The 83276-nt window shown below is 70.1% G+C and carries 80 protein-coding genes and 1 tRNA gene; 58 read left to right on the top strand and 23 right to left on the bottom strand.

All coding sequences use genetic code 11. From position 1 onward, the window contains the following. From ACFVJX_RS23350 to ACFVJX_RS23400, 11 genes are all read left to right on the top strand, one after another. Window positions 1-433: acetyl-CoA carboxylase biotin carboxyl carrier protein (locus ACFVJX_RS23350; protein WP_385745586.1), on the top strand; the 433-nt coding region annotated here is incomplete at its 5' end. 46 nt (window positions 434-479) lie between these two features. Continuing rightward, window positions 480-1844, top strand: a complete 1365-nt coding sequence (gene accC / locus ACFVJX_RS23355; RefSeq protein ID WP_384129546.1) for an acetyl-CoA carboxylase biotin carboxylase subunit — start codon at window positions 480-482, stop codon at window positions 1842-1844. Window positions 1845-1870: 26 nt separating this feature from the next. After that, entirely contained in the window at window positions 1871-2860 is a 990-nt protein-coding gene (locus ACFVJX_RS23360) for a hypothetical protein (RefSeq protein WP_384129544.1), read from the top strand. Between the two features lie 111 nt (window positions 2861-2971). Then, window positions 2972-3445 carry a hypothetical protein gene (locus ACFVJX_RS23365; RefSeq protein WP_384129541.1) on the top strand — a complete coding sequence of 158 codons (474 nt, stop codon included), beginning with the start codon at window positions 2972-2974 and terminating at the stop codon, window positions 3443-3445. Then, window positions 3442-3747, top strand: coding sequence for a hypothetical protein (locus tag ACFVJX_RS23370; RefSeq protein WP_384129538.1), 306 nt, complete (start codon window positions 3442-3444; stop codon window positions 3745-3747). Before ACFVJX_RS23365 ends, ACFVJX_RS23370 begins: the two co-directional genes overlap by 4 nt. Then, the gene (locus ACFVJX_RS23375; RefSeq protein WP_384129535.1) at window positions 3744-4676 is read left to right on the top strand and encodes a transporter substrate-binding domain-containing protein; all 933 of its coding nucleotides are present in this window, start codon (window positions 3744-3746) and stop codon (window positions 4674-4676) included. Before ACFVJX_RS23370 ends, ACFVJX_RS23375 begins: the two co-directional genes overlap by 4 nt. Window positions 4677-4903: 227 nt before the next feature. After that, on the top strand, window positions 4904-5962 hold the full coding sequence (locus tag ACFVJX_RS23380) for an aspartate-semialdehyde dehydrogenase (protein WP_384129532.1): 1059 nt from the start codon (window positions 4904-4906) through the stop codon (window positions 5960-5962). Next, the gene (locus ACFVJX_RS23385; RefSeq protein WP_384129529.1) at window positions 5959-7083 is read left to right on the top strand and encodes an aspartate kinase; all 1125 of its coding nucleotides are present in this window, start codon (window positions 5959-5961) and stop codon (window positions 7081-7083) included. The genes ACFVJX_RS23380 and ACFVJX_RS23385 overlap by 4 nt, the downstream gene beginning before the upstream one ends. A gap of 4 nt (window positions 7084-7087) precedes the next feature. Then, complete coding sequence (locus ACFVJX_RS23390) at window positions 7088-8119, top strand: TauD/TfdA family dioxygenase (RefSeq protein WP_384129526.1); 1032 nt, start codon at window positions 7088-7090, stop codon at window positions 8117-8119. A 486-nt stretch (window positions 8120-8605) separates the two neighbouring features. After that, window positions 8606-9652, top strand: a complete 1047-nt coding sequence (locus tag ACFVJX_RS23395; RefSeq protein WP_384129524.1) for a LuxR C-terminal-related transcriptional regulator — start codon at window positions 8606-8608, stop codon at window positions 9650-9652. Between the two features lie 109 nt (window positions 9653-9761). Next, window positions 9762-10667, top strand: coding sequence for a LysR family transcriptional regulator (locus ACFVJX_RS23400; protein ID WP_384129521.1), 906 nt, complete (start codon window positions 9762-9764; stop codon window positions 10665-10667). An 881-nt stretch (window positions 10668-11548) separates the two neighbouring features. Here ACFVJX_RS23400 and ACFVJX_RS23405 read toward each other — a convergent pair. Together ACFVJX_RS23405 and ACFVJX_RS23410 are read right to left on the bottom strand one after the other, a co-directional pair. Next, window positions 11549-12040 carry a hypothetical protein gene (locus ACFVJX_RS23405; RefSeq protein ID WP_384129518.1) on the bottom strand — a complete coding sequence of 164 codons (492 nt, stop codon included), beginning with the start codon at window positions 12038-12040 and terminating at the stop codon, window positions 11549-11551. A gap of 376 nt (window positions 12041-12416) precedes the next feature. Further along, window positions 12417-12488 (bottom strand) — tRNA-Arg (locus tag ACFVJX_RS23410). 228 nt (window positions 12489-12716) lie between these two features. Here ACFVJX_RS23410 and ACFVJX_RS23415 point away from each other — a divergent pair. From ACFVJX_RS23415 to ACFVJX_RS23535, 25 genes are all read left to right on the top strand, one after another. Further along, window positions 12717-13130 (top strand): response regulator, encoded by a 414-nt coding sequence (locus ACFVJX_RS23415; RefSeq protein ID WP_384129515.1) that lies wholly within the window; start codon window positions 12717-12719, stop codon window positions 13128-13130. Between the two features lie 55 nt (window positions 13131-13185). Continuing rightward, complete coding sequence (nrtL, locus tag ACFVJX_RS23420) at window positions 13186-14259, top strand: ArgS-related anticodon-binding protein NrtL (protein WP_384129512.1); 1074 nt, start codon at window positions 13186-13188, stop codon at window positions 14257-14259. 26 nt (window positions 14260-14285) lie between these two features. Next, the gene (gene lysA / locus ACFVJX_RS23425; RefSeq protein ID WP_384129510.1) at window positions 14286-15677 is read left to right on the top strand and encodes a diaminopimelate decarboxylase; all 1392 of its coding nucleotides are present in this window, start codon (window positions 14286-14288) and stop codon (window positions 15675-15677) included. Window positions 15678-15802: 125 nt separating this feature from the next. Beyond that, window positions 15803-17104, top strand: coding sequence for a homoserine dehydrogenase (locus tag ACFVJX_RS23430; RefSeq protein ID WP_384129507.1), 1302 nt, complete (start codon window positions 15803-15805; stop codon window positions 17102-17104). Between the two features lie 6 nt (window positions 17105-17110). Continuing rightward, window positions 17111-18181, top strand: coding sequence for a threonine synthase (gene thrC / locus ACFVJX_RS23435; RefSeq protein ID WP_384129504.1), 1071 nt, complete (start codon window positions 17111-17113; stop codon window positions 18179-18181). Window positions 18182-18542: 361 nt separating this feature from the next. Further along, window positions 18543-19460: a homoserine kinase gene (thrB, locus tag ACFVJX_RS23440; RefSeq protein WP_384129501.1), complete on the top strand. Its 918-nt coding sequence runs from the start codon at window positions 18543-18545 to the stop codon at window positions 19458-19460. A gap of 390 nt (window positions 19461-19850) precedes the next feature. Further along, window positions 19851-21926: a transcription termination factor Rho gene (rho, locus tag ACFVJX_RS23445; protein ID WP_384129498.1), complete on the top strand. Its 2076-nt coding sequence runs from the start codon at window positions 19851-19853 to the stop codon at window positions 21924-21926. A 367-nt stretch (window positions 21927-22293) separates the two neighbouring features. Beyond that, complete coding sequence (locus tag ACFVJX_RS23450) at window positions 22294-23394, top strand: LCP family protein (RefSeq protein ID WP_384129495.1); 1101 nt, start codon at window positions 22294-22296, stop codon at window positions 23392-23394. A 143-nt stretch (window positions 23395-23537) separates the two neighbouring features. Beyond that, window positions 23538-23762, top strand: coding sequence for a 50S ribosomal protein L31 (gene rpmE / locus ACFVJX_RS23455; protein ID WP_123461667.1), 225 nt, complete (start codon window positions 23538-23540; stop codon window positions 23760-23762). Between the two features lie 151 nt (window positions 23763-23913). After that, window positions 23914-24990, top strand: coding sequence for a peptide chain release factor 1 (gene prfA / locus ACFVJX_RS23460; protein ID WP_384129491.1), 1077 nt, complete (start codon window positions 23914-23916; stop codon window positions 24988-24990). 59 nt (window positions 24991-25049) lie between these two features. After that, a complete protein-coding gene (prmC, locus tag ACFVJX_RS23465) occupies window positions 25050-25895 on the top strand; it encodes a peptide chain release factor N(5)-glutamine methyltransferase (protein ID WP_384129488.1) in 846 nt (281 codons plus the stop codon). Between the two features lie 55 nt (window positions 25896-25950). After that, on the top strand, window positions 25951-26598 hold the full coding sequence (locus ACFVJX_RS23470) for an L-threonylcarbamoyladenylate synthase (RefSeq protein ID WP_384129485.1): 648 nt from the start codon (window positions 25951-25953) through the stop codon (window positions 26596-26598). Beyond that, complete coding sequence (locus tag ACFVJX_RS23475) at window positions 26595-27236, top strand: protein-tyrosine-phosphatase (protein WP_384129482.1); 642 nt, start codon at window positions 26595-26597, stop codon at window positions 27234-27236. The genes ACFVJX_RS23470 and ACFVJX_RS23475 overlap by 4 nt, the downstream gene beginning before the upstream one ends. Before the next feature lie 123 nt (window positions 27237-27359). Next, complete coding sequence (gene glyA, locus ACFVJX_RS23480; RefSeq protein WP_384129480.1) at window positions 27360-28613, top strand: serine hydroxymethyltransferase; 1254 nt, start codon at window positions 27360-27362, stop codon at window positions 28611-28613. A gap of 115 nt (window positions 28614-28728) precedes the next feature. Continuing rightward, window positions 28729-30108 (top strand): MraY family glycosyltransferase, encoded by a 1380-nt coding sequence (locus ACFVJX_RS23485; protein ID WP_384129477.1) that lies wholly within the window; start codon window positions 28729-28731, stop codon window positions 30106-30108. 261 nt (window positions 30109-30369) lie between these two features. Continuing rightward, window positions 30370-30807, top strand: a complete 438-nt coding sequence (locus ACFVJX_RS23490) for a hypothetical protein (RefSeq protein WP_384129473.1) — start codon at window positions 30370-30372, stop codon at window positions 30805-30807. A gap of 210 nt (window positions 30808-31017) precedes the next feature. Beyond that, window positions 31018-31854: a F0F1 ATP synthase subunit A gene (atpB, locus tag ACFVJX_RS23495; protein ID WP_384129558.1), complete on the top strand. Its 837-nt coding sequence runs from the start codon at window positions 31018-31020 to the stop codon at window positions 31852-31854. A 73-nt stretch (window positions 31855-31927) separates the two neighbouring features. After that, window positions 31928-32167: an ATP synthase subunit C gene (locus ACFVJX_RS23500; RefSeq protein ID WP_055538220.1), complete on the top strand. Its 240-nt coding sequence runs from the start codon at window positions 31928-31930 to the stop codon at window positions 32165-32167. Window positions 32168-32217: 50 nt separating this feature from the next. Next, window positions 32218-32751: a F0F1 ATP synthase subunit B gene (locus ACFVJX_RS23505; protein ID WP_384129555.1), complete on the top strand. Its 534-nt coding sequence runs from the start codon at window positions 32218-32220 to the stop codon at window positions 32749-32751. After that, the gene (locus ACFVJX_RS23510; RefSeq protein ID WP_384129470.1) at window positions 32748-33563 is read left to right on the top strand and encodes a F0F1 ATP synthase subunit delta; all 816 of its coding nucleotides are present in this window, start codon (window positions 32748-32750) and stop codon (window positions 33561-33563) included. The genes ACFVJX_RS23505 and ACFVJX_RS23510 overlap by 4 nt, the downstream gene beginning before the upstream one ends. Before the next feature lie 140 nt (window positions 33564-33703). After that, window positions 33704-35275: a F0F1 ATP synthase subunit alpha gene (gene atpA, locus ACFVJX_RS23515; RefSeq protein ID WP_384129467.1), complete on the top strand. Its 1572-nt coding sequence runs from the start codon at window positions 33704-33706 to the stop codon at window positions 35273-35275. A 3-nt stretch (window positions 35276-35278) separates the two neighbouring features. After that, window positions 35279-36193: a F0F1 ATP synthase subunit gamma gene (locus ACFVJX_RS23520; RefSeq protein ID WP_384129464.1), complete on the top strand. Its 915-nt coding sequence runs from the start codon at window positions 35279-35281 to the stop codon at window positions 36191-36193. After that, window positions 36193-37635 carry a F0F1 ATP synthase subunit beta gene (gene atpD / locus ACFVJX_RS23525; protein ID WP_384129461.1) on the top strand — a complete coding sequence of 481 codons (1443 nt, stop codon included), beginning with the start codon at window positions 36193-36195 and terminating at the stop codon, window positions 37633-37635. Before ACFVJX_RS23520 ends, atpD begins: the two co-directional genes overlap by 1 nt. Window positions 37636-37744: 109 nt before the next feature. After that, window positions 37745-38119 carry a F0F1 ATP synthase subunit epsilon gene (locus tag ACFVJX_RS23530; protein ID WP_384129458.1) on the top strand — a complete coding sequence of 125 codons (375 nt, stop codon included), beginning with the start codon at window positions 37745-37747 and terminating at the stop codon, window positions 38117-38119. Window positions 38120-38259: 140 nt separating this feature from the next. Beyond that, a complete protein-coding gene (locus tag ACFVJX_RS23535) occupies window positions 38260-38706 on the top strand; it encodes a DUF2550 domain-containing protein (RefSeq protein WP_384129455.1) in 447 nt (148 codons plus the stop codon). Between the two features lie 93 nt (window positions 38707-38799). Here the strand turns inward: ACFVJX_RS23535 and ACFVJX_RS23540 are convergent, their stop codons facing one another. From ACFVJX_RS23540 to ACFVJX_RS23550, 3 genes are all read right to left on the bottom strand, one after another. Next, a complete protein-coding gene (locus ACFVJX_RS23540; RefSeq protein WP_384129453.1) occupies window positions 38800-40680 on the bottom strand; it encodes a glycosyl hydrolase family 18 protein in 1881 nt (626 codons plus the stop codon). A 179-nt stretch (window positions 40681-40859) separates the two neighbouring features. Further along, window positions 40860-41501 (bottom strand): response regulator, encoded by a 642-nt coding sequence (locus ACFVJX_RS23545; protein ID WP_384129450.1) that lies wholly within the window; start codon window positions 41499-41501, stop codon window positions 40860-40862. Further along, window positions 41498-42694 (bottom strand): sensor histidine kinase, encoded by a 1197-nt coding sequence (locus ACFVJX_RS23550; protein WP_384129447.1) that lies wholly within the window; start codon window positions 42692-42694, stop codon window positions 41498-41500. The genes ACFVJX_RS23545 and ACFVJX_RS23550 overlap by 4 nt, the downstream gene beginning before the upstream one ends. Before the next feature lie 151 nt (window positions 42695-42845). Here ACFVJX_RS23550 and ACFVJX_RS23555 point away from each other — a divergent pair, with 151 nt between their 5' ends. Then, complete coding sequence (locus tag ACFVJX_RS23555) at window positions 42846-43427, top strand: hypothetical protein (RefSeq protein ID WP_384129445.1); 582 nt, start codon at window positions 42846-42848, stop codon at window positions 43425-43427. 64 nt (window positions 43428-43491) lie between these two features. Here ACFVJX_RS23555 and ACFVJX_RS23560 read toward each other — a convergent pair whose 3' ends face one another. The 3 genes from ACFVJX_RS23560 to ACFVJX_RS23570 are packed head-to-tail and all read right to left on the bottom strand — an operon-like array spanning window position 43492 to window position 45653. After that, window positions 43492-44064, bottom strand: a complete 573-nt coding sequence (locus ACFVJX_RS23560; protein ID WP_384129442.1) for a cob(I)yrinic acid a,c-diamide adenosyltransferase — start codon at window positions 44062-44064, stop codon at window positions 43492-43494. A gap of 48 nt (window positions 44065-44112) precedes the next feature. After that, window positions 44113-44862: an ABC transporter permease gene (locus tag ACFVJX_RS23565; protein ID WP_384129439.1), complete on the bottom strand. Its 750-nt coding sequence runs from the start codon at window positions 44860-44862 to the stop codon at window positions 44113-44115. A gap of 11 nt (window positions 44863-44873) precedes the next feature. Continuing rightward, window positions 44874-45653 (bottom strand): ABC transporter ATP-binding protein, encoded by a 780-nt coding sequence (locus ACFVJX_RS23570; RefSeq protein ID WP_384129436.1) that lies wholly within the window; start codon window positions 45651-45653, stop codon window positions 44874-44876. Window positions 45654-45735: 82 nt separating this feature from the next. Between ACFVJX_RS23570 and ACFVJX_RS23575 the strand changes: the two genes are divergently transcribed. The 4 genes from ACFVJX_RS23575 to ACFVJX_RS23590 all read left to right on the top strand — a co-directional run bounded on the left by ACFVJX_RS23575 (window position 45736) and on the right by ACFVJX_RS23590 (window position 50671). Further along, window positions 45736-46377, top strand: coding sequence for a TetR/AcrR family transcriptional regulator (locus tag ACFVJX_RS23575; protein ID WP_384129433.1), 642 nt, complete (start codon window positions 45736-45738; stop codon window positions 46375-46377). Window positions 46378-46508: 131 nt separating this feature from the next. Next, window positions 46509-47357, top strand: coding sequence for a 3-hydroxyacyl-CoA dehydrogenase family protein (locus ACFVJX_RS23580; protein WP_384129430.1), 849 nt, complete (start codon window positions 46509-46511; stop codon window positions 47355-47357). A gap of 239 nt (window positions 47358-47596) precedes the next feature. After that, on the top strand, window positions 47597-47920 hold the full coding sequence (locus tag ACFVJX_RS23585) for an STAS domain-containing protein (protein WP_250967584.1): 324 nt from the start codon (window positions 47597-47599) through the stop codon (window positions 47918-47920). 240 nt (window positions 47921-48160) lie between these two features. After that, complete coding sequence (locus ACFVJX_RS23590) at window positions 48161-50671, top strand: ATP-binding protein (protein ID WP_384129427.1); 2511 nt, start codon at window positions 48161-48163, stop codon at window positions 50669-50671. A 322-nt stretch (window positions 50672-50993) separates the two neighbouring features. On the opposite strand, the gene nucS is transcribed toward ACFVJX_RS23590, so the two are convergent. Continuing rightward, a complete protein-coding gene (nucS, locus tag ACFVJX_RS23595; protein ID WP_384129424.1) occupies window positions 50994-51665 on the bottom strand; it encodes an endonuclease NucS in 672 nt (223 codons plus the stop codon). 263 nt (window positions 51666-51928) lie between these two features. On the opposite strand from nucS, the gene ACFVJX_RS23600 reads away from it, so the two are divergent. Next, window positions 51929-52321, top strand: coding sequence for an SCO5389 family protein (locus tag ACFVJX_RS23600; RefSeq protein ID WP_018550059.1), 393 nt, complete (start codon window positions 51929-51931; stop codon window positions 52319-52321). A 90-nt stretch (window positions 52322-52411) separates the two neighbouring features. Here the strand turns inward: ACFVJX_RS23600 and ACFVJX_RS23605 are convergent, their stop codons facing one another. Next, window positions 52412-53455, bottom strand: coding sequence for an LLM class flavin-dependent oxidoreductase (locus ACFVJX_RS23605; RefSeq protein WP_384129421.1), 1044 nt, complete (start codon window positions 53453-53455; stop codon window positions 52412-52414). Window positions 53456-53666: 211 nt separating this feature from the next. Between ACFVJX_RS23605 and ACFVJX_RS23610 the strand changes: the two genes are divergently transcribed. Further along, entirely contained in the window at window positions 53667-53996 is a 330-nt protein-coding gene (locus ACFVJX_RS23610; RefSeq protein ID WP_384129418.1) for an ATP/GTP-binding protein, read from the top strand. A gap of 38 nt (window positions 53997-54034) precedes the next feature. Here ACFVJX_RS23610 and ACFVJX_RS23615 read toward each other — a convergent pair whose 3' ends face one another. From ACFVJX_RS23615 to mce, 7 genes are all read right to left on the bottom strand, one after another. Next, window positions 54035-54919: an ABC transporter permease gene (locus ACFVJX_RS23615; protein ID WP_384129415.1), complete on the bottom strand. Its 885-nt coding sequence runs from the start codon at window positions 54917-54919 to the stop codon at window positions 54035-54037. After that, window positions 54916-56103, bottom strand: a complete 1188-nt coding sequence (locus ACFVJX_RS23620; RefSeq protein ID WP_384129412.1) for an ATP-binding cassette domain-containing protein — start codon at window positions 56101-56103, stop codon at window positions 54916-54918. Before ACFVJX_RS23620 ends, ACFVJX_RS23615 begins: the two co-directional genes overlap by 4 nt. Window positions 56104-56262: 159 nt before the next feature. Further along, window positions 56263-57042 carry an ABC transporter permease subunit gene (locus tag ACFVJX_RS23625; protein WP_384129408.1) on the bottom strand — a complete coding sequence of 260 codons (780 nt, stop codon included), beginning with the start codon at window positions 57040-57042 and terminating at the stop codon, window positions 56263-56265. A gap of 4 nt (window positions 57043-57046) precedes the next feature. Then, entirely contained in the window at window positions 57047-58060 is a 1014-nt protein-coding gene (locus ACFVJX_RS23630; protein WP_384129405.1) for an ATP-binding cassette domain-containing protein, read from the bottom strand. 121 nt (window positions 58061-58181) lie between these two features. Continuing rightward, the gene (locus ACFVJX_RS23635; protein WP_384129403.1) at window positions 58182-59120 is read right to left on the bottom strand and encodes a cellulose-binding protein; all 939 of its coding nucleotides are present in this window, start codon (window positions 59118-59120) and stop codon (window positions 58182-58184) included. Window positions 59121-59308: 188 nt separating this feature from the next. Next, the gene (gene scy / locus ACFVJX_RS23640; RefSeq protein ID WP_384129401.1) at window positions 59309-63091 is read right to left on the bottom strand and encodes a polarized growth protein Scy; all 3783 of its coding nucleotides are present in this window, start codon (window positions 63089-63091) and stop codon (window positions 59309-59311) included. A gap of 411 nt (window positions 63092-63502) precedes the next feature. Next, window positions 63503-63931, bottom strand: a complete 429-nt coding sequence (gene mce / locus ACFVJX_RS23645) for a methylmalonyl-CoA epimerase (RefSeq protein WP_384129398.1) — start codon at window positions 63929-63931, stop codon at window positions 63503-63505. 293 nt (window positions 63932-64224) lie between these two features. On the opposite strand from mce, the gene ACFVJX_RS23650 reads away from it, so the two are divergent. Both ACFVJX_RS23650 and meaB read left to right on the top strand, forming a co-directional pair. Continuing rightward, a complete protein-coding gene (locus tag ACFVJX_RS23650) occupies window positions 64225-65427 on the top strand; it encodes an acetyl-CoA C-acetyltransferase (RefSeq protein ID WP_384129396.1) in 1203 nt (400 codons plus the stop codon). A gap of 49 nt (window positions 65428-65476) precedes the next feature. Continuing rightward, a complete protein-coding gene (meaB, locus tag ACFVJX_RS23655; RefSeq protein ID WP_384129393.1) occupies window positions 65477-66436 on the top strand; it encodes a methylmalonyl Co-A mutase-associated GTPase MeaB in 960 nt (319 codons plus the stop codon). A 101-nt stretch (window positions 66437-66537) separates the two neighbouring features. Here the strand turns inward: meaB and ACFVJX_RS23660 are convergent, their stop codons facing one another. Further along, the gene (locus ACFVJX_RS23660; protein WP_384129390.1) at window positions 66538-67152 is read right to left on the bottom strand and encodes a PepSY domain-containing protein; all 615 of its coding nucleotides are present in this window, start codon (window positions 67150-67152) and stop codon (window positions 66538-66540) included. A gap of 116 nt (window positions 67153-67268) precedes the next feature. Between ACFVJX_RS23660 and ACFVJX_RS23665 the strand changes: the two genes are divergently transcribed. Both ACFVJX_RS23665 and ACFVJX_RS23670 read left to right on the top strand, forming a co-directional pair. Beyond that, window positions 67269-67928 carry a response regulator transcription factor gene (locus ACFVJX_RS23665; protein ID WP_384129388.1) on the top strand — a complete coding sequence of 220 codons (660 nt, stop codon included), beginning with the start codon at window positions 67269-67271 and terminating at the stop codon, window positions 67926-67928. After that, window positions 67925-69373, top strand: coding sequence for a sensor histidine kinase (locus tag ACFVJX_RS23670; RefSeq protein ID WP_384129385.1), 1449 nt, complete (start codon window positions 67925-67927; stop codon window positions 69371-69373). Before ACFVJX_RS23665 ends, ACFVJX_RS23670 begins: the two co-directional genes overlap by 4 nt. Before the next feature lie 28 nt (window positions 69374-69401). Here the strand turns inward: ACFVJX_RS23670 and ACFVJX_RS23675 are convergent, their stop codons facing one another. The 4 genes from ACFVJX_RS23675 to ACFVJX_RS23690 all read right to left on the bottom strand — a co-directional run bounded on the left by ACFVJX_RS23675 (window position 69402) and on the right by ACFVJX_RS23690 (window position 72028). Continuing rightward, window positions 69402-69872, bottom strand: coding sequence for a MarR family winged helix-turn-helix transcriptional regulator (locus ACFVJX_RS23675; protein ID WP_384129382.1), 471 nt, complete (start codon window positions 69870-69872; stop codon window positions 69402-69404). Window positions 69873-69984: 112 nt separating this feature from the next. Then, window positions 69985-70749, bottom strand: a complete 765-nt coding sequence (locus ACFVJX_RS23680; protein WP_384129379.1) for an AIM24 family protein — start codon at window positions 70747-70749, stop codon at window positions 69985-69987. Beyond that, window positions 70746-71396, bottom strand: coding sequence for an AIM24 family protein (locus ACFVJX_RS23685; protein WP_384129376.1), 651 nt, complete (start codon window positions 71394-71396; stop codon window positions 70746-70748). Before ACFVJX_RS23685 ends, ACFVJX_RS23680 begins: the two co-directional genes overlap by 4 nt. Next, window positions 71396-72028, bottom strand: coding sequence for an AIM24 family protein (locus ACFVJX_RS23690; protein ID WP_384129552.1), 633 nt, complete (start codon window positions 72026-72028; stop codon window positions 71396-71398). Before ACFVJX_RS23690 ends, ACFVJX_RS23685 begins: the two co-directional genes overlap by 1 nt. Window positions 72029-72217: 189 nt before the next feature. Between ACFVJX_RS23690 and ACFVJX_RS23695 the strand changes: the two genes are divergently transcribed. The 7 genes from ACFVJX_RS23695 to ACFVJX_RS23725 all read left to right on the top strand — a co-directional run bounded on the left by ACFVJX_RS23695 (window position 72218) and on the right by ACFVJX_RS23725 (window position 77922). Then, window positions 72218-72568, top strand: coding sequence for a DUF3817 domain-containing protein (locus ACFVJX_RS23695; RefSeq protein WP_384129374.1), 351 nt, complete (start codon window positions 72218-72220; stop codon window positions 72566-72568). Continuing rightward, a complete protein-coding gene (locus tag ACFVJX_RS23700) occupies window positions 72565-72858 on the top strand; it encodes an MTH1187 family thiamine-binding protein (RefSeq protein ID WP_384129372.1) in 294 nt (97 codons plus the stop codon). Before ACFVJX_RS23695 ends, ACFVJX_RS23700 begins: the two co-directional genes overlap by 4 nt. Before the next feature lie 223 nt (window positions 72859-73081). Continuing rightward, a complete protein-coding gene (locus ACFVJX_RS23705) occupies window positions 73082-73975 on the top strand; it encodes a siderophore-interacting protein (RefSeq protein ID WP_384129368.1) in 894 nt (297 codons plus the stop codon). Window positions 73976-74068: 93 nt separating this feature from the next. Next, window positions 74069-74578, top strand: coding sequence for a MarR family winged helix-turn-helix transcriptional regulator (locus ACFVJX_RS23710; protein ID WP_384129365.1), 510 nt, complete (start codon window positions 74069-74071; stop codon window positions 74576-74578). 65 nt (window positions 74579-74643) lie between these two features. Further along, window positions 74644-74976 (top strand): DUF3817 domain-containing protein, encoded by a 333-nt coding sequence (locus tag ACFVJX_RS23715; protein ID WP_384129362.1) that lies wholly within the window; start codon window positions 74644-74646, stop codon window positions 74974-74976. A gap of 86 nt (window positions 74977-75062) precedes the next feature. Next, window positions 75063-76763, top strand: a complete 1701-nt coding sequence (locus ACFVJX_RS23720) for a methylmalonyl-CoA mutase (RefSeq protein WP_384129359.1) — start codon at window positions 75063-75065, stop codon at window positions 76761-76763. 100 nt (window positions 76764-76863) lie between these two features. Continuing rightward, window positions 76864-77922 (top strand): alpha/beta fold hydrolase, encoded by a 1059-nt coding sequence (locus tag ACFVJX_RS23725; protein ID WP_384129356.1) that lies wholly within the window; start codon window positions 76864-76866, stop codon window positions 77920-77922. A gap of 12 nt (window positions 77923-77934) precedes the next feature. Here the strand turns inward: ACFVJX_RS23725 and ACFVJX_RS23730 are convergent, their stop codons facing one another. After that, window positions 77935-78564 carry a TetR/AcrR family transcriptional regulator gene (locus tag ACFVJX_RS23730; protein ID WP_384129353.1) on the bottom strand — a complete coding sequence of 210 codons (630 nt, stop codon included), beginning with the start codon at window positions 78562-78564 and terminating at the stop codon, window positions 77935-77937. A gap of 317 nt (window positions 78565-78881) precedes the next feature. On the opposite strand from ACFVJX_RS23730, the gene ACFVJX_RS23735 reads away from it, so the two are divergent. The 4 genes from ACFVJX_RS23735 (at window position 78882) to ACFVJX_RS23750 (ending at window position 83081) form a co-directional block, all read left to right on the top strand. Then, entirely contained in the window at window positions 78882-79862 is a 981-nt protein-coding gene (locus ACFVJX_RS23735) for a tetratricopeptide repeat protein (protein WP_384129351.1), read from the top strand. 600 nt (window positions 79863-80462) lie between these two features. After that, window positions 80463-81095: a DUF6230 family protein gene (locus tag ACFVJX_RS23740; protein ID WP_384129348.1), complete on the top strand. Its 633-nt coding sequence runs from the start codon at window positions 80463-80465 to the stop codon at window positions 81093-81095. Between the two features lie 95 nt (window positions 81096-81190). Beyond that, window positions 81191-81781: a DUF6114 domain-containing protein gene (locus tag ACFVJX_RS23745; protein WP_384129345.1), complete on the top strand. Its 591-nt coding sequence runs from the start codon at window positions 81191-81193 to the stop codon at window positions 81779-81781. Continuing rightward, complete coding sequence (locus ACFVJX_RS23750) at window positions 81771-83081, top strand: hypothetical protein (protein WP_384129342.1); 1311 nt, start codon at window positions 81771-81773, stop codon at window positions 83079-83081. Before ACFVJX_RS23745 ends, ACFVJX_RS23750 begins: the two co-directional genes overlap by 11 nt. The last annotated feature ends 195 nt before the right edge of the window (window positions 83082-83276 follow it).

Below are 83276 nucleotides of genomic sequence, written 5' to 3' on the forward strand. Positions count from 1 at the left end.
ACCGCCCCGCCCCCTGCGGCGCAGCCCCCGGCGGGCCGGCGGGAACATTGTGTACCTCGTGCGTGAGCCGTCCACTCCCGCCGCGCCTGCGGCCCCGCTCGCCCCCGCCGCCCCGCTCGCCCCCGCCGCCCCGGCCGCGCCCGCCGCCGCAGCGCCCGAGGCCCCCGCCGAGGACGCGCCGCCGGCCGGTCTGGTGAAGGTCACCGCGCCCCTGGTCGGCACGTACTACCAGGCGTCCTCGCCCGGCTCCGAGGCGTTCGTGAAGGTCGGCGACATCGTCGAACCCGGCCACCAGCTGGCCATCATCGAAGCGATGAAGCTGCTCAACTCCATCACCGCCGAGGTCAAGGGCCGGGTCCACGCGATCCACGCCCAGGACGGCGAGGTCGTCGAGTACGCCCAGCCGCTCTTCGACCTCGTCCCCGTCGACTGAGAGCGTCCGCACGCTCCGAGAACCCGGCCCACAGGAGGACCGAGACGTGTTCGACAAGGTACTCATCGCCAATCGCGGCGAGATCGCGCTGCGGATCATCCGTACCTGCCGCGACCTGGGGGTGCGCACAGTGGCCGTGTACTCCACCCCCGACGCGGACGCCCAGTTCGTCAGGGCCGCCGACGAGGCCGTGCACATCGGCCCCGGCGCGCCCGCCCGGAGCTATCTGCACATCCCCAACATCATCGGCGCCGCCGTCAGGACCGGCGCCCAGGCCATCCACCCCGGCTACGGATTCCTCTCCGAGGACCCGTACTTCGCCGAGATATGCGCCGACGACGGCATCACGTTCATCGGCCCGCCGCCGGACGTCATGGAGAACGTCGGCGACAAGGCCACCGCCCGCCGGCTGATGACGGAGGCCGGACTTCCGCTGCTGCCCGGCACCGTCGAACCCGTCGACTCCGTCGAGGCCGCGGAGGCCGTCGCGAACGAGATCGGCTACCCGGTGATCATCAAGGCCGCGGCGGGCGGGGGAGGCCGCGGCATCACCGTCGTACGCCGTCCGCAGGACCTGCGCGACGCCTATGTCGCCACCCGGGCCAGCGCCCAGGCCGTCTTCCGTAACAGCGCCGTCTACATGGAGCGCTATCTGGAGAAGACCCGGCACATCGAGATCCAGGTCGTCTGCGACGACTTCGACGGCGCCGTCCACCTCGGCGAGCGCGACTGCTCGGTGCAGCGCCGCCACCAGAAGCTCATCGAGGAGTCGCCCTCCGCCGCCGTCCCGCCCGAACTGCGCGCCCGGCTCGGCGAAGCGGCGCTGGCCGGAGCGCGTGCGGTCGGCTACCGGGGGGCGGGAACGGTGGAGTTCCTCCTGGAGACCGGCCCGGACGCGGCCGAGGACGCGTTCTGGTTCATGGAGATGAACGCCCGCATCCAGGTGGAGCACCCGGTCACCGAACTCGTCACAGGCGTCGACCTGGTGAGCGAGCAGCTGCGGGTCGCCTCCGGCAGCCCGCTCTCCGTCAAGCAGGAGGACATCGAGATCCGCGGGCACGCCATCGAGTGCCGCATCAACGCGGAGGACCCGGCCCGCTCCTTCGCCCCCACCCCCGGAACGCTGGAGACCTACCGCGTCCCCGGCGGCCCCTGGGTCCGCGTCGACACGGACTACGTCCCCGGCGCCAGGGTCAGCCCGTACTACGACTCGATGATCGGCAAGCTCATCGTCTGGGGGCCGGACCGCGCGGCCTGCATCGAGCGCACCCAGCGGGCCCTGTCCGAGTTCGAGGTCTCCGGGCCGGGCATGCACACCACGATTCCCATGCACCAGGAGATCCTCGGCCACCCCGAATTCATCCGGGGCGACGTGTCGACCGACTTCCTGGAGCGCTGCTTCGCACTGTGAGCCCGCGCGAACCCGAGGAAGCCGACGTGCCGGAAGACGAACTCAGACCCCAGGACATCGACGTGTACCGCCGGCTGCTGGAGGCGCCGTCCCGCGCCGACGCGGCCGCCGGCGAACCCGGCCCGGGAACCGAGCAGTTCGACGAGTCCGTCGGACGGCTGCTGGCGCACCGGCTCCTCCAGGAGGACGGCCCCCACCGGTACGAGGCGATCTCGCCGAGCCTGGCCGCGGCCGAGCTGACCGCGTCACTCCAAGTGCAGGTGCACAGGCTGATGCGGCGGATCGACACGACCCGTCGCGACCTGCGCCCGCTAGGCCCCCTGTACGAGGCGCACCAGCGGCAGCGGTCGGCCGCCACCTGCACGGAGCTGCTCGTCGACGGCGAAGCCGTCCGGGAGCGGCTCACCGACCTCTCGCTGCGCGTCCAGCACAGTGTGCTCACCGCCCACCCGACCCTGGGCAACGCGCAGACCCTGCGCGCCGCGATCGACCTCGACCGCGACCTGCTCGACCGCGGGGTCCTCTACCGGACCGTCCTGCCGCACACCGCGCGCCGCCAGCGGGAGGCACTGGCCCACGTGCGGCACCTGAGCGATCTGGGGGCCCAGGTCCGCACCGCCGCGGTCATTCCCGGGCGGATGATTCTGCTCGACAGCACCTACGCGCTCGTTCCCACCGGAAAGGGAGGTGGCGGCGCGCTGTTCCGGGACCCGGCAGTGGTGGGCTTCCTGGAATTGATATTCGACCACATCTGGGACCATGCGAAGCCGGTCGACGGGGCGGGCTACGGCGCCGATGTGTTCGAGGACATCGAACTGGCCATCCTGCGCCATCTGGAGCGCGGCCGCTCCGACGAATTCATGTCCCGTCGCCTGGGCATCTCCACCCGCACCCTGCGCCGCTACCTCGCCGGGATGTGCGACAAGCTCGACGTCGAGACCCGTTTCCAGCTGGGCATGGCGGCCGCCCGGCTGGACCTCTTCGGGGACGGCGACGAACCGAACGGAACGGGATAGACATTCCCGATTGCCGCGTTCGGATATGTCCGACCCCCGCCCCTGGACCACTCGGTGACGCGCCACGGATGATTTCAAGTGCCACCCACCACGTCGCTACCGAGGAAATCCATGAATGGAATCGCCGCCGTCACCGGGAAACGCGTCCTCGTCTCGGGCGTATCCTCCGACGCGCACACATGGAACCTCCTCTTCCTCCAGCTGCTCCTCGAAGGGCAGGGGCACGCCGTGCGGAACCTGGGAAACCTGGTGCCCGACGCGGTGATCATCGATTCCTGCCGGGCCGAGCGGCCCGGCCTCCTGGTGGTCAGCAGCGTCAACGGCCACGGACAGCTGGACGGCCTGCGGCTGATCAGGCGGCTGCGCGCCACCCCCGGACTCGGGAGCCTGCCGGCGGTGATCGGCGGCAAACTCGGCGTCCACGGCCGGGACGACACCCGCTTCGCCGGCCGTCTCCTCGCCGCGGGCTACGACGCCGTCTTCGACGACGGCGAAGCCGGCGCGCTCGACCGCTTCGAGGCCTTCGTGCACGGTCTCGACGCGCGACCGGACGCGCTCCACGCCGTGGGGGAGGAGGCCGCATGACCACGGACCCGCGGACCGACCGCTTCTCCGCCCTCGTCGCCGCTTCCGCGCGGGGCCGCCTCGACGTTCCGTACTGCCCGCACCCGGACAACGCCAACCGCTCGCGCGCCACCATCGACCGGCACGCCATGCTGAGCCGGAGCCGGGCCGGCTCCATGCCCGTGAGTACGGCGGACATCGGCGATCCCGCGGCGGCCGCCGCCGAGGTCGACGCCAGGTCGCCGGCCAGGACGCTGTCCCACAACGAGCGGCGCTTCGACCGCGAGGAGCGGACGGGCTCCCTGCCGGCCGGTGCCTCATGACGGCCCCGTACCGCGACACCCTTGAAGCCGTACGGTCCCGGGGGGCCGTACGCGTCGCTGTCTCCCAGGGCATCCGGGGGCTCTCCCTGCGGACCGGGGACGGCCGCTGGACCGGACTGGACGCCGACATCGCGCGCGCGGTCGCCGCCGCGGTGCTCCACGACTCCGAGGCCATCGACTGGCTCCCGATGCCCGCCACCGACCGGCTCGCCGTACTGGCCGACGGCGAGGCCGACCTGACGGTGTGCAACCTGACCTGGACGATGGGCCGGGAGGCCGCCCACCCCGTGCTCTTCGCCGGAATCACCTGCTACGACGGCGAGGGCTTCCTCGTCCGCACCGCTGACGGCTCGGCGGATCCGGCGGACCTGGCGGGGCGCCGCCTGGCCGTCCACACCGGCTGCACCACCCCGGTCAACCTGGAGTCCTGGTACGGCGCCCGCGGATTGAGCGTCGAACCCGTCGGCTTCGCCGCCCCCGCCGATGCACTGGCCGCCTACGCCGGCGGTGACTGCGCCGCGTACGTGCTGGACCGCACCGCGCTCGCCGGGATCCGGGCCGGTCTGCCGGATCCGGGGGCGCACCGCATCCTGCCCGTCTCGATCTCCCGCGAGCCCATGGCGGCCGCCGTCCGGGACGACGATCCGCGCTGGTTCCGGCTGGTGCGCTGGGTGCTCCAGCTGCTGCTGTGCGCCGAGCACACGGAGGCGTCGGGTGACGGCCGGGAAGCCGCCGCGGAACTGGCCGGCCCGCACGGCCCGGCGGCCGGGCTCGACGACGGCTGGGCCGCCAGGGTGCTGGCCGCCGTCGGAACGTACGCGGACGTCTACGAACGCAATCTGGGTTCCGCGTCCGGGCTCGACGTGCCACGCGGCCCCAACGAACTCTGGACACGAGGCGGACTCCACTACGCCATCCCGCTGAACTGACCCGCCACCCGAACCGCCGCGCCCGAAACACCGTCCACACAGGAAGGAGCCGCGAGGCACATGACCACGCCGATGATCCCCGGCCCCGCACGGCTCCCGCCCGTCCGCCGGTGGAGACCGCCCCGCGAACCCGACGACGGACACCCCCGTCCCGTCCCGCCGACGCACCACCCCGCGGGACCGGCTCACGCGCCCGCAACCGTGCCCCTCCGGATCGGAGAACCCTGATGACGCTCGTCACCGACCCCACCGCCCCACGCATCGCCGTCGTCGGTGCGACAGGTGCCGTGGGCAGCACCCTCATCGAACTGATCGAGGAACGGGCGCTGGCCTACCGCGAGATCCACCTCGTCGCCTCGACGCGAAGCGCGGGCCGGCGGCTCGCGGTCGACGGCCTCTCCTACCCGGTCCAGGCACTTGAGGAGTTCGACTTCGGCCGTGCCGACATCGCCTTCTTCTCGGCCGGGACCTCGGTCAGCCGGGAGTGGGCGGGAACGGCGGCCGCGCAGGGCGCCCTGGTGATCGACAACACCAACGCCTTCCGGATGGACCCCAAGACACCGCTCGTCGTGCCCCAGGTCAACGGTCACGTACTGGAGACCCGTCCGGTCAGCGGGATGATCGCCAACCCCAACTGCTCGACCATTCCGCTGGTGCGGCTCCTCCAGTCGGTCGAGCGGCGCTGGGGGGTCCGGCAGGTGGTGACGAGCACCTACCAGGCCGCCTCCGGCCAGGGCCACCAGGGCATCGAGGAACTGCTCGAGGGCAGCGAGGTCGCGCTGCGCGACCCGGACGCCGAGCTCCCGGCGGACTCCTTCACCCCGGCCCTCGCCTTCAACGTCGTCCCCTTCATCGACGAGCTCCTGGACAGCGGATTCACCATGGAGGAGCAGAAGATGCTCCAGGAGTCCCGCAAGATCCTCGGCATCCCGCACCTGGACCTCACCGCCACCTGTGTGCGCGTCCCCGTCGTCAACTGCCACTCCGAGTCGGTCTGGGTCGAGGCGGGTTCGCCGGTGGACCGCGACGAACTGGTCACGCTGCTGAGCGCCCTGCCCGAGGTCACCGTGCACGACGCCGAGGACCGGTCGGCCTTCCCGACCCCGCTCACCGCGGGGAACCCCGACCACGTGCACGTCGGCCGGATCCGGGTGGCCCCGCACAACCCACGCGGCTTCTGGCTGTGGGTGGTGTCGGACAACCTCAGGGTGGGCGCCGCCCTGAACGCGATGCAGATCGCCGAGTACGTGCTGCGCAGCGGCTTCATGGCAGGAGGCACCCGATGAACCTGCTGACGAGGACGAACGCCCCCGTCGCCGTACTGAAGTTCGGCGGCTCCACCTTCCGTTCGCACGCCGCGTACGGCGATCTGGCGGCCGGTCTCGACGCCCGGATCCGCGCGGAGGGCCGCCCGATGGTGGTCGTGGTCAGCGCGATGCAGGGGGAGACGGAGGCCCTGCGCGAGCGCCTGCACGAGGTCAACCCGCACCCCGAGGACGCCACCGCGGCCGGCCTGCTCACCACCGGTGATCTGCTCAGCGCCCATCTGCTGGCCACCGCGCTGCACCGGGCGGGCCGCAGCGCGACGGTGCTGGCGGGCCACCAGACCGGACTGACCACCAACTCCTCCTTCCTCTGGGCGAGGGTCACCGGTACGGACCCCGCCCCGCTGCGCAGGGCGCTGGAACGGTACGAGGTCGTCGTCGTCCCCGGCGGCCAGGCGGCGGACCCCCAGGGGCGGCCGACCTGGCTGGGCAAGAACAGTTCGGACCTGTCCGCGCTCGCGCTCGCCGCCGCGGTCCGCAGCGACACCTGCGAGATCCACTCGGACGTCGACGGCATCTACACCTGCGACCCGCACCTGGTCACCGGCGCCCGGCTGCTGCCGCACGTCTCGTACAACATGGCGGCCCTGATGTCCCTGCACGGGGCGAAGGTGCTGCACCGCAGGGCCGTACAGCTCGCCCTGCGCCACCGCATCGAGATCGTGCTGCGCTACAACAGGGCGCCGTACACCGTGGGCACCAGGATCGGCACCGGTGGCGACCAGATGTCCGCGGTCGTCTTCAACCAGCGTTCCAGCGTGCTGGGTTACGGCGACGACGCCCTGGCCGACGCCGCGCACAACGCCTTCCACCTGGCGGGGATCGACACGGTCCGCCAGACGGGCGGACCACGGGTCGCGGTGGTCGGCGGCTATGTCGACCTGGAGGCCGTACAACTCGCGCACGGCGTCGAGCCGGGACGGTACCTGGGTGTGCCGGTCGCCGAGGTACGGGGCAGCAAGGTCACCGCGCACCTCGCGGAGAGCGGCGAGGACGCCCTGCACCTCGCGCAACGACTCCATGACCGGATGGACTTCCCGTTCGCCGGCCACGGACCCCAGTCCCGTCTCGTAGGAGTGTGACCGAGTGACGACCGAGATCCTCCGGGCAGCGGACCGGGACACGGCCCCGACGTACGCCGAACTGGTGCTGCCCGACGCGGTGCGCGACGCGATCGGCGCCGGACTGGCCGGGCTGCCGGACCCGGTGGCGGACATCGACCGGGCCATGACCCGGTACCACCGGATCTTCGCCGGGCTGCCCCTCGAACCGCTCCAGCGGCTACTGGACTTCGGCCGGCACATCGACACCCCGGGCGTCACCCTCGTACGCAATCTCCCGGTCGAGGAGACCCTGCCCGCCACCCCTGTGGACGGCGGGCCCGCCCGTGACAAGAGGGGATTCGTCGCCGAGGGCGTCCTGCTGGGACTGGCCGGGCTGTTGGGCGAGCCCATGGGCGTCCTCACGGAGAAGGACGGCCGGCTCGTCCACGACGTCGTCCCGGTGCCGGGCGGCGAGCGGACCCAGACCAACCAGGGATCCGCGGTCTTCCTCAACTTCCACAGCGACATCACCTATGACGCCACCGGGCGATACGACATCGCCAACCCGGACTTCCTGGTCCTCAACTGCCTGCGTGGCGACCCCTCGGGGGCGGCCGCCACGCACTACGCGGACGCCCGCGACATCTGCGGGCAGCTGAACGACGGCGCGCTGGAGACGCTGCGCAGCCCGCTGTTCCGGCTGAACGCGCCGGGCAGCTATACCCGTAGTGCCGCGGGCGGAGGACAGGTGCTGTCCGATCCCGTGCCGGTCATCAGTGGTGCGGCGGACTTTCCCGAGATCGCGATTTCGGCCAATGGTGTGCACCCGCTCACCCGCGGGGCCGAGACGGCCTTCGAGCAACTACAGGACGCGTGCCGGGCGACGGCACACACCGTGTGCCTCGAACCCGGTCAGGCTCTCCTGGTGAACAACCGCAAGGGGGTGCATGCCCGCTCGGAGTTCGTGGCCCAGCACGACGGCCGGGACCGGTGGCTGCAACGCGCTTACGTGCGGCGGAGCCTGTGGAACATACGCTACCGGGTGACCTCCGCCGACCGCCGTGTCCACTACTGACGCGGAGAGCGGAGAGAATGATTCCGTTCTTTTCACGGCCAGTGGAGAGTGTCGAAACCCGCTTCCGGGCCACCGCTCAGGACCGTGGGGCGCTGTGATGTCATGATGTGCCCTTCTGGGGTGTACGTGAATGAGATCAAGAGATTTCTCTGTTGAAAGACGAAGCAGGGTGCGCCGGCACGGTGTCCCATTTGTCATCGGCGACCGTGTTTATGTGTGCGGTTTCGTGGCTTGAACCGACCGGTGTCGAGGCCATGGCGGAGCCGAGAACTCCGAAGGCCAGCGCGGTTGCCGAGATGCTCCGGACAAGTGAATGACGGATGTTCATCATTGCGTATCCCCCTGCGCTGGTTGACTGATGTATTTTCTGGCCGCAAGAGAACCGTGCCATTTACGGAGCTCCACTTCGAGTGGCATGAACTGTCCTAGGATGGACCGGCAGCAAGTGGACAGGCAGAAGGGGCCGTATGCGGCGGGGGAGGGGCAGTGGGGGAGCGGGTACTGCTGGACAGCGTTGCTGTGGACGCCTACGCGTGGGCGTTGCGCGCGGGGGTCTTCGACGAGAAGGAGATCGCGGTCGGCCTGGGGGTCGATGCGGAAATGGTCGTGCAAGCCCGTGAAACCCTGTATGAGCTGCGGCTTCTCGGGCCGACCGGTTCCGGGGAAACCATGGTTCCGCTCAACCCCGACGTGGCCGAGGCCGAACTGATCACGCCGCTCGAGGTGTCGATCGCGCAGCGCCGACAGCAAATCGCCGGGATCCACCGGCAGTTGAGGGTCCTGGCCGAGGTCTACCGCTCGCAGGAACAGGCGGCGACCGACGATCTGCCGCCCATCCGGGTGCTGGACGACTTCGAGGAGGTGCGCCGCGAGATCGACCTGGCGCGCCGCCGCTGCACCGAGGAGCGGATCAGCCTGCAGCCCGGCGGCGGCCGCAGCGCCGAGATGCTGGAACTGGACCTGATGCAGACGCTGGAGATGCGGCGGCGCGGAATCCGCATCCGCACGCTCTACCAGCACACGGCCCGCTCCAGCCTCGCCACGCGCACCTACGTGCGGCAGATCTGCGAGGAGGGCGCGGAGGTCCGTACCGCCGAGGAACTCGCCGAACGACTCATCATCTACGACCGCAAACTGGCGTTCATACCCAAGGAGCGGACGGGAAAAGAACCTCCGGGGGCGGCCATTGTCTCCGACCCCACGCTCGTCGCGTACCTGTGCCGCTCATTTGAGTCCGTATGGCAGGGGAGCCAGCCGTTCGACGTGGGGCGGACCATTGAATACCAACAGGTCGCCGAGGATCTCCGGATGTCAATTCTGCGTCTGATGGCCATGGGCGTGAAGGACGAAGTGATCGCCCGCCGACTGGGTATGGCCACACGGACCTGCCGCCGTCATATTTCCGCAATCATGGAAGAAATTGGCGCGACGAGTCGCTTCCAGGCCGGTCTCCTGATTGGCCGTCAGGGACTGATCCCGGACGATCAGGCGGAACACCCCGCATTCGCCGGCATCGATGTGTCCGAATCATGACGACGCTTGTCCTTGATCAGACACCCCCATGTTCTGGTCTCTCCCTGCCCGGCTTGATTTCCTGGGAAAGCAGTATTGAGTACGGCGTCAGCCGAACCCAGGAGGGGCTATGGACATCCGACAGTTGGTCACGTTCCACAAGGTGGCGGCGCTGCTCAGCTTCACTCGGGCCGCATCCGAATTGAAGTACGCGCAATCCAGTGTCACGGCGCAGATCAAGGCGCTGGAGCTGTCGCTCGGAGTGGATCTGTTCGACCGCCTCGGAGGCCGTATACAACTCACCGAGGCCGGCCAGCGGCTCCTCCCGTACGCCGAACAGATGGTCACCCTCGCGGGGGAGGCACGCGGTGCGACGAGGGCGTCGGAGGAACCCTCCGGCGTCCTCACGATCGGCTCCATGGAGAGCATCACCTCCTACCGCATGCCCCCGCTGCTGGAGTTCTTCCACCACCGCTACCCGTCCCTGCAGATCGTGCTCCGCCCCAGCCTCTGCGCCGAGACCTGCCACGCGCTGCGCCAGGGCATGTTCGACATGGGCTTCCTGATGGAGGCCGAGACCCAGCACCCCGGCGTCCAGACCGAGGTGCTCGGCTCCGAACCGCTCACGGTGGTGGCCGCCCCGGACCACCCCCTGACACGGGCCGAGAAGATCACCACCGACGAACTGCGCAGGACCCAGGTCATCTCCGCCGAGGCGGGCTGCGCCTACCGCGAACTGTTCGAGGCCGAACTGAACGACGGCACGGGGGAGCCGCTGCCCTTCCTGGAATTCGGCACGATCGAGTCCATCAAGCGAGGCGTCGCCGCCGGCCTGGGCATCAGCCTGCTCCCGACGGCCACGGTGGCGGACGCCCTGGAGGCCGGGACACTGGTCAGCCTCCCCTGGAGCATCCCGTTCGAGGTGCACACCCAGATCGCCTGGCGGCGGGGCAAGAACCTGTCACGCGAGATGCGGGTCTTCGTCGACCAGACCATCCGCTTCCTCGCGGAGGAGTACGCGGGGGCGGCGGCCTGAGGGGGCCCGGCCGCCCGGGGTGACGGGAGTGCCGCGCTGAACTCCAGGCCATGGAGAGCGCGAAGGCCGACCGACGGGGAGGCGCATCCGCTCTGCTGCGGATCGGCGGCCGGACCGAGTGAGGGAGACTCCTCCTCGATGGCCCGGGCGACCATGTCCAGCTTCTTCCGTACTGGTCGAGCCGCAGAGTTCTCGGGTCGTAGCCGCAGACCATCGCGGCGCCGGAGCGTCTCGCCTTCGACTGCCTGATCGATCTCGGTAACGACCTCGACCTGTCCTCAGCTTCCGGCGGCATTTGGGCCGAGTGGATCGTGAGATGCGGCGCTTCAGCGATGCACTGGACGGACCCGACCTCATGGCTGTCGACTTCTTGGACCTGCCCGGAATTCGCTGTGAAGGTGAAGTTCGACCGGGCGTGCCATGGATCGTTGTCCGCCGGCTCCGTGCGGATGGCTTTCTGGACACACTTGACGCGGTGTGGAATCACGCGAGGGCGTAAATAGGGACCGGTCGGCCGTCGTATTGCATCGCGCCGAGCGTGAAATCCGTGATCAGTTCCCGGCTACGGGACAGCCCTTGGGTCGTACCTCTGGACACCGCACTTGCACGCCGGGGTCTGAAGTCGCGTGGGTGGGGCGTCCGCCGAATTCCGCACCATTCGCCTTGGGGATCTGCTGGTGGTCACCTGGCCGCATTCGACCACGGAGGTTGACCGGTGCCTGGTGAGCAACCCGTCTGCCGGCCCGTCGCAGCGCGTGAATCAGTCGAGCTCGACGGTGAGCGTGCGACAGGTGCCGAACTGCACCATCGCGCCCTCACCTCTCGCCGCACTCCGCCGAAGAGGGCCCGCTCCTGCCCGGGGTACGAGCTTCCGGTGCAGGTCAGGGCTGGTCACGGTCGCGTCGGACGAGTGAGTCGTACACTCCAAATTCCGGGATTTCCTCCCAGTTGAGAGAGACGTCGATTTCCCGACTCTCGCCGGAGGATTCATCTCCGGACTCAACAGTTCGATGCGCGACGCCATCGGGGGTGAAAGCATACGATTCCATATGGGTGGCGTCTGCATGCCCTCCACGTACGTCTGAATCTCCGTACTCGTACCGCCTCGCTCCGTCGAGGAAGAGCGCACCATTGACGATGGAGAATGTGTAGCGCAACTCGTCGCGACCGTACTCGTCCATGAAGACGACACCGGCGTATTCGGTCTCCCAGCGGATCTCGACACGCAACTCCGGGGAGCGCTGCCCATCGGAGACGGGGATGGCGGTATACAGCTGCCCGTTCGAGTGCCGGGCTCTGGCCTTCTTGTCGGTCAATGGGGCGACGGGGCGCTCGAGTAGCTTGTTCCAACGTTCGCAGTAGGTCCATTTCATGGTCATGGATCCTGCCCTTTCGGAATACTGATGCTTTCCTGGCGTTTGCTTCTCGGCTCACTCGAGACAGACCTAATTGGCAGGGTAGCGGGGCCGATGGTCCTCGTTGCATGCCTGTCGATGGGCGGTCGGCCGCTGAAGGCCCGCTGCCGCGACGCGTTCGTGCGATCCGAGGCGGTGATGGCGATGGGGGGCCAGGCCGCCGCCACCGCCTCCCCGAGCCGGCCGACCTGGGCGGGATGGGAAGCGGGACCGAGTCACCGCCCGTGGTCGCTGCAGGCAACGACAAAGGGTCGGACCCAGTGGTACTGGGTCCGACCCTTTGTACTCGGCACTCCATCCGGCCAGCTGCTTGATCACGCTGTCCGGACTGAAGTGCCCCCGGCAGGATTCGAACCTGCGCACCCGGCTCCGGAGGCCGATGCTCTATCCCCTGAGCTACGGGGGCGTATCGCTGTGGTGCTCTGCGACGGGTGAAACACTACCAGCTTCGACGGGGTGGCTGTGAACAGGTATTTCCGTGCCGCCGCCGTGCCGCCGCATGCGCTGCCGGGGCGGTCGCACACACATCCGGCCAACCTGTGCCGCCATCCGTCCGGGGACGGAAGTGGGCAAAACCCGGACGCAGCCACTCCGCCCCGCCTACTCTCGAAGGGTGTCAGGGGCGTGCGGCCGCGTGCTTGTTGTCGACGACAACAAGGTCATCCGGCAGTTGATCAGGGTCAATCTCGAGCTTGAGGGCTTCGAGGTCGTGACCGCGGCCGATGGTGTCGAGTGTCTGGATCTGGTGCATCGGGTCAGTCCCGATGTGATCACGCTCGATGTCGTGATGCCCCGGCTGGACGGTCTGCAGACGGCCACCAGACTGCGCTCCGATCCGCGGACCCGGCACCTTCCCGTGGCGATCATCAGCGCCTGCACGCCGTACGAGGTGGACAACGGTGTCGCGGCAGGGGTCGACGCGTTCCTCGCCAAGCCCTTCGAGCCGAGCGAGCTGGTGCGGGTGGTGCGCCAGTTGATGGAGCGCGGCCGGGCGTCGGTCCTCGACGGCAGGCAGGGGGCCGGGCGGGCGGAGAGTGCCGCCGGCTGACCGGATGGCGAAACCGGTTCGCGAAACGCCCCCCTCCCTCCCATACGCTTGTCCCGTGACCCCCGCCGATCTCTCCACGACCGTGCTGCACGCCGTGCGCCGCGCGGTGGACGAGGACGCCTTGCGTGCGCCCGTGCCCGCGCGCGTGCGAGTGGAGAGGACACGGCCCGGCGGGTGCGGCGACTACGCCAGCGCCGTCGCACTCCAGCTGGCCGGAGCCGCCGCACTGCCCGCGCGGGAGGTGGCCGAGATCCTCCGGGAGCGGATGGCCGGGGTGCCCGGGATCGGACGGGTCGAGATCACCGGGCCCGGCTTCCTGAACTTCACGCTCGACGCCCCGGCCGACGCCGCCGCGCACCGCGCGCTCCTGGACCGGGTACGGGAGCAGGGGCTGCGGTACGGGCACGGTGACGCACTCGCCGGGGCGCCGCTGCAATTCAGCCATGCCCGTGAGGTCCGGGCCGCGGTCACCGCCCACGCCGTGCGCCGGCTGGTGCGCGCGCAGGGCGCCCCCGTCCGCATCAGCTGCGACGAGGAGCCCGACCCGGACTGGGCACGGCTGGGCGTCACCGTCGACGCCCACGGGCGGCCCCCCACGCCCCTCACGGAGATACGTCCGGTCCCGGCAGGTGCCACCGCGGGCGAGCTGCTCGACCGGCTCGGGCCCGACGCCACCCGCTGGGGGCTGCTCCGGCCGGCCGGCCACGACCGGGCCCGGCTCGGCGACGAGCTCCTCGTCCAGGGGGAGATCAATCCGCTGTTCCTCGTCCGCTACGCGTACTCCCGCACCCGCGCCCTCAGCCGCGGCGCCCAGCTCCTCGGCCTCACCGGCACCCGGGAAGGCGAAGTGGAAGGGGTGGAGGCACCCGCCCTGCTCGCCGTCCTCGCCGACCACCCCACCGTGCTCGCCGCCGCCGCCCGGCACCGTGCCCCCGACCGGCTCGCCCGCCACCTCGAAGCGGTCGCGCAGGCGTTCTTCGACTTCCACGACACCGCGTCCCCGCTCCCCGTCGGGGACGAGAAACCCTCGGCCGCCCACCGCACCCGGCTCGCCATCGCCGAAGCCGCCGGGACGGTGCTGGCAGGCGGCCTGTCCCTGCTCGGCATCAGCGCGCCCCCGTACCTCTGAGAGACCCGAGAGAGCAGAGCAACACGATGAGCCGATCCGCACACCCCGCCGGTCCCCGTCACGCCGACGTCATGACCGAGGGCCACTACTCCGCCCCGGCCGAGGACCTCAACGTCCTCGACGAGAAGGTCTGGTCCCGCACCGTCACCCGTGACGAGCACGGCGCGCTGACCGTCGGCGGTATCGAAGTCGCCCGGCTGGCCGAGGAGTTCGGTACTCCCGCCTACTTCCTGGACGAAGCCGACTTCCGGGCCCGCTGCCGTGCCTGGTCCGACGCCTTCGGCCCCGGCGCCGACGTCTTCTACGCCGGCAAGGCCTTCCTCTCCCGCGCGGTCGTGCGCTGGCTCCAGGAGGAGGGACTCAACCTCGACGTCTGCTCCGGCGGTGAGCTGACCACCGCGCTGGACGCCGGGATGCCCGCCGAGCGCATCGCCTTCCACGGCAACAACAAGACGGTCGACGAGATCGAGCGGGCCGTCACGGCGGGCGTCGGCCGGATCGTGCTCGACTCCTTCCAGGAGATCGTCCGCGTCTCGCACATCGCACAGCGTCTCGGCCGGCGCCAGCCCGTGCAGATCCGGGTGACCGTCGGCGTCGAGGCACACACCCACGAGTTCATCGCCACCGCGCACGAGGACCAGAAGTTCGGCATCGCGCTGGCCGACGGACAGGCCGCCGAGGCGGTCCGGCGGGCGCTCACCCTCGACGGTCTCGAGCTCATCGGCATCCACTCGCACATCGGCTCGCAGATCTTCGACATGGCCGGCTTCGAGGTCTCCGCCCGGCGCGTGGTGCAACTCCTCGCCGAGGTGCGCGACGAGCACGGCGTCGAACTGCCCGAGATCGACCTCGGCGGCGGCCTCGGCATCGCGTACACCTCCGACGACGACCCGCGCGAACCGCACGAGATCGCCAAGTCGCTGGGCGACATCGTGACCCGCGAGTGCGAGTCCGCCGGTCTCGACACCCCCCGGATCTCCGTCGAGCCCGGCCGCGCCATCGTCGGACCGACCGCCTTCACGCTGTACGAGGTCGGCACGATCAAGCCGCTGGAGGGGCTGCGCACCTACGTCAGTGTCGACGGCGGGATGTCGGACAACATCCGTACCGCGCTGTACGACGCCGAGTACAGCGTGGCGCTCGTCTCGCGCACATCGGAGGCCGAGCCGATGCTCGTCCGGGTCGTCGGCAAGCACTGCGAGAGCGGCGACATCGTCGTCAAGGACGCCTTCCTGCCCTCGGACCTGGCCCCCGGCGACCTCATCGCCGTGCCCGCCACCGGCGCGTACTGCCGTTCCATGGCGAGTAACTACAACCACGCCCTGCGCCCGCCCGTCGTCGCCGTGCGCGACGGAGAGGCGCGGGTCATCGTCCGGCGCGAGACGGAGGAAGATCTCCTGCGTCTCGATGTCGGCTGATGCCGTATTTCCCGGGACGCACCCCAGGTCCCCCGTAAACATCTCAGGATCCGGACGGGTGGCAGGAACGCCCGTCCGGTGAGTGAGACTGGTCCATACATCAGATGTAAAGGAAACGAGGTCGGATGATGCGTACGCGTCCGCTGAAGGTGGCGCTGCTGGGCTGTGGAGTGGTCGGCTCAGAGGTGGCGCGCATCATGACGACGCACGCCGACGACCTCGCCGCGCGCATCGGCGCGCCGGTGGAGCTCGCCGGTGTCGCCGTGCGCCGGCCCTCCAAGGTGCGCGAGGGCATCGACCCCGCACTGATCACCACCGACGCGACGGCCCTGGTCAAACGGGGCGACATCGACGTCGTCATCGAGGTCATCGGTGGCATCGAGCCCGCCCGCACGCTCATCCGCTCCGCCTTCGAGCACGGCGCCAGCGTCGTCTCCGCCAACAAGGCCCTGCTCGCCGAGGACGGCGCGGCCCTGCACGCCGACGCCGAACAGCACGGCCGGGACCTCTACTACGAGGCCGCCGTCGCCGGTGCCATCCCGCTCGTCCGGCCGCTGCGCGAGTCCCTCGCGGGGGACAAGGTCAACCGGGTCCTCGGCATCGTCAACGGCACCACGAACTTCATCCTCGACAGGATGGACACCAGCGGCGCCGGGTACTCCGAGGCGCTCGACGAGGCCACCGCGCTCGGCTACGCCGAGGCCGACCCCACCGCCGACGTCGAGGGCTTCGACGCCGCCGCCAAGGCCGCGATCCTCGCCGGGATCGCCTTCCACACCCGGGTGAAGATCGGTGACGTGCACCGCGAGGGCATCACCGAGGTCACCGCCGCCGACATCGCGTCCGCCCGCCGCATGGGCTGCACAGTCAAGCTCCTCGCCATCTGCGAGCGCGCCGCCGACGGGCGGTCGGTCACGGCCCGCGTGCACCCCGCGATGATTCCGCTCAGCCACCCGCTGGCCTCCGTCCGCGAGGCGTACAACGCGGTGTTCGTCGAGGCCGAGGCCGCCGGGCAGCTGATGTTCTACGGTCCAGGCGCGGGCGGCGCTCCGACCGCCTCCGCGGTCCTCGGTGACCTCGTCGCGGTCTGCCGCAACAAACTCAACGAGGCCCCCGGCCCCGGTGAGTCCGCGTACACGCGTCTGCCGGTCAGCCCCATGGGTGATGTCGTCACGCGGTACCACATCAGTCTCGACGTGGCCGACAAGCCTGGCGTACTCGCCCAGGTAGCGACGGTCTTCGCCGAACAGGGCGTATCCATCGATACGGTCCGCCAGAAAGGCCGACAGGACAAGAGCGGCGAGGCTTCGCTCGTCGTCGTCACCCACCGCGCGCCCGACGCCGCCCTCTCCGGGACCGTCGAGGCGCTGCGCAAGCTCGACACCGTACGCGGTGTCGCCAGCATCATGCGTGTTGAAGGGGAGTAAGGACCCATGACCACCAAGGGCACCCACCAGTGGCGCGGCATCATCGAGGAGTACCGGGACCGTCTCCCGGTCACGAGCACGACGCCGGTCGTCACGCTCCGTGAGGGCGGCACGCCGCTCGTACCCGCTCAGGTCCTCTCCGAGCGCACGGGCTGCGAGGTGCACCTCAAGGTCGAGGGCGCCAACCCCACCGGGTCCTTCAAGGACCGCGGAATGACCATGGCGATCACCCGGGCCAAGGAGGAGGGTGCGCAGGCCGTCATCTGCGCCTCCACCGGCAACACCTCCGCCTCCGCCGCCGCGTACGCGGTCCGCGCGGGCATGGTCTGCGCCGTCCTCGTGCCGCAGGGCAAGATCGCGCTCGGCAAGATGGGGCAGGCGCTCGTGCACGGCGCCAAGATCCTCCAGGTCGACGGAAACTTCGACGACTGCCTGACGCTGGCCCGCTCGCTCTCGGACAACTACCCGGTGGCGCTGGTCAATTCGGTCAACCCGGTCCGCATCGAGGGCCAGAAGACCGCGGCCTTCGAGATCGTCGACGCACTCGGCGACGCCCCGGACATCCACGTGCTGCCGGTGGGCAACGCGGGCAACATCACCGCGTACTGGAAGGGCTACACCGAGTACGCCGGGGACGCCCTGTCCACGCACAAGCCGCGGATGTGGGGCTTCCAGGCCTCCGGCTCGGCGCCCATCGTGCGCGGCGAGGTCGTCAAGGACCCGTCGACCATCGCCACCGCCATCCGGATCGGCAACCCGGCCTCGTGGCAGTACGCGCTCGCCGCACGGGACGAGTCGGGTGGATTCATCGACGAGGTGACGGACCGGCAGATCCTGGCCGCGTACCGGCTGTTGGCTTCGCAGGAGGGCGTCTTCGTGGAGCCCGCGTCGGCCGCGTCGGTCGCCGGTCTGCTCAAGGCGGCCGAGGAGGGCAAGGTCGACCGGGGCCAGCGGATCGTCTGCACGGTCACCGGCAACGGACTGAAGGACCCGGACTGGGCCGTCGCCGGTGCGCCGCAGCCGGTCACCGTCCCGGTGGACGCGGTCGCCGCCGCCGAGAAGCTCGGCCTCGCGTAGTACGCACCGCACGGCTTGCCACGCCGCTGCCCCGGACCCCGGCGCCTTTCGGGTCCGGGGCGGCGGCACGGCCGCGAATTCGTCAGGAAGGCGGCCCAACCGCCTTTTTCGGGACGGAGAGCGCACCGGCGGTGTGCGACACGCATCGTGCGCCTCCTGTGCGCCCTATGTCGCCACAGAACCTTCCTTCGATAAGCTGTACCCAACCCACCCCGCCGCATATGCCCGGGGTGCGCAGGCCGTAGCGGCCGTCGGTCCATTCCCGGACTCGTGCAATACCCCGAAGAGCCGCAGAAGAGACCCCGAATATCTCGCGGCCCCTCGAATTCCCCGCCGCCTCACAAGGAGAGTCGTCAGAGCGATGGCCGGTCCCGCCTTCCGAGCCGCCGCCGTACGGGTGCGCGTACCGGCAACCAGCGCCAATCTGGGCCCGGGCTTCGACGCCCTCGGCCTCTCGCTGGGCCTGTACGACGACGTCGTCGTCCGCGTCGCCGACGCCGGGCTGCACATCGACATCGCGGGCGAGGGCGCGGACACGCTGCCCCGCGACGAGAACCACCTGCTCGTACGGTCCCTGCGCACCGCCTTCGACCTGCTCGGCGGACAGCCCCGCGGCCTGGAGATCGTCTGCGCCAACCGCATCCCGCACGGACGCGGCCTCGGCTCGTCCTCCGCCGCCATCTGCGCGGGCATCGTCGCCGCCCGCGCCGTGACGACCGGCGGCGACGCCCGACTGGACGACACGGCGCTGCTGGAGCTCGCCACCGAGATCGAGGGCCACCCGGACAACGTCGCGGCCTGTCTGCTCGGCGGGTTCACGCTCGCCTGGATGGACGGCGGGTCGGCCCGCGCGATCAGGATGGACCCTGCGGATTCCATCGTTCCGGTGGTTTTCGTCCCCGGCAACCCGGTGCTCACCGAGACCGCCCGCGGACTGCTGCCGCGGACCGTCCCGCACGTCGACGCCGCCTTCAACGCGGGCCGTGCCGCCCTCCTCGTCGAGGCCATGACCAGGCGCCCCGAGCTGCTGCTCACGGCCACCGAGGACCGGCTGCACCAGGAATACCGCTCACCGGCGATGCCGCAGAGCGTGGAACTCGTGAACCGGCTGCGCGCGGACGGCGTCCCCGCAGTCATCTCCGGTGCCGGCCCCACCGTGCTGGCACTGGCCGAGGACGGTGCGGCCGACAAGGTCGCACGGCTGGCGGGCGAGGGATGGGCGGCCAATCGGCTGTCTCTCGACGCCCCGGGTGCGAGCGTGCTGCCGCTCGCCCCGTAGCCGAGAAGTGATTGCCGGGGCGTGAGAGGGGGAATGTTTGTTGGAGCCGGTAGTGTTAACCTCAAGTCTGCAATCGACGTCTATGTGGCGCGTTGCTTCGTGTCCCTTTCCGGGACCACCATTTCTTCCGGGAGCCTCCCCAACTGCCTGAGCAGCCTGCCTGAGCAGTTTCGAGCACGCTCCGGAACCGGCACGACACCCCTCGCTCGTCCAGGAGTGGGCCGAGCAGGGGGATGCTCGCGCCGGGCCCATGCACACGTTCACCTCTCCGCCGTACCTACCCGGCGGACCACCGCCCCGGCACGGTCCGCACAACCAAAGACCGCAGTCGGACAGCACAACCGGTCGCCGAGCCAGAAGGCCGACGTCCGCTCCAGGGAAGGACCCTTCGTGAGCGACACCACCGATCTGATGGGCGTGACTGCCGACAAGAGCGTCGACAGTGCCGCGCCCGCCGAAGGTGCTGCCACTGGCACCACCGCACGGCGCCGCCGCTCCGGCACCGGCCTTGACGGCATGGTCCTGGCCGAGCTGCAGCAGGTCGCGTCCGGCCTCGGTATCAAGGGCACTGCGCGGATGCGCAAGAGCCAGCTGATCGAGGTCATCAAGGAGGCCCAGGCCGGCTCCTCCGCCCCCAAGGCCAAGGCCGCCCCCGCGGCCTCCGCCGACGAGGCCGAGACCAAGCCGAAGCGCCGGGCCACCTCCAAGGCGCGCACCGGCGCCGGGGACGAGACGCCGGCCGCCGCTCCCGCGGACAAGTCTGCCGCCCAGCAGCAGATCGACATCCCCGGTCAGCCGGCCAACGACGAGCAGCCCGCGGGCGAGCGCCGTCGCCGTCGTGCGACCGCTCAGGCGGGCAGCCCGGAGACCAAGACCGACTCCAAGGGCGACACCAAGGCGCAGTCCAAGGACCGGACGCAGGACGAGCCGAAGCGTGAGACGCCCGCCGAGGACCGTTCCGAGTCCAAGGCCGAGACCGCCGCGGACAACGCCGAGGGCCGTCGTGGCGACCGGCAGGACCGTGGGCAGCGTGGCGACCGCGGTGACCGCGGCGACCGCCGTGAGCGCCAGCGCGACCGCCGCGGCAAGGGCGGCGACGAGCAGGGCGGCGGCCAGGGCGGCCAGCGCCAGCAGCGCCAGGGTCAGGGACAGGGCCAGAACCAGGGTCAGAACCAGGGCCAGGGCCAGCAGGGCGGCGGCGGACCGCAGGACGACGGCTTCGACGACGAGGGCGGCCGTCGTGGCCGCCGTGGCCGTTACCGCGACCGCCGTGGCCGTCGTGGCCGCGACGACTTCGCGAGTGACGCACCGCCGGTCACCGACGACGACGTCCTGATCCCCGTCGCGGGCATCCTGGACATCCTCGACAACTACGCGTTCATCCGGACCTCCGGCTACCTGCCGGGCCCGAACGACGTGTACGTCTCGCTGGCGCAGGTCCGCAAGAACGGACTGCGCAAGGGCGACCACGTCACCGGCGCGGTGCGCCAGCCCAAGGACGGCGAGCGCCGCGAGAAGTTCAACGCGCTGGTCCGCCTCGACTCGGTCAACGGCATGGCGCCCGAAACCGGCCGCGGCCGCCCGGAGTTCCAGAAGCTGACGCCGCTCTACCCGCAGGACCGGCTCCGCCTGGAGACCGACTCCAACATCCTGACGACGCGGATCATCGACCTGGTCGCCCCCATCGGCAAGGGCCAGCGAGGCCTGATCGTGGCCCCGCCGAAGACCGGTAAGACCATGATCCTGCAGGCGATCGCCAACGCGATCACGGTCAACAGCCCCGAGTGCCACCTGATGGTCGTCCTGGTCGACGAGCGTCCGGAAGAGGTCACCGACATGCAGCGGTCGGTGAAGGGCGAGGTCATCTCCTCGACCTTCGACCGTCCCGCCGAGGACCACACCACCGTCGCCGAGCTGGCCATCGAGCGCGCCAAGCGCCTCGTGGAGCTGGGTCACGACGTGGTCGTCCTGCTGGACTCGATCACCCGTCTGGGACGCGCGTACAACCTCGCCGCCCCGGCCTCCGGCCGCATCCTGTCCGGTGGTGTCGACTCGACCGCGCTGTACCCGCCGAAGCGCTTCTTCGGTGCCGCGCGGAACATCGAGGACGGTGGCTCGCTGACCATCCTGGCCACCGCGCTCGTCGAGACCGGCTCGCGCATGGACGAGGTGATCTTCGAGGAGTTCAAGGGCACCGGCAACATGGAGCTCAAGCTCGACCGCAAGCTCTCCGACAAGCGCATCTTCCCGGCGGTGGACGTCGACGCGTCCAGCACCCGTAAGGAAGAAATCCTGCTCGGCAGCGACGAGTTGGCGATCGTCTGGAAGCTGCGCCGGGTGCTCCACGCGCTCGACCAGCAGCAGGCGATCGAGCTCCTCCTGGACCGGATGAAGAAGACCCAGTCCAACGCGGAGTTCCTGCTCCAGATCCAGAAGACGACGCCGGCCCCGGGCAATAACGACTAGCTCGCAGCCGCACGGCAGCCGTCCACAGGGCCGCCCCCGCCACTTCGGTGCCGGGGGCGGCCCTGTGCCGTGCGCCGGGCGCGGCGGGGCTGCCCGGACCGTTGCCGATCCGAGACCTTCGCCACACGGACACCGCACCGCACCTCCGTCCCGCGTCGCCGGCCCCGGGCAGGAAACCGCAGGTGAACGCCGGATCATCGGCTGCCGCCGCGCTCCTCGGCACCGCCCTCCGCTTACCCGGACGCCACCGGGCCCTGTGCAACCCTTCTTGTCGCCGCCGCGTCGTACTCAAGAGCGACGAGGCGCGCTGGGACCCGCACACCACAGCAGGGGGTAGCCGGGAGCAGTCGAGGGAACGAGGAGACGGATGACCGAGCAGAGCGGGAGCAACAGCCGAATACGGGCCACCGGCAAACGCCGGAGGAAGGCGTCCCGCCGCCGCAGGGGGATCGTCATAGCCGCCTGGAGCCTGGCCGGACTGGTCGTGGTCGGCGGGGGCGGACTCGGTTACGCCTACTTCCAGCTCGACGGCAACCTCAAGGCCGTCGACATCAACAACGCCCTCGGCAAGAACCGTCCCAAGAACGTCGACAACGGCTCCGAGGACATCCTCGTGCTGGGCTCCGACTCCCGCTCCGGTGCGAACGCGAAGTACGGCGTCGACCAGGGAGGCGCCCGTTCGGACACCGCGATGGTCCTCCACGTCAACAAGGGCCACAAGAGCGCGAGTGTCGTCTCCATCCCGCGCGACACCCTCGTCTCCCGGCCCGAGTGCAAGAGCGACGAGAGCGGCGCGGACGTCCCGGGCGTGCAGCGCGCGATGTTCAACACCGCGTACGAGGTCGGCGGTCCGGCCTGCGCGGTCAAGACCGTCGAGTCGATGTCCGGGATCCGGATGGACCACTACCTGGAGGTCGACTTCACCGGCTTCAAGAAGCTGATCGACAAGCTCGGCGGCGTCGGGATCACCACCAAGAAGGCGATCAACGACCCCAAGAGCCATCTCGACCTGGAGCCGGGCACCCAGACGCTGAACGGCGAGGAGTCGCTCGGACTGGTCCGTACCCGCCACAGCGTCGGCGACGGCAGCGACCTCGGCCGGATCCAGCTCCAGCAGTCCTTCATCAAGGCGCTGATGGTGCAGGCGAAGAGCGTCGGCATCCTCAACGGCACCAAGCTGTACGGTCTCGCGGACACGGCGACCAAGGCCATCACGACCGACTCCGACCTGGGCTCGGTCAAGAAGCTCGCGGGCTTCGCCAACGGCATCAAGGGCCTGGGCTCCGACGACGTCCACATGGTGACCCTGCCGGTCGAGTACGACCCGGCCGACCCGAACCGCGTCATACCGCAGGAGAAGGCCGGCAAGCAGGTCTGGGCGGCGCTCCGCACCGACCGGCCGATCCCCGCGTCCGCCACCGAGAAGTCCGCGGGCGACAAGGGTGACGCGGGCGACATCGTCCAGTGACCGGGAGTGCCGGGGAATAGTTCCCCGCCCACCCCGGTTTTGGGAGATACGGCCGGTCCTGGCAGACTGGTCCGTCGGCCCCGGTTCACGGACACGCAATCCGCGCGTACGACCCGGAGCCCTCCCGAAACTAGGAGAATCCCTTGAAGCGCGAAATCCACCCCCAGTACGTCGAGACCCAGGTCAGCTGCACCTGTGGCGCGTCGTTCACCACCCGGTCCACCCTGGACAGCGGCGCCATCCGTGCGGACGTCTGCTCCGAGTGCCACCCGTTCTACACGGGCAAGCAGAAGATCCTCGACACCGGTGGCCGTGTGGCCCGCTTCGAGGCCCGCTTCGGCAAGGCCGCCGGCTCCGCCAGCAAGTAGCGAGCCAACTGCGCCGGTTCTCGGCGCCCTCTTCCCAGGGGGCGCCGTGACCGGCGTTTTTTCCGGCCGGGACACGGCGCCCCCGTATCCCGCCCGGCAGGCATCCCGCCGGCCGGCAGGCACGTCGAGCGTAGAAACCAGGAGCCCGAAGATGTTCGAGGCGGTCGAGGAACTGATCGGCGAACAGTCCGATCTCGAGAAGAAGCTCGCGGACCCGTCGGTCCACGCCGACCAGGCGAACGCGCGCAAGCTCAACAAGCGCTACGCCGAGCTGACCCCGATCGTCGCCACGTACCGCTCCTGGAAGCAGAACGCCGACGACATCGAGACGGCCCGCGAGTTCGCCGCCGACGACCCCGACTTCGCCGCCGAGGTCAAGGACCTGGAGAAGGAGCGCGAGGAGCTCACCGAGAAGCTCCGCCTCCTGCTCGTGCCCCGGGACCCCAGCGACGACAAGGACGTGCTCCTGGAGATCAAGGCGGGCGCGGGCGGCGACGAGTCCGCCCTGTTCGCCGGCGATCTGCTGCGGATGTACCTGCGCTACGCCGAGCGCGTCGGCTGGAAGACCGAGATCATCGACTCCACGGAGTCCGAGCTCGGCGGCTACAAGGACGTCCAGGTCGCGGTGAAGACCAAGGGCGGCAACGGGGCCACCGAACCCGGCCAGGGAGTCTGGGCCCGGATGAAGTACGAGGGCGGCGTGCACCGTGTGCAGCGCGTGCCCTCCACCGAGTCCCAGGGCCGCATCCACACCTCCGCCGCAGGCGTGCTCGTCACGCCCGAGGCCGAGGAGGTCGACGTCGAGATCCACGCCAACGACCTGCGCATCGACGTCTACCGCTCCTCGGGCCCCGGCGGCCAGTCCGTCAACACCACGGACTCCGCCGTCCGCATCACGCACCTGCCCACCGGTGTCGTGGCCTCCTGCCAGAACGAGAAGAGCCAGCTCCAGAACAAGGAGCAGGCCATGCGCATCCTGCGCTCCAGGCTCCTCGCCGCCGCTCAGGAGGCCGCTGAGCAGGAGGCCTCGGACGTACGGCGCAGCCAGGTGCGTACGGTCGACCGTTCCGAGAAGATCCGTACGTACAACTTCCCGGAAAACCGGATCTCGGACCACCGCGTCGGCTTCAAGGCGTACAACTTGGACCAGGTGCTCGACGGTGAGCTGGACGCCGTGATCCAGGCATGCGTCGACGCCGACTCCGCAGCCAAGCTCGCCGCCGCCTGAGACGGCCGACCCAAGCTCCACCACCCCGCACCGCTCGTGAACCTGTACGGAGAACCGCGATGAACCTGCTGCTCGCCGAGGTGGCCCAGGCCACCCAGCGGCTGGCCGACGCCGGTGTGCCTTCGCCGCGATTCGACGCGGAGGAACTCGCCGCGTTCGTGCACGGCGTCAAGCGGGGCGAGCTGCACAACGTGCCGGACGCCGACTTCGACGCCCGCTACTGGGAGACCATCGCCCGGCGCGAGGCCCGCGAACCGCTCCAGCACATCACCGGACGCGCCTTCTTCCGCTATCTGGAACTCCAGGTGGGGCCCGGGGTCTTCGTGCCGCGCCCGGAGACCGAGTCGGTGGTCGGCTGGGCGATAGACGCCGTCCGCGCGATGGATGTCGTCGAACCGCTGATCGTCGACCTCTGCACGGGATCCGGGGCCATCGCCCTCGCCATGGCCCAGGAGGTGCCGCGCTCACGCGTGCACGCCGTGGAGCTGTCCGAGGACGCCCTCAAATGGACCAGGAAGAACGCCGAGGAGTCCAGGGTCACCGTGCACCGGGGAGACGCTCTGACGGCCCTTCCCGAGCTCGACGGGCAGGTCGACCTGGTCATCTCCAACCCGCCGTACATCCCGCTCACCGAATGGGAGTACGTGGCACCGGAGGCCCGTGACCACGACCCCCAGATGGCACTCTTCTCCGGTGAGGACGGCCTCGACACCATCCGGGGCATCGAGCGCACCGCACACCGTCTGCTGCGCCCCGGCGGCCTCGTCGTCATCGAGCACGCCGACACCCAGGGCGGGCAGGTGCCGTGGATCTTCACCGAGGAGCGGGGCTGGGCCGACGCGGCCGACCACCCCGACCTGAACAAGCGCCCCCGGTTCGCCACGGCCCGCAAGGCGATGCCGTGACCGGCGGCCAGGACCCGTTCCAGCCCTACCCGAACACGCTTGAGGAGGCCGGCTGATGGCACGGCGATACGACTGCAACGACGCGACCGACCGTACGACGGGTCTGCGCGAGGCCGCGTCCGCCGTCCGCCGCGGTGAACTGGTCGTGCTGCCCACCGACACGGTGTACGGGATCGGTGCGGACGCCTTCAGTACCGAAGGCGTCGTCGACCTGCTGGACGCCAAGGGGCGCGGCCGCAACATGCCGACCCCCGTCCTGATCGGTTCCCCGAACACCCTGCACGGTCTGGTCACCGACTTCTCCGAGCAGGCCTGGGAGCTCGTCGACGCCTTCTGGCCCGGCGCCCTCACGCTCGTCGCCAAGCACCAGCCGTCCCTCCAGTGGGACCTCGGCGACACCCGCGGCACCGTCGCCATCCGGATGCCGCTGCACCCGGTCGCCATCGAGCTGCTCACCGAGGTCGGCCCGATGGCCGTCTCCAGCGCCAACCTCACCGGACACCCCTCGCCCGAGGACTGCGACGCCGCCCAGGAGATGCTCGGCGACTCCGTCTCGGTCTACCTCGACGGCGGTCCGACGCCGGGCATCGTCCCGTCCTCGATCGTCGACGTCACCGGCAAGGTGCCGGTCCTGCTGCGCGCCGGCGCGCTCTCCGCGGAGGAGCTGCGCAAGGTGGTACCCGACCTCGAGGTGGCCAATTGACCGCCCCTGAGGGGCGTGGCATAGCGGGGCAGACCGACACTTTCCGCATCCTCCACGTCAGCACCGGCAATGTCTGCCGCTCGCCGATCACCGAGCGGCTGACCCGCCATGCCCTCGTGGACCGCCTCGGCGACCCGCTCCAGGGCGGTCTGATCGTGGAGAGTGCCGGTACCTGGGGGCACGAGGGTGCCCCGATGGAGGCCAACGCCGAGGTGGTCCTCGCCGACTTCGGCGCCGACGCCACCGGCTTCGTCGGCCGTGAGCTGCTGGACGAGCACGTGATCCGTGCCGATCTGGTCCTCACCGCCACCCGCGACCACCGGGCCCAGGTGATCTCGATGGGGCACTCGGCCGGCCTGCGGACCTTCACGCTCAAGGAGTTCACCCGGCTGGTCCGGGCCATAGACCCCGCGACGCTGCCCGACGCCGCCGACGAGGGCGTTGTCGAACGCGCCCGCGCGCTGGTCCGCGCGGCCGCCGCGCTGCGCGGCTGGCTGCTGGCCCCGACCGCGGAGGCCGACGAGGTGTACGACCCGTACGGCGCCCCGATCACGTTCTTCCGGTCCATCGGCGACGAGATCAACCAGGCCCTGGAGCCGGTCGTCACGGCCTTGACCGGCGTATCCGCCCCGCGCTGAGCGGCTGGGGCCCTTCCCCGTCCGTACGGGTGCATCCGGCGCCGTGACAGCGGGCAGCGGGCCCCTCGCGGGCCTACATTGGAGCTGACGCCAGCGCACTCCTCCCCAGGCCCGGAGCCCCCGATGCCGGTCACCACTCCTGCCGCCCGCACAGCCACCCTGCCGCAGGACTTCGGCGCCCTGCTCAGGGAGGACCCGGAGATCGCCGATGTGCTGCTGGGTGAGGTACGGCGGCAGTCCGGCACGCTCCAGCTGACCGCCGCCGAGAACTTCACCTCGCCCGCCGTCCTCGCCGCCCTCGGCTCGCCGCTCGCCAACAAGTACGCCGAGGGCTACCCCGGCGCCCGCCACCACGGCGGCTGCGAGCAGGCGGACGCAGCCGAGCGCATCGCCGTCCGGCGGGCCACCGCGCTCTTCGGCGCCGAGCACGCCAACGTCCAGCCGCACTCCGGCTCCTCGGCCGTACTCGCGGCGTACGCGGCGCTGCTGCGGCCCGGCGACACGGTGCTCGCGATGGGACTCCCGTACGGCGGGCACCTCACCCACGGCTCACCCGCCAACTTCTCCGGCCGCTGGTTCCGGTTCATCGGCTACGGCGTGGACTCCGAGAGCGGGCTGATCGACTACCAGCAGGTGCGCACCCTGGCACGCACCCACCGCCCGAAGGCGATCGTCAGCGGCTCCATCTCCTACCCGCGCCACCCGGACCACCAGGCCTTCCGCGAGATCGCCGACGAGGTGGGCGCCTACCTCATCGCCGACGCCGCGCACCCGATGGGGCTGATCGCCGGGGGAGCGGCCCCGAACCCCGTCCCGTACGCGGACGTCGTCTGCGCCACCACCCACAAGGTGCTGCGCGGACCGCGGGGCGGCATGATCCTTTGCGGCAGCGAGCTGGCGGAGCGGATCGACCGGGCGGTCTTCCCCTTCACCCAGGGTGGCGCCCAGATGCACACGGTGGCGGCGAAGGCCGTTGCGTTCCACGAGGCGGGGACACCGGCCTTCGCCGCGTACGCCCATCGCGTGGTCTCCCACGCCCGGGTGCTGGCCGCCGGACTGGAGGCCGAGGGGTTCGACGTCACCACCGGCGGCACGGACACCCACCTGATCGTCGCGGATCCTGCCCCGCTCGGCGTCGACGGTCGGACCGCCCGCGCCCGGCTGGCCGCCGCGGGCCTGGTGCTGGACACCTGCGCGCTTCCGTACGGAGACGCCCGGGGCATCAGGCTGGGCACCGCCGCCGTCACCACCCAGGGCATGGGCGACGCCGCCATGACCCGGCTCGCGGTGCTGTTCGGTGCCGCGGTCCGCGAGGAGGGCGACGTCCTCACGGAGGTGCGGGAACTGGCCGCGAAATTTCCGCCGTACCCCGGGTGACATGGCCCCTATGTCCTGAATGGGGGCGCCTCGTGCAACCATCGCCCGTACCGCCGTGTCCTCAACCATGAGGCCGACATAGTTAAGGTGTGGGCTGAGATGGCCGGCGACATTTGTGGGGCAGCCCGTGCGTGATTACTTGCTGACGCTCTGTGTCACGGCTGCGGTGACGTATCTGCTCACCGGCCCGGTGCGAAAGTTCGCCATCGCGGTCGGGGCGATGCCCGCGATCCGTGCGCGTGACGTCCACCGGGAACCGACCCCGAGGCTCGGTGGCATCGCCATGTTCGGCGGGCTGTGCGCCGGTCTGATCGTCGCCGATCACCTGGCCAACCTGGACAGCGTCTTCGACCTCTCCAGCGAGCCCCGGGCGCTGCTCTCCGGCGCCGCGCTGATCTGGCTGATCGGTGTCCTGGACGACAAGTTCGAGATCGACGCCCTGATCAAGCTCGGCGGACAGATGATCGCCGCGGCGGTCATGGTCCTCCAGGGCCTGACGATCCTGTGGCTGCCGATCCCGGGCGTCGGCACGGTCGCCCTCACCCAGTGGCAGGGCACGCTGCTCACGGTGGCCCTGGTCGTCATCACGATCAACGCGGTGAACTTCGTCGACGGACTGGACGGTCTGGCGGCCGGCATGGTCCTCATCGCATCCGCCGCGTTCTTCCTCTACACCTACCGGCTCTGGTACGGGCACATGATCGAGGCGGCCGCCCCGGCGACGCTGTTCACGGCGATCCTGATGGGCATGTGCCTCGGCTTCCTGCCGCACAACATGCACCCGGCCCGGATCTTCATGGGCGACTCGGGCTCGATGCTGATCGGCCTGGTCCTGGCGGCCGGCGCGATCTCCGTCACCGGACAGGTCGACCCGGACACGATGAAGATCTTCGAGGGCAGCGAGCGCCAGGCGACCCACGCGATGCTGCCGGTCTTCATCCCCCTGCTGCTGCCGCTCACCATCATCGCGATCCCGGCGGCCGACCTGGTGCTGGCGATCGTGCGGCGCACCTGGAACGGCCAGTCGCCCTTCGCGGCGGACCGCGGCCATCTGCACCACCGCCTGCTGGAGATCGGCCACTCGCACAGCAGGTCGGTGCTGATCATGTACTTCTGGTCGGCCCTGATCGCCTTCGGTGCGGTCGGCTACTCCGTGCACTCGGCCTCGATGTGGATCGTCCTGGTGATCGTGGGCCTGAGCGCGCTCGGGCTGATTCTGCTCCTGATGCCCCGCTTCACCCCGCGCGCTCCGCTGTGGGCGCAGCGCGTCGTGCCGCCCCGCTACCGGCGCCGGCGCCGTGGGCCCGCGGAGGCCGAGGCGGGGGCGACGGACGGCCAACAGGCTTCCCCGGATGCCCAGATGGGGCAGGACGGCGCCGAGGGGGCGACGCGGGCCCCGATCGCCGCAGGAGTCTCCGGCGTCAACGGGGCGACCGCTGTTGGCCCTCGTTCGCGTTTCCCGGACCGGCGCAAGGCTGGTTCGACGCGTCGATGATTCGGTCATCAAGGGGCATTACCAGACAACTCGTTGGGTTGTCCCGCTCACACGCGCCAAGTAGCTCTCACGTGTGACAGCAACCACACTTTTTGAGTAAAGACCTCATCAAATAGTTTGTGATACCGTTCACGAAGCCCGGTGACAGAGCCGAAGGACCTGAGTAGCACGGTCCATTGGCCCGAGGCATCGACTCGGACCGGGCGCCTACGCTCGTCCATGACGACACACTGCCGACCCCCAGCAAGCGGAGCTGCCGCCATGCCGTCCAATGACGTCCGGACTCTCCTCCAGACCGCCGTACCCACCGCTGTCGCCGGCGCCGTAGCCGCCGCCGTCAGCGCTGGCGTCGCGGGTGGCAAGGGAGCCCTGGGCGCGATCATCGCGACGGTCGTGGTCGTCCTCTTCATGGGGATCGGACTGGTGGTCCTGCAACGGACCGCCAAGTCCCTGCCCCACCTGTTCCAGGCGATGGGGCTGATGCTGTATACGGCCCAGCTCCTCCTGTTGGTCATCTTCGTGGCTGTCTTCAAGAACACCACGATGTTCAACCCGAAGGCCTTCGCGATCACACTGGTCGTGACGACTCTCGTGTGGATCGGCGCACAGGCGCGTGCGCATATGAAGGCCAAGATCCTTTACGTCGAACCCGACTCCGACAAGGGCGAGAAGTCCGAGAGCACGGGGTCCCGGGCGTGAAGGGTAGGGGCGGGATAAACGCGAGTTCAGGACCCTGCTATCGTCCGGTTCCAACTGCGGCACTGCGGGCGCGGGCATGTGAGCTGACGCCTGCTCGATCGCGAGGCTCATTGCCTGACTGCCGCTCACACATCCGTAACACCAGTCCAGTGCCGAACCGCGGCTGCGCGCCGCGCCGACACAACGAGGTTGCCGTACCTATGCGCCACGCTGAAGGAGCCCGCGGTGAGTGCTGACCCGACACAGGTGCTCGCCTTCGAGACCGATTGCCACATCTTTTCCGGCTGTGGTTTCGACGCACCTGGCTTGCATTCGTTCCTGTTCGAGCCCCTGTGGGGTGACGCGGACAGCAACCTGTACTTCAACAAGCCGATGCTGCTGGCCCTGCTCGGCTCGATCATCATCGTCGGCTTCTTCTGGGCCGCCTTCCGCAAGCCGAAGGTCGTCCCTGGCAAGCTGCAGATGATTGCCGAGACGGGATACGACTTCATCCGCCGCGGCGTCGTCTACGAGACGATGGGGAAGCGCGAGGGCGAGAAGTACGTTCCGCTCGTCGTCTCGCTGTTCTTCTTCGTCTGGATGATGAACCTCTGGTCGATCATTCCGGTCGCCCAGTTCCCGGTGACGTCGATCATCGCGTACCCCGCGGTGCTCGCGATCCTCGTCTATATCCTGTGGGTCAGCCTGACGTTCAAGCGCCATGGCTTCGTCGGGGCGTTCAAGAACTTTGCACACTTCGACAAGTCTCTTGGCGGGGTGGCGTACCTCGCCGGAGCCATCGAGCTGTTCTCGAGCCTGCTGGTTCGGCCGTTCACTCACGCCGTCCGACTGTTCGCGAACATGTTCGCGGGACACACGCTGCTGCTGCTCTTCACGATCGCCAGTTGGTACCTGTTGAACGGCATCGGTTTCGCCTACGCGGGCGTCTCCTTCGTGATGACCGTTGTGATGACGGCCTTCGAGCTCTTCATCCAAGCGCTGCAGGCGTACGTCTTCGTGCTGCTGACCTGCACCTACATCCAGGGTGCGCTCGCAGAGGACCACTGAGTCCCGCCCGAACCATCCGTACTCGTCCGGTGGCCAACCCCCACCGGTTCTTGAAAGAGAAGGAAGAACTGGCATGTCTTCGACCCTTGCCGCTGTCACCGGCGACCTGAAGGCTCTCGGCTCCATCGGCTACGGCCTCGCGGCCATCGGCCCCGGCGTCGGCGTCGGCATCATCTTCGGTAACGGCACCCAGGCCCTGGCCCGTCAGCCCGAGGCTGCCGGCCTGATCCGTGCCAACCAGATTCTCGGCTTCGCCTTCTGTGAGGCGCTCGCCCTCATCGGTCTGGTCATGCCGTTCGTCTACGGCTCCTGATCCACGGATTCAGACAAGCCCCCTAGACGAAAGGCACTGACGTGAGCCAGATGCTTACGATCGCGGCTGAGACGGAAAACCCGCTCATCCCGCCGATCCCTGAGCTCGTCATCGGCCTCATCGCCTTCCTCATCGTCTTCGGCTTCCTCGCCAAGAAGCTCCTCCCGAACATCAACAAGGTTCTGGACGAGCGTCGCGAGGCCATCGAAGGCGGTATCGAAAAGGCCGATGCGGCCCAGACCGAGGCCCAGAGCGTTCTTGAGCAGTACAAGGCTCAGCTCGCCGAGGCCCGCCACGAAGCCGCTCGTATGCGCCAGGAGGCGCAGGAGCAGGGCGCCGTGATCCTGCAGGAGATGCGGGCGGAAGGTCAGCGGCAGCGCGAGGAGATCGTCGCCGCGGGTCACGCCCAGATCGAGGCCGACCGCAAGGCCGCGGCGTCCGCGCTGCGTCAGGACGTGGGCAAGCTCGCCACCGCCCTGGCCGGCAAGCTCGTCGGCGAGTCCCTCGAGGACCACGCCCGGCAGAGCGGCACCGTCGACCGTTTCCTCGACGAGCTCGAGGCGAAGGCCGAGGCCGTCCGATGAACGGCGCGAGCCGCGAGGCACTGGCTGCCGCACGTGAGCGTCTCGACGCACTGACCGACAGCACGTCGGTCGATGCGGCGAAGCTCGCCGAGGACCTGGCCGGCGTCACGGCGCTGCTGCACCGCGAGGTGTCGCTGCGCCGGGTCCTGACCGACCCGGCGCAGGCCGGCGAGGCCAGGGCCGAGCTGGCCGGGCGTCTGCTGCGCGGCCAGGTGGGCGGCGAAGCCGTCGATCTGGTCTCCGGCATGGTCCGTTCGCGCTGGTCGCGCTCGCGTGACCTGGTCGACGCGGTCGAGGCACTGGCCAACACCGCGGACCTCACCGCCGCCCAGCGCGGCGGAGACCTCGACGACGTCGAGGACGAGATCTTCCGGTTCGGCCGGATCGTCGCCTCCGACCCGGAGCTGCGCGCCGCGCTCACCAGCCGGACCGCGACCTCCGCCGCCAAGGGCGAGCTGCTCCGCAGCCTGCTCGGCGGCAAGGCACGGCCCGTCACCGAGCGCATCATCGTGCGGCTTGTCACCCAGCCCCGGGGACGTAGCCTGGAAGAGGGACTCGAGTCCCTCTCCAAGCTTGCCGCGGAGCGCCGTGACCGTACGGTCGCGATCGTCACCTCGGCAGTGCCGTTGAACGACCGGCAGAAGCAGCGCCTCGGCGCCGCCCTGGCGAAGATCTACGGCCGCCAGATGCACCTGAATCTCGATGTGGACCCCGAGGTCCTCGGCGGAGTCACGGTGCGCGTCGGTGACGAGGTCATCAACGGCACCATCGCGGAGCGTCTCGACGAGGCGACCCGACGGATGGCCGGCTGACCCAGCCCGGCGCAGTAACAGAGACAGAGCAAGACCAGCGGCCCGGTTGGGCCGTGCAGAAATTGCAGAAGATTCCTGGGGGTCGGCCCCCAGACCCCCTTAAGAAACTTCGGGCCCAACAAGGAGAGCAGGGAACCCAGATGGCGGAGCTCACGATCCGGCCGGAGGAGATCCGGGACGCGCTGGAGAACTTTGTCCAGTCGTACAAGCCGGACGCGGCCTCGCGCGAGGAGGTCGGTACGGTCAGCGTTGCCGGCGACGGCATCGCGAAGGTGGAGGGCCTGCCCTCCGCCATGGCGAACGAGCTGCTGAAGTTCGAGGACGGCACCCTCGGTCTCGCCCTCAACCTCGAGGAGCGCGAGATCGGTGCGATCGTCCTCGGCGAGTTCAGCGGAATCGAGGAGGGCCAGCCGGTGCAGCGCACCGGTGAGGTGCTCTCCGTCGGCGTCGGCGAGGGTTACCTCGGCCGCGTCGTCGACCCGCTCGGCAACCCGATCGACGGTCTCGGCGAGATCGCGACCGACGGCCGCCGCGCCCTCGAGCTGCAGGCCCCTGGCGTCATGGTCCGTAAGTCGGTGCACGAGCCGATGCAGACCGGCTACAAGGCCGTCGACGCCATGGTGCCGATCGGCCGTGGTCAGCGTCAGCTGATCATCGGCGACCGTCAGACGGGTAAGACCGCGCTGGCCGTCGACACGATCATCAACCAGCGTGACAACTGGCGTTCGGGCGACGTGAACAAGCAGGTGCGCTGCATCTACGTCGCCATCGGTCAGAAGGGCTCCACCATCGCCTCCGTGCGCGGTGCCCTCGAAGAGGCCGGCGCGCTCGAGTACACGACCATCGTCGCCGCCCCGGCGTCCGACCCGGCCGGCTTCAAGTACCTCGCGCCGTACACCGGTTCGGCCATCGGCCAGCACTGGATGTACGCGGGCAAGCACGTCCTGATCATCTTCGACGACCTCTCGAAGCAGGCCGACGCCTACCGCGCCGTATCGCTTCTGCTTCGCCGTCCGCCGGGCCGCGAGGCCTACCCGGGCGACGTCTTCTACCTGCACTCGCGTCTGCTGGAGCGTTGCGCCAAGCTCTCCGACGACATGGGTGCCGGTTCGATGACGGGCCTCCCGATCGTCGAGACCAAGGCGAACGACGTGTCGGCGTTCATTCCGACCAACGTCATCTCCATCACCGACGGCCAGTGCTTCCTGGAGTCCGACCTGTTCAACGCCGGCCAGCGTCCGGCACTGAACGTCGGTATCTCGGTCTCGCGAGTCGGTGGCTCCGCCCAGCACAAGGCCATGAAGCAGGTCTCCGGCCGGCTTCGCGTGGACCTCGCCCAGTACCGCGAGCTGGAGGCGTTCGCCGCCTTCGGTTCCGACCTGGACGCGGCCTCGAAGGCCTCGCTGGAGCGCGGTAAGCGCATGGTCGAGCTGCTGAAGCAGCCGCAGTACGCGCCGATCCCGGTCGAGGAGCAGGTCGTCTCGGTCTGGGCCGGCACCACGGGCAAGATGGACGACGTCCCGGTCGAGGACATCCGTCGCTTCGAGAGCGAGCTGCTGGAGTACATGCGCCGCGAGCGCAAGGACCTCCTGACCAGCATTGTCGAGGGCGGCAAGATGTCCGACGACACGCTGCAGTCGATCGCCGAGGCGATCGCCGCCTTCAAGCAGCAGTTCGAGACCTCGGACGGCAAGCTTCTGGGCGAGGGCTGATCGATGGGCGCTCAGCTTCGCGTTTACAAGCGCCGCATCCGCTCCGTCACCGCCACGAAGAAGATCACCAAGGCGATGGAGATGATCGCCGCCTCGCGCATCGTCAAGGCGCAGCGCAAGGTGGCGGCCTCGATGCCGTATGCCACCGAGCTGAACCGTGCGGTCACGGCTGTGGCCACCGGTTCGACCACCAAGCACCCGCTGACCACCGAGGCCGAGACTCCGGCACGGGCCGCGATCCTGCTCGTCACGAGCGACCGCGGTCTGGCCGGCGGTTACTCCTCCAACGCCATCAAGGCCGCGGAGAAGCTGACCGAGCGGCTGCGCGGTGAGGGCAAGGAGGTCGTCACGTACGTGATCGGCCGCAAGGGTGTCGCCTACTACAACTTCCGCGAGCGCAAGGTCGCGGAGTCGTGGACCGGCTTCACCGACAGCCCGACGTACGCGGATGCGAAGCGGGCGGCCGCCCCGTTGATCGAGGCAGTCACCCAGGAGACCGCCGAGGGCGGCGTGGACGAGCTGCACATCGTCTTCACCGAGTTCATCTCGATGATGACGCAGAACCCGGTGGACAACCGGATGCTGCCGCTCAGCCTCGACCTCACGAAGGACGAGGACGGCAAGGGAGAGATCCTGCCGCTGTTCGACTTCGAGCCGTCGGCGGAGGACGTCCTGGACGCCCTGCTTCCGCGGTACGTCGAGAGCCGGATCTACAACGCGCTGCTGCAGGCCGCTGCTTCCGAGCACGCTGCCCGCCGCCGCGCGATGAAGTCGGCCACCGACAACGCCGGTGAGCTCATCAAGAGCCTCTCCCGGCTTGCCAACGCGGCCCGCCAGGCCGAAATCACCCAGGAAATCAGCGAGATCGTCGGCGGTGCCAGTGCGCTGGCCGACGCGACCGCGGGGAGTGACAAGTAATGACGACCACAGTTGAGACGGCCGTTGCCACGGGCCGCGTCGCCCGGGTCATCGGCCCGGTCGTCGACGTGGAGTTCCCCGTCGACGCGATGCCGGAGATCTACAACGCGCTGACCGTCGAGGTGGCCGACCCGGCCGAGGACGGCAAGATCAAGAAGCTGACGCTCGAGGTTGCCCAGCACCTCGGCGACGGCGTGATCCGCGCGATCTCGATGCAGCCCACCGACGGTCTGGTCCGCCAGGCCCCGGTGACGGACACGGGCAACGGCATCACGGTGCCGGTCGGTGAGATGACCAAGGGCAAGGTGTTCAACACCCTTGGTGAGATCCTGAACAAGCCCGAGGCCGAGGCCGAGGTCACCGAGCGCTGGCCGATCCACCGCAAGGCGCCCAACTTCGACCAGCTCGAGTCGAAGACCGAGATGTTCGAGACCGGCGTCAAGGTCATCGACCTTCTCACCCCGTACGTCAAGGGTGGAAAGATCGGTCTGTTCGGTGGTGCCGGTGTCGGCAAGACCGTGCTGATCCAGGAAATGATCTACCGCGTGGCCAACAACCACGACGGTGTGTCGGTGTTCGCGGGTGTCGGTGAGCGTACCCGTGAGGGCAACGACCTCATCGAGGAGATGGCCGAGTCCGGCGTCATCGACAAGACGGCGCTTGTCTTCGGTCAGATGGACGAGCCGCCGGGGACGCGCCTTCGGGTCGCGCTCGCCGGTCTGACCATGGCGGAGTACTTCCGCGATGTGCAGAAGCAGGACGTGCTCTTCTTCATCGACAACATCTTCCGGTACACCCAGGCCGGCTCCGAGGTGTCCACCCTGCTCGGCCGTATGCCGTCCGCGGTGGGTTACCAGCCGAACCTGGCCGACGAGATGGGTCTCCTCCAGGAGCGCATCACGTCGACCCGTGGTCACTCGATCACCTCGATGCAGGCGATCTACGTCCCCGCGGACGACCTGACCGACCCGGCTCCGGCCACCACCTTCGCCCACCTCGACGCGACGACGGTTCTTTCCCGTCCGATCTCCGAGAAGGGCATCTACCCGGCCGTGGACCCGCTGGACTCCACGTCCCGGATCCTGGACCCGCGTTACATCGCGAAGGACCACTACGAGACCGCAATGCGGGTCAAGGGGATCCTTCAGAAGTACAAGGACCTCCAGGACATCATCGCCATTCTCGGTATGGACGAGCTCGGCGAGGAGGACAAGCTCACCGTCTTCCGCGCCCGTCGCATCGAGCGGTTCCTGTCGCAGAACACCCACGTCGCCAAGCAGTTCACCGGCGTGGACGGTTCGGACGTTCCGCTCGACGAGTCGATCGCCGCGTTCAACGCGATCGCCGACGGCGAGTACGACCACTTCCCCGAGCAGGCGTTCTTCATGTGCGGTGGCATCGAGGACCTCAAGGCCAACGCCAAGGAGCTCGGCGTCTCCTGAGCCTCCGGCTCACCGAGGGGGGCGGGTGCGTCCCGTCCCCCTCACCACGCCCCGTAGAATTGACCCAACACCCGGCATGACCGCCGGGTGGTGACCCGAGGAGCCACCCTTGGCTGCTGAGCTGCACGTCGAGCTGGTCGCGGCGGACCGTAGTGTCTGGTCCGGCGAGGCCACCCTGGTCGTCGCGCGCACCACGTCCGGCGACATCGGCGTCATGCCCGGTCACCAGCCGCTTCTGGGTGTGCTGGAATCGGGCCCGGTGACGATCCGCACGAGCGACGGCGCCACTGTCGTCGCCGCCGTGCACGGCGGTTTCATCTCGTTCGCCGACGACAAGCTCTCGCTGCTGGCGGAGATTGCCGAGCTGGCCGACGAGATCGATGTCCAGCGCGCCGAGCGTGCGCTGGAGCGTGCGAAGTCGGACACGGACGGCGCCGCTGAGCGTCGCGCCGATGTGCGACTGCGTGCGGTGGCGGTGCACTAGCCACCCCGCGAAACGGCTTTACCCTCAGCCGCGGCCCGAGCTGGAGACCTCTCCAGACCGTGTCGCGGCTGAGGCGATGCAGGTGCGGTTGAAGTTCTGGCGGTATCCGTTTACTCGACGACGCGAGGAGGTCGGTGGAGATGTTCCTCGCGCTGTGGGTGGGCGGGCTGGTCGTCGCACTGGTCGCGGTTGGACTCTTCGTCTTCGGTCTGCGCCGGCGGCTGATTCAGCGCTCCGGTGGGACCTTCGACTGCAGCCTGCGCTGGAATGTGCCCGTGGAACCCGATCTCTCGGGCAAGGGCTGGGTGTACGGCGTCGCCCGCTACAGCGGCGACAAGGTGAACTGGTTCCGGGTCTTCAGCTACTCCCCGCGCCCGCGCCGGGTGCTGGAGCGGTCCGCGATCGAGGTGGTCGCCCGCCGGCTCCCCGAGGGCGAGGAGGAGCTCGCGCTGCTCTCCGACGCCATCGTGCTCGGCTGTCTCCACCGGGACGTCCGGCTGGAGCTCGCGATGAGCGAGGACGCGCTGACCGGGTTCCTCGCCTGGCTGGAGGCGGCCCCGCCCGGCCAGCGGGTGAACGTGGCGTAGCGGTCCGCGCACGGACGAAAACCGGGGAGACAGGGGGCGGACCTGTCTCCCCGGTGCTTTTCGGGGGTTACGCGTCGTGCGGTGCGGTGGGGATTACTTCAGACCGCTGTTGATCGCGCTCACGAGTTCACCGTTGCTGGTGTCGCCGCTGAACTCCCAGAAGAACGCGCCTCCCAGACCCTGGCTCTTCGCCCAGGTCATCTTGGAGCCGATGGTGGCCGGAGTGTCGTAGCTCCACCAGTTGGTGCCGCAGTGTGCGTAGGCCGTGCCGGCGATGGTGCCGGTGGCCGGGCAGCTGGTCTTGAGGACCTTGTAGTCCTCGATGCCCGCCTCGTACGTACCGGGTGCGGCGCCGGTGGCGGTGGAGCCAGGTGCGTCCTGGGTGACACCGGTCCAGCCTCGGCCGTAGAAGCCGATGCCGAGCAGCAGCTTGGACGCCGGGACGCCCTGGGCCTTCAGCTTGGCGATCGCGTCGGCGGAGTTGAAGCCGGCCTGCGGGATGCCGCTGTACGAGGTGAGCGGGGAGTGTGGGGCGGTCGGGCCCTTGGCGTCCCACGCGCCGAAGAAGTCGTACGTCATCACGTTGTACCAGTCCAGCGACTGTGCGGCGCCGGCGTAGTCGGCCAGGTCGATCTTGCCGCCGGCCGAGCCGTCGGCGGTGATGGCCGCGGTCACCAGGTTGTTGCCGCCGAACTTCGTGCGCAGCGCCGAGGTGATGTTCTTCAGTGCGGCCGGGCCACTGGTGTCACAGGTCAGACCACAGGCGTTGGGGTACTCCCAGTCGATGTCGATGCCGTCGAAGACATCGGCCCAGCGGGGGTCCTCGACCAGGTCGTAGCAGGACTGGGCGAAGGCGGCCGGGTTCTGCGCCGCCTGGCCGAAGCCGCCGGACCAGGTCCAGCCGCCGAAGGACCACAGCACCTTGATGTTCGGGTACTTCGCCTTGAGCTTCCGCAGCTGGTTGAAGCTGCCGCGCAGCGGCTGGTCCCAGGTGTCGGCCACGCCGTCGACGGACTTGTCGGCGGTGTAGGCCATGTCGTAGTCGGCGTAGGAGTCGCCGATGGTGCACTTGCCGCCCTGGACGTTGCCGAAGGCGTAGTTGATGTGCGTGATCTTCGCGGCCGAACCGGAGGTGTCCAGGTTCTTGACGTGGTAGTTCCGGCCGTAGACGCCCCAGTCGGTGAAGTACCCGAGGTTGACCTTGCCGCCGGTGCCCGGACCGCCGGGGTCGGTGCCGCCGCCACCGGTGGTGTGCACCTTGACCGCGCCGCTGGCCGGTCCGGTCTGGTCGGCGGTGTCCCGGGCCTGCACGGTGTACGAGTAGTCGGTGCCCGCGGTGAGGCCGGTGTTGGTGTACGTGGTGCCGGTGACCGTGGCGACGACCGCGCCGTCCCGCAGGACGTCGTAGTTCTTGATGCCGTGGTCGTCGGTGGCCGCGCTCCAGCTCAGCTTCGCGGAGGTGTCGGTGACGGCGCTCGCGGTGGGGGTGCCGGGCGCGGAGGGGGCGTTGTCACCGGGGACGCTGCCGCCGTCGCAGGAGGCGCCGTTCAGCTTGCAGCCCGTGGGGGAGCCGGAGCCGGTGCCGTTGAAACCGAAGGAGACGCTGGCGCCCGGTGCGACCGAGCCGTTCCAGCCGACGTTCTTGGCGGTCCAGTGGGTGCCGGAGCTGGTGACGGTGGCGTCCCAGGCGGAGCCGACGGCGGTGCCGGAGGGGAAGTCCCACTCGATGGTCCAGGAGCTGAGGGCGGTGGTGCCGGTGTTCTTCACCGTCCACTGGCCCTCGAAGCCGCTGCCCCAGTCGGACTTCTTGAGGTATGTGGCGGTTGCCGAGGTAGCTGCTTCGGCCGGGGAGGCCATGCCGACCATCGCGGCGAGCGGAAGGAGTAGGGCGGTGAGGCCCGCGACGGCTCTTGATCTGGTGGCTTTCCCGGCCCCGAATCTGAATCGGGTCCGGCGGGGGGTTTCAGTGCTCAACGGTGCTCCTCGGGTGAGGTCCGGCAAAACGGGGGTGTTCCGTGGACTGCAAACCCTGCGCCGCCCTGAGCACGCCTTGTCACGACGTACTCACCGCAGTGTGTTCGGTGAGATTAGGAAGGTCTGGACCAATCGTCAAGAGGTCCAGACCAAAGATCGAAGCCGGTTCCGGTTAAACCTCAGACGCCCAACTCCTGTGCCAGTACCGCCGCCTGTACCCGGCTGCGGAGATCCAGCTTCCCCAGCAACCGGCTGACGTGTGTCTTCACCGTCGCCTCCGCCATGGAGAGGCGAACCGCGATCTCCGCGTTGGACAGGCCCTCGCCGAGGCACCCGAGGACCTCGCGCTCGCGCCGGGTGAGGGAGTCCAGCACGGCCCCGTCCGGTGCCGGTGCGGCAGTGGCCCCGGCGAACTCCGCGATCAGCCGGCGCGTCACCGCCGGGGCGATCAGCCCCTCCCCGCGCGCCACCGTGCGTACCGCTTCGAGCAGTCCGTGCGCCTCGGTGTCCTTCAGCAGGAAGCCCGACGCCCCCGCCCGCAGTGCGCCGAACACGTACTCGTCCAGATCGAACGTCGTCAGCACCAGCACATCAGCGAGCCGGTCCGCGACGACCTGCCTCGTCGCCGAGACCCCGTCCAGCCTCGGCATCTGGATGTCCATCAGCACCAGATCGGGACGCAGTCCACGGGCCAGCCGCACGGCCTCCTCGCCGTCGCCCGCCTCCCCGACGACCTCGATGTCCGGTGCGCTGCCCAGGATGAGCACCAGCCCCGCACGGACGGCCGACTGGTCCTCGGCTACCAGAACCCGGATGGTCATGCCCTCACGCTTCCTTCCCCGACGGGCAGTTCGGCCCGTACGCGCCAGATCCTCGTCCCGTCCCCGGTGGACACGGGCCCCGCCTCGATCTCCCCGCCCAGCAGTGCCACCCGCTCCTCCATCCCGACCAGTCCGGCCCCCGAACCCGGCGCGCGCGGAGGGGGACGGTCCCCGAGAACACTGGTGACCTCCACCGTCAGGCGCTTCCCCGACTGCCCCAGCGCGACCGTGACCCGGCCGGGCGCGGCGTGCTTGAGCGCGTTCGTGAGGGACTCCTGGACGATGCGGTACGCGGCGAGCTCGACCGGCGCCGGCAGCGGGCCCGGCTCGGTCCTGGAGTCATCGAGCACACACGTCAGTCCGCTGGACGCGGCGTTCGTGCGGTGCTGCGCGATCAGGGCGTCGAGCGAGCCGAGCGTCGGCGAGCTGCTGGGCTCCGGATCCGCGCCACCGGCGCGCAGCAGCCCGATCAGACGGCGCATTTCGGCCAGACCTTCGACGCTGTTCTCCCGGATGACGCCAAGGGCCTTCCGGGAGGTCTCCGGTTCGTCGATGGAGAGCGCGGCGGTGGAGTGGATGGCGATCGCGGAGAGGTGGTTGGCCACCATGTCGTGCAGTTCGCGCGCCATCCGGGCCCGTTCGGCGGTCACCGCCTGGGCCCGGTCCATCTCGGCCAGCAGTGCCGTCTGATCGGCGCGCAGCCGCGCGGTCTCGGCGGCGTCGCGGTGGTTGCGCACACTGACCCCGGTGAGGGCGGGCACGAACGAGACCAGTCCGGTGACGATGCCGATGAGCAGCGCCTCGGCGCTGCGGAACCAGGCCAGGAAGCCGACCGTGACCGTGACCGTGATCAGGAAGGTGGTCACCGGGATCCGCCGGGCGGCGGCCGGGGTGCCGTAGAGCACCGCCGCGTACATGACGTCGGTGTACAGCAGCACGGTCGCCAGGTTCCCGGGCGTGAACTGGTCCATGACCAGCGCGAGGGTGCCGATGACCAGTGCGGTCTGCGGCGCGCTCCTGCGCAGCAGCGCCAGCGACGACATCACGGCGAGCGGGACGAGTGCGATCCAGGGCGCGTCTAGCGGCCGGCCGTTCTGCATGTGCAGACCGAGCAGCCCGAGCACCACCCCGCCGAGCAGTCCGACGGCCGCGATGAGGACGTCGTCGCGGTGGGGGCGGGGAGGAGGGAACACCCTCCCATCCAACACGGTCGGCCGTCCCGGTACGTCGGTACGTGGAGTGAGCCGCGAGTACATCGAAGGATGCAGTGCCGCTTCGTCACTCCGGCCGACGACCGGACGCGCCGCGGCGCGGACGCTGGAGGGGAGGGAAGGGAGCCGGACCGTGATCGTCACACTGATCGTTCTCTGCGAGATCGCCTTCTGGGTGCTGCTGGCCGGGGGGCTGGCACTGCGCTATGTGGCGAAGAGGCCGAGGCTCGGGGGAGCGGTGCTGCTGTGCGAGCCGCTGCTGGAGGTGGTCCTGCTTGTGGTGACGGCCGTGGACCTGAAGAACGGCGCCGCTCCGGACTGGAAGCACGGCCTCGCGGCCGTGTACATCGGCTTCACCGTGGGCCTCGGCCACTCCACGATCCGGTGGGTGGACGCCCGGGTCGCGCACCGGTTCGCCGGCGGCCCGCCGCCGGTGAGACCGCCGAAGTACGGGATGGCGCGGGCGGCGCACGAGTGGCGGGTGGCCGGACGGTGGACACTGGCCGCGGTGACGGCGCTTGCGCTGCTCCAGGCGGCGGTCTGGTACGTGGGCGGTGACGGGGACGTGACCTCGCTGCGGTCCTGGCAGCAGACGATGCTGTTCGTGACCGGGATCAACCTGGTGATCGCGGCGAGCTACACGGTGTTCCCGAAGCGGGCGCCCCGGCGGGACGCGAAGCGTGGCCCGGGGAACGTGCCGGGCCCGCCCGGGTGACGCTGCCCGGCTGACGGCCCGTCCGGCCGCCGGGCTGTCCCCGATCGCCGGACGGGGGCGTTCGTTACCGCTCGCCGCCCGGTACCCACAGCACGTCGCCGAGCTCCTTGTTCGCCACCCGGGCGAGGATGAACAGCAGGTCGGAGAGGCGGTTGAGGTACGTCGCCGTGGCCGCGTTCATCACGTCGCCGTGCACCTCGAACGCCGCCCAGGTGGACCGCTCGGCGCGCCTTACCACCGTGCACGCCTGGTGCAGCAGCGCCGCGCCCGGTGTGCCGCCGGGGAGGATGAAGCTGCGGAGCTTCTCCGTCTGCTCCAGGAAGTGGTCGCAGTCCGCCTCCAGCTTGTCGATGTAGGACTGCTCGACCCGCAGCGGCGGGTACTCGGGGTCCTCGACGACCGGCGTCGACAGGTCCGCGCCCACGTCGAACAGGTCGTTCTGCACGCGGACGAGGACCTTCACGACGTCGTCGGTCAGCTGCCCGAGCGCGATCGCCGTACCGATGACCGCGTTGGCCTCGTTGGTGTCGGCGTACGCGGAGATCCGCAGATCGGTCTTGGCGGTCCGGCTCATGTCGCCGAGGGCGGTGGTGCCCTTGTCGCCGGTGCGGGTGTAGATGCGCGTCAGATTGACCATGCCGTCAGCCTAAGGGCTGTCCCGTGACCCCCGGCGGGACAGCCCTGGTTACGCACCGGCCTTCCGGAAGACGCGCGTGCCCACCGTCACCGCGAGTGCCGCGAATCCGAGGGCGACCAGGACGCCGTACAGCATGTGCGTGGTGGCGTACGAGCCGATGTAGGCGTCCCGCACCGCGTCCACGAGATAGCGGAACGGCGTGAAGTGGGAGAGCACGTCCAGCCACTTCGGGCCCAGGGTCATCGGCAGCATCAGGCCGGAGAGCAGCATGGCCGGCATGGTGACCGAGTTGATCACCGGGCCGAACTCCTGCGGTGTGGTGACCTTCATGGCCAGGGCGTACGACAGCGAGGACAGCGAGACCGTCAGCAGGCCGACGAACGCGAAGCCGATCAGCACCCCGGCGAGTGGCGCGCGCAGGCCCATCGCCAGCGCGGCCAGGACCAGCAGCAGCGCCTGGAACATGAACAGCAGCGTGTCCCGCAGCACCCGTCCGAGCAGCAGTGCCAGCCGGCTGACCGGCGTCACCCGCATCCGCTCGACCACGCCCGTCGATTTGTCGATGATGATGGCGAACCCGCAGAACGAGGCGCCGAACAGGCCGAGCTGGAGCAGCAGGCCGGGGACGAGGATCTGCCAGGAGTCACCGGGCCGGCCGAGCGGGAGATCGGAGAGCAGCGGGCCGAAGAGGAGCAGGTACAGCAGCGGCATGAGTACGCCGAAGAGGATCTGGAACTTCGAGCGCAGGGTCTGCCGGGCGTACCGCCCGAAGATCAGCGAGGTGTCGTGGAGCAGCATGGGTCCGATTCCTAGACGGCGACGGGAGCGGCATCGGCGGCGGGGGCGCGGCCGGTGATCGCGAGGAATGCCTCCTGGAGCGAGGCGGTGGCGGAGCCCGCGTACCGGGTCTTCAGCGCGGCCGGTGTGCCTTCCGCCACGACCAGGCCGCCGTCGATCACGATCAGCCGGTCGGCGAGCGCGTCCGCCTCGTCGAGGTAGTGGGTGGTGAGCACGACGGTCGTGCCCGACTCGTCGCGCAGCCGCCGCACCAGGCTCCACAGATCGGCGCGGCTGCCGGGGTCGAGCCCGGTGGTCGGCTCGTCGAGGAAGAGCAGCGGCGGGCGGTGGGTGAGTCCCATGGCGATGTCGAGCCGTCGCCGCTGACCGCCCGAGAGCGAGGCCGTCGGCCGGTCGAGCAGTTCCGACAGGCCGAGGTCCGCGGCCAGTTCTCCGGCGCGGGCGACCGCCCGAGCCCTGCCGAGCCGGTACATCCGGCCCTGGGTGACGAGCTCCTCCCGCACGGTGATGTGCGGGTCCAGGCCGCCGGACTGGGCGACGTACCCGCAGTTCTCCCTCACGCCCGCCGGGTCCGCGACCAGGTCGTGGCCGGCGACGGTGGCTGCGCCGCCGCTGGGGGCGAGCAGTGTGGTGAGCATGCGCAGCGTGGTGGTCTTGCCCGCGCCGTTGGGGCCGAGCAGGCCGACGATCTCGCCCGCGTCGACCGTCAGATCGATGGACCGTACGGCCTCCACCGGGCCGGCCTTGGTGTCGAAGGTCCGGGCGAGCCCGGCCGTGCTGATGATTGGCATAGCGACCACAAAAACAGAGTCACTGAAAAATTGCAATGACACCAAATATTCAGAGACTCCAGCGCAGCTCTACGATGGGGGCATGGCTGAGGGACTCAGGGAGCGCAAGAAGCGCCGGACCAGGCAGCACCTCTCGGACGTGGCCACCGGGCTCTTCCTGGAGCGCGGATTCGACGCGGTCACGATCGCCGAGATCGCGGACGCGGCCGACGTCTCGGTGAACACGGTCTACAACTACTTCCCGACGAAGGAGGACCTCTTCCTCGACCGGAGCCGCGGCATCGTCGACCGCCTCTCCCGCTACGTCCGGGGGCGCGACAAGGGCGAGTCCGCGGCCGACGCCGTCCTGCGCGAACTGCGCATCCAGGTCGAGGGCGTGTCGCCGACCGTCGGTCTGATCGAGGGCTACGAGCACTTCATGCGGGTCATCGAGGGCGCCGACGGCCTCAAGGCCCGCCTCTGGCACGTACAGCAGGAGGCCCTCCTGCATCTGGAGACGACGCTCCTGGAGGAGTCCGGGGCAGGGCCGGAGGACAGGACGCCGATCCTGGTGGCCGGTCAGCTCTCCTGGGTGCACGGCACGCTCATGGGCTACATCGGACGCGAGATGGTCGCGGGCCGCAGGGCCGCCGAGGTGTCCCGAGACGCCCTCCTCCTGCTCGACGACATCGAGGACCTGCTGGGCGAAAAGGTGCTCAACTACGCCCGGCGCGCCGCCGAATGAGGCATCCCGGTGTGATGTCCGTCATTTGAGACGTGACGCGCATCTCTTCGCTGCCCCAGCGCCCCTCACGAGTACTAACCTCCGCCGGAGAGCATGTGGAAGAACCGTTGAGAAGACATAGGGGTGCCAACGTGGCCAGGAAGCTCGCCGTCATCGGAGCCGGACTCATGGGGTCCGGAATCGCGCAGGTCTCCGCCCAGGCGGGCTGGGACGTCGTGCTGCGTGATGTCACCGACGCGGCCCTGACCCGTGGCCGTGACGGCATCAAGGCCTCGTACGACAAGTTCGTCTCCAAGGGCAAGCTCGACGCGTCCGACGCCGAGGCCGCGCTCGCCCGCATCACCACGACCACCGATCTCGACGCGGTCGCGGACGCGGACGTCGTCGTCGAGGCGGTCTTCGAGAAGCTGGAGGTGAAGCACGAGATCTTCCGGGCGCTCGACAAGGTCGTCCGGGACGACACCGTGCTCGCCTCCAACACCTCCGCCATCCCGATCACCAAGATCGCGGCCGCGACGGAGCACCCGGAGCGCGTCGTCGGTGTGCACTTCTTCTCACCGGTCCCGATGATGCAGCTCTGTGAACTCGTACGCGGCTACAAGACCAGCGACGAAACCCTCGCCACCGCGCGGGAGTTCGCCGAGTCGGTCGGCAAGACCTGCATCGTCGTCAACCGCGACGTGGCCGGCTTCGTCACCACCCGGCTGATTTCGGCGCTGGTCGTCGAGGCCGCCAAGCTGTACGAGTCGGGCGTCGCCTCGGCCGAGGACATCGACACCGCCTGCAAGCTGGGGTTCGGCCACGCCATGGGCCCGCTCGCCACCGCGGACCTGACGGGCGTCGACATCCTGCTGCACGCCACCGGCAACATCTACACCGAGTCGCAGGACGAGAAGTTCGCCGCCCCGGAGCTGATGCGCCGGATGGTCGATGCGGGTGACATCGGCCGCAAGAGCGGGCAGGGCTTCTACACCTACTGATCGTTTTCGGTCCCCGGCCGGGCTGATCCACCGTCACTCAGGCCCGGGGGCCCCGGGAGCCGCCTCCCGGGATCAGCGGACCCGCACCGGGTCCACGGCGGGCCCGGGTCACTCCACGGAGTGAATTCGGTATCGGTTCGCTTACAGACGGCAACTTCCCTGTCGCTGTCGCAGTCAGTTGGGGCAGAGGCAGTTTCAGACAGACGGATCTTGCCACGGAGCATTCCAGGGGAGCGCATATGCACATCAGGGGCGACCACGCCGAGCTGGTCGTCGGGGGCCGCCTCGACGTCCGAAGCGCGGCGGACGCCCGTACGGTCCTGCACTCGGCCCTCGACGACGGAGTCGGCGATCTGGTGCTGGACCTGACCGAGCTCGATTCATGGGACGCCACCGGACTCGGCGTCATCATGGGCGCGCACAGACGGGCCGGACGGGCGGGACGGCGGCTGGTGCTGCGCGGTGTGCCACCGCAGATGCAACGCCTTCTGGTGGCCACCAGACTCCACCGCATCCTGGCCATCGAAGGCGGAATCGCGGCAGACTCACTGCCACGCGTCTGAGGGTTCCGGCGGCGGTCGATGCCCCCGCGGCACTCCGGGCCGAAGCCGCACAATCCTCACGAGACCGTGATCTGTCGGGTGGCGCGGCACCCCGGATGTTCGTAGATACTGTGCGAAGGTTTAGGGTTCGGCCGTCTGCCGATTGACGGACCCACCTGGCGGACACCGGACCGGAAGCGACAGCTGGACGTGTGAGGCCGGAGGGTCAACCGTGCTCGACGCGTCTTGGGGGCTTTGGCGATGGACCCGATACACCGGGGGCCGGAAGAGTACGGCCACGACAGCAACGGCTCCGCACAGGACCCCGGTCGGCGGCGCCCTTCCCGCGATCCGCTGACCCCGGATTTCGGTCAGCAAACACCGCAACAGGCGCGCGTCGTCGCGCTCATATCGGGCGATCTCCTGCTGACGGTCAACCCCGTCGACGGCAGCGAGGTCGAACCGTGCCCGCCGGGTGAGCAGCCGGCCGCACCGGTCCGGCGCACCCCGGCCCAGCGCGCCGACCGCGCACGTGCCACCGCGCCTCCCGTCCCGCCCGGCCCGCCCGTCCTCCGGCTCCCCCTGCTTGAGCGCGAGGACGAACGCGAGCGGCTGGTGCGGCTGCTGGCCCGCGGCCGCTCGGTACGGCTCACCGGACCGGCCGGATCCGGCCGAACCGCGCTCCTCGACGCCGTCGCCGCCGACTGCGCCCAACTGGCACCGGACGGAGTCGTACGGCTCAGCGGCCACAAGCGGACCGTCGCCGACCTGCTGCACGCGCTCTTCGAAGCCGTCCACGACGCACCGCTGCACCGCCCGGACCGGGCCCTGCTGCTGGAGAAGCTGAGCACCACCGGCGCCGTAGTCGTCCTCGACGACCTGGAGTTCGGCGGGGCCGCGCTGGACGAGCTCCTCGACGCGACGCCGGAATGCGCCTTCCTGCTCGCCGCGACGCCCGACGTCGCCGCACCGGGCGCCGACTCCCACCTGGAGGAGGTCTTCCTCGGCGGTCTCGACCGCAGCGCCTCGGTCGCCCTGATGGAACGGGTCGTCGAACGGCCGCTCACCGAGGAGGAGTCCAACTGGGCGGGCGACCTCTGGTTCGAGTCCGAGGGCCTCCCGCTGCGCTTCGTCCAGGCCGGGGCCCTGCTGCGCCAGCGCGACCTGCTGAGCACCGACCCCACCGCGTACGACGAGTACGGCTACCTCGACAGCCGGCCCGCCGAGGCGCGGCTGCCGCACGAGACGGCCGTCCTGCCGCTGCCCAGCCTCGGCGAGGGCGCCGCGCCCGCCGCGCTGCTCGCCTCACGGCTGAGCGAGGCGGCCCGCGACACCCTGCGCTTCGCCGTCGCGCTCGGCGGCGAGGTGCCGCACCAGGCGCACCTGCCGGCGCTCGTGGGGGACACCCACGCCGATGCCGCGCTCGGTGAACTGGCCGGCTGCGGACTGCTCTCCCCGGCCGGCTCCCGGTACCGGCTGGCGGCCGGAGTGGTCGCCCAGCTGGAGGCCGCCGGATACGCCGACGACGCCACGGGCCGGGCCCGTACCGCCGCCCAGCACTACGCCTGGTGGGCCGGCCACCCCTCCGTCACCCCCGCGCGCGTGGTCGCCGAGGCCGATGCGATCGTCGCCGCGATGACGCAGCTGGTGCCGGGCGACGGTGCCGGGCAGACCAGCGTCGCCGTGCTGCTGGCCCGCAGCGCCTCGCCCGCCCTCGCGGCCGGGCTGCACTGGAGCGCCTGGGAGAAGGCCCTGCGGATCGGCCAGGAGGCGGCCCGGATCGCCGGAGAGGTCGCCGAAGAGGCGTACTTCCACCATGAGTTGGGTGTGCTCGCGCTCTGCACCGGCAATCCGGACCGGGCCAGGGCCGAGCTGGAGACCTCCATCAGCATGCGCGGGGCGCTCGCCGACAAGCCCGGCGCGGTGGCCGGGCGCCGGGCGCTCGCCCTGGTCGAGGACCGGTCCGGCGCGGTGGCGGCCGGCGGTGTTCCGGTGGACGGGGAGATACCGGCGAGCCGCTTCGAGGTATCGGCGCCCAGTGGCCCGACGCTGGGCATACCGGCCTCGATGCCTGGGCCGTACGCCGACGAGACCGTCGTGTCCCGGCAGAACGCCCCCAAGGGCGCCGACGGGCCGGGGCAGGGCCGGGGCGGCCGCTCCGCGGTGCTGGGCGGCGCGCGGCGCAATCTGGTCGCCGCGGGTGCGGGGGTGCTGCTGGCCGGCGTGCTCGGCACGGTGGTCACGCTCGGGCTGACGTCGAACAGCGATCCGCAGGGTGATCCCGGGGACTCGACCGACCAGTCGGTGATCGACGGCGACGGCGAGGACGAGCTGCCGGCCGACGAGCCGACGGACGAGACGGAGCCGTCCGCTCCGGCGTCCGGCGCCACGTCGTCGAAGGCGGACCCGACGGCGTCGGCGACGGGCAGCGAGTCCGCGCCGGCCGGTGGCGGGACCCCGTCCGCCGGGACGAGCGAGCCGCAGCACAGCCCGTCTTCCTCGGGGAAGCCGTCGAGCGGCAAGCCGTCGAGTACGCCAGGGAAGCCGTCCGGGTCCGGGTCGTCGTCGCCACGGCCGACGAAGTCGGATCCGCCGGAGACGAGTGAGCCGCCGAGCCCGCCGGAGACGAGTGGGGACCCGACGCCTACGGAGACCGAGACGGACGGGCCGAGTTCGCCCGACTCCTCGGACTCGGCGAGTGGGCCGTCGGGGACGACGAGCGCGGGTGCGGATGAGTCCGGGGCGCCGTCGGGGAGTCCGTCGGTGGCCTGAGGATTGGTGCCCCGGCGGGTGCGTGGCCGGTGCCTGGTGTCTTGTCCTCAATCGCCGGACGGGCTTGATGGGTCCCGACCGTGCGCGCCCGTCCGGCATGTGGCCGGTCCCCGGTACGAGGGTTCCGTCCTCAATCGCCGGACGGGCTTGATGGGGCCCCGCTCGTGCGGGCCGTCCGGCGGGTGACCAACTCCCGGCGCGAGGGGTCCGTCCTCAATCGCCGGACGGGCTTGATGGGGCCCCGGACTGGCTTGCGCGCGGCGGGTCGGTCTTAAACGCCGGACGGGCTTCATCCGGCCGGGGTGGCTTGGTTGGGGTGGGGTCAGAACAGGCGGAGTTTGTCGTCCTCGATGCCGCGCATCGCGTTGTAGTCGAGGACCACGCAGCCGATGCCGCGGTCCGTTGCCAGCACGCGGGCCTGGGGCTTGATCTCCTGGGCGGCGAAGATGCCCTTCACCGGGGCGAGGTGGGGGTCGCGGTTGAGCAGTTCCAGGTAACGGGTCAGCTGCTCCACACCGTCGATGTCACCGCGTCGCTTGAGCTCGACGGCCACTGTCTGTCCGTCGGCGTCGCGGCACAGGATGTCGACCGGGCCGATGGCCGTGAAGTACTCGCGACGGATCAGGGTGTAGCCCTCGCCGAGCGTCTCGATCCGGTCGGCCAGCAGTTCCTGGAGGTGCGCCTCCACGCCGTCCTTGATCAGACCGGGGTCCACGCCCAGCTCGTGGGACGAGTCGTGGAGGATTTCCTCCATCGTGATGATCAGTTTTTCGCCCGCCTTGTTCACCACGGTCCAGACGCCCTCGGTGTCGCCCGTGCCCTCCTTCAGAGTGCACGGCGGTGACATCCAGTTGAGCGGTTTGTACGCCCTGTCGTCGGCGTGAATGGACACGCTCCCGTCCGCCTTCACCAGGATCAGACGGGGAGCGGAGGGCAGGTGGGCCGTGAGCCGGCCGGCGTAGTCCACGGAGCAGCGGGCGATGACGAGACGCATGGTCGGCAACGCTACTCGACGACCGGTGGTCGACGCGATTCACCCACCCGTCACTCCCTCCCCGCGCGTACCTGACCGAATCTGGCTTGTCCGCCTTTGAACCCCTTCGTTATTGGCCGGTTGTGTTCCCAATCTCCTGGTGCGGCCCGGACTGCGCCCTTACCGTGGATGCAGGAGGTCGCCGTCCGTGCACGCTGCGTCGCCGTCCTCCATCCCTGCCCGTAAGGCCCCGGCCCACCGTCGGGGTCGCGAGAGGAGAACCCATGTCGCTCGACGTCTCACCGGCGCTGTTGGAACAGGCCGAGCGAGGCGAGGTCGACGAAGCCGACTTCGTCGACTGCGTCCGGACCTCCCTGCCCTTCGCGTGGGAGATGATCAGCTCGCTGGTGGCTCAGCTGAAGGTCGACGGCGGAGAGTTCGCCGACAACCAGACGCCGCCGCCCAACGAGCAGGCACGCGGCCAACTGCTGCGTGCACTCGCAAGTGATGCGATACGCGGTGCGCTGCAGCGGCACTTCGGAGTGCGTCTGGCATTCCAGAACTGCCACCGCGTCGCGGTGTTCCCGCTGGACGCCTCGGTCGACGACCGGCTGGCCAAGTTCACTTCGGTGAGGGGCCAGTTGCTCAACCAGTCGCCCGAACTCCGGGACTGCTGAACGCGGTTGCTGCCGTTCCGGGCCGCGGGAGGTGCAACTGGTCCGGGGCGGCAGCTCCCGTTCGTACATCGCGACGGCGGTCTGCGGGGGTCATTTCAGGAGGGGCAGTACCTCGGTGCCCAGTCGCGCTACGTTCTCCTCCGTGGCCACCAGATCTCCCGAACCCTCGACCAGGAGCGCGAAGCGGGTGATACCCGTGCGCTCGGCCGTGGCCGCGAGCCGGTCCGCGGCGAGCCGGGGCGGACCCACCGGGTGAATGCCGCACAGCAGCTCCGTATAGCCGACCGGGTCGCGCATCACCCGGTGCCGGCCGTCGACCGTCACATGCGCGCCCAGCCCCTGGCGCAGCCAGCCGGGCATCGCCTTCACGAGTGTCTCGGTGGCGTCCTCCGTGCGGTCCGCGATCTGGGCCACGCCCGCGGAGACGTGTCCGGCCTGCCGCACGCTCTCCGGCGATCGGCCCGCGGCCAGCGCGCTGGACCGCCACAGGGCGACCATCTCGGCCTTCTCCTCGTCCCCGCAGTGCATCCCGAGCAGCATCGGCAGGCCGTTCTCGGCCGCGAGCCGCACGCTCTTCGGCGAGGTGCACGCGACGATCACCTCGGGACCGCCGGGGCTCCCGCCGCTCTCCTCGTCGTACAGCTCGTCGGCCCGGGGCACCACCGCCACCTCGCGGAAGCCGTAACGCTCCCCGCGGCCCGCCACGCGCGGTTCGCGCAGCCAGTCGAGCAGGAGGCCCAGGGACTCCGGGAAGCCCTTCTCGTACGCCTCCAGGCCGCCGCCGAACACTTCCAGGTCGATCCAGGGGCCGCCCCGGCCGACGCCGAGGGTGAACCGGCCCCCGCTGGTGAGGTGGAGCAGCGCGGCCTGCTCGCCGAGGACCACCGGATGCTGTGTCGGCAGCACGCTCACCGCCGTGCCCACCCGGATTCTGCGGGTGCGGCCGAGCAGCAGCGCGGCCAGTGTCACGGCGGACGGGCAGACCCCGTACGGCACGAAATGGTGTTCTGCCAGCCAGACCGAGTCGAGTCCGGATTCCTCGGCGACCTCGGCGGACCGGATCGCGCGATGCAGCGCTTCCCCCGGCCCCTGCCCCGGAAACTGGGCTGCCAGTACGAACGTTCCCACACGCATCGCCTATTGCCTCCTTGCGGCCGACGCGGCTCTCCCCTACTGGCAACAACGTCTGACACGTGCCAAAGGCACGGTCCGGCGGGAAGTTGTTGCGATTTTCCGGTAAACCCGCCCCGTCCCGGATCCCGCGGTGCGCGGTGCGGGACGTCTACCCCTGCCGGATGGCCCTACGCTGGACGGGAACTGCCCAGCCTGCCCCGTGAGGTGTCACGTGTCCCCGCGCCGCAACCGCCCCCGAGGCGGCGAGAGTCCCACCGACAGCGCGAGCGCGGAGGGGGGCCGGTACGGCGGCGGGGGGCGCGCCGAGGAGTGGCAGGGGGAGAACTGGTCCGTCCGCCCGGTCAGCGGCGCGAGCGCGATGGGCAAGCGCTACCGGTGCCCCGGTTGCGACCAGGAGATCCCGTCCGGCGTCCCGCATCTGGTGGCCTGGTCCGAGTACGGCGGGATCGACGACCGCAGGCACTGGCACAAGGCGTGCTGGAACGCGAAGGACCGCCGCACCACGCGGGTGCAGCGGTCCAGGAACGCTCCCAGGTACTGACCGCCCCCCGGCGCACGGCACCGGGACGCGGCAGCCGGTCAGACGTCGCGGCGGCTCATCGACGCGTACGCGCAGCCCATGACCACGGCCGTCACCACGAGCATGATCCACAGAGGGTCCCAGCCGGACGGCCCGGACGAGGTGACCGAGGTGTCGTAGAAGGCGCTGAGCTGGTTGGGGATCGAGTACTCCAGCAGCCATTCCCGGAGCTTCGCGAGTGACTCGGCGAACATGAAGATCGCCAGTACGAGCGGCAGCAGCACCACGCCGATCATGATCGTGATCGCACCGGCCGAATGCCGGATCAGCGCGCCGATCGCCAGCGAGAGCAGCCCCAGCGTCGCGAGGTAGAGAGCGACGCCGACCGTGCTGCGCAGCCAGTCCGAGCCGCTGGGTGTGCCGGAGTCCAGGATGGCCGTCTGGAACACCGCGACGACCGAGGTCATCACGGTGGTCAGGACGAAGGTGAGCAGGAAGAAGACGATGGCCTTCGCGCCGAGCACCCGGGCGGGGCTGGGGCAGGCCGTCATCGTCGTACGGATCATCCCGGTGCCGTACTCCGAGGCGATCGTCATCACTCCGAGCGTGATCACACAGATCGAGCCGAGCAGTACACCGTAGAAGCCGAGGCTGAGCACCGGTGTGGAGCCCAGGTCGGTGTCGGACGCGTCCACCGCGATGGCGGCGAGCACGCCGATGACGAGCAGCAGCACGATCAGGACGCCGAGCGTCCACATCGTGGAGCGCACCGAGCGGATCTTGGTCCACTCGGAGGCGATCGCGTCGCCGAGGGTGGCCGGACGTACCGGGATCGGCGAGGTGTAGTAACCGGCCTGCGCGCCCGGCGCGTGCTGCTGCGGTGCGGGGGGCTGCTGGTACGCCTGCTGCTGGAACGGCGTCGGCGGCGTGGACGGCGTTGTCATCGGGGGTCCTCGCTGGTGTCGCGCGCGGTCAGGTCTGCGGGCGCCGCGGTGGGCGCCGCCGGGGCAGGGGCGGCGGGTGCGGGCGCCGCGGGGGCGGCCGGGGCCTGGCCGGGGGCCGCCGCGTAGGGGTTCGCGCCGGGCGGCGGCGGGGCGTACCAGCCCTGCTGCGGCACCTCCGGGACGGACTGCTGGGGCGGCGCTGCGTAGCCCTGGTACGGCTGCCCGTAGGCGTCCTGGGGCGGGGGCTGCAGTCCGGCCTTCTGGTCCGCCGTCGAGCGGTAGTCCACGGCGCCCTGCGTCATCCGCATGTACGCCTCCTCCAGCGAGGCCTGGTGCGGCGAGAGCTCCCACAGCCGTACGTCGGAGTCATGGGCGAGGTCGCTGATCCGGGGCAGCTTCAGCCCGGTGATCCGCAGGGCCCCGTCCGGCTCCGACATGACCTGGCCGCCAGCCTCGGTGAGGGTGGCGGTGAGCTTCTCCCGCTGCTCGGCCCCGTTGTCCTGGACCCGGACCCGGGCGAAGTCGGCCGAGTTGGCCGAGATGAAGTCCGTGATGCTCATATCGGCCATCAGCTGCCCGCGGCCGATCACGATCAGATGGTCGGCGGTGAGCGCCATCTCGCTCATGAGGTGACTGGAGACGAAGACCGTGCGGCCCTCGGACGCCAGCATCTTCATCAGGTTGCGGACCCAGAGGATGCCCTCCGGGTCGAGGCCGTTGACCGGCTCGTCGAAGAGCAGCACCTGCGGGTCGCCCAGCAGCGCGGCCGCGATGCCGAGCCGCTGGCCCATGCCGAGCGAGAAGCCCTTGGAACGCTTCCGGGCGACGTCCTGGAGGCCGACGACACCGAGCACCTCGTCGACCCGGGCCGCGGGGATGCCGGCGAGCTGGGCCAGCGAGAGCAGGTGGTTGCGGGCGCTGCGGCCGCCGTGCACCGCCTTCGCGTCAAGCAGGGCGCCCACCAGCCGCGGGGCGTTCGGCAGGCTGCGGTAGGCGTGGCCGCCGATGGTCACATGGCCGGAAGTCGGCCGGTCCAGGCCGAGCATCATGCGCATGGTCGTCGACTTGCCCGACCCGTTGGGACCGAGGAATCCGGTGACGGTGCCCGGCCGCACCTGGAAGGAAAGGTTGTACACGGCCGTCTTCGCGCCATAGCGCTTGGTCAGGCCGACTGCCTCGATCATGCTCCAGCCCCATCGACTTATCTGTCGTCGGGGCACAGGCCGTCCGGCCGCACGCCCCCGTAAGAGTTAGGAGGATAACCAGGCCTTGACGGTTCCGGCCAAGCCGTTGGCGCGGCGCGTCCCTGCGGGTGGCCGTGGACCGGGGCCCACGGCCACCGGTCAGGCGTCCCGCTTCTTCAGTACGAGGAAGCCGCCGATCACCGCGGCAGCCACCCACGCGACCATGATCAGCAGACCGGCCCACGGCCCGTAGGGAGCCGGGTCGCTGTTCATCGCGTCGGGCACCACCTGCATGATCTTGGACCCGGCCTGGTCGGGGAAGTACCGGGCGACGCTCTTGGCGCCCGGCACCGCGGACAGGATCTGGGAGACCAGGAAGAAGAACGGCATCAGGATGCCGAGCGACAGCATCGAGCTGCGCAGCATCGTCGCCACTCCCATGGAGAAGATCGCGATCAGCCCCATGTAGATGCCGCCGCCGAAGACCGCCCGCAGCACGTTGTCCGCGCCGATGTCCGTGCTGTGGTCACCCAGCAGGGCCTGGCCGAGGAAGAACGTGACGAAGCTGGTGATCAGACCGACCACCAGCGCCAGCACACCGGCCACCAGCATCTTGCTGAAGAGGAACGTGGCGCGCTGCGGCACGGCCGAGAGCGAGGCGCGGATCATGCCGGAGCTGTACTCCGTACCGACGACCAGGACACCGAAGACCACCATCGCGAGCTGGCCGAGAATCATCCCGGAGAAGCTGACATAGGTGGGGTCGAACGTGGCCCGCTCCGCGTCGGAGAGGTCATCGAACTGCGAGTTCATCACGGCGCAGAGCGCGGCGCCCATCGCGACGGTGACGAGGAACGCGGAGATCAGGGTCCAGGTGGTCGAGGAGACCGTACGGATCTTGGTCCATTCGGAGGTCAGGACCGCGGGTACCGATGCCATCTCGTCACACCCCCTTTCCGGTGTCGGACCCGCCGGGGGCCTCAGGGCTGCTGCCGGGGGTCTGCCACTGGTCGCCCCAGTGGGGTCCGACCGGCGGCGGCTCCGGCCCCCGTTCGGAGTGCGCGTGGTACTCCACGGAGTCCGCCGTCATCTGCATGAACGCCTCCTCCAGCGAGGCCCGCTGGGAGCTCAGCTCGTGCAGCACGATGGTGTGCCGGGCGGCGAGTTCGCCCATCGCCTCGGTGGTCGCGCCGTCGATCTCCAGCGTCCCGTTGCCCGACTCGACCACGACGAGGCCCTCCGCGTGCAGTACGTCGCGCAGCCGCTCCTGGTCCGGTGAGCGCAGCCGCACGTAACTGCGGGAGTTCTGGTGGATGAAGTCGGCCATCGAGGTGTCGGCGAGCAGCCTGCCCTGGCCGATCACGATCAAGTGGTCCGCTGTCAGCGCCATTTCGCTCATCAGGTGCGAGGAGACGAAGATCGTCCGGCCTTCCGCGGCCAGCGCCTTCATCAGGTTCCGGATCCAGTGGATGCCCTCGGGGTCCAGACCGTTGACGGGTTCGTCGAACATCAGGATCTCGGGATCACCGAGCAGCGCCGCGGCGATCCCCAGCCGCTGCCCCATACCGAGGGAGAAGCCCTTGGACTTCTTCTTCGACACCGCAGTCAGACCGACGGTGTCCAGGACCTGCGCCACCCGGCTCCGCGGGATGCGGTTGCTCTGCGCGAGACAGAGCAGGTTGTTGTAGGCGCTGCGGCCACCGTGCATCGACTTGGCGTCGAGCAGCGCGCCGATGTGCTTCAGGGGTTCGTCCAGCTCCCGGTAGTGCTTGCCGTCGATGCGTACCGAACCGCTGGTGGGGTTGTCGAGATCGAGCATCATCCGCATCGTGGTGGACTTGCCCGCCCCGTTGGGTCCCAGAAAACCCGTCACCATCCCCGGCCTGATCCGGCACGACAACTGGTCGACGGCAACCTTGCTGCCGAAACGCTTGGTGAGGCCATCGAGCTCGATCATGCGTTCACGCTAGAACGGCCGCGCGCCCGGCGCCACCACAAGGGCGGAACCGGGCGCGTCGGAATCGTACCGACCGGGGAGTCGGGGGACGGGCGGTCGCGACCGCGCCGTTCCCCCGGCGTCAGCGGGTCTGCTGGGCGGGAACGCCGCGGGTGGCGGGCTCCTCGTCGGCGGGGGTGCCTGCGGCGGCCACCGCGGCGCCGGTCAGCGTCGCCAGCATCTCGCGGACGTTGGTCAGCTGCGCGTTGATCGAGTCGCGGCGGTTGGTGAGCGCCGCCAGCTCGCGCTCCGACTCGCTGCGGATCCGGTCGGCCTTGGCGTTGGCGTCGGCCACGATGTCCTCGGACTGGCGCTGCGCGGTCTCGACCGTCTGACGGGCCCGGCGCTCGGCGTCCGTGCGGAGCTTCTCGGCCTCCAGGCGGAGCTGCTCGGCGCGGTGCTCGATCTCGGCCAGACGCTTCTCGGCCTTGGCCTGGCGGGACGCGAGGTCGCGCTCCGACTGGTCGCGGCGCTTGGCCAGGTTGGTCTCGAAGTCCGCGGCGGCCTGGGCGGCCTTGGCGCGGGTCTCCTCGAAGAGCGCGTCGGCCTCCTCGCGCTTCTGCGCGGCGTCCTTCTGCGCGTCCGAGCGGAGCGTGGTGGCCTCGCCCTTGGCCTTCTCGACGATGCGGACGCCGTCGTCCTCGGCCTTGGCCTTGCGCTCGGAGGCGAAGGTCTCGGCGTCGTTGCGCACCTGCTGGGCTGCGGACTCGGCGAGCTCACGGTGCTGCTCGGCGGCGCGACGGGCCTCTTCTCGCAGGTCCTTCGCCTCCTCCTCGGCAAGGCGGAGGATCTTCTCCACGCGCGCACCGAGACCGGCGTACGACGGTTCCGCGTCGGTCACCTGGGCCTGGGCGTTCTGCGTTTCGAGGTGCAGTTCCTCGATGCGCTTTTCCAGAGACGTGATGCGGGCGAGAGCACTATCACGGTCGGCGACGAGCTTGGTAATGCGGTCGTCCACCTGACCGCGGTCGTAACCACGCCGCACGAGTTCGAAGCCGAAGGGGGAGGAAGGGTCACTCATGGGGTTCCTGTCGAAGTAAGACCGGTGAGGTGATAGGGGGAATCCTAGGGGCCCGGACGGCGTGTCATCGAGCAGATGCCCGTTTGATCTGGAGAATGACACCCCTTTTGAGTGGCTAACCCCCGCAGCCCTTGCCACTCGGTGGGCTGAATGTTGTTACCGGACCGGGGGAGCCCCTGAAACAGGGCCTACCCATCTGACGGCTTGCCACTCGAACGAGTGCCCGCCGAGGCCCCGGCCTTGACGCCGTCGGCGCTCTTGGCACCCGCCGCGGGGGTCTCGAAAGACTCCAACGCCTCCAGTACGTCCTGGACACGGGAGATCTCCGTGTTGATGTCAGCGCGCCTGCGAACCAGTACGTCGAGTTCGCGCCGTCCCTCGTCCACCGTCCGCTTGGCCTCGGACTCGGCGTCGGCCCGCAGCTTCTCGGCCTCGCGCACCAGGCTGGCCTTCTTCTGCTCGGCCTCCTTGAGCAGCGACTCGGCCCGCTTCACCGCGGCGATCCGGACCTTGCTCGCCTCCGAATTGGCGTCCGCCAGCAGCTCCTTCGCCTTCGCCGCCGCCTCCTGGCGCTGCTCGGTCGCCGCCTTCATCAGGTTGTCGACGCGCTCGCCGGCCGTCTTCATCTGCTCGGAGGTCTCCCGCCGGGCACGGTCGTGCAGCTCCTCGATCTCGCCCTCCAGGCGGATCCTGAGCTCCTCGGCCCGCTCCCGGATGGCGGTGGCGTCCCGGCGGGCGCCGACCAGCAGCTCGTCCGCGTCCGTCCGGGCCCGCTCGACCAGCGAGTTGCCCTCCACGGTCGCGTCGGAGGTGATCCGGACCGCCTCGTTGCGCGCCGCCCCGACCATCGTGTCGGCCTGCTCCTCGGCCTCGGTGGCGGCGCGCAGCGCCTCCTCCTGGGCCTTGTTGATGAGCTGGTCGGCCTGCTCGGCGGCGTCGGCCCGGCGCTTGGAGGCCGATTCACGCGCCTCGTCGAGCAGCCGGTCCGCCTCCTGGCGGGCCTCGGCACGCATCTGTTCGGCCGCCGCCTCCGCGTCGCTGCGCAGCCGCTCCGACTCCTCGCGGGTGCGGGCCGCGTGCTCCTGCGCGGAACCGACGGTCGCCGCCGCCTCCGCCCGAAGCCGCTCGGCCTCGCCCGCGGCCTCGTCGCCGAGCCTGGCCGCCTGCTGCGCGGCCTCCGTCACGACGCGCTCGCTCTCGGAGCTCGCCTCGTTCATCAGACGGTCGGCCTGGGTCGCCGCATCCGACCGCATCCGGTTGGCGTCCTCACGGGCCTCCGCACGGCTGCGCGAGGCGTCCTGCTCGGCCGAGGCCAGGGCGTCGGACGCCTCGGTCCGCATCCGCTGGCTGTACTCCGCGGCGTCGGCCCGCGCCTTCTCCGACTCCGTGATCGCCTCGGAGACCGTCCGCTCGGCCATCGCCTCCGCGGCGTCGGTCTCCTCCTTGGCGACAGCGCGGATCCGGGCGGCGTCCTCGCCTGCCCGCTCGCGCTCGGCGTAGGCGTCGGCGCGGACCCGGTCCGCCTCCTCCTGCGCCTCGGACCTCGTCCGCTCCGCGGCGTGCTCGGCGGCGGAGCGCAGCCCGGCGATCTCCGCCTCGGCCTGCTCCTGGAGCCCGTTGACCGAATCCCGTACCTGCTGGGCGGTCTGCTCGGCCGCGGAGACCATCTCGGTCGCCCGGCTGTCCGCCTCCTCGACCAGGCGCTGGGCCTCGGCCTGCGCCTCCTCCACCCGCTTGCGGGCCGAGGCGAGGAGCTCCTCGCTCTGCTCGCGGGCCCGCTCGCGCTCCTGGTTGGCCTCGGTACGCGCCGCGTCGAGGGTCTCCTCGGCCTCGCGGCGGCGCCGGTTCGCCTCCTCCTGCGCGGCGGCCAGTGCCTCGGCCGCCTCCGTGCCCACCCGTTCCGCCGCCGCGGCGGCCTCCGAACGGACCCGGTCGGCGCTCTCCTGCGCCTCGGACTTCAGCCGCTCCGCCTCGGTGGCCGCCTCGCTGCGCAGCCGTACGGCGACGGCCTCGCCCTCCGCACGGGACTGCGAGGCATCGGCAGCCGCCTCGTCACGCAGCCGCTGGGCCTCGGCCTCGGACTGCTCCCGGAGCGTGCGCAGCCGCTCGGCGGCCTCGGCGCGCAGCCGCTCGGACTCCTCGTTCGTCTCGCGCCGGATGCGCTCCGCGTCGGTGCGCGCCTCGCCCAGTGCCTGCTCGGCCGTGGTGACCCTGGTCTCGGCCTCGGTGTGCAGCCGGGTCAGCTCGTCGGCCGCCTCGGCCTGCCGGGCCGCGACCGCGCGCTCGGTCTCCTCGCGCAGTTCCGCCGCCGCCTGCTCGGCCGCGGACGTCGTCGACTCCGCCTGCTCCTCGGACTCGGTACGCAGCTGCTCGGCCTCGGCGCGGGCCCGCTCCAGGGCCTCCTCCGCCTGCTTGCGCAGCGTGCCGGCCCGCTCGGTGGCCTCGGTGCGGACGCGCTCGCTCTCGGTGCCCGCGGCGGTGCGCAGCTCCTCAGCGTCGGCCTTGGCCTTGGCGAGGAGCTCCTCGGCGGTCTTCGCGCCCTCCTCGATCTGCTGGACGGCCTCCCGGCGGGCCTCGCCGCGGATCCGTTCGCCCTCGGCGACCGCTTCGGAACGCAGCTGCTCGGCCTCGCCGCGCAGCCTGCGCGCCTCCTCCTGGAGCTCGACCGTCTTGGCCCGGTACTCCTTGGTGTCGTCCTTGGCCGCACCCTTGAGCTGGTCGGCCTGCTCGGCGGCCTCACCGCGCAGCCGGTCCGCCTCGGCCTCCGCCTCGCGGCGGATCCGGTCGGCCTCCTCGCTCGCCGCGCGGGTGGTCGACTTGGCGTCGTCGGACGCCTTCGTCAGCACCTCCTCGGCGGCCCGGGCGGCCTTGGCGAGCTGGGCGGCGGCATCCTCCGCGGCGGCCGTGCGGGCGGCGTCGGCCGCCTCGGAACGGAGCCGGTCCGCCTCCGCGCGGGCATCGGCGAGCGCCTGCTCGGCCTCCCCCTTCAGCGCTTCGGCGTCCTTGGTCGCCTCGCCGACCAGCCGGGCGATCTCCGACTTGGCGGTACGGGTGCGCTGCTCGTTCTGCGACTCGGCGCCGGCCAGCCGCTTGACCGCGGCCTCCTTCGCCTCCGAGAGGACCTTCTCCGCCTCCACGCGGGCCTCGCGCAGCTGCGTCTCGGCCTCCTGCATGCGCTGCTCGGCGGTCCGGTTCAGCTCGGCGGTCTGCTGCCGGGTCTGCTCGGTCTCGGCCGTCGTCGACGTACGCAGCTGCTCGGCGTGGGTGGTGGCTTCCTGCGCCTGGCTGGACGCGGCGTTCAGCATCCGCTCCGCGTCCTTGCGGGCCCGCAGCAGGATCGACTCCGCCTCGGACCGGGCGGACTCCGCCTCGGAACCGAGCCGCTGCCGGGTCTCCTCCGCCAGCCGGCCGGCCTCGGCCCGTGCGGCGGCCAGCGCCTGCTCGGACTCGGCCCGCGTCTCCTCCATCAGCCGTCGGGCCTGGGACTCGGTCCTGGCCCGCAACTGCTCGGCCCACGCGACGTTCTCGTTGACGTGCGACTCGACGGTCTGGCGGCGCTCCGCCAGCTCCTGGTCCAGCCGCTGCCGACGCTGTACGGCCTCGTTGTGCAGCTCGGCCTGGAGCCGCGCCTGGTGCTCGGCGTGCTCCTGGAGGATCCGCTGCGTCTGCGCACGGGCGTCACGCAGCTCGCGCTCGGCGTCGTTGCGCAGCTGGTCGGCCTGGACCTGGGCGTTGCGGAGCAGCTGCTCCGCCTGGTACCCGATGTCCGCGCTGTCGTACGCGGGACGGGTCGCCAGACTGCGGCGGGCCTCGTGCAGCTTGGCGCGCAAGACCTCGACCTGGTAACCGAGGTCCTCGGCGTGCTGGACGGCCTTCTCCCGGTCGGTCTTCAGCCGGTCCATCTCGGCTTCGAACCGCGAGAGATGGTCGTCTTCAGCTCGGTGGCTCTCCTGGCGTTCGTAGCCCCGCACTGCGCGGTCCCATCCTTCCCCGAGCTCTCAACTTCTTCCCCAAGCTCTCGACTTCGTTCGAGCAGGGGATGCCCCACTGAGCAGGGGGAGACCCCAACCCTGTTCGCACACTCCAAGCGAGTACCGTTCGCCGGCGAACGGTCCCCCCGGGGAATGGTGACAGATCAACGGCTGAGGACGCGGCGCGGCCCCGACCCGGCCCCGGCCCGGAACAGCCCACTCTACCGGGCCGGGTATCCCTGAGAAGGTGTTGTCCGGCTCCCGCTGGGCTCGGGACGCGGGGCAAGGCCACTCGCGGGGTTGCCGGAATGCCCGCATAGCCGCGCTATGCGGGCACCCCGGCGCCCTGCGACCGACCGCGCCGGACGCCCCGAGCCGCTCCAGCGGGGAGCCGGACAGCACCTTCCCCGGTCAGTGCTCCGTCCGGGACGTGACCAGCTCGGTCAGGACACCGTGGCAGTCCTTGGGGTGGAGGAAGGTGATCCGGGACCCCATCGATCCCGTCCTGGGCTCGTCGTACAGGACCCTGACGCCCTTGTCCCGGATGTCCGCGGCGTCCGCGTCGACGTCCGCCGTGCCGAAGGCGATGTGGTGCACGCCCTCACCGTTCTTGGCCAGCCATTTGCCGACGGCGGAGTCCTCGCGGGTCGGTTCCAGCAGCTGGAGGTAGGAGGCGCCGCCGTCCGACGTCTCATTGATCTTGAGCATGGCCTCCCGCACGCCCTGTTCCTCGTTGATCTCGGAGTGGAAGACCTCGAACCCGTAGGTCGAGCGGTAGAACTCGACGGTGGCGTCGAGGTCGAAACAGGCGATCCCGATGTGGTCGATTCGCGTCAGCATGGAACCAGTGCAGCGCTCCGCGGATGGTTACGCAACGTGCGCGCGATCACACCCGCTGCCGGATGACGGGCGCAGTACCGCTCAGTACATTCAAGCGGAGGGGCCCGCACACGAGGGGTGGAAGAAGGAGCGGGGCCGGTGCGTGCAGCTGTGAGGCGGAGGAGGGAGGCTCGGCGGAGCCGAGCCTCCCGACGACAACGCCGCAGATGTGGCGTGCCCGGCACTGTGACTCCGCCCCTCGTGTGCGGGCCCCTCCCACCCTCGTTCACTTCTAATCCAAGGGGCTGTGCCTCATGTCAGGAACGACCGGTACGACTTCCGTGATCGTCGCGGGCGCCCGTACGCCCATGGGCCGCCTGCTCGGCTCACTGAAGAGCTTCTCCGGAGCCGATCTCGGAGGCTTCGCCATCAAGGCGGCGCTGGACCGGGCCGGCATCGGCGGCGACCAGGTCGAGTACGTGATCATGGGCCAGGTGCTGCAGGCCGGGGCGGGGCAGATCCCGGCTCGGCAGGCCGCGGTCAAGGCGGGCATCCCGCTGAACGTCCCCGCGCTCACCGTGAACAAGGTCTGTCTCTCCGGGCTCGACGCCATCGCCCTGGCCGACCAGCTGATCCGCGCCGGTGAGTTCGACATCGTCGTGGCCGGCGGCCAGGAGTCCATGACGAACGCCCCGCACCTGCTCCCCAAGTCGCGTGAGGGCCACAAGTACGGCGCGATCGAGATGCTCGACTCGATGGCGCACGACGGCCTGACCGACGCCTACGAGAACATCCCGATGGGCGAGTCCACCGAGAAGCACAACACCCGCCTCGGACTGGACCGCGCGGCCCAGGACGAGATCGGCGCGCTCTCCCACCAGCGCGCCGCCGCCGCCCAGAAGAACGGCCTCTTCGAGGCGGAGATCACCCCGGTCGAGATCCCGCAGCGCAAGGGCGACCCGGTCCTCTTCGCCAAGGACGAGGGCATCCGCCCCGAGACGACCGCCGAGTCGCTCGGGAAGCTGCGCCCCGCCTTCGCCAAGGACGGCACGATCACCGCCGGCACCTCCTCGCAGATCTCCGACGGCGCCGCCGCGGTCGTCGTCATGAGCAAGGCCAAGGCCGAGGAGCTGGGCCTGGACTGGATCGCCGAGATCGGCGCCCACGGCAATGTGGCGGGCCCGGACAACTCGTTGCAGTCCCAGCCGTCCAACGCCATCCGGCACGCCCTCAAGAAGGAGGGCATCGGCGTCGAAGACCTCGACCTCATCGAGATCAACGAGGCCTTCGCCGCCGTCGCCGTCCAGTCCATGAAGGACCTCGGCGTCACCTCCGACAAGGTCAACGTCAACGGCGGCGCCATCGCGCTCGGTCACCCGATCGGGATGTCCGGCGCCCGGGTGGTGCTGCACCTGGCGCTGGAGCTGAAGCGGCGCGGCGGCGGCACCGGGGCGGCGGCGCTGTGCGGCGGCGGCGGCCAGGGCGATGCGCTGATCCTGCGCGTTCCGGGCAAGTAACACGTAGTACGCAGAACACGCAGCGGGCAAGCGAGGAAACGGAGCGGTGATGGTGGACGTCCCCACCTTGGTGGAGCAGGCCCGCGAGGGCAGGCCCCGGGCCGTGGCCCGGCTCATCTCCCTCGTGGAGGGGGCGTCGCCGCAGCTGCGAGAGGTGATGGCGGCGTTGGCACCGCTGGCGGGCAACGCCTACGTGGTCGGTCTGACCGGATCACCGGGTGTCGGCAAGTCGACATCGACATCGGCGCTCGTCTCCGCCTACCGGCGGCAGGGCAAGCGGGTCGCCGTACTCGCCGTCGACCCGTCCTCGCCGTTCTCCGGCGGCGCGCTCCTCGGTGACCGGGTCCGGATGTCGGACCACGCGTCCGACCCGGGCGTCTACATCCGCTCCATGGCGACCCGCGGACATCTGGGCGGCCTCGCCTGGTCGGCCCCGCAGGCGATCCGGGTGCTGGACGCGGCGGGCTGCGACGTGATCCTGGTGGAGACCGTGGGCGTCGGCCAGTCGGAGGTGGAGATCGCCTCCCAGGCCGACACCTCGGTCGTCCTCCTCGCTCCCGGCATGGGCGACGGCATCCAGGCGGCCAAGGCCGGAATCCTGGAGATCGGCGACGTGTACGTGGTCAACAAGGCCGACCGGGACGGTGCGGACGCCACCGCCCGCGAGCTCAACCACATGCTGGGCCTCGGGGAGTCCCGGGGGCCCGGCGACTGGCGGCCGCCGATCGTGAAGACGGTCGCCGCCCGGGGCGAGGGCATCGACGAGGTCGTCGAGGCACTGGAGAAGCACCGGGCGTGGATGGAGGAGCACGGCGTGCTCGGCGAGCGGCGCGCGTCCCGCGCCGCCCGCGAGGTCGAGACGATCGCCGTCACCCGGCTCCGGGAACGCATCGGGAACCTGCACGGCGACCGCCGCCTCGGCGCGCTCGCCGAACGCATCGTGGCGGGCCGGCTCGACCCGTACGCGGCTGCGGACGAACTGGTCGCCGGGCTCACCGGGGAGGCCTGAGCCTCCACCGGCCCCCGGTGCGGCGTGCGGGCCGCACCAGGGGCCGGTGGAGGCACTGCCCGCCGCCGTCCTCCCGGCCGGCACGGTGTCGGCGGCCGGACTCAGTCGTCGTCCCCGTCGTCCCCGTGGCCGTCTTCCGACCGGTCCACCGTGACCTCGGCCGTCTTCGCGTCCACGTTCAGCTCGTGCTTCCGGCCGTCATCGCCCCGGACGTCGACCTCCCAGCGCACGGTACGGCCGGTGCGGCCGTCGGGGTCGTCCAGTTCGACCGACGTGACCGTCCCCGGAACGGAGCCGAGCGCGGCGGCGACCGCCTCGTCGAGCGTGACCGGGGTAGTCCGGGGCGCGTGCCGGTCCCCGTCGTCGTCCCTGTCGACGCGCTTGCCGAGCACCTTGCCGTCGCCCGGGTCCACCGTCACGTCGTGCCAGGCCCTGTCGGAGCCGTACACATCGAGCTCCCAGACGAGCCCGCCGTCCTCGTCGTCCAGCTCGGCCTCGGTCACCGTGCCCGGGACGGCCCCGGCGGCGGCCCTGACCGCGTCACCGACCGTGACCCGGGCGTTGGCGGTGCCCCTGCCCGCCGCGCTGCTTCCGGTGGTGGCCGTACGGGCGTCACCGCCGTGGCCGTCGTCGTCCGCGAGGGCGACGGCCGTCGCGGCTCCGCCGCCGACGAGCACGGCAGCGGTGACGGCGGCGATGATGATCTTTCGCTTCATGAGGGTTCCTCCCCGATCGGGCCGGTTGCGATGGGGTCCACACTGCCGAGGGGATGCTGAACCCAGCCTGAAGCCACCTGAAGCCGTCTTCAGCTTCGGTTTGCGAGGCTGTGCGCATGCGCCTGTTGATCGTGGAGGACGAGAAGCGGCTGGCGATCTCCCTGGCCCGGGGGCTCACCGCCGAGGGATTCGCCGTGGACGTCGTGCACGACGGGCTCGAAGGGCTGCACCGGGCCTCCGACGGCGCCTACGACCTCCTCGTCCTCGACATCATGCTGCCGGGGATGAACGGCTACCGGGTCTGCGCCGCCCTGCGCGCCGCCGGCCACGAGGTGCCCATCCTGATGCTGACGGCGAAGGACGGGGAGTACGACGAGGCGGAGGGGCTCGACACCGGCGCCGACGACTACCTGACCAAGCCGTTCAGCTACGTGGTGCTGGTCGCCCGGGTCCGCGCGCTGCTGCGCCGACGGACCGGGCCGGCCTCGCCGGTGGTCACCGTCGGCTCGCTGCGGATGGACACCGCGGCCCGCCGCGTCCACCTCGGCGAGAGCGAGGTCGCCCTGACCGCCAAGGAGTTCGCGGTGCTCGAACAGCTCGCGCTGCGGGCCGGCCAGGTGGTGAGCAAGGCGGAGATCCTGGAGCACGTCTGGGACTTCGCCTACGACGGGGACCCGAACATCGTCGAGGTGTACGTGAGCACTCTGCGCCGCAAGCTCGGCGCGGCCGCCATCCGGACGGTGCGCGGCGCAGGCTACCGGCTGGAGGCCCGGTGAGATCCGTACGGGCCAGGGCGGCGCTCGGTGCCACGGTGGTGGTCGCCCTCGCGCTCGTCGCCGCCGGGCTCGCCGTCCTGCTGGTCCTGCGCGCCAACCTGACCGATCAGGCGGGTCTCCAGGCCGAGGTGGCCGCCCGGGAGACCGCCGGGCAGCTGGCCCTCGACGTCCCGTACGACAGGCTGGATACGGGCGACGAGGAGGACCATCCGGTCCAGGTCACCGATGAGGACGGCCGGGTGGTGGCCGTCTCCGAGGACCTGGAGGCGATATCCGGGACCGGCACGGACCGGGTCACCCCGCGGCCCCCGGCTGAGCCATCGGCAGCGGGTGACGAGGACGGCCACGGGGACGGCCACGGGGACGACGACGATGACGACGGGGCCGCCGACCCCGGCCGGGGCGAAGTCTCCACCGACGAACCGGACTTCAGCAACGGCACAGCCACGGTCGACGGCGACACGGCCGACTACCGGTTCGCCTCCGTCGAGGCGACCGACGGCAACGGGCTGACCCTGACCGTCCACGCGGGCGCACCGCTCGCCGCGGAGCAGCGGGCCGTCGCCAGTGTGCGCGGCGCGATGCTGACCGGGCTGCCGGTCGTGCTGCTCGTCGTCGCCGGGGTGACCTGGCTGGTGACCCGGCGGGCGCTGCGGCCCGTCGAGGGCATCCGGCGCGAGATGGCGGCGATCACCGCGTCCGAGGATCTGGGCAGGCGGGTGCCGGAGCCCGGTTCGCGCGACGAGATCGCCCGGCTGGCCCGTACGACCAACGAGACGCTCACCGCTCTGGAGGCCTCGGTCGACCGTCAGCGGCGCTTCGTCGCGGACGCCTCGCACGAACTGCGCAGCCCGATCGCCTCGCTGCGCACCCAGCTGGAGGTGGGCGCCGCGCATCCGGAGCTGCTGGACGTGCCGGGCGCGGTGGCCGACACCGTACGGCTCCAGGCGCTGGCCGCCGATCTGCTGCTGCTGGCCCGGCTGGACGCGGGGGAGCGGCCCGGCAGGGCGCGGCTCGACCTCGGCGCGCTGGTCCACGAGGAGGTCTCGCAGCGCACCGGCGACCGGATACCGGTGACGGTGGCCGTGCCGGAAGCGGGGGGTTTCGAGGTGACCGGCTCACGTGGTCAGCTGGCCCGGGTGATCGGCAATCTGCTGGACAACGCGGAGCGCCACGCGGCGGGTTCGGTGTCCGTCGCGGTGCGCGCGGAAGCGGGCGGCGTGGTCGTGGCGGTCACCGACGACGGGGCCGGAGTGCCGGAGCCGGAGCGCGAGCGGATCTTCGAACGCTTCGTGCGCCTGGACGATGCCCGCGCCCGGGACGAGGGCGGGGCCGGTCTCGGCCTCGCCATCGCCCGTGATGTGGCCACCCGGCACGGGGGCCGGCTGACCGTGGCAGGGGAGCGCGGCGCCCGGTTCGAGCTCTGGCTGCCGGGCTCGGGCTGAGCGCCGCCCCTGACGTGTGGTGCCCGGATCAGCCGCGGTGCCCGCGCAGATGGTCGGCGACCGGGGCCAGGGCCGCGTGCAGTTGCCCCAGCGCCTCCGGTGTCAGCAGGTCCATGAAGTGCCTGCGCACCGACGCCACGTGGTGCGGCGCCACCTTGCGCATCGTCTCCGCACCGGTCTCGGTGAGGACCGCGTACAGCCCCCGTCGGTCCGACTCGCAGTTCTCCCTGCGGACCAGTCCTGCGCTCTCCATGCGGGTGATCTGGTGCGAGAGCCTGCTCTTGGACTGCAGCGTGGCAGTGGCGAGATCACTCATCCGCAGGCGCTGGTCGTCCGACTCCGAGAGGTTTACGAGGATCTCGTAGTCGTTGTTGGTCAGGCCGAACGGCTGGAGGTCCCTCTCCAACTGGTGCATCAGCAGCCTGCTGACATCCAGGTGGGTGCGCCAGGCGCACTGCTCCGCGTCGCTCAGCCAGCGGGTGGCCGTCTCGGTCTCCATATATGGATTCTACCTAAGAAGTTGAAATCCGGACTAAGTCAGTCGGTGTGACGCCCGGCACGCGCTCAGGGGCCGGTGCGGACGTTCGGCGTCACACTCCGCAGACTACCGTTCACAAACCGAAGCGCCGCTGGAGGTCCCCCGGCCGACCGGGGGAGCGGGGGGTGGACCCAGGTTGACCGCCGCCACCCGGAACGCCCGGCTGCTGCGGCACCGCCCCCGTCGACTGCTCGGCCATCAGCACCTCGGTCGACTGGAGCAGCACCGTACCCGCGCCCACGAACTCGAACTGGTGCTCCTCGCCCGACGCGCCGCCGATCCCGGTGAGCGCCCGCAGGCCGCCCAGCACACCGGCCATGTAGCCGTGGTCGTAGTGGTGGCACGGCGAGGGGCAGTCCGCCCAGCCCACCAGCGCCTGCGGATCGACCCGCAGCGGCGGCTCCATGAAGACCACGGGACCGTTGGACGCGGCGACGAACTTGCCCGTGCCGATCAGCGTCAGGAAACCCGGCACGATCGACTGCTTCAGCGCCAGCGTCGGCTGGTAGGCCAGCAGGTTGCCGGACCGGATCGTGAGGTTCCCGTCATCCAGGTCGTAGGAGTTCACGTCGAAGGCCCGGTCCGCGAGCAGCATCTTCCCGCTGCCCTCGGCCACCACCCAGTCGCTCGCGTGCAGCGGCGAGTGGAAGCTCGTACGGACCAGCCGTTCGAACCGGCCGTGTCCGATGCCGTTGAACTCGATCCGCCCGTAATAGGCGATCATCTTGCCCTTCTGCAGGAACCACTGGCCCCCCTTGAGCTCCACGCAGAAGGTGTACGAGTTGACGTTGTCGTCCGACGGAAGCGTCATCGGGTCGAAAACCACCGGCGTGCTCACAGCTTCTCCTCCGATGCCTGGACGTACACCGCACCATTGCCGCTGAGCTCCAGCTGGAACCCCTCGCCGGAGCCGCGCCCCACCATCTCGCGCCAGCCGAGCGCGGTGGAGAGCTTGTTGCGCACATCGCCGTGGTGGGCGACGTACGCCTGCGGGTCCACATGCACATCGCGGCCCGGCGCGATCGGCAGCTCGATCACCCCGCCGTGCGCCATCACCGCCACCGCCCCGTGCCCCTTGAGCGTCGTGGTGAACAGGCCCTGCCCGGTCACCTGGCCGCGCACCATGCCCATCACCCCGCCCTGCGAGCCCATGAACATCGTGCCCTGCTGGAGTGCCCCGTCGAAGGCGAGCAGCCGGTCCGCCTCCACATAGAGGGTGTCCCCGGCCAGATTGATCACCTGGATGTGGTGACCGCCGTGGCCGAACATCACGGTGCCGTTGCCCTCGACCGTCATCAGCGGCGTCGCCTCGTTCGCCATCCGGCGGCCGATCATCGACATCACCCCGCCCTGACCGCCCTGGATGTTCGGGGTGAACGACACCTCGCCCCGGTAGGCCAGCATCGCGCCGCGCTGGCTGAACATCTTCTGGCCGGGGACCACCGTGGCCTCGACCATCTTCGAGTTGATCTCACGGAATGGCATCAGACATCGCCCCCGATCGTGTTCCGCTCGCTGGGCTGGACGTAGACGAGGCCCTCGCCCTCGAAGCGGATCTGGAAGGACTCGCCCGATCCCTCGCCCATCAGCGTCCGGAAGTTCACCCCGGACTGGAAGTGCTGCTGGAGGTTGCCCTGGTGGGCGATGTAGGCGCCCGGGTCGACGAAGAGCGGGTACTGGGCGGAGACCCGCAGCACCACCGCCGAGCCGTCCGACATGATCGCCGCCTGGCCGGTTCCCTCGACCGTGGTGGTGAACAGGCCGTTGCCCGTCGCCCCGCCGCGCAGCCCGGTGAAGGTGGTGCCGGTGCGCAGACCGGCGTCGGTGCAGAGCAGGTTGCTCGCCTCGACGTACAGCTTCTCGCCGCGCAGCGAGACGAGGCTGATCTCGCTCGCGCGGTCGGCGAAGAAGCAGGTGCCCTGCCCCTTCACCTCCATCACGGCCATCTGCTCGCCGGTCAGCCGGCGGGTCACCATGCCTCGCAGACCGTCACCGCCACCGGTCATCTTCTTGAACGTCATCCGGCCGTCGTAAGCGACCATCGAGCCGTTCTTCGCCTTGACGGCGTCGTCCGTCAGATCGACGGCGAGCGTCTTGCTGCCTTGGAGCCGGAACATTGCCACCCTGCGACGGTAGCCGCAGGGAAACGAACCCGGAAGGTGATCCGGAAGGCGATTGGGGACAAGGAGTGTCCGAAGGGCCCGAAACGGCCCCCGCCACTCGGCCGGCCCGGGGGCGGTGCCACAATGGTCGCGCTTGTGCCTGCGTTCACAAGCCGTCGCCGTCCTCCCACCGAAGGTGCCCCCGTGGACATCAAGACCGCTACCGCCCTGCACCGGCTGCGCCTCATCTCGGTTCCCGAGGCGCTCTCCTTCCCCGCGCTGATCATCTTCGGCTCGGTCCTGAGCCGGATCTCCGACATCGACTTCCTGATGATGCCGCTCGGCATGCTGCACGGTGTGCTCTTCGTGATCTACGTCGTCCTGCTGCTGGACGTGTGGTCCAAGACTAAGTGGCCGCTCAAGCGCGTCGCGTTCTTCTTCCTGCTCTGCGTGCTGCCCTTCGGCGGCCTGTACGGCGACAAGGTGCTCAAGCGCTACGAGGCCGACGGTGTCATCGCCGCCCGGGCCCGCCGGGAAGGTACGGTCAGCGCATGATCGTCGCCTTCTCCGTCAGTCCGCTGGGTGTCGGCGAGGACGTCGGCGAGTACGTCGCCGACGCCGTCCGGGTCGTCCGGGAGTCGGGGCTGCCCAACCGCACGGACGCCATGTTCACCTCCGTCGAAGGTGAGTGGGACGAGGTGATGGACGTCGTCAAGCGCGCCGTCGCCGCCGTCGAGGCGCGGGCCGGACGGGTCTCCCTCGTCCTGAAGGCCGATATCCGCCCCGGTGTGACCGACGGTCTGACCTCCAAGGTCGACACGGTCGAGCGGTACCTCGCCGGCTGAACCACCCCTGCTCGCAACGCCCCCGCCCTTCCGGGATCCACCGGAAGGGCGGGGGCGTTCCGTCGGTCTGGTTAGGCTAACCTAAGTGCATGCTGCGACGGCTCCTCGGGCGCGTCATCCGCGGACGTACGGGTGTGACCGTGGCACATCGCCCGGAACGGGCGCGTGACGCGGACCCGCGCCCTCGTCCGCACGCGCACCGGCACACGAAGGAGCAGCACCCATGACCATTCACCGCGCCGTGGTGGCCCGCGTCCGGCCGCTCACCACGACCATGGCCCGCATCACGTTCCACGGCGAGGGTCTCGCCGCGTTCGCCTCCACGGGCGTCGGCGACGAGTACGTCCGCCTGTTCTTCCCGCACGGCCCCGACCGCACCGACGTCTCCCTGCCCGACGCGACGGACAACGGCGGCTGGCGGACCCCCGAGGGGCGGCCCGAGGCCCCCGTGCGCAACTACACCATCCGGTCCGTACGCCCGGAGGCCGACGAGGTCGACATCGACTTCGTGCTGCACGGCCACGGAACGGCGTCCGGATGGGCCGCCGCGGCCCGCCCCGGCGACGTGATCGGCCTCAACACCCCGACCGGCCTCTACAGCCCCCCTGCCGACCTCGCCTGGCAGGTCCTGGTCTCCGACCTGAGCGGCCTGCCCGCTGTCGGACGCCTCATCGAGAACACCCCCGACGACGTCACGACCCGGGCCGTCCTCGAGGTCGCCGGCCCGTCCTGCGTCCAGCCGCTCCCGGACCGGCCCGGTGTCCGGTCGACCTGGACGTACGGCGGCAACGGCCACGGCCCCAGCCGGCTGGCCGAACTGGTCGCCGCCGCGATCCCGCCCGGCACGGACCTGACCGGTGGTTACGTATGGGTCGCCGGCCAGACGAACGCCCTGCGCGACGTACGCCGCTACCTGCGCAAGGAGCTGAAGCTCTCCGCCGAGCGCTACAAGGTCGTCGGCTACTGGATTCCGGGCAGCGACACCTGGACCAAGCGGTACGAGGCGCTGCCCGCCGCCGTGCGGTCCGAGCTGAGCGGCATGTGGGACAACCCGTCCGAGGAGTCCGAGGACCTCACCATCCGTTACGAGGACCGCCTCAGCAGACTCGGTCTGTGACCGAGGCGCGCCGCACCGTACCCACTCACCGCGTTCGGACCGAAGTTCGAGACGGGGCGGACCAGCATGTGACCAGTGGGTAAGGTCGATGCCGTGCCGAAGCCGCTCAGTCTCCCCTTCGATCCCATCGCCCGCGCCGACGAACTCTGGCAGCAGCGCTGGGGCCCGGTGCCCTCCATGGGTGCGATCACCTCGATCATGCGGGCCCACCAGATCCTGCTGGGGGAGGTCGACGCGGTCGTCAAACCCTACGGACTGACCTTCGCGCGGTACGAGGCGCTGGTCCTGCTCACCTTCTCCAAGGCCGGTGAGCTGCCGATGTCCAAGATCGGCGAGCGGCTGATGGTCCACCCCACCTCCGTCACGAACACCGTGGACCGGCTGGTGCGCTCCGGCCTGGTGGACAAGCGCCCCAATCCCAACGACGGCCGCGGCACCCTCGCCTCGATCACGGACAAGGGCCGTGAGGTCGTCGAGGCCGCCACGGAGGACCTGGTCGCGATGGAGTTCGGGCTCGGGGCGTACGACGCCGAGGAGTGCGGCGAGATCTTCGCGCTGCTGCGGCCGCTGCGGGTGGCGGCCCAGGACTTCGAGGAGATCTGAGAGACGGGATTCCGGGGCCCGGCCCGCTGCAAGATCGCCCCGGACGTCCGGTTAGGCTCGATGTCATGAAACGCAGCGTGCTGACCCGGTACCGGGTGATGGCCTATGTCACCGCCGTCATGTTGCTGGTGCTCTGCACCTGCATGATCTTCAAGTACGGCTTCGACACCGGCGAGGGTCTGACGCTCGTCGTCTCGCAGATCCACGGCGTGCTGTACATCATCTACCTGATCTTCGCCTTCGACCTGGGGTCCAAGGCGAAGTGGCCGATGGGCAAGCTGCTGTGGGTGCTGATCGCCGGCACGATCCCGACGGCCGCGTTCTTCGTCGAGCGCAAGGTCGTCCGTGAGGTCGAGCCGCTGCTCACGGACGCCGCCCCGGTGCCCGCGAAGGCCTGAGCCGAACCTGATCCGAACCGCCCCGTGCGAAGCGCCGGGCGGTTTGCCATCGACATTTACTAGGACGTCCTAGTAAATTCGTAGGTATGGACGCTGACGCGATCGAGGAAGGCCGCCAACGCTGGCAGGCCCGTTACGACAAGGCCCGCAAGCGTGACGCGGACTTCACCACGCTCTCCGGGGACCCGGTCGAGCCCGCGTACGGCCCCCGGCCCGGGGACTCGTACGAGGGGTTCGAGCGGATCGGCTGGCCCGGCGAGTACCCCTTCACCCGGGGGCTCCACCCGACCGGCTACCGGGGCCGCACCTGGACCATCCGCCAGTTCGCCGGCTTCGGCAACGCCGAGCAGACCAACGAGCGCTACAAGATGATCCTGGCCGCGGGCGGCGGCGGCCTCAGTGTCGCCTTCGACATGCCGACGCTGATGGGCCGCGACTCGGACGACCCCCGCGCGCTCGGTGAGGTCGGCCACTGCGGGGTCGCCATCGACTCCGCCGCCGACATGGAGGTCCTCTTCGGGGACATCCCGCTCGGTGACGTCACGACGTCGATGACGATCAGCGGTCCGGCCGTGCCCGTGTTCTGCATGTACCTGGTCGCGGCCGAGCGCCAGGGCATCGACCCGGCCGTGCTCAACGGCACGCTCCAGACGGACATCTTCAAGGAGTACATCGCGCAGAAGGAGTGGCTCTTCCAGCCCGAGCCCCATCTGCGTCTCATCGGCGACCTGATGGAGCACTGCGCCCGCGACATCCCCGCCTACAAGCCGCTCTCCGTCTCCGGCTACCACATCCGCGAGGCCGGGGCCACGGCCGCGCAGGAGCTGGCGTACACGCTCGCCGACGGCTTCGGCTACGTCGAGCTCGGTCTCTCCCGCGGGCTCGACGTGGACACCTTCGCACCGGGCCTCTCCTTCTTCTTCGACGCCCACCTGGACTTCTTCGAGGAGATCGCCAAGTTCCGCGCGGCCCGCCGGATCTGGGCCCGCTGGATGAAGGAGACCTACGGCGCGAAGACCGACAAGGCGCAGTGGCTCCGCTTCCACACCCAGACCGCGGGGGTCTCGCTCACCGCCCAGCAGCCGTACAACAACGTCGTGCGGACCGCGGTCGAGGCGCTCTCCGCCGTACTCGGCGGCACCAACTCCCTGCACACCAACGCCCTCGACGAGACCCTCGCGCTCCCTTCGGAGCAGGCCGCGGAGATCGCGCTGCGCACCCAGCAGGTGCTGATGGAGGAGACCGGCGTCGCCAACGTCGCCGATCCGCTGGGCGGTTCCTGGTACGTGGAGCAGCTCACCGACCGGATCGAGGCGGACGCCGAGAAGATCTTCGAGCAGATCAGGGAGCGTGGCACCCGGGCCCACCCGGACGGGCAGCACCCGATCGGGCCGATGACCTCCGGCATCCTGCGCGGGATCGAGGACGGCTGGTTCACCGGCGAGATCGCCGAATCCGCCTTCCGCTACCAGCAGTCGCTGGAGAAGGGCGACAAGCGGGTCGTCGGCGTCAACGTCCACCACGGCTCGGTGACCGGGGATCTGGAGATCCTTCGGGTCAGCCACGAGGTCGAGCGCGACCAGGTCCGCGAGCTCGGCAGCCGCAAGGCGGGCCGCGACGACGCCCGGGTGACGGCCGCGCTGGACGCGATGCTGGCCGCCGCCCGGGACGGTTCCAACATGATCGCCCCGATGCTCGACGCGGTCCGGGCCGAGGCGACCCTCGGTGAGATCTGCGGGGTGCTCCGCGAGGAATGGGGCACCTACACGGAGCCGCCCGGCTTCTGACAGGTAGTTGGTAGTTACAGGTGTCACCTCCGGGGCCTCGGGTAGGCGCAGCCGCGATACTCGTACCCCCTGGAGGAACACCTTGAGACTGTCCGGGAGAATGACCGCGGCCGCGGGCGCCGCACTCGCCGTACTCGGGACACTGCTGGTCAGCGGTGTGACGGCGGTCGGGGCCGCACCGGCACCGAAGCCGAAGGTGCAGGACACCTTCGACTCGCTCGGCCCGGACGTGAAGGCGGCGAAACTCTCCACCGGCCGGACCGCGCACTACATCGACGAGGGACGCCGGGGCGGTACCCCGGTCCTCTACATCGGCGGCACCGGAACCAGCGCGCGGGCCGCGCACATGACGGACTTCTTCCGCTCCACCCGGGAGTCGTTCGGCCTCCGGCTGATCTCCGTGGAGCGCAACGGCTTCGGCGACACGGAGTACGACCCGTCCCTGGGCAAGGCCGACTTCGCGAAGGACGCCCTGGAGGTCCTGGACCGGATCGGCGTCAAGAAGGTCTCGGTGATCGCGATCTCCGGCGGCGGACCGTACGCCGCGGAGCTGGCCGCCCGCGCCCCGGGCCGTGTCAAGGCCCTCCATCTGGCCGCCGCACTCCCGCCGTACGGCGAGAAGGCCGCCTACTGCGGTCTGAGCGACGACGAGCTCACCGACGCAGTCAAGGACTCGATCGCCGATCCGCGCTCCTGGTGGGCCTTCCCGGACGACAGTGCCGTCAAGTCCATCCCGGGCTTCGCCGACACCGCGTACGAGGAGGGTGCCCGTACGTACAACCAGCGCGGCCAGAAGTCCGATCCGGCCCCGCAGGTGCACGAGCAGCGGCTCTACTGCGAGCGCCCGGGGCCCGACCTGTCGAAGGTGAAGGCGCCCGTCTACCTGTACGGCGGCGAGAAGGACACCACCGTGCCACCGGCCACCCTCGCCACCTGGCGCGCGGCGCTGCCGGTCGAGCCGGTGGTCCGTACGTACGCCGACTCAGGTCACGACGTCCAGTACCGCCACTGGGACCAGATCCTGGTCGACCTGGCCGGGCAGGGGGACAGGACCGTGGTCTGCCACGACGACCACACCGAGCTGATGGCGCCGGAGCGGGCGGACCGCCTGGTCTCCGCGGGCAGGGCCACGCTGGGCAGTTGCGCCTGGCAGAAGTAGTCCGGGGGCGGGTCAGCCCGCGGCGGCGGCACCCAGGCCCGCGAGGAGCAGCAGGGTGAAGCGCCGGGCCCAGTCGGCATCGACGGGCTCGGCGCTCACCAGCGCGCGGTGCACCACCGCGCCCGCGATCACATCGAAGATCAGATCCGCCGTCAGGGCCGCGGTTGCCTCGTCCTGCTCGACGGGCAACTCGCCGCGCTCCTGGGCCCGTTGCCGGCCCTGGAGCACCAGCCGCTTCTGCCGGTCCACGATCGAGTCGCGGATCCGGGTCCGCAGCGCCTCGTCGCGGGTCGACTCCGCGACCACCGCCATCAGCGCGGTCTGGGTCTCCGGCCGCTCCAGCAGCGCGGCGAACTGGAGTACCACCGCCTGGACATCGGCGGACAGGCTGCCCAGATCCGGCAGCTCCAGCTCGTCGAAGAGGACGGCGACCGCGTCCACGACCAACTCGTTCTTGCCCGCCCAGCGCCGGTACAGCGTCGTCTTGGCGACCCCGGCCCGCGTCGCCACATCACCCATCGTCAGCTTCGACCAGCCGAGATCGACCAGCGAGGCTCTGGTCGCCTCGAGGATCGCCTCATCGGCCGCGGCATTGCGCGGACGTCCCGTTCGTGCGGGTTTGGGGTGGCTGTGGCTCAGCATGCCGTGACCATACCCGCCAGTAGCTAGAAGCGGCCGGTCCCGTTCACCGTGAGACAGATCACCGATTACTCCTGTGCATCAAGGGTGGGGGCCAGTTACGCTACGGGTCGTAGCGTAAGAACGGCGGCTCTGCCGTCGTGGCGCCACGACCGAACGACAGCCACAGGCGCCGGGTGGGGACCGGGTGCCGAACCGGGTCTTTCAGGGGCCCACGGGCCGTGTCTGTCCGTACACCTCGCACACCGGCGGGGGTCGCGGACGGGCGCGGTTCACGTATCGCTTTCCGGATCGGTGTGCCAAGGGGGGAGGATGTACGTATGCAGCCTAGGAACATGTCCATGAGCGGCGTCGTCGACCTCGCCGCGGTGAAGGCGGCCGGTGAGGCCAAGGTGAAGGCGGAGCAGGCCCGTGCCGAGTCCGCCCGGCAGGGTGGTCCCGCCGCCGTACCCCCTTCCTCCCTCGTGTTCGACGTCGACGAGGCGGGCTTCGAGAGCGACGTCCTGCAGCGCTCGGCCGAGGTCCCGGTCGTCATCGACTTCTGGGCCGAGTGGTGCGAGCCCTGTAAGCAGCTGGGCCCGCTCCTGGAGCGACTGGCCCATGAGTACAGCGGCCGCTTCGTGCTGGCCAAGGTCGATGTCGACGCCAACCAGATGCTGATGCAGCAGTTCGGCATCCAGGGCATCCCGGCGGTCTTCGCCGTCGTCGCCGGGCAGGCGCTCCCGCTCTTCCAGGGCGCGGCGCCCGAAGCCCAGATCCGCCAGACCCTGGACCAGCTGATCCAGGTGGGCGAGGAGCGTTTCGGGCTCACCGGCATCGTGGTGGACCAGGACGCGGCGGCCCCGGACGCGGCCGCGCAGGAGCCCGCGCCGGTACCCGCCGGCCCGTACGACGCCCTTCTGGAGGCGGCCGCGCAGGCGCTGGACGCCAATGACTTCGCGGGCGCCGTCCAGGCGTACAAGAACGTCCTCTCCGACGAGCCGGCCAACAGCGAGGCCAAGCTCGGCCTCGCCCAGGCGGAGCTCCTGGCCCGGGTCCAGAAGACGGACCCGCAGCAGGCCCGCAAGGACGCCGCCGAGAAGCCGGCCGATGTGCCTGCCCAGCTCGCCGCGGCCGACCTGGATCTGGTGGGCGGTCATGTCGAGGACGCGTTCGGCCGGCTCGTCGAGACGGTCCGCCGGACCTTCGGCGACGACCGGGACCGGGTGCGGGTGCGGCTGCTGGAGCTGTTCGAGGTGATCGGCCCCGACGATCCACGGGTCGGCGCCGCGCGAACCGCCCTCGCGCGCGTCTTGTTCTGATCTGACAACACGGCCGCGGCTCCCACCGGGAGTCGCGGCCGTTTTCGCGGCCGGGCGCTAAGTCATGCCCCCGCTTTACCAAATCTTGATAAAACGACCGGCTGTTACTCCGAGTAAATCGCACGCAGGGATCTGTCCGATTTCGAGCAGCAATGCCGTAGTTCGTCTGTAGGTCCGGGGCAACCCTGTGTGGCCGCTCGGTGTCGCCCGGTCGTGAGTGGGTTATCGGGCCGTTACCAGCGAGTAACGAACCCCCTTGTGTCACGGCCGCGAATGGACCACGATCGGCCACGCTCGGTCCAATAACGCCACTCCGGCAGCCAGTCGGTCGCGGCGGCTCTGTTGGGTCCCCACCGGGTGGGTCGGCGACAGTGGCGCCGACTCCGGACAGGGGGGTTCCTGCTCGACAGCAGGGCCTGTCCGAAGAGGTTGCGCGAACGCGTGGCCAGTGGTTGTCGCTCGGGGGTGATCGCCGGTGATTCGGGCGCGGTTCACGCCTCCGTATGCGGGCGCTCTCCTTTCCGAGGACGTAGCACTTCTCCCATCCCAGGTCCGGCAGGATGCCAGGCCGGAGATGTACGTCCGAGAAGGAGGATAAGAATGAGTTCCCAGGTTCGCGGTGGCACGAGATGGAAGCGTTTCGCTGTCGTCATGGTGCCGAGCGTCATAGCCACCGCCGCAGTCGGCGTCGGCCTCGCGCAGGGCGCACTCGCGGCGTCGTTCAGCGTGTCCGGCCAGGAGTTCAAGGTCAGCGCGGATTCGCTGGTCGGCAGCAACTTCGTGCAGTACGGCAGTGTGGCGACCGGCAAGGACCTCAAGGGCAAGGACCAAGCGGCCCCGGTCGCCGTGTCCGGGTTCAGCGAAGCCACCATCTCCAACATGTGCCAGTCGGTCGTCACGCCCGACCTGCCCTTCGGTCTCGGCAACGTGACGCTGGAGCTGAAGGCGGGGACCGGTAAGAGCAAGGTCTACGCCAAGGACATCTACCTGGATGTCTCGCAGCTCGACGCGGACGCCGAGTTCAGCAACATCGACATCGGTGTTGCCGCCGGTTCGCTGAAGGGCCCGGGCATCCAGCCCGGCACCCAGGCCAACCCCTACGGGTTCTCGCAGCGCGCCGAGAAGGCCACGCTGACGAAGGTTCACCAGCAGGCGTGGGCCACCACGGCCGGCACCTTCAAGCTTCCTGACCTGAAGCTGCGGCTCCACAAGGGCGTCAAGGAGTGCTACTAAGCACTCGCCCGGGTGGCCGGGGGCGTGCGCGTCGCGCTTCTGGCCACCCACCCTTCTCTTCTCACAGCAGTACCGGTTCCAGGGAGCTGTTTTCCATGAGCCCCGAATCCACAGGGCAGAACGAGCACTACCTCCGCGTCTACCGGCGACGCTTCCGCACCTGGCGGGGTAACCGGCCGTTCTGGGCGGGTCTGTTCACCATTCTCGGCGGCTTGCCCATCGCGTACTTCCCGTACGCGAACATGCACCTCGGCAATATGACGCTGGCCATGTCCACCACGGCGGGCGCCGGGTCGCTGATCATCGGCGTCCTGCTGATCACTCTCGGTCTGACCATGTGGTTCCACCACATAGTCAGGGTGTTCGCGGGCGTCGCCGCGATCCTGCTCGCACTGATATCGATCCCCGTCGCCAACATCGGCGGCTTCCTGATCGGCTTCCTGCTCGCCCTGCTCGGTGGCGCACTCTCCATCGCCTGGGCGCCGGGCGCTCCGCAGACGGACGAGGCGGCGCCGGCCGGGCAGGCACCCGCAGAGGGAGCACCGGAGGGCCTCTCGTTCGCGAAGGACGAGCAGACCGCCGAACACCCCGGGGGCGCCCTCTACGGGAGCGCTGTTCCCCAGCAGGAGCCGGCGCAGTACGACACGACAGTTGAGGTCGACGGCGGGAGGCATCGTGCGGGGTGACGACAATCAGGCGGACGCCGTGGGCGAGAGCGGGCTCCAGGAGCGAAGAGGGCCGCGCCACGCCGCCCCCAGGAAGTCGCTGCTGACGAAGCTCCACATGCCGGCGGGCAAGAAGGCGTTCGCGCTGGCCGCGATGCCGACCGCCGTGTTCGTCGGGATGGGCCTCACCCCGAAGCTGGCGATGGCCGACGACAGCTCGGACATCCCCTTCGCTCCAGGCCCGTGCGTGACCCGTTCCGACGAGCCGAGCGAGTCGCCGGAGCCGTCCGCGTCCGCGACGAAGTCGCCCTCGCCGTCCGCGAGCACCACCGACAAGGCCACGCCGGAGAAGAGCGACGGGGCCACCCCGAAGCCCTCGACCACGCCGTCGCCGAGTTCCACGGGCGACACGAAGGCCGACTCGACGAAGAAGAGCGACGACGCCGAGGCCGCGAAGCCGAGTGCGACTCCTTCACCCACCAAGTCGAAGAACCCCCTCGACCCGCTGGGACTCGGCGACGCGCTGAAGGACCTCTTCGACGGACCGGACAAGGAGACGGCCGAGCCGTCGCCGAGCGCCACCACCGCGACCCCGAAGCCGTCCGCCGACACCTCCGACAAGTCCGCCGGCAAGTCCTCCGACAAGGCGGCCGACAAGCCCGTCTCGAAGGTCACCGACGCGGCGAAGGACACGGCCGGCAAGACCGCCGACGCCATCCGCGAGGCGGCCGGCAAGGCGGGCAAGCCGGTCGAGGAGCTCGACGAGGACGTCAAGGGACTCGACCCCAAGAAGGACGAGGACATCCCGGACGGCGCCAAGCCCTCCTTCCCGTGCCCGACCGCCGACCCGAAGGCACTGGCCGCGGCCGATCTGGAGCAGGGCATCCCCCGCCTCCCGAACGACCCGTGGATCCTGGAGAGCTCGCTGCTCACCCTGAGCGGGCTCGACTACAAGGGCATCGTCGAGGTGGAGAAGGGCGACGGCAGCACGAAGAAGGTGCTGAAGTTCACCGCCTCATCCGTCGACATCAAGGACCTCCACCAGAAGACGGTCGGTCCGCAGTCGGGCGTCACCGGTCACGTGCAGGCGCGGAAGGGTTCCACCTCCACCATCCGCAACGGCACGGTGACGATGTACACGGAGGAGCTGAAGGGCAACCTCTTCGGCCTCATCCCGATCACGTTCAGCCCGGAGACCCCGCCGCCGATCAACGTGCCGTTCGCCTTCTTCACCAACGTGAAGGTGACGCAGGCAGGCCAGTTCGGCGGGACGCTCACGGTGCCGGGGCTGCAGAACTACTTCACCGGCAGCAACAGCTAGTCACAGACCCGTCCGGGAGCCGCAGGAACAGCCGCGGGCCGCACCTCTTCAGGGGGTGCGGCCCGCGGCTGTCCTCGCGACGGGACGGAGGAGGACAAACACCGTGAGCGACGTGGCGTCGCCCCGCGGGACGAGCGGCCGGCCGGTGCGGGCACAACCGCCGAGGGCGGCGCCCCGGGTAAAACCAAACCGGGC

Origin of the sequence: Streptomyces sp. NPDC127177, from assembly GCF_042672475.1 — a bacterium.
Taxonomy (GTDB): Bacteria; Actinomycetota; Actinomycetes; order Streptomycetales; family Streptomycetaceae; genus Streptomyces.

What these genes read in the sequence shown, in the direction of transcription:
- ACFVJX_RS23365 (WP_384129541.1), top strand. Translation starts at nt 2,972, where the DNA reads ATGAATGGAATCGCCGCCGTCACCGGGAAACGCGTCCTCGTCTCGGGC.
- ACFVJX_RS23370 (WP_384129538.1), top strand. Translation starts at nt 3,442, where the DNA reads ATGACCACGGACCCGCGGACCGACCGCTTCTCCGCCCTCGTCGCCGCT.
- ACFVJX_RS23375 (WP_384129535.1), top strand. Translation starts at nt 3,744, where the DNA reads ATGACGGCCCCGTACCGCGACACCCTTGAAGCCGTACGGTCCCGGGGG.
- ACFVJX_RS23380 (WP_384129532.1), top strand. Translation starts at nt 4,904, where the DNA reads ATGACGCTCGTCACCGACCCCACCGCCCCACGCATCGCCGTCGTCGGT.
- ACFVJX_RS23385 (WP_384129529.1), top strand. Translation starts at nt 5,959, where the DNA reads ATGAACCTGCTGACGAGGACGAACGCCCCCGTCGCCGTACTGAAGTTC.
- ACFVJX_RS23400 (WP_384129521.1), top strand. Translation starts at nt 9,762, where the DNA reads ATGGACATCCGACAGTTGGTCACGTTCCACAAGGTGGCGGCGCTGCTC.
- ACFVJX_RS23405 (WP_384129518.1), bottom strand. Translation starts at nt 12,040, where the DNA reads ATGAAATGGACCTACTGCGAACGTTGGAACAAGCTACTCGAGCGCCCC.
- lysA (WP_384129510.1), top strand. Translation starts at nt 14,286, where the DNA reads ATGAGCCGATCCGCACACCCCGCCGGTCCCCGTCACGCCGACGTCATG.
- ACFVJX_RS23430 (WP_384129507.1), top strand. Translation starts at nt 15,803, where the DNA reads ATGATGCGTACGCGTCCGCTGAAGGTGGCGCTGCTGGGCTGTGGAGTG.
- thrC (WP_384129504.1), top strand. Translation starts at nt 17,111, where the DNA reads ATGACCACCAAGGGCACCCACCAGTGGCGCGGCATCATCGAGGAGTAC.
- thrB (WP_384129501.1), top strand. Translation starts at nt 18,543, where the DNA reads ATGGCCGGTCCCGCCTTCCGAGCCGCCGCCGTACGGGTGCGCGTACCG.
- ACFVJX_RS23450 (WP_384129495.1), top strand. Translation starts at nt 22,294, where the DNA reads ATGACCGAGCAGAGCGGGAGCAACAGCCGAATACGGGCCACCGGCAAA.
- prfA (WP_384129491.1), top strand. Translation starts at nt 23,914, where the DNA reads ATGTTCGAGGCGGTCGAGGAACTGATCGGCGAACAGTCCGATCTCGAG.
- prmC (WP_384129488.1), top strand. Translation starts at nt 25,050, where the DNA reads ATGAACCTGCTGCTCGCCGAGGTGGCCCAGGCCACCCAGCGGCTGGCC.
- ACFVJX_RS23470 (WP_384129485.1), top strand. Translation starts at nt 25,951, where the DNA reads ATGGCACGGCGATACGACTGCAACGACGCGACCGACCGTACGACGGGT.
- glyA (WP_384129480.1), top strand. Translation starts at nt 27,360, where the DNA reads ATGCCGGTCACCACTCCTGCCGCCCGCACAGCCACCCTGCCGCAGGAC.
- ACFVJX_RS23490 (WP_384129473.1), top strand. Translation starts at nt 30,370, where the DNA reads ATGCCGTCCAATGACGTCCGGACTCTCCTCCAGACCGCCGTACCCACC.
- ACFVJX_RS23500 (WP_055538220.1), top strand. Translation starts at nt 31,928, where the DNA reads ATGTCTTCGACCCTTGCCGCTGTCACCGGCGACCTGAAGGCTCTCGGC.
- ACFVJX_RS23505 (WP_384129555.1), top strand. Translation starts at nt 32,218, where the DNA reads ATGCTTACGATCGCGGCTGAGACGGAAAACCCGCTCATCCCGCCGATC.
- ACFVJX_RS23510 (WP_384129470.1), top strand. Translation starts at nt 32,748, where the DNA reads ATGAACGGCGCGAGCCGCGAGGCACTGGCTGCCGCACGTGAGCGTCTC.
- atpA (WP_384129467.1), top strand. Translation starts at nt 33,704, where the DNA reads ATGGCGGAGCTCACGATCCGGCCGGAGGAGATCCGGGACGCGCTGGAG.
- ACFVJX_RS23520 (WP_384129464.1), top strand. Translation starts at nt 35,279, where the DNA reads ATGGGCGCTCAGCTTCGCGTTTACAAGCGCCGCATCCGCTCCGTCACC.
- atpD (WP_384129461.1), top strand. Translation starts at nt 36,193, where the DNA reads ATGACGACCACAGTTGAGACGGCCGTTGCCACGGGCCGCGTCGCCCGG.
- ACFVJX_RS23535 (WP_384129455.1), top strand. Translation starts at nt 38,260, where the DNA reads ATGTTCCTCGCGCTGTGGGTGGGCGGGCTGGTCGTCGCACTGGTCGCG.
- ACFVJX_RS23545 (WP_384129450.1), bottom strand. Translation starts at nt 41,501, where the DNA reads ATGACCATCCGGGTTCTGGTAGCCGAGGACCAGTCGGCCGTCCGTGCG.
- ACFVJX_RS23560 (WP_384129442.1), bottom strand. Translation starts at nt 44,064, where the DNA reads ATGGTCAATCTGACGCGCATCTACACCCGCACCGGCGACAAGGGCACC.
- ACFVJX_RS23565 (WP_384129439.1), bottom strand. Translation starts at nt 44,862, where the DNA reads ATGCTGCTCCACGACACCTCGCTGATCTTCGGGCGGTACGCCCGGCAG.
- ACFVJX_RS23570 (WP_384129436.1), bottom strand. Translation starts at nt 45,653, where the DNA reads ATGCCAATCATCAGCACGGCCGGGCTCGCCCGGACCTTCGACACCAAG.
- ACFVJX_RS23575 (WP_384129433.1), top strand. Translation starts at nt 45,736, where the DNA reads ATGGCTGAGGGACTCAGGGAGCGCAAGAAGCGCCGGACCAGGCAGCAC.
- ACFVJX_RS23585 (WP_250967584.1), top strand. Translation starts at nt 47,597, where the DNA reads ATGCACATCAGGGGCGACCACGCCGAGCTGGTCGTCGGGGGCCGCCTC.
- ACFVJX_RS23590 (WP_384129427.1), top strand. Translation starts at nt 48,161, where the DNA reads ATGGACCCGATACACCGGGGGCCGGAAGAGTACGGCCACGACAGCAAC.
- nucS (WP_384129424.1), bottom strand. Translation starts at nt 51,665, where the DNA reads ATGCGTCTCGTCATCGCCCGCTGCTCCGTGGACTACGCCGGCCGGCTC.
- ACFVJX_RS23600 (WP_018550059.1), top strand. Translation starts at nt 51,929, where the DNA reads ATGTCGCTCGACGTCTCACCGGCGCTGTTGGAACAGGCCGAGCGAGGC.
- ACFVJX_RS23605 (WP_384129421.1), bottom strand. Translation starts at nt 53,455, where the DNA reads ATGCGTGTGGGAACGTTCGTACTGGCAGCCCAGTTTCCGGGGCAGGGG.
- ACFVJX_RS23615 (WP_384129415.1), bottom strand. Translation starts at nt 54,919, where the DNA reads ATGACAACGCCGTCCACGCCGCCGACGCCGTTCCAGCAGCAGGCGTAC.
- ACFVJX_RS23620 (WP_384129412.1), bottom strand. Translation starts at nt 56,103, where the DNA reads ATGATCGAGGCAGTCGGCCTGACCAAGCGCTATGGCGCGAAGACGGCC.
- ACFVJX_RS23625 (WP_384129408.1), bottom strand. Translation starts at nt 57,042, where the DNA reads ATGGCATCGGTACCCGCGGTCCTGACCTCCGAATGGACCAAGATCCGT.
- ACFVJX_RS23630 (WP_384129405.1), bottom strand. Translation starts at nt 58,060, where the DNA reads ATGATCGAGCTCGATGGCCTCACCAAGCGTTTCGGCAGCAAGGTTGCC.
- ACFVJX_RS23635 (WP_384129403.1), bottom strand. Translation starts at nt 59,120, where the DNA reads ATGAGTGACCCTTCCTCCCCCTTCGGCTTCGAACTCGTGCGGCGTGGT.
- mce (WP_384129398.1), bottom strand. Translation starts at nt 63,931, where the DNA reads ATGCTGACGCGAATCGACCACATCGGGATCGCCTGTTTCGACCTCGAC.
- ACFVJX_RS23650 (WP_384129396.1), top strand. Translation starts at nt 64,225, where the DNA reads ATGTCAGGAACGACCGGTACGACTTCCGTGATCGTCGCGGGCGCCCGT.
- meaB (WP_384129393.1), top strand. Translation starts at nt 65,477, where the DNA reads ATGGTGGACGTCCCCACCTTGGTGGAGCAGGCCCGCGAGGGCAGGCCC.
- ACFVJX_RS23660 (WP_384129390.1), bottom strand. Translation starts at nt 67,152, where the DNA reads ATGAAGCGAAAGATCATCATCGCCGCCGTCACCGCTGCCGTGCTCGTC.
- ACFVJX_RS23665 (WP_384129388.1), top strand. Translation starts at nt 67,269, where the DNA reads ATGCGCCTGTTGATCGTGGAGGACGAGAAGCGGCTGGCGATCTCCCTG.
- ACFVJX_RS23675 (WP_384129382.1), bottom strand. Translation starts at nt 69,872, where the DNA reads ATGGAGACCGAGACGGCCACCCGCTGGCTGAGCGACGCGGAGCAGTGC.
- ACFVJX_RS23685 (WP_384129376.1), bottom strand. Translation starts at nt 71,396, where the DNA reads ATGCCATTCCGTGAGATCAACTCGAAGATGGTCGAGGCCACGGTGGTC.
- ACFVJX_RS23690 (WP_384129552.1), bottom strand. Translation starts at nt 72,028, where the DNA reads ATGTTCCGGCTCCAAGGCAGCAAGACGCTCGCCGTCGATCTGACGGAC.
- ACFVJX_RS23700 (WP_384129372.1), top strand. Translation starts at nt 72,565, where the DNA reads ATGATCGTCGCCTTCTCCGTCAGTCCGCTGGGTGTCGGCGAGGACGTC.
- ACFVJX_RS23705 (WP_384129368.1), top strand. Translation starts at nt 73,082, where the DNA reads ATGACCATTCACCGCGCCGTGGTGGCCCGCGTCCGGCCGCTCACCACG.
- ACFVJX_RS23715 (WP_384129362.1), top strand. Translation starts at nt 74,644, where the DNA reads ATGAAACGCAGCGTGCTGACCCGGTACCGGGTGATGGCCTATGTCACC.
- ACFVJX_RS23720 (WP_384129359.1), top strand. Translation starts at nt 75,063, where the DNA reads ATGGACGCTGACGCGATCGAGGAAGGCCGCCAACGCTGGCAGGCCCGT.
- ACFVJX_RS23725 (WP_384129356.1), top strand. Translation starts at nt 76,864, where the DNA reads ATGACCGCGGCCGCGGGCGCCGCACTCGCCGTACTCGGGACACTGCTG.
- ACFVJX_RS23730 (WP_384129353.1), bottom strand. Translation starts at nt 78,564, where the DNA reads ATGCTGAGCCACAGCCACCCCAAACCCGCACGAACGGGACGTCCGCGC.
- ACFVJX_RS23735 (WP_384129351.1), top strand. Translation starts at nt 78,882, where the DNA reads ATGCAGCCTAGGAACATGTCCATGAGCGGCGTCGTCGACCTCGCCGCG.
- ACFVJX_RS23740 (WP_384129348.1), top strand. Translation starts at nt 80,463, where the DNA reads ATGAGTTCCCAGGTTCGCGGTGGCACGAGATGGAAGCGTTTCGCTGTC.
- ACFVJX_RS23745 (WP_384129345.1), top strand. Translation starts at nt 81,191, where the DNA reads ATGAGCCCCGAATCCACAGGGCAGAACGAGCACTACCTCCGCGTCTAC.